109 protein-coding genes and 1 tRNA gene (2 of these 110 cut by a window edge) are annotated in these 115,343 nt (G+C 38.0%); 38 read left to right on the top strand and 72 right to left on the bottom strand.

Annotated elements, in window-relative coordinates:
- Positions 1–763, top strand: the final stretch of a protein-coding gene (locus tag JET18_RS16260) for a T9SS type A sorting domain-containing protein (RefSeq protein WP_202092754.1). It extends 1,184 nt beyond the left edge of the window; only the last 763 of its 1,947 coding nucleotides appear in the window; its start codon lies off the left edge, out of view; it ends in the stop codon at positions 761–763.
- Between the two features lie 369 nt (positions 764–1,132).
- Here JET18_RS16260 and JET18_RS16265 read toward each other — a convergent pair whose 3' ends face one another.
- From JET18_RS16265 to JET18_RS16290, 6 genes are all read right to left on the bottom strand, one after another.
- On the bottom strand, positions 1,133–3,826 hold the full coding sequence (locus JET18_RS16265) for a PD-(D/E)XK nuclease family protein (protein ID WP_202092755.1): 2,694 nt from the start codon (positions 3,824–3,826) through the stop codon (positions 1,133–1,135).
- Positions 3,823–4,359, bottom strand: coding sequence for a DUF922 domain-containing protein (locus JET18_RS16270; RefSeq protein WP_202092757.1), 537 nt, complete (start codon positions 4,357–4,359; stop codon positions 3,823–3,825). Before JET18_RS16270 ends, JET18_RS16265 begins: the two co-directional genes overlap by 4 nt.
- A gap of 3 nt (positions 4,360–4,362) precedes the next feature.
- Complete coding sequence (locus JET18_RS16275; RefSeq protein WP_202092759.1) at positions 4,363–4,767, bottom strand: hypothetical protein; 405 nt, start codon at positions 4,765–4,767, stop codon at positions 4,363–4,365.
- A 62-nt stretch (positions 4,768–4,829) separates the two neighbouring features.
- Entirely contained in the window at positions 4,830–5,465 is a 636-nt protein-coding gene (gene rsmG / locus JET18_RS16280) for a 16S rRNA (guanine(527)-N(7))-methyltransferase RsmG (protein WP_202092761.1), read from the bottom strand.
- 98 nt (positions 5,466–5,563) lie between these two features.
- On the bottom strand, positions 5,564–6,901 hold the full coding sequence (locus tag JET18_RS16285; RefSeq protein ID WP_202092763.1) for a M20/M25/M40 family metallo-hydrolase: 1,338 nt from the start codon (positions 6,899–6,901) through the stop codon (positions 5,564–5,566).
- A gap of 216 nt (positions 6,902–7,117) precedes the next feature.
- Positions 7,118–7,945: a GLPGLI family protein gene (locus JET18_RS16290; RefSeq protein ID WP_202092765.1), complete on the bottom strand. Its 828-nt coding sequence runs from the start codon at positions 7,943–7,945 to the stop codon at positions 7,118–7,120.
- A gap of 165 nt (positions 7,946–8,110) precedes the next feature.
- Between JET18_RS16290 and JET18_RS16295 the strand changes: the two genes are divergently transcribed.
- The 4 genes from JET18_RS16295 (at position 8,111) to JET18_RS16310 (ending at position 10,837) form a co-directional block, all read left to right on the top strand.
- On the top strand, positions 8,111–9,307 hold the full coding sequence (locus JET18_RS16295; RefSeq protein ID WP_202092767.1) for a pyridoxal phosphate-dependent aminotransferase: 1,197 nt from the start codon (positions 8,111–8,113) through the stop codon (positions 9,305–9,307).
- Between the two features lie 178 nt (positions 9,308–9,485).
- Positions 9,486–10,118: a peroxiredoxin gene (locus JET18_RS16300; protein ID WP_202092769.1), complete on the top strand. Its 633-nt coding sequence runs from the start codon at positions 9,486–9,488 to the stop codon at positions 10,116–10,118.
- A 162-nt stretch (positions 10,119–10,280) separates the two neighbouring features.
- Positions 10,281–10,589 (top strand): thioredoxin family protein, encoded by a 309-nt coding sequence (locus JET18_RS16305; RefSeq protein WP_099767022.1) that lies wholly within the window; start codon positions 10,281–10,283, stop codon positions 10,587–10,589.
- Positions 10,589–10,837 (top strand): DUF6952 family protein, encoded by a 249-nt coding sequence (locus JET18_RS16310; protein WP_062652252.1) that lies wholly within the window; start codon positions 10,589–10,591, stop codon positions 10,835–10,837. Before JET18_RS16305 ends, JET18_RS16310 begins: the two co-directional genes overlap by 1 nt.
- Positions 10,838–11,128: 291 nt before the next feature.
- Here JET18_RS16310 and JET18_RS16315 read toward each other — a convergent pair whose 3' ends face one another.
- The 4 genes from JET18_RS16315 to JET18_RS16330 form a co-directional block, all read right to left on the bottom strand.
- On the bottom strand, positions 11,129–11,512 hold the full coding sequence (locus JET18_RS16315; RefSeq protein ID WP_228728575.1) for a VOC family protein: 384 nt from the start codon (positions 11,510–11,512) through the stop codon (positions 11,129–11,131).
- Positions 11,513–11,648: 136 nt separating this feature from the next.
- A complete protein-coding gene (locus tag JET18_RS16320; RefSeq protein ID WP_202092772.1) occupies positions 11,649–12,338 on the bottom strand; it encodes a Bax inhibitor-1/YccA family protein in 690 nt (229 codons plus the stop codon).
- A gap of 31 nt (positions 12,339–12,369) precedes the next feature.
- Positions 12,370–12,813: a peptidylprolyl isomerase gene (locus JET18_RS16325; protein ID WP_202092774.1), complete on the bottom strand. Its 444-nt coding sequence runs from the start codon at positions 12,811–12,813 to the stop codon at positions 12,370–12,372.
- A 47-nt stretch (positions 12,814–12,860) separates the two neighbouring features.
- Positions 12,861–13,895 carry an acyl-CoA reductase gene (locus tag JET18_RS16330; protein ID WP_202092776.1) on the bottom strand — a complete coding sequence of 345 codons (1,035 nt, stop codon included), beginning with the start codon at positions 13,893–13,895 and terminating at the stop codon, positions 12,861–12,863.
- 59 nt (positions 13,896–13,954) lie between these two features.
- Here JET18_RS16330 and JET18_RS16335 point away from each other — a divergent pair, with 59 nt between their 5' ends.
- The 7 genes from JET18_RS16335 to JET18_RS16365 all read left to right on the top strand — a co-directional run bounded on the left by JET18_RS16335 (position 13,955) and on the right by JET18_RS16365 (position 22,011).
- The gene (locus JET18_RS16335) at positions 13,955–14,305 is read left to right on the top strand and encodes a 4Fe-4S binding protein (protein ID WP_034727562.1); all 351 of its coding nucleotides are present in this window, start codon (positions 13,955–13,957) and stop codon (positions 14,303–14,305) included.
- Positions 14,306–14,428: 123 nt separating this feature from the next.
- Complete coding sequence (gene serC / locus JET18_RS16340) at positions 14,429–15,493, top strand: 3-phosphoserine/phosphohydroxythreonine transaminase (RefSeq protein WP_202092778.1); 1,065 nt, start codon at positions 14,429–14,431, stop codon at positions 15,491–15,493.
- A 123-nt stretch (positions 15,494–15,616) separates the two neighbouring features.
- Complete coding sequence (locus JET18_RS16345) at positions 15,617–16,582, top strand: D-2-hydroxyacid dehydrogenase (RefSeq protein ID WP_202092780.1); 966 nt, start codon at positions 15,617–15,619, stop codon at positions 16,580–16,582.
- 3 nt (positions 16,583–16,585) lie between these two features.
- Entirely contained in the window at positions 16,586–17,830 is a 1,245-nt protein-coding gene (locus JET18_RS16350) for a DUF1015 domain-containing protein (RefSeq protein ID WP_202092782.1), read from the top strand.
- Between the two features lie 55 nt (positions 17,831–17,885).
- Positions 17,886–19,289, top strand: a complete 1,404-nt coding sequence (locus tag JET18_RS16355; protein WP_202092784.1) for a M20/M25/M40 family metallo-hydrolase — start codon at positions 17,886–17,888, stop codon at positions 19,287–19,289.
- Between the two features lies 1 nt (position 19,290).
- The gene (locus JET18_RS16360) at positions 19,291–20,649 is read left to right on the top strand and encodes a M20/M25/M40 family metallo-hydrolase (protein WP_202092785.1); all 1,359 of its coding nucleotides are present in this window, start codon (positions 19,291–19,293) and stop codon (positions 20,647–20,649) included.
- 3 nt (positions 20,650–20,652) lie between these two features.
- A complete protein-coding gene (locus JET18_RS16365) occupies positions 20,653–22,011 on the top strand; it encodes a M20/M25/M40 family metallo-hydrolase (protein ID WP_202092787.1) in 1,359 nt (452 codons plus the stop codon).
- 515 nt (positions 22,012–22,526) lie between these two features.
- Here the strand turns inward: JET18_RS16365 and JET18_RS16370 are convergent.
- Entirely contained in the window at positions 22,527–23,048 is a 522-nt protein-coding gene (locus tag JET18_RS16370) for a hypothetical protein (RefSeq protein ID WP_202092789.1), read from the bottom strand.
- 497 nt (positions 23,049–23,545) lie between these two features.
- Here JET18_RS16370 and JET18_RS16375 point away from each other — a divergent pair, with 497 nt between their 5' ends.
- A complete protein-coding gene (locus JET18_RS16375; protein ID WP_202092791.1) occupies positions 23,546–23,809 on the top strand; it encodes a hypothetical protein in 264 nt (87 codons plus the stop codon).
- 490 nt (positions 23,810–24,299) lie between these two features.
- Here the strand turns inward: JET18_RS16375 and JET18_RS16380 are convergent, their stop codons facing one another.
- The 7 genes from JET18_RS16380 to JET18_RS16410 all read right to left on the bottom strand — a co-directional run bounded on the left by JET18_RS16380 (position 24,300) and on the right by JET18_RS16410 (position 33,074).
- On the bottom strand, positions 24,300–25,466 hold the full coding sequence (locus JET18_RS16380; protein ID WP_202092793.1) for an aspartyl protease family protein: 1,167 nt from the start codon (positions 25,464–25,466) through the stop codon (positions 24,300–24,302).
- 63 nt (positions 25,467–25,529) lie between these two features.
- Complete coding sequence (locus JET18_RS16385) at positions 25,530–27,140, bottom strand: ORC-CDC6 family AAA ATPase (protein WP_202092795.1); 1,611 nt, start codon at positions 27,138–27,140, stop codon at positions 25,530–25,532.
- 2 nt (positions 27,141–27,142) lie between these two features.
- On the bottom strand, positions 27,143–27,847 hold the full coding sequence (locus tag JET18_RS16390; protein ID WP_202092797.1) for a hypothetical protein: 705 nt from the start codon (positions 27,845–27,847) through the stop codon (positions 27,143–27,145).
- A 141-nt stretch (positions 27,848–27,988) separates the two neighbouring features.
- A complete protein-coding gene (locus tag JET18_RS16395; RefSeq protein WP_228728605.1) occupies positions 27,989–29,029 on the bottom strand; it encodes a peptidylprolyl isomerase in 1,041 nt (346 codons plus the stop codon).
- Positions 29,030–29,110: 81 nt separating this feature from the next.
- Positions 29,111–29,623: an FKBP-type peptidyl-prolyl cis-trans isomerase gene (locus tag JET18_RS16400; protein ID WP_202092799.1), complete on the bottom strand. Its 513-nt coding sequence runs from the start codon at positions 29,621–29,623 to the stop codon at positions 29,111–29,113.
- Positions 29,624–30,615: 992 nt separating this feature from the next.
- Complete coding sequence (locus JET18_RS16405) at positions 30,616–31,887, bottom strand: spondin domain-containing protein (RefSeq protein ID WP_202092801.1); 1,272 nt, start codon at positions 31,885–31,887, stop codon at positions 30,616–30,618.
- Positions 31,888–32,000: 113 nt separating this feature from the next.
- The gene (locus JET18_RS16410) at positions 32,001–33,074 is read right to left on the bottom strand and encodes a branched-chain amino acid aminotransferase (protein ID WP_202092803.1); all 1,074 of its coding nucleotides are present in this window, start codon (positions 33,072–33,074) and stop codon (positions 32,001–32,003) included.
- 85 nt (positions 33,075–33,159) lie between these two features.
- On the opposite strand from JET18_RS16410, the gene mnmD reads away from it, so the two are divergent.
- Together mnmD and JET18_RS16420 are read left to right on the top strand one after the other, a co-directional pair.
- On the top strand, positions 33,160–33,858 hold the full coding sequence (gene mnmD, locus JET18_RS16415; RefSeq protein WP_202092805.1) for a tRNA (5-methylaminomethyl-2-thiouridine)(34)-methyltransferase MnmD: 699 nt from the start codon (positions 33,160–33,162) through the stop codon (positions 33,856–33,858).
- Between the two features lie 100 nt (positions 33,859–33,958).
- Positions 33,959–34,375, top strand: a complete 417-nt coding sequence (locus JET18_RS16420) for an NUDIX domain-containing protein (RefSeq protein ID WP_202092807.1) — start codon at positions 33,959–33,961, stop codon at positions 34,373–34,375.
- Between the two features lie 23 nt (positions 34,376–34,398).
- Here the strand turns inward: JET18_RS16420 and JET18_RS16425 are convergent, their stop codons facing one another.
- Entirely contained in the window at positions 34,399–35,103 is a 705-nt protein-coding gene (locus tag JET18_RS16425; protein ID WP_202092808.1) for a DUF4294 domain-containing protein, read from the bottom strand.
- 51 nt (positions 35,104–35,154) lie between these two features.
- Here JET18_RS16425 and chrP point away from each other — a divergent pair, with 51 nt between their 5' ends.
- Together chrP and rpe are read left to right on the top strand one after the other, a co-directional pair.
- Positions 35,155–36,228 (top strand): chryseobasin maturation metalloprotease ChrP, encoded by a 1,074-nt coding sequence (gene chrP, locus JET18_RS16430; RefSeq protein ID WP_202092809.1) that lies wholly within the window; start codon positions 35,155–35,157, stop codon positions 36,226–36,228.
- Between the two features lie 123 nt (positions 36,229–36,351).
- Positions 36,352–37,002, top strand: a complete 651-nt coding sequence (gene rpe, locus JET18_RS16435; protein WP_202092810.1) for a ribulose-phosphate 3-epimerase — start codon at positions 36,352–36,354, stop codon at positions 37,000–37,002.
- A gap of 72 nt (positions 37,003–37,074) precedes the next feature.
- Here rpe and JET18_RS16440 read toward each other — a convergent pair whose 3' ends face one another.
- From JET18_RS16440 to chrA, 4 genes are all read right to left on the bottom strand, one after another.
- Positions 37,075–37,704: a DUF4082 domain-containing protein gene (locus JET18_RS16440; protein ID WP_202092811.1), complete on the bottom strand. Its 630-nt coding sequence runs from the start codon at positions 37,702–37,704 to the stop codon at positions 37,075–37,077.
- Between the two features lie 303 nt (positions 37,705–38,007).
- Positions 38,008–38,505 carry a chryseobasin maturation helper ChrI gene (gene chrI / locus JET18_RS16445; protein WP_202092813.1) on the bottom strand — a complete coding sequence of 166 codons (498 nt, stop codon included), beginning with the start codon at positions 38,503–38,505 and terminating at the stop codon, positions 38,008–38,010.
- A 34-nt stretch (positions 38,506–38,539) separates the two neighbouring features.
- Positions 38,540–39,637 (bottom strand): MNIO family chryseobactin maturase, encoded by a 1,098-nt coding sequence (chrH, locus tag JET18_RS16450; protein WP_202092815.1) that lies wholly within the window; start codon positions 39,635–39,637, stop codon positions 38,540–38,542.
- A gap of 3 nt (positions 39,638–39,640) precedes the next feature.
- Complete coding sequence (gene chrA, locus JET18_RS16455) at positions 39,641–39,853, bottom strand: MNIO class RiPP chryseobasin precursor ChrA (RefSeq protein WP_202092816.1); 213 nt, start codon at positions 39,851–39,853, stop codon at positions 39,641–39,643.
- A 192-nt stretch (positions 39,854–40,045) separates the two neighbouring features.
- Between chrA and JET18_RS16460 the strand changes: the two genes are divergently transcribed.
- Positions 40,046–41,890 (top strand): alpha-L-fucosidase, encoded by a 1,845-nt coding sequence (locus tag JET18_RS16460; protein WP_202092817.1) that lies wholly within the window; start codon positions 40,046–40,048, stop codon positions 41,888–41,890.
- Positions 41,891–41,967: 77 nt separating this feature from the next.
- Here JET18_RS16460 and JET18_RS16465 read toward each other — a convergent pair whose 3' ends face one another.
- From JET18_RS16465 to JET18_RS16505, 9 genes are all read right to left on the bottom strand, one after another.
- Positions 41,968–42,384 carry a nucleoside-diphosphate kinase gene (locus JET18_RS16465; protein WP_034707297.1) on the bottom strand — a complete coding sequence of 139 codons (417 nt, stop codon included), beginning with the start codon at positions 42,382–42,384 and terminating at the stop codon, positions 41,968–41,970.
- A gap of 553 nt (positions 42,385–42,937) precedes the next feature.
- Positions 42,938–43,864, bottom strand: a complete 927-nt coding sequence (gene rsgA, locus JET18_RS16470) for a ribosome small subunit-dependent GTPase A (protein ID WP_202092818.1) — start codon at positions 43,862–43,864, stop codon at positions 42,938–42,940.
- A 182-nt stretch (positions 43,865–44,046) separates the two neighbouring features.
- Complete coding sequence (locus JET18_RS16475; protein ID WP_202092820.1) at positions 44,047–45,126, bottom strand: chorismate mutase; 1,080 nt, start codon at positions 45,124–45,126, stop codon at positions 44,047–44,049.
- Between the two features lie 428 nt (positions 45,127–45,554).
- On the bottom strand, positions 45,555–45,890 hold the full coding sequence (locus JET18_RS16480) for a hypothetical protein (RefSeq protein ID WP_202092822.1): 336 nt from the start codon (positions 45,888–45,890) through the stop codon (positions 45,555–45,557).
- A 272-nt stretch (positions 45,891–46,162) separates the two neighbouring features.
- Positions 46,163–47,248: a DNA polymerase III subunit gamma/tau gene (dnaX, locus tag JET18_RS16485; protein ID WP_202092824.1), complete on the bottom strand. Its 1,086-nt coding sequence runs from the start codon at positions 47,246–47,248 to the stop codon at positions 46,163–46,165.
- Positions 47,249–47,346: 98 nt separating this feature from the next.
- Positions 47,347–47,979, bottom strand: a complete 633-nt coding sequence (locus JET18_RS16490) for a TetR/AcrR family transcriptional regulator (protein ID WP_202092825.1) — start codon at positions 47,977–47,979, stop codon at positions 47,347–47,349.
- A 6-nt stretch (positions 47,980–47,985) separates the two neighbouring features.
- Positions 47,986–49,242 carry an aminotransferase class I/II-fold pyridoxal phosphate-dependent enzyme gene (locus JET18_RS16495; protein ID WP_202092826.1) on the bottom strand — a complete coding sequence of 419 codons (1,257 nt, stop codon included), beginning with the start codon at positions 49,240–49,242 and terminating at the stop codon, positions 47,986–47,988.
- A gap of 408 nt (positions 49,243–49,650) precedes the next feature.
- Positions 49,651–50,010 (bottom strand): helix-turn-helix domain-containing protein, encoded by a 360-nt coding sequence (locus JET18_RS16500; protein WP_202092827.1) that lies wholly within the window; start codon positions 50,008–50,010, stop codon positions 49,651–49,653.
- A gap of 296 nt (positions 50,011–50,306) precedes the next feature.
- On the bottom strand, positions 50,307–51,050 hold the full coding sequence (locus JET18_RS16505) for a response regulator transcription factor (protein ID WP_202092828.1): 744 nt from the start codon (positions 51,048–51,050) through the stop codon (positions 50,307–50,309).
- Between the two features lie 81 nt (positions 51,051–51,131).
- Between JET18_RS16505 and JET18_RS16510 the strand changes: the two genes are divergently transcribed.
- Entirely contained in the window at positions 51,132–51,779 is a 648-nt protein-coding gene (locus JET18_RS16510) for a DUF1349 domain-containing protein (protein ID WP_202092829.1), read from the top strand.
- A gap of 698 nt (positions 51,780–52,477) precedes the next feature.
- On the top strand, positions 52,478–53,089 hold the full coding sequence (locus tag JET18_RS16515; protein WP_202092831.1) for a response regulator transcription factor: 612 nt from the start codon (positions 52,478–52,480) through the stop codon (positions 53,087–53,089).
- 177 nt (positions 53,090–53,266) lie between these two features.
- On the opposite strand, the gene JET18_RS16520 is transcribed toward JET18_RS16515, so the two are convergent.
- Positions 53,267–54,118 (bottom strand): hypothetical protein, encoded by an 852-nt coding sequence (locus JET18_RS16520; protein WP_202092832.1) that lies wholly within the window; start codon positions 54,116–54,118, stop codon positions 53,267–53,269.
- Positions 54,119–54,385: 267 nt separating this feature from the next.
- Between JET18_RS16520 and JET18_RS16525 the strand changes: the two genes are divergently transcribed.
- From JET18_RS16525 to JET18_RS16535, 3 genes are all read left to right on the top strand, one after another.
- On the top strand, positions 54,386–55,345 hold the full coding sequence (locus JET18_RS16525) for a helix-turn-helix domain-containing protein (protein ID WP_202092833.1): 960 nt from the start codon (positions 54,386–54,388) through the stop codon (positions 55,343–55,345).
- Positions 55,346–55,460: 115 nt separating this feature from the next.
- Positions 55,461–56,663, top strand: a complete 1,203-nt coding sequence (locus tag JET18_RS16530; RefSeq protein WP_202092834.1) for an MFS transporter — start codon at positions 55,461–55,463, stop codon at positions 56,661–56,663.
- Positions 56,664–56,868: 205 nt separating this feature from the next.
- Complete coding sequence (locus tag JET18_RS16535; RefSeq protein WP_202092835.1) at positions 56,869–57,285, top strand: hypothetical protein; 417 nt, start codon at positions 56,869–56,871, stop codon at positions 57,283–57,285.
- A gap of 72 nt (positions 57,286–57,357) precedes the next feature.
- On the opposite strand, the gene JET18_RS16540 is transcribed toward JET18_RS16535, so the two are convergent.
- Positions 57,358–57,876 (bottom strand): thermonuclease family protein, encoded by a 519-nt coding sequence (locus JET18_RS16540; protein ID WP_202092836.1) that lies wholly within the window; start codon positions 57,874–57,876, stop codon positions 57,358–57,360.
- 285 nt (positions 57,877–58,161) lie between these two features.
- On the bottom strand, positions 58,162–59,004 hold the full coding sequence (locus tag JET18_RS16545) for an AraC family transcriptional regulator (RefSeq protein WP_202092838.1): 843 nt from the start codon (positions 59,002–59,004) through the stop codon (positions 58,162–58,164).
- A 112-nt stretch (positions 59,005–59,116) separates the two neighbouring features.
- Between JET18_RS16545 and budA the strand changes: the two genes are divergently transcribed.
- The 4 genes from budA to JET18_RS16565 all read left to right on the top strand — a co-directional run bounded on the left by budA (position 59,117) and on the right by JET18_RS16565 (position 62,138).
- Complete coding sequence (budA, locus tag JET18_RS16550) at positions 59,117–59,884, top strand: acetolactate decarboxylase (protein WP_202092840.1); 768 nt, start codon at positions 59,117–59,119, stop codon at positions 59,882–59,884.
- A gap of 24 nt (positions 59,885–59,908) precedes the next feature.
- Positions 59,909–61,312: an L-dopachrome tautomerase-related protein gene (locus JET18_RS16555; RefSeq protein ID WP_202092843.1), complete on the top strand. Its 1,404-nt coding sequence runs from the start codon at positions 59,909–59,911 to the stop codon at positions 61,310–61,312.
- A 127-nt stretch (positions 61,313–61,439) separates the two neighbouring features.
- Positions 61,440–61,751, top strand: coding sequence for a putative quinol monooxygenase (locus JET18_RS16560; protein ID WP_228728577.1), 312 nt, complete (start codon positions 61,440–61,442; stop codon positions 61,749–61,751).
- Positions 61,752–61,892: 141 nt separating this feature from the next.
- Positions 61,893–62,138, top strand: a complete 246-nt coding sequence (locus tag JET18_RS16565; RefSeq protein ID WP_202092845.1) for a hypothetical protein — start codon at positions 61,893–61,895, stop codon at positions 62,136–62,138.
- A gap of 387 nt (positions 62,139–62,525) precedes the next feature.
- Here the strand turns inward: JET18_RS16565 and JET18_RS16570 are convergent, their stop codons facing one another.
- The 3 genes from JET18_RS16570 to JET18_RS16580 all read right to left on the bottom strand — a co-directional run bounded on the left by JET18_RS16570 (position 62,526) and on the right by JET18_RS16580 (position 66,094).
- The gene (locus JET18_RS16570; RefSeq protein WP_202092846.1) at positions 62,526–63,179 is read right to left on the bottom strand and encodes a response regulator transcription factor; all 654 of its coding nucleotides are present in this window, start codon (positions 63,177–63,179) and stop codon (positions 62,526–62,528) included.
- Positions 63,163–64,902, bottom strand: a complete 1,740-nt coding sequence (locus JET18_RS16575; protein ID WP_202092847.1) for a sensor histidine kinase — start codon at positions 64,900–64,902, stop codon at positions 63,163–63,165. Before JET18_RS16575 ends, JET18_RS16570 begins: the two co-directional genes overlap by 17 nt.
- Positions 64,903–65,389: 487 nt before the next feature.
- Positions 65,390–66,094: a hypothetical protein gene (locus tag JET18_RS16580; protein ID WP_202092848.1), complete on the bottom strand. Its 705-nt coding sequence runs from the start codon at positions 66,092–66,094 to the stop codon at positions 65,390–65,392.
- Positions 66,095–66,236: 142 nt separating this feature from the next.
- Here JET18_RS16580 and JET18_RS16585 point away from each other — a divergent pair, with 142 nt between their 5' ends.
- On the top strand, positions 66,237–66,380 hold the full coding sequence (locus tag JET18_RS16585) for a bacteriocin-like protein (protein ID WP_202092849.1): 144 nt from the start codon (positions 66,237–66,239) through the stop codon (positions 66,378–66,380).
- Positions 66,381–66,409: 29 nt separating this feature from the next.
- On the top strand, positions 66,410–66,556 hold the full coding sequence (locus JET18_RS22005) for a bacteriocin-like protein (protein ID WP_449507496.1): 147 nt from the start codon (positions 66,410–66,412) through the stop codon (positions 66,554–66,556).
- A 147-nt stretch (positions 66,557–66,703) separates the two neighbouring features.
- Here JET18_RS22005 and JET18_RS16590 read toward each other — a convergent pair whose 3' ends face one another.
- The 12 genes from JET18_RS16590 to JET18_RS16645 form a co-directional block, all read right to left on the bottom strand.
- Positions 66,704–67,678, bottom strand: coding sequence for a hypothetical protein (locus JET18_RS16590; RefSeq protein WP_202092850.1), 975 nt, complete (start codon positions 67,676–67,678; stop codon positions 66,704–66,706).
- Positions 67,679–68,066: 388 nt separating this feature from the next.
- Entirely contained in the window at positions 68,067–68,678 is a 612-nt protein-coding gene (locus tag JET18_RS16595; RefSeq protein ID WP_202092851.1) for a DUF6134 family protein, read from the bottom strand.
- Between the two features lie 606 nt (positions 68,679–69,284).
- Positions 69,285–69,791, bottom strand: a complete 507-nt coding sequence (locus tag JET18_RS16600) for a hypothetical protein (RefSeq protein WP_202092853.1) — start codon at positions 69,789–69,791, stop codon at positions 69,285–69,287.
- Between the two features lie 514 nt (positions 69,792–70,305).
- Positions 70,306–74,004 carry a M1 family aminopeptidase gene (locus tag JET18_RS16605; RefSeq protein WP_202092855.1) on the bottom strand — a complete coding sequence of 1,233 codons (3,699 nt, stop codon included), beginning with the start codon at positions 74,002–74,004 and terminating at the stop codon, positions 70,306–70,308.
- Positions 73,997–74,881: an ABC transporter ATP-binding protein gene (locus tag JET18_RS16610; RefSeq protein ID WP_047454033.1), complete on the bottom strand. Its 885-nt coding sequence runs from the start codon at positions 74,879–74,881 to the stop codon at positions 73,997–73,999. Before JET18_RS16610 ends, JET18_RS16605 begins: the two co-directional genes overlap by 8 nt.
- Positions 74,882–75,273: 392 nt before the next feature.
- A tRNA-Ser gene (locus JET18_RS16615) sits at positions 75,274–75,358 on the bottom strand.
- A gap of 190 nt (positions 75,359–75,548) precedes the next feature.
- Positions 75,549–75,866 (bottom strand): hypothetical protein, encoded by a 318-nt coding sequence (locus JET18_RS16620; RefSeq protein ID WP_228728578.1) that lies wholly within the window; start codon positions 75,864–75,866, stop codon positions 75,549–75,551.
- 113 nt (positions 75,867–75,979) lie between these two features.
- On the bottom strand, positions 75,980–76,327 hold the full coding sequence (locus JET18_RS16625; protein WP_202092859.1) for a DoxX family protein: 348 nt from the start codon (positions 76,325–76,327) through the stop codon (positions 75,980–75,982).
- A gap of 143 nt (positions 76,328–76,470) precedes the next feature.
- A complete protein-coding gene (locus JET18_RS16630; protein WP_202092861.1) occupies positions 76,471–77,043 on the bottom strand; it encodes a DUF6624 domain-containing protein in 573 nt (190 codons plus the stop codon).
- Between the two features lie 20 nt (positions 77,044–77,063).
- Positions 77,064–77,645 (bottom strand): AAA family ATPase, encoded by a 582-nt coding sequence (locus JET18_RS16635; RefSeq protein WP_228728579.1) that lies wholly within the window; start codon positions 77,643–77,645, stop codon positions 77,064–77,066.
- Between the two features lie 18 nt (positions 77,646–77,663).
- Positions 77,664–78,299 (bottom strand): ATP-binding cassette domain-containing protein, encoded by a 636-nt coding sequence (locus tag JET18_RS16640; protein ID WP_202092863.1) that lies wholly within the window; start codon positions 78,297–78,299, stop codon positions 77,664–77,666.
- On the bottom strand, positions 78,286–79,197 hold the full coding sequence (locus tag JET18_RS16645) for a hypothetical protein (protein ID WP_202092865.1): 912 nt from the start codon (positions 79,195–79,197) through the stop codon (positions 78,286–78,288). The genes JET18_RS16640 and JET18_RS16645 overlap by 14 nt, the downstream gene beginning before the upstream one ends.
- 219 nt (positions 79,198–79,416) lie before the next feature.
- Here JET18_RS16645 and JET18_RS16650 point away from each other — a divergent pair, with 219 nt between their 5' ends.
- The 5 genes from JET18_RS16650 to JET18_RS16670 all read left to right on the top strand — a co-directional run bounded on the left by JET18_RS16650 (position 79,417) and on the right by JET18_RS16670 (position 85,517).
- Entirely contained in the window at positions 79,417–80,247 is an 831-nt protein-coding gene (locus JET18_RS16650) for a sigma-70 family RNA polymerase sigma factor (RefSeq protein ID WP_202092867.1), read from the top strand.
- 241 nt (positions 80,248–80,488) lie between these two features.
- Positions 80,489–81,073, top strand: coding sequence for an FMN-dependent NADH-azoreductase (locus JET18_RS16655; protein WP_202092877.1), 585 nt, complete (start codon positions 80,489–80,491; stop codon positions 81,071–81,073).
- A gap of 2 nt (positions 81,074–81,075) precedes the next feature.
- The gene (locus JET18_RS16660; RefSeq protein ID WP_202092879.1) at positions 81,076–81,432 is read left to right on the top strand and encodes a nuclear transport factor 2 family protein; all 357 of its coding nucleotides are present in this window, start codon (positions 81,076–81,078) and stop codon (positions 81,430–81,432) included.
- Between the two features lie 225 nt (positions 81,433–81,657).
- Positions 81,658–84,468 (top strand): TonB-dependent receptor, encoded by a 2,811-nt coding sequence (locus tag JET18_RS16665; protein WP_202092881.1) that lies wholly within the window; start codon positions 81,658–81,660, stop codon positions 84,466–84,468.
- Between the two features lie 8 nt (positions 84,469–84,476).
- Positions 84,477–85,517 carry a phytase gene (locus JET18_RS16670; RefSeq protein ID WP_202092883.1) on the top strand — a complete coding sequence of 347 codons (1,041 nt, stop codon included), beginning with the start codon at positions 84,477–84,479 and terminating at the stop codon, positions 85,515–85,517.
- Positions 85,518–85,705: 188 nt separating this feature from the next.
- Here JET18_RS16670 and JET18_RS16675 read toward each other — a convergent pair whose 3' ends face one another.
- From JET18_RS16675 to JET18_RS16760, 18 genes are all read right to left on the bottom strand, one after another.
- Entirely contained in the window at positions 85,706–85,897 is a 192-nt protein-coding gene (locus JET18_RS16675) for a hypothetical protein (RefSeq protein ID WP_202092885.1), read from the bottom strand.
- 137 nt (positions 85,898–86,034) lie between these two features.
- Positions 86,035–86,334, bottom strand: coding sequence for a hypothetical protein (locus JET18_RS16680; RefSeq protein ID WP_202092886.1), 300 nt, complete (start codon positions 86,332–86,334; stop codon positions 86,035–86,037).
- 51 nt (positions 86,335–86,385) lie between these two features.
- A complete protein-coding gene (locus JET18_RS16685) occupies positions 86,386–87,045 on the bottom strand; it encodes a hypothetical protein (RefSeq protein ID WP_202092887.1) in 660 nt (219 codons plus the stop codon).
- Positions 87,046–87,102: 57 nt separating this feature from the next.
- Complete coding sequence (locus JET18_RS16690) at positions 87,103–87,561, bottom strand: hypothetical protein (RefSeq protein ID WP_202092888.1); 459 nt, start codon at positions 87,559–87,561, stop codon at positions 87,103–87,105.
- A 386-nt stretch (positions 87,562–87,947) separates the two neighbouring features.
- The gene (locus tag JET18_RS16695) at positions 87,948–88,373 is read right to left on the bottom strand and encodes a hypothetical protein (RefSeq protein ID WP_202092889.1); all 426 of its coding nucleotides are present in this window, start codon (positions 88,371–88,373) and stop codon (positions 87,948–87,950) included.
- Between the two features lie 240 nt (positions 88,374–88,613).
- Positions 88,614–89,171 (bottom strand): hypothetical protein, encoded by a 558-nt coding sequence (locus JET18_RS16700; protein ID WP_202092891.1) that lies wholly within the window; start codon positions 89,169–89,171, stop codon positions 88,614–88,616.
- Between the two features lie 14 nt (positions 89,172–89,185).
- The gene (locus tag JET18_RS16705; RefSeq protein ID WP_202092893.1) at positions 89,186–89,563 is read right to left on the bottom strand and encodes a hypothetical protein; all 378 of its coding nucleotides are present in this window, start codon (positions 89,561–89,563) and stop codon (positions 89,186–89,188) included.
- Between the two features lie 6 nt (positions 89,564–89,569).
- Complete coding sequence (locus tag JET18_RS16710) at positions 89,570–93,175, bottom strand: DUF6443 domain-containing protein (protein ID WP_202092895.1); 3,606 nt, start codon at positions 93,173–93,175, stop codon at positions 89,570–89,572.
- A gap of 51 nt (positions 93,176–93,226) precedes the next feature.
- Positions 93,227–96,064 carry a hypothetical protein gene (locus JET18_RS16715; RefSeq protein ID WP_202092897.1) on the bottom strand — a complete coding sequence of 946 codons (2,838 nt, stop codon included), beginning with the start codon at positions 96,062–96,064 and terminating at the stop codon, positions 93,227–93,229.
- A 4-nt stretch (positions 96,065–96,068) separates the two neighbouring features.
- Positions 96,069–97,640: a T9SS type A sorting domain-containing protein gene (locus JET18_RS16720; protein ID WP_202092899.1), complete on the bottom strand. Its 1,572-nt coding sequence runs from the start codon at positions 97,638–97,640 to the stop codon at positions 96,069–96,071.
- Between the two features lie 277 nt (positions 97,641–97,917).
- Positions 97,918–98,640, bottom strand: coding sequence for a sterol desaturase family protein (locus tag JET18_RS16725; RefSeq protein WP_202092902.1), 723 nt, complete (start codon positions 98,638–98,640; stop codon positions 97,918–97,920).
- A gap of 385 nt (positions 98,641–99,025) precedes the next feature.
- Positions 99,026–99,298, bottom strand: coding sequence for a hypothetical protein (locus JET18_RS16730; protein WP_202092903.1), 273 nt, complete (start codon positions 99,296–99,298; stop codon positions 99,026–99,028).
- A gap of 38 nt (positions 99,299–99,336) precedes the next feature.
- The gene (locus tag JET18_RS16735) at positions 99,337–100,692 is read right to left on the bottom strand and encodes a S41 family peptidase (protein WP_202092904.1); all 1,356 of its coding nucleotides are present in this window, start codon (positions 100,690–100,692) and stop codon (positions 99,337–99,339) included.
- A gap of 14 nt (positions 100,693–100,706) precedes the next feature.
- Positions 100,707–101,447, bottom strand: coding sequence for a hypothetical protein (locus JET18_RS16740; protein WP_228728580.1), 741 nt, complete (start codon positions 101,445–101,447; stop codon positions 100,707–100,709).
- A 209-nt stretch (positions 101,448–101,656) separates the two neighbouring features.
- Positions 101,657–102,583, bottom strand: a complete 927-nt coding sequence (locus tag JET18_RS16745; protein ID WP_202092905.1) for a T9SS-dependent choice-of-anchor J family protein — start codon at positions 102,581–102,583, stop codon at positions 101,657–101,659.
- Between the two features lie 73 nt (positions 102,584–102,656).
- The gene (locus tag JET18_RS16750) at positions 102,657–103,970 is read right to left on the bottom strand and encodes a hypothetical protein (protein ID WP_202092906.1); all 1,314 of its coding nucleotides are present in this window, start codon (positions 103,968–103,970) and stop codon (positions 102,657–102,659) included.
- Between the two features lie 299 nt (positions 103,971–104,269).
- The gene (locus JET18_RS16755) at positions 104,270–107,578 is read right to left on the bottom strand and encodes a TonB-dependent receptor (RefSeq protein WP_202092907.1); all 3,309 of its coding nucleotides are present in this window, start codon (positions 107,576–107,578) and stop codon (positions 104,270–104,272) included.
- Between the two features lie 47 nt (positions 107,579–107,625).
- The gene (locus JET18_RS16760) at positions 107,626–108,573 is read right to left on the bottom strand and encodes a FecR family protein (RefSeq protein ID WP_228728581.1); all 948 of its coding nucleotides are present in this window, start codon (positions 108,571–108,573) and stop codon (positions 107,626–107,628) included.
- 241 nt (positions 108,574–108,814) lie between these two features.
- Between JET18_RS16760 and JET18_RS16765 the strand changes: the two genes are divergently transcribed.
- Entirely contained in the window at positions 108,815–109,441 is a 627-nt protein-coding gene (locus tag JET18_RS16765) for an RNA polymerase sigma factor (RefSeq protein ID WP_202092909.1), read from the top strand.
- A 9-nt stretch (positions 109,442–109,450) separates the two neighbouring features.
- On the opposite strand, the gene JET18_RS16770 is transcribed toward JET18_RS16765, so the two are convergent.
- The 3 genes from JET18_RS16770 to JET18_RS16780 form a co-directional block, all read right to left on the bottom strand.
- Positions 109,451–110,215: a hypothetical protein gene (locus tag JET18_RS16770; protein ID WP_202092910.1), complete on the bottom strand. Its 765-nt coding sequence runs from the start codon at positions 110,213–110,215 to the stop codon at positions 109,451–109,453.
- A gap of 1 nt (position 110,216) precedes the next feature.
- Complete coding sequence (locus JET18_RS16775; RefSeq protein WP_202092913.1) at positions 110,217–110,705, bottom strand: MarR family winged helix-turn-helix transcriptional regulator; 489 nt, start codon at positions 110,703–110,705, stop codon at positions 110,217–110,219.
- Between the two features lie 198 nt (positions 110,706–110,903).
- Positions 110,904–111,767, bottom strand: coding sequence for an AraC family transcriptional regulator (locus JET18_RS16780; protein WP_202092914.1), 864 nt, complete (start codon positions 111,765–111,767; stop codon positions 110,904–110,906).
- A 74-nt stretch (positions 111,768–111,841) separates the two neighbouring features.
- On the opposite strand from JET18_RS16780, the gene JET18_RS16785 reads away from it, so the two are divergent.
- A complete protein-coding gene (locus tag JET18_RS16785; protein WP_202092915.1) occupies positions 111,842–113,224 on the top strand; it encodes an MFS transporter in 1,383 nt (460 codons plus the stop codon).
- 51 nt (positions 113,225–113,275) lie between these two features.
- Positions 113,276–113,665: a hypothetical protein gene (locus JET18_RS16790; protein ID WP_202092916.1), complete on the top strand. Its 390-nt coding sequence runs from the start codon at positions 113,276–113,278 to the stop codon at positions 113,663–113,665.
- A 274-nt stretch (positions 113,666–113,939) separates the two neighbouring features.
- Here JET18_RS16790 and JET18_RS16795 read toward each other — a convergent pair whose 3' ends face one another.
- Positions 113,940–114,557, bottom strand: a complete 618-nt coding sequence (locus JET18_RS16795; protein WP_202092917.1) for a helix-turn-helix transcriptional regulator — start codon at positions 114,555–114,557, stop codon at positions 113,940–113,942.
- Positions 114,558–114,747: 190 nt separating this feature from the next.
- Here JET18_RS16795 and JET18_RS16800 point away from each other — a divergent pair, with 190 nt between their 5' ends.
- A protein-coding gene (locus JET18_RS16800) for a superoxide dismutase (RefSeq protein WP_202092919.1) crosses the window boundary here: on the top strand, positions 114,748–115,343 show its 5' portion. Its footprint extends 31 nt past the window's final position; only the first 596 of its 627 coding nucleotides appear in the window; its start codon is at positions 114,748–114,750; its stop codon lies off the right edge, out of view.

Here is a 115,343-nt window from a genome sequence, read left to right on the forward strand (position 1 = left end):
TGCCAAATTCAATACGCTGAGAAGCGGAGGCCTTTTGAATCAATGGGCGATCCTCACTTCCAAACAGCAGGGAAATACGCAGCCTGAATCCCGTTCAGTATATTCTTCACAGCTAAAGCCTGATCTTGGAAATATGCAGCTTGTTGGAATCACTGATTTCAACCAGGAAAAGGCAGTAAGCAAATCAGGAACAGAACAGAGCCTGTCATCATTGAAAGACGGGGTTTATCTTTTAAAGGTAGAAGAAAACAATGAGCAAAAATTAATTCCATACATTAAGAACACACCAACCGAAGTTCCTGAAAATGAGATTATACAGTCAGAAAACAGTGGAATTTTAAAACTGAAAATCCCTCAGGAAGAATTACTTGGTGTTAATATTTTTGATGAGAATAAAAACCTGCTGAAAACCGTTTCTCAGGAACAGTACAGTAAAGATGGCGGAATTGACCTAAAAGACATTGACAATCAAAACAATACCTTCGAAATCGTTACCCAATTCTACAATCTGCAGTTCAAAAAGACCTTAACCGGAAATTCTTTAGCCAGTAAAACTGAAATATTTACGCAAAACCGTCAGATCAATGCAAGAGCTGAAAAAGGTATCAAGAACATCAGCATTTACAGCATTTCGGGATCACTGATTCTTCAGCAGGATATCAACCAGCAGGAGTTCAAATCAAACAATTTAGAATCAGGAGTTTATGTGGTTCAAATGATAACATCCGATGGAAAAACAGTCAACAAAAAAGTAAAACTATAAAGCGACTTCATCAGTATATTCTTCATTTCAAATGGAAGGCTGTCTCAAATGGGACAGTCTTTTTTGTACATTTTTATCAAAATTCTATAATGAAGCTTTTCTAAACTCGAAAATTACTGAATTGTTCTCAACGCGAAGACGCAAAAGATGATCAAAAATTGCTGCAAAAAAGACGCAAGGATTTTCTCAGAGATAAAATTTTAAACCGCCGTCATTGCGAGGAGCGGAGCGACGACGCAATCTGAAAAATGGTTCTTTGTAATATAAATTGAGATTGCTTCACCTAAAGGTTCGCAATGACAGAGACACCTTAAAAAGCCTTACGTCTTTGCGCTTTACCAACAAACCAAAAGATCGCTATGAATGTTTTTAATTCGAATAAGACTTGATATTCTCAATAAAACTAAGATCCGGATTCAGAATTTCCAGAATAAGGTTTTTCACAGACTGCATCGCATCATCAATATTCCCCTTATCAAACTGCAGGGAAACCACACCCTTTTTGGCTTCTGCAAAACTCCAGATTCCCGTTTCAATAGGAAGTCCCCAGAATTCCGGAAGATTTTGAACAACATAATGATAAATGCAAAGCTGCAGGGCCTGTTTTCTTTCGCTGTTATGGAAATATTCTGCCACGTTATCTTGATCTATCTTTACTGTGAGATTCTTGATTTTTGCGGTTTTATAATCGATAATCCTTAAGGTACCGTTCAGGCGGTCTATCCTGTCGATGAATCCAAAGAAAGAAATTTTGTCATTGGTATCCAGATAAAAATCTACATTTTCAAACCGTTTTTCAATGTCCAAAATCTCTAAACTGTTACCGCTTTTCACCAGTTCAAGATCGTGATTCAGCACATTCTCAATCACCTTTTTGGCAATGGCCCTGTGAATATAATTCATTCCTTTTTCATAGAATTCCGGCTGATGCTTCAGCTTTTCAATAGCCACATTTATATATTGATCTATATCTTTAATTGAATTCTGTAAATCCTTTTCTTTTAAAATTTTACCCTTAAGTATTTCATATACTTCTTGAAGTGAATAATGCACCAGGTTTCCATAATTTTTTACGGATAACTCTTCTTCTATTTCATCCGTTTCTGAAGTCTTCAAGATTTTCGAGAGATAAAAATCAATCGGATTATAAAGGTAGCTGGTCAGATGTGAAGCCGATACTTTCTCTTTCCATTTCTGAAGCCGTTCCAATACAATCGGAGTCTTCAGAATTTCGATCGGTTGTGAAGCAATGGGCTCGGAAGAATTTTCAATAATGAGATGTTCAATCTTATGTGAACTCTCCATTTCGATCTGGGTAATAAAACGGCTTTTCTCTCCGGTATTCACCCCGGAACTGAGCGCGTTGTACAGCAGATGGACGTTCTGGGAATCCTGGATCAGCCTGTAAAAGTGATAAGCATAAATACTGTCGTTTTCCAGAAAGGTATGCATATCAAAATACCGTCTGATGTCAAACGGAATATAGGTATTCTGCGAATTTCCCAAAGGAAGCTTCCCTTCATTCACAGAAAGCATGATGACGTTTTCAAAATTCAGAAGACGGGTTTCCAGAAGCCCCATGATCTGAAGTCCGCGGAGCGGCTCTCCCTGAAAGTCTATACTTTCGGAATTCACGTGCTGGTTGATCAGAATTTCAAGGGTCTCCATCTTAATCACAAAATCATAAGGACTGAGCTGGTTTTTGATAATCCTGAATGCATTTTCAAAATGGGAAACGTTTTCATACTGGATATCATCTATTTCCAGCCACTTGATCTGTCTACAGAATTCAATGAGCATATCCAGATAAACTCCGGTATGATCAGCTTTTTTCAGGAGCCCGTAATAGGACAGCCCGCTCAGAAGTTCTTCTAAAAGCTTTTTGGATATATAAACAATATTCCTTTCCTCTACTTTGGTCCTGAAATTACTGATAATCAGTTCATCCTCAGCAGATTTCGGAAGCTCTTCAAGGATAGGGAAAATATCCCGGTAGTAGTATGAAGACTTATTTTTTTCCAGCTGCTTCTGAAGATAAAAAAGCTGTTTGACGGCATTGGAAAAAGACAGGTTCTTCAATGGAAAACCCATGGTAATATTCAGATTGTCAACACCGTACATTACATCCAGACTTGCTGGAAGCAGGTTTTCATCCAGCAATACCACTGCCGTATTAGAAAAGGTTTTATTAGTAATCCCGTTAAATATCTCGGGAAGCACCTTAGTCTGCGTTACATTCCCGGAAACTTCGTAGACTTTTATATTTTTAGGCTGGTTGAAATCATCTTCTATCCACTGGAAAGCTCTGTTTTCATCAAATTCTTTCCACATCTTATGATTCCTCAGGAATTTTCCGGCTTCCTGTCTTTCATCGTCAAAATAATAACGGTCCGCCTGAAAGAAACACTGTGCTTTATTCCATTTCAACAGGCTTCTGACAAGCTTTTCTTCTACGGGTGTAAATGCATTGAAACCGCAGAAAACAAAGTGCTGGGAAGTATTTTTAGCAAAATCAATGATCTTCGCTTTGGCCGTTTCGTGGATCATCCCGGAAGTTGCCCAGTTTTTCTCCTGCAGTTTTTTCTTTAAGGCCGGAAGGAAAATATTCATATTCTGCCAGAAATTAAGGAATTTCTTACGCGGAACATCATCATCTTCGCCCAGATCCTGCGCCCATTCTTTGATCCTTTCTTCGTCAAACATATACTGCAGAACCGCTTCATCACTTTCAGAGAACTTCAGGATATCATCCCAGTCTTTCTGAAGGGTCGGAAACCACTTTAAAAAGTCCGCAAAATCATCTTTCGGGATAAGACCCAGGCTCCGGTAGACATCAAAGGCAAAAAGCCACAGAGAAATCCCCTGCACGGGCTGTTTGTCTGCAATCCTGTCTATCAGTTCCTCTACAGTAAAAAAGTTGGGTAAGAATCCTGAGTAGTTATTTTCTTCCAGGATCTGTCTGATAAATACAATGGGACGCTTTCCCGGCAGAACAATATTGAATTCCGAAAGGTCCGTATTCTGAGCCAGCAGTTCGTGGATAATTTTATTGAGAAATTTCAAGAGGCTTTGTAGCTTTTTAAGTGGTCCAGTTCTTCAGTAATAAGGGCGTTGTATTCCGCCTGCTTTTCTTTATTCATCCCATGTTCCGTAATTTTATCATAGGATTGCTGAAAGTTTTTGTATTCGTTTGATATTTGGCTGTAAACGGCTTTAAATTTTTTATCATAATCACCGGAAGTTTTAATCTTCTCCTCCACTTCCTTCCTGAATTTCCTCACGAACAGCTCAGCAATATCAAAATGTTTCTGCTCGTGCAGCAGGATATAATCACTCATCTTTTTCACATCTTTCCAGGATTTGTCTTCATTAAAGATGGCAGTGATTTGAATTTTAACGGGTGATTTGGGATTGGTAGATTTCACTACAGAGTATTCCCAGCCGCAATGGGTATAAGCAGCCACATCAGGATTACTTTTCCGGTTGACGGGACTTTTAAAATCGTCCCAGACCAGCTTACGGTCTTCCTGCCAGATTATCTTCTGCCCGAAAAGAGCGTTGACAAAAAGAAAACAGCAAAGTGAAATCAGTTTCATGTATTATTCAACTACAATGGTTTTGGTGATCCAGCTGCTGCCTCCATTCCAGAATTTAAAAGTATATGTTCCGGTCTGTCGCGGGCTGAAATTGATCTGGCCGGCTCCTACATGAGCAGTCTGTGTACACGGTCCTTCGCTTGTATACTTGTAAGCGGTAACAGATCTTTCCAGGCTGTTGTCGTGAATATAATCATATCCGTAAAACCCTTCGCATTGGGACGGATAGGTAGAATACGTCTTAATACTCTGTATGGTATACACATCCATGGTATCCTTCATGATCTTTACACTATCAATCCTGATTTTTTCTATGGACTGTATGGTCTGGTAATCATCATCTTCACAGGAGACTGAAACCAGGCCTAAAAACAATACAGAAAACCCAATATTTAAAAGTTTTTTCATAACCTTAAATTTACCGATTATTAGTATAAATTTAATAGTATTTGTTACTTAATTTTAAAAAATTAAGAGTTAAAATTACCTTTTGATACATAAATCACTTTTTTAGTATCAAAAAATTCTTCATCAAAATAGTTTTTAAGGTTGAAGATTTCACATTTTATTCCGGCCAGCTCTTCTGCAAGATCGCCTCCTTTTAAATATAAAACTCCGTTATGTTTGGGATTAATTTGTTCTTTTTCAAATTTTCCTTTCAGCCATCTCAGGAATTCAGGCATCTGGGTTACGGCACGGCTTACTACAAAATGGAACTTTTCTTTCACTTTTTCCGCTCTTCCGTGAATAGCCGTTAAATTCGTCAGTCCTATTCCTTCTGCCACCGCTTTTACCACTGTAATTTTCTTTCCGATAGAATCAATCAGGGTAAATTCTGTATCCGGAAAAAGGATTGCGAGGGGAATTCCGGGAAAACCACCTCCGGTTCCAATGTCCAATACTTTTGTACCGGGTGCAAATTCCATTATTTTTGCAATTCCCAAAGAATGCAGAACGTGCTTTTCATACAGCGATTCCATGTCTTTTCTCGAGATCACATTGATTTTTTCATTCCATTCATTATACAGTTTTTCCAGTTGGTTAAACTGTTCGATCTGCTTCTCTGTAAGATCCGGAAAGTATTTTAATAGTAACGATGCTGCCATATGAATTATTATAATCTGCAAAAATAAGTTTTATTTCCGTTGTATTCAAATGAAGTTTCCCGGCCAGGCTTTAATGCAAGCTTTCCCGTTAGACTATGTCATCTGGCAATTCCCGGAATAACAGGAACACTTAAATTCCCACTTTGATTAACAGCCTGCACCGCAAAAATATAATTATCCTTGGAAAGAGGTATTTTAAGGAAAAGCTCTGTTGTAAATATCCTTTTTTGCCAAACCGGACTATCCGTTTCCCTAGCAAGTACATAATACCCTGCCGGAGTTCCGGATTTTGGTTTTTCCCATTGCAGTGTTGTGGAATTTGTCAGTTCTTTGACCTTCATTTCAACACGTTCCGGTTTTGAGGTGGATTTCGCAAGGCTTGCCAGAACAGCAATATTAGCCGCTGTATTCTTTTTCAGGTAGGTATAATCTATAAATTCGGGAAGATCACCATACTGTTTATTGTTTTCCATCCGGATGTCCTGATGCTGGTGATCATAATTTTCAAAATATTCGGTGAGCCTTACGGAAGGAAAACCTTCGGTGACAAAGCTGGAATGGTCTCCGCCGCGCAGAAACCTGTCATTCCTGTAGATTAGTTTGATTTCAAGGCCTTTCACATATTTCTCTGCGGTCTCTTTAATGTATCTGGCCAGTTGTCTGGATTCGCTGTCGTTTTCAAGCCCGAGGTTTCTTACATTCATGGCTTTTTTCTCCAGTTCCACATAAGGCAGCCCTTCGCTGAATACGCGCAGTGTCCGGTTATTGATCTCTCCGGTTTCTCCTGCTTTGGGATTTCCAATCATGTCATTATTCAGGACCGCTTCTATCTGCCAGTTTTCTTTTTTGGCATGGCTGGCCAGCAGCTTAGATCCGAGCAACGACTGTTCCTCACCGGAAAAGGTCACAAAAACCACAGACGCCGGAAAAGAGGACTTACTCAGAATTCTTGCAGCTTCCATGACCGCACCTACTCCGCTGCCGTCGTCATTGGCCCCGGGAGCTGGTGATGTTCTGTTCATCACATCAGTCACCCTTGAATCCAGATGGGCAGATATCAGGAAAATCCTTTTGTCGCCTGGATCTGTGCCTTTCAGAAAAGCAATCGGATTTCCAAGATTCACGGCTTTGTCTATGCGTTTTCCATCCGGCTGGATGTCTTCCTGCTGCAGATAAACCTCCATTCTTCCATGGGAATTTTTTGCATATTCTTTAAATTTTCCAAACACCCAGCTCCTTGCCGCTCCTATTCCTTGTTTCGGATCATCTGTGGCGCTCAGCGTGTGTCTGGTATTAAAACTGACCAGTTTACCGATATAAGATTGTAAAGAATCCGAACTCACTTCAGAAACATATTTCTTTATTTCATCATCTTTTGAAAATGTTTGGGAAAAACCGACAAAAGGCACCAGCAGGAAAACAAGAGAATATTTCATATCGTTGATTGTAAAATTATTTAAATATACAAAACATACCGTTATTCATTTGATTCTTAAACATAAAGTCAAACAAAGAATCGATTTTTATTGAAATTAAGATAAACAAAGACGTTTCACTTATTGACGAAATACAAGGAGCCAACCCCATAACAGGCATCAATAATTCCTGAGATAAAAAAAAGACCGCTTTTCCGCAGTCTCTGTTTCATTATTTTATTCTTTTTCAATAGGATTATTGGTCAATCTGAGGTGATGGGCAATGACATCATCCATTTTAGCGCCGCTTTTTTTCAGTTCATTGTAATCAAACTGGGCAACGTAGCCGTCCTTGAGCTGCATTTCCATTTTTCCTGCTTTGGAATCGATACTCATCCCTGCAATATCTTCAACAGGCGAAAAACGGTAATTATTCATGATTTTCCTGTATTCTGCATTGGTCATCTGCTTATTGTTTTTCGGGATAAAAGCAGCTGCTGTTTTTATTTTTTTAATCTGAATCAGATCAAAAACATGATCATTTTCTGAATCTTTTATCATCACGACAAGTCCGGGCAGTCCCGTAAATTTATAGGGTCCGTCATTCACCGGAACCTCTTTACTGAACCAGGCTTCCCATTTTCTGCCTTTATATTCTGATACTGCTTTCTGGCATTTCATGGCATTGATGGTCTTAAATTCATTCTCAATCGTCCATTTCGGGGCTTCATTATCTGCCGTCACCAGGCTTACATTCTTGAATTTATCATAAAAACTGATTGTTTTTTTAGCATAATCTTTCTCGATGACATAACTCAGATTGCGGTCATAATGCTTGCCTTTCAAAAGGGCCGGATAGCTTTTATCTACGCTGTAGGCAGAATCCCGCTCGTATTTTACGGCATTGTAGAAGTAGGATTTCGTCCCATCTGTATCCAGGTTCATATAGTCGGTCACCAGAGAGTCTTTCTTACCCGTATCCGGTTTCATTTTGTATTCGTACACAAAACGGTAACTCTGGGCAGAAATAAGGGAAGCCATGAATAAAAACAAAATTCTGTACATTTTTTAGTTTTAAATTTAAAAATACGGTTATCCGCCGTCAGCAGACAAGTATTTCCAAATCTAGTGATTAAATTAAAAACTGACAAAAATCTTTTTTTCCGGGCCCAATTTATTTCCCGGAAAAACGTTTTTATTATATATTTGTTCAAAATCAAAAAACATCATATGGATAAACTTTCAGACAGAGTAAAAAGGTTAGGGTACTCGCAGACTTTCGTAATGTCAAACAAAGCAAGGGAAATGAAGGCCGCCGGCATTGACGTGATCAGTCTTACTCTTGGCGAGCCGGATTTTGATGTCCCGGATAATATCAAACAGGCCGCTTTTGATGCGATTAACCAGAATTACAGCCACTACTCTCCTGTTCCAGGGTTTCTTGAACTTCGTGAAGCGGTAGCTTATAAATTAAAAAGAGACAACAACCTTGAATATAAACCTTCTCAGATCTGTGTTTCCAATGGTGCCAAGCAGGCTATTTTAAATGTTCTTGCATCCGTTGTTAATGATGGTGATGAAGTATTGCTTCCTGCTCCTTATTGGGTAAGCTATGATGAAATGGTAAAAATGATGGGCGGAACTTCAGTGATGCTTCCCACTTCTTATGTTACAGATTTTAAAATAACAGCGCAGCAGCTTGAAGAAGCGATTACCGATAAGACCAAAGCGATTCTTTTCAGTTCTCCGTGTAATCCTTCCGGCGGATATTATACGTATGATGAGCTTCATTCTATGGCTAAAGTCATTGCCAAATATCCTCATGTGACGGTTATTTCTGATGAGATCTATGAATTCATCAATTATGAAACGAAAACCACCTCTATCGCTCAGTTTCCTGAAGTTTATGAGCAGACTGCCGTGATCAACGGGATGTCCAAGGCATTTGCAATGACAGGATGGAGAATCGGGTATTCTGCCTGTCCGGAATGGCTGGCAAAAGCATGTGAAAAAGTTCAGGGACAGATGACCAGCGGAGCGAACACGATGGCGCAGAGAGCTTCTATCACCGCTTTAAAAACCGATCCTTCCGAATACAAATACATGATTGACGCTTTCCAGAAAAGAAGAGATCTTGTGTATGATCTGATGAAAGAAATTCCAGGATTTAAAGTTCTGCTTCCAAAAGCGGCATTCTATTTCTTCCCGGATATTTCCTATTATATCGGGAAAAACCTGAATGGTGTGGAAATTAAGGATTCTGATGATTTCGCAATGTTCCTTCTGGAGCACGCCCACGTAGGATCTGTAGGCGGCGTTTCTTTCGGAAGTCCTGAGTGTATCAGATTCTCATATGCAGCTTCTGAGGAAGACCTTAGAGAAGCAATGAAAAGAATCAAAGATACATTGGCTCCTTTCAATTCATAAATTCAATTTAGACTTGATAAAATCTATTATAAAGTAAACAAAAAGCTCTGATTTCAGGGCTTTTTTAATACAAAAGCACTAAAAACAATTATAGATTTTATTTATCAATATTCATTTGTTCGATAGATAGAATATTTATATCTTTGCACTAGAAATTTAAATATAAAAACAGAAAATTATGTCTTTAGTAGGAAAAAAATTCCCAAATGTAACAATCGATGCAATGTCTGAAATGGGTGACGATCTTAGAATCAACATCCTTGAAGAAGCTACTGCCAACCAACAAAAAGTGATCCTTTTCTGGTATCCGAAAGATTTCACGTTCGTATGTCCTACCGAGCTTCACGCTTTCCAGGATGCTTTAGGTGAATTCGCAAAAAGAAACACTAAAGTAATCGGTGCTTCTTGTGATACGAATGAAGTACACTTCGCGTGGCTGAACACAGCAAAAGACAACGGAGGTATTGAAGGAGTAACTTACCCGCTTTTAGCTGATACACACAGACAACTGGCTAACATCTTAGGAATCGTAGATCAGGATTTCGAATACAATGAAGATGGAGAGGAAACTTTCACTGGTTCCAACGTAACTTACAGAGCAACTTACCTTATTGACGAAACCGGAAAAATTTTCCACGAGTCTGTAAATGATATGCCTCTTGGAAGAAACGTAAAAGAATATTTAAGATTAATTGACGCTTACACTCACGTTCAGAAACACGGAGAAGTATGTCCTGCCAACTGGGAAGAAGGAAAAGATGCAATGAAAGCAGACAGAACTTCTACAGCAGAATACTTAGCTAAGAACTAATATAATGTGTTAATATGGCAATGAGATAATTTGCCGATGAACTATTGCTGATCATTCAAATTATCTCATTCCTTTTTTACAGACTTGGCAAAACCCAATTTGCCTATCGACCCATCACTAAATTAACACATCATCAAATTACCTCATTAACACATCAACAAAATGTACACAGAATTAACAGAAGATACGCTACAAAATATCGTGAACGACAATGAAAAAGTGGTTGTTCAGTATGGTGCAACATGGTGCGGAAACTGCAGAATCATGAAGCCGAAATTCAAAAAATTAGCCTCAGAAAACGAAGAAATCCCTTTTTTGTATGTAGATGCTGAAAAACTTCCGGAAAGCAGAAAACTGGCAACGGTTGACAACCTTCCTACTTTCGCAGTTTTTAAAAACGGTGAATTGGTAAACCAGGTTCAGAGCAACCAGGCAGAAAGTTTAATTAACCTTTTTAACGAATTATCATAATGAAGTTACCCGTAATCAGACAGTTTTATCAGAACCAGACTCCTGAGAATCTTGAAAAAACACTGGAGGTTCTGGAAAGCTTCAGCGAGTTCAGAGGAACCACAGAGGAAGATCTGAATGTAGCCGGAGAACTGATCACCAATATCTGCGGCGCTCTTGAAGTACACGCGAATGTTCAGAACGGAATGAGTGAAAAGGATGCTTTAAACTCTTTTGCACAGAAGGTTCTGGGATCTATCGATAAATAATTTTTTTATTGAATCATTTAAAGATTTAATAATTCAAAGATTATAAAAACACAATACTACTGAGGATTTCCTCAATACTTATTTTCACAATTCTTTAATTTTATTTAAACATACGTACCAAAGCCTCTGTGATACGCCATTGCTGAAGCGGCTGCTGTTGTTTATACATTGAAGAATATCCATAAAAATCCGGGTGACTATCATCGGGATTTTTTTGTATACTATCCTGAGATGATTAAGAGATTAAGGAATTTGTGAATACATTTGCGCTATTTGTGTTTAAATTAAGCATCAATCCCTGTTCTTCACAATAAAAACCGTTCCCGCAGGGTCTGTAATCCAGTGGGTATTTTCGGGAATCTCTTCAAACTCGTCACAGGTTTCTATCTGATGGTCTTTAAGATGGGATATGGCAGCCGGAACATCAGGAACATTCAGCTCCAGCCATGTTTCCGAGTGGGTATAATTATCCACACAGTCCAGCCAGACGATATTACCTCCGAATTTCACTTCATGGGTTCTTGATACGGTTGGATTGCTGATAGGCTTCTCTTCCACTTCCAGTTTTAAGATATCCCGGTAGAAAGAAACAGTCTGCTCGTACTTATTTTTAGGAATTTTTATGGCGATATTAATTCCTCCTTCAAATTTTGTTTCCATAATTAAGTTTCTCATGATTAAGATGTTACCCAAATTACAAAAAAATACCCAATAAAAAATCCCGATGAACGGATCATCAGGATTATTATTTATAAGAGATTAAAGCTGGATTTACAATTTTCACTCTCCACTCTCCACTCTTCATTTAAATCTAACTTCTTCTGCTCATCAAAATTCTCAAAATATACCAGAACAGCAGCATAATGGATGCAAAAAGCTGTAAAGAAGCACCTACATACTGTCCTGTAGTATAAACATCTTTAAGTTTGCTGGTTTCATAAAGAATGCTTGCGGATGCCAAAAGCACCATTCCCACCGAGAACCAAAGTCCCAGGTTGAATCCGAAAATAGCTCCGGCCACAATCAATCCAATCGAAAGGAAACCTCCGATAATGATGATATTTCTTAAGAATGAAAAATCTCTTTTAGAGGTAAAAGCTACAGCAGAAAGACCTGCAAACATAGCAATAGTAAGCATAGCCGCCTGAAAAATAATATTTCCGCCGCCCTGCATGCCTGCTGCAATGTAAATCATCGGCATAAAGATCACAGCTTCCAGAATGATGTAAAATCCTAATCCGAAATACTGAGTCGTTCTGCTCTGCGAAAGCGACCATTTAGAGGCAAGCATGGAAGCCAGCCAGAATACACCAATAATCAGCAACCAGGTATATTTCTGCCCGAACATCATCGCAATGATCTCTATGGGTACCGTTTTTAATAAAATAGTTTCAACCCCGATAAAGGTCAGGATTGATAAAGCAACATGCAGGTAAGTTTTCCTGTAGAAACTTGCTTTCTCCACATCTGAAGAATGTGCAACGAGTGCATCTGTCATCATAGTTAGTATTTTTTTTAATTGTATTTAATAATTATTGGGTCTTTTTTGCAGGCATCACCCCAAGGATCTTTCCATCCTCTTCAAATACGGCCATAATCACCTCTTTGGAAGAAGCATCTCCTGCATATTTGTAGTTGATACTCGGAAGACTGGTGCCATCCATCAGTTTATGATACCCTGTTTTTAAGATTTCAAGCTTTTTGTTGATATCAAAACCTTCTTTTACTTTTTTCAGCACATCATCGGTAACGATTTCCTTTACTTTATCAGACAAAAGCGCGTCAACAGCCGGACGGTCCGAAGATTTAAGCGCAGTCACGAACTTCAGAAAATTATCATTGTACAGATTAATCTTCTCTTTGCTCAGCTGTGCAGGCACTTCTTTCTGAGCTTTTTCTACCTTTACCCCGGTTACTTTCTGGGCGAAAATCAACGATGAAGCAAGTAGGGTAAGTCCTAAAAATATTTTTTTCATGATCTTATGGTTTACTTTGGTGAAATAAGTGAGTTAAGATACGAAAATCAGACCACTTCCAAAAACTTCATCGTATCTACGTTGTCCGCATAGGTATCCAGAGCCGGATGCTGCGCCTCTCCAAACGATACGGAATCCAGTCCCAGTTCGCTTTTAGCCACAATACACTGGATGTTCTCTTCATTTTCGGAAATAAAGTTTTTAACATCATCCAAAGACGAATATCTGCTGAAATTGATCACGGAAAGCGGACTGAACAATTTATCATCTTCTTTAAGCATCACAAAATTATTATCCCAGAATTTATCCATATTCAGGAGATAAACCGCTCTGTTGTACTCATAATTGTTCGCGTACTTATTATGGTTGATGATATCATGGAATCCGATGAAATTTTCAAAAAGCCTGTCAATAACAAAATCTTCAGGAATAAGAATCCTCGTTACATTTCTGCATCCAAGCCCGAAATACCTGAAAATATCTTCTGCCAGAAGCTGAAGCTCCTCATTCGTTTCATTACCTTTCAATACGGCAACGGAAGTTCTGTTTTTACGGATGATGCTTAAATGGTCTTTAAAATAATATTCAAGGTATCTGGCAGTGTTATTACTTCCTGTAGCAATCACGGCATCAAAGTTTTCCAGTCTTTCCACCAGTTCAAACTGAACTGAATTATCAGAAAATTCATTCCACTTTTTCAGTAAGAACGGCACCATAAGTTTATCTTTTGATGATAATTTGATTAATGGAATATGACCGCTTAAAACAACGGATATCACGTCATGAAACCCTACCAGCGGGATATTCCCGGCAAGGATCAGTCCTACTTTTTTGGGCGCTTCAGAAACTGAATACCCACTGAGCCAATTATTTAGGCTTTCTTCAGTAAGCAGCTCCGCCCATTGATTCAGGGCAAATTTCTGATTCTCAAGGGTAAACCACGGATTCTCTGTTTCAGATCTTTTCAGCAATAATTCAAACTCGGTATCATTCTCATTATAAGTCTCCTGATCCTTTGCTAAAAACTCTTTTATAGTTGTACTTAACTTAATAAGTCCTAAAACTTGATTTTCGGTATTCATAATTACTTTTAAATTGGGGAATATTTTGTAATTTTGTGCAAATTTAAAAAAAATTAGCGATGGCTATTAAAATAACTGATGAATGCATTAATTGCGGAGCCTGTGAGCCGGAATGCCCGAATAATGCAATATATGAAGGGGCCGTAGACTGGAAAGCTTCTGAAGGTACTGCTTTGGCCGGTACCGTTACTCTGCCGTCAGGACTTACTGTAGATGCAGATTCTCCGCAGGAACCTGTGAGTGATGATGTATATTTCATTGTTACAGACAAATGTACCGAATGTAAAGGATTCCATGAAGAACCTCAGTGTGCAGCTGTCTGCCCGGTAGACTGCTGTGTTCCGGATGAAGATCATGTAGAATCTGATGAAGCGCTGCTTAATAAAAAAGCGTTCTTACACGGTGAATAATAAAGGCTCCGTCTCAGTAGGTTGAGGCGGTTTTTTTAACTATAAATCTCAGAAAATCTAATAAAATTTCAATAAAAAACACGCAAGTCCGTAAAATTCTTGCACAACCAAAAAAGTAAAAATATGAGCAAAAAGCACAACTTCAGCGCAGGGCCATGCATCTTACCTCAGGAGGTATTCGAAAAATCAGCAGAAGCTATTTTAGATTTCAACGGAATTGGATTGTCTCTTCTTGAAATTTCGCACAGAAGCAAGGATTTCGTTGCTGTAATGGACGAAGCACGTGCCATTGTAAAAAGGCTGATGAACCTTGGAGATGATTATGAAGTACTTTATTTAGGAGGCGGTGCCAGCCTGCAGTTTGCCATGGTTCCTTACAACCTTCTGAAAGTAGGCGGTAAAGCTGCTTATACGGATACGGGAACATGGGCGTCAGGTGCTATTAAAGAAGCAAAAAAATTAGGAACAGTAGACGTAGTGGGTTCTTCCAAAGAAGACAACTACTCTTTCATCCCTAAAGATTATACGGTAGGTTCAGAATATGATTATTTCCACTGCACCTCAAACAATACCATCTACGGAACCCAGATGAAATCTTTTCCTGAAGTAGATACCCTGATGGTTTGTGATATGAGTTCTGATATTTTCTCAAGACAGCTTGATTTTTCCAAGTTTGACCTGATTTATGCGGGAGCTCAGAAAAATATGGGACCTGCAGGAGTGACTCTGGTGGTGATCAAAAAAGAAATTCTGGGTAAAACAGGAAGAGAAAATATGTTGTCTATCCTGGATTATTCCCAGCATATTTCAAAAGAATCCATGTACAATACGCCTCCGGTTTTTCCGGTGTATGCTTCCCTTCTTACTTTACAGTATCTTGAAAAGAACGGAGGAATTGCAGCTGCAGAAGCAAGAAATGAGGCTAAAGCAAAACTTTTATATGATGAGATCGACAGCAATCCGTTATTCGAAACGTTTTGTGTAAAAGAAGACCGTTCTTTGATGAATGTTTCTTTTAAACTGATTGACGAGAGCAAAAAAGAAGAATTCGACAGTGCGTGGAAAGCTGCGGGAATCAGCGGACTGAACGGACACAGAAGTCTTGGCGGTTACAGAGCCAGTTTGTACAATGCATTACCTATTGAAAGTGTGCAGGTTCTGGTAGATGTAATGAAATCGATCAAATAATTTAACCCTAAAAAATTTCAAAGATTGAAAGATTTAGAGCAGTTCATTTAAATTTATTAATTTGCGACCCGATTTAAAATTTTTAAATATCTGAATTTTTCAATCTTTAAATCTAAATAACACATGAAAGTTTTAGCAAACGACGGAATCTCAAAAACAGGAGAACTGGCCCTTACAGAAGCAGGATTTGAAGTCCTGCCAAACAGAGTGGCACAGGATCACGTGATCAATTTCATCAATGAAAATAACGTGGAGATCCTTTTGGTAAGAAGCGCAACGAAAGTAAAGCAGGACATGATCGATGCCTGCCCGGGCCTTAAAATTGTAGGACGCGGCGGAATCGGGATGGACAATATTGACGTGGATTATGCTAAAAGCAAAGGCATCAAAGTGATCAATACACCTACAGCCTCTTCAAAATCAGTAGCAGAACTTGTTTTCGGACATTTCTTTGCGCTGGCAAGATTCCTTCACGAATCGAACCGACTGATGCCGCTGGAAGGTGACACTCACTTCAACGCCATGAAGAAGTCATTCAGCAATGCCTATGAACTTTCAGGAAAAACACTGGGAGTAATCGGCTTTGGAAGTATCGGCCAGGAAGTGGTGAAAATAGGAATAGCATTAGGAATGAAAATCAAGGTTCTGACTAAAAACCCTAAGACAAAAGTTCTTACCCTGGACTTTTTCGACGGGCAAAGCCTGAATTTTGAGATCAGTTCCACCAATGATATGGATGCTTTCCTTAAAGACACGGATTTCATAAGCATCAATACGCCCAAAACGAATGAATATATCATAGACACGCCTCAGTTTGAAAAAATGAAAGACGGAGTCTACATAGTGAATACTGCAAGAGGAGGTGTCATCAATGAGGTAAGCCTTATTGATTTCATTGAATCCGAAAAAGTAGCGGGAGCCGCTCTGGATGTGTTTGAGAACGAACCAAGTCCTGAGCTTCCTTTACTGATGAACCCTGCTTTGTCCCTTTCCCCTCACGTAGGCGGAAATACGGTGGATGCACAGGAGAAAATCGGCGCAGAACTTGCAGAACAGATTATTAAGCTAAAAAAAGAAACCATAAGATAAAATATGCCTGTTTTTAAACCTTTTCGTGGAGTAAGACCTCATAAAGACTTTGAGAGCACTTTCCCTACCCATCCGCTGGACAATTTCACCCAAGAGGAAATTGCAGAGAAAGCTCAAGTTGAAAATACTTACATCAACATGATTAAACCCTATGTTGTAAGTAAATCCAAAGATATTGACCGGAACTTACGAAAGATCCGCTCAACGTTTGAAGAACTTCTGGACGAAAAAAAACTGGTCCAGGACAGTTCTGCGTATTATCTTTATGAGCAGATCTATCCCAATAAACAGGTTTTCAGAGGGCTGCTGGGACTGGCAAGCATTGAAGATTTCTGGAACGGAAAGATCAAAAGGCACGAAAGTACCATTCCCCAGAAAAAGGAAAAACTGGCTCATTATCTGGAAAAAGTAAGTCTTCAGGCTGAACCTGTGCTGCTTACCTACCCTTCCAATTCCAAGATAGAACTTCTGATGAATCATGAAGAGAAGAACGTTCCTATCTTCAATCATACGGATTCCCTTGGGATCAGACATAAGATCTGGAGAATAGACAACCGTCTGAAACTTCAGCAGTTCAAGGAAGTAATTGATCAGATCGACTCTTTCTACATTGCAGACGGCCACCACAGAATCGGTTCTACCGCCCTGAATGCCAAGCACCACAAAGAGAAAAATAAGAGACACAACGGAACCGAGGCCTATAATTTTGTTTACAGTTTTATCGTTTCCAACCAGTCTATCAAAATCCACGATTACAATAGGATTCTAACGGATCTTAACGGACTTTCAAGCGAGGAGTTTTTAAAGGAACTGGACCAGTATTTCCTGATCCACGAAAAAGGGGAAGCTTCTTATTTCCCATCACAAAAATTCCATATCTCTATGTATCTGGATGGTAAATTCTATTCACTTCACGTGAAGCACGATCTCCGTTCAAAAGAAATGTCACTGGATAATCTGGATCATCACCTTTTAGACAAATATATCTTTAAAAATATCCTGAAAATAGAAAATTCGGACAGTTCTGAGAAGATCACGTATGCAAAAGGAACTTCTAATCTTCAAGGTATCAACCAATTAAAGGAAAGAATAGACAACGGTGAAGGAAAGGTTGGTTTTGGAATTTATCCCGTAAGTTTCAATGATATGATCAAAATTTCAGATCTGAAGCTGAGCATGCCGCCAAAATGCACATTCATTGAGCCAAAATTGGTTACAGCACTCCTAATGTACGATATGAAACCTTAATAAATTCCTAATTTTTCCCTACTTTTATCATCGGAAAAAGAAAGGTAAATAAAAAATGAAAAAAATCTTCATTATACTTCCACTCTTTTTGAGTGGATTTTTATTTTCTCAGAAAAAGCCACAGAAAAAACCTGTAAAAAAGGCAACCACCGTAAAGCTCAACTACCACGATGAATTCAAAAATATCTCAGACGAGATTATGACCCATGGTACGGCTTACGATAATCTCGGCGAACTTACCAAAGGCATAGGACCGCGATTCAGTGGGACTTCCGGCTATATGAAGGCGGTGGAATGGGCAGAAAAAAAGCTCAAATCTATCGGTATTGAAATGATCTGGAGAATGGAAGCTAAAGCTCCGGTCTGGATAAGAGGAAAAGAATCCCTGGAGATAAAAACGGCTAATGGAGATTGGAAAAATATCAGAATGCTGTCTTTTGGAAATTCTGAAGGCACAGGCGGGAAAGATCTTACAGGGGAAATTGTTTTAATCAATTCTACTTCTGAACTTAATGCCATGTCCGTGGGACAGTTGAAAGGTAAAATCGTTTTCGTGAATGTTCCCATGGACCCGAAGATCATTAATACCAATGATTCTTATTTGGCAACCGCAAAATCTAAATTGATTTCTGCTTCCGTGATTGCAAAAACAGGAGCAAAAGCTTTAATTATAAGGTCTTTAACCACAGCAATGGATGATACACCCCATGCAAAAATGGTGTACTACGAACCTGATGACAAAGTAAGAATTCCTGCCCTGTCCATTGGGGTAAGATCCGCTGACGAATTAGAAAAACTACTGAAAAATCAAAAGGTTACCGCCAAAATAAACATGACTGCACAGTCAAAAGGCGACACGACCAATCCCAATATTATCGCTGAAATTCAGGGTAAAAAAGATGCTAAAGTGATTGTTTTAGGAGCTCAATTAGACTCGTGGGATTTCGGGGAAGGCGCTATTGACGACGGAACCGGTATTGCGCAGTGCATTGAGGTTTTAAGAACATTCAAAGCGCTTGGTATTGAAAATAATCATACAATAAGAGTAGTTTTTTATGCCAACAGCGAAAACGGAGGACAGGGACGCGAAATGTATGCAGCCTATGTGAAAAAAAGAGAAGAGAAACATGTTTTTGCTTTAGGAACAGATGCGGGAGGATATTCACCAAGAGGATTTTCCTTAGATATGCCGCCACAAAGACGAAAGCAGATCTTCGAATGGAAAAATTATTTCCTTCCTTACGGGATTTATGATTTCGATCAGACTGAAGCTATTCAGGATATCTCACCCCTGAAAAAACTAGATATTCCTTTAGCTGAACTGGTGGTGGATACTCAAAGGTACTTCGATTACCACCACTCTGAACAGGATACTTTCGATAAAGTGAACAAAAGAGAGCTTCTTTTGGGTGCTGTTGCCATGACACAGCTTATTTTCATGATCGATAAAAACTGGTAGTATGAAAAAGACCCTTACCCTATCGCTTTTGATGTTTCAAATGGCTGTTTCCGGACAGTTTATGGAAGATTCCATTCAGTTCAGCAAGATTTCCACAGAAATTTTAAACAATGGAAAAGGCTATTCTGACCTTAAAGATTTAACCCAAAACATCGGAAACCGTTTAAGCGGTACGGAATCTTATGAAAAATCCGTGAAATGGGCAGAACAGAAACTTCGCGAAGCTGGTGCTGATAAAGTATGGCTTCAGGAAGTGATGATTCCGGTTTGGGTAAGAGGAAAAGAATCATTGCAGATCAAAACCGCCAACGGTGCATGGAAAAAACTGAAAATGCTCTCCCTGGGAAACTCTGAAGGTACAGGCGGAAAAGATGTATCGAGCGAGATCATTATGGTAAAGTCCCTGGAAGAATATGATAAGCTTACGACAGATCAAGTAAAGGATAAGATTGTGTTCTTTAACTACCCTTTTAATCAGTCACATGTACAGACTTTTATTGCCTACCGGGAAGCCGGAGCTTACAGACGTTCTGCGGCTAATTTAACCGCTCAGAAAGGTGGAAAATTCGCGATCATCAGATCACTGTCTTCCGCATTCGATGATGTGCCTCATACGGGGAATATGCGTTATGATGACAACGTTCCCAAAGTTCCGGCAGTTACCATCGGAAATACAACTGCAGATGAGCTGGAAGCACTGCTGAAAACACAGAAAGTGACCGCAAAACTCAACTCCAACTGCGGCATGAAAGGCGAGAAACGCTCCCACTCCGTCATTGGTGAAATTACGGGCAAAAAAGATCAGAGCGTGATCGTTGTTGGCGGCCATCTCGATTCCTGGGATGTAGGCGAAGGGGCGCATGACGACGGAGCGGGAATCGTACAAAGCATTGAGGTTTTAAGGACCTTTAAAAAACTGGGAATTAAAAATAACCATACCATCAGAGCAGTCTGTTTTGCGAATGAAGAAAACGGCACAAAAGGCGGAAAACAATATGGGAAAACAGCAAAAGACAGCCATGAAAAGCATCTTTTTGCGATAGAATCCGATGCAGGAGGCTTTTCACCCCGGGGAATTTCACTGGAAATGGATGATCAAAACAGAAAGCAGATTCAAAGCTGGGTTAATCTCTTCCTGCCTTACGGAGTTTATAATTTTGAAGGAAAATATTCCGGTTCAGACATCGCTCCTCTGCATGAAATGGGTGTTCCCACGGCAGAGCTCGTTCCGGATCCGCAGCGTTATTTTGACATTCACCACACAGAAGAAGATACTTTTGAAAAAGTCAACCGCAGGGAACTCCTTCTGGGAGCTGCGGTGATGACACAACTTATTTATATGATCGACAAAAATTGGTAAACTATGAAAAAGATAATCGGAACTTCTTTATTACTTTTCGGAATGGCTGTTTGTGGCCAGTCTAAAGAAGATTCTATACAGTTCAGCAAGATTTCCATTGAGATTCTGAACAACGGAAAGGCTTATACAGACCTTAAGGATTTAACTAAAAATATCGGACATCGTCTCAGCGGCTCTCCGGCCTATGAAAAGTCTGTAAAATGGGCAGAACAGAAGCTACGCGAGGCAGGTGCCGATAAGGTATGGCTCCAGGAAGTGATGGTTCCGGTATGGACCAGAGGAAAGGAATCCCTGCAGATCAAAACGGCAGACGGAAAATGGAAAAATCTGAAAATGCTTTCTCTTGGAAATTCTGAAGGCACAGGCGGAAAAGATGTTGCGGGCGAGATCATTATCGTTAAATCAATGGCGGAATATGACAAACTTACGCCAGATCAAGTAAAGGATAAGATTATATTCTTTAACTACCCTTTCAGTCAGTCTTTTGTAGAAACATTCAGAGGATATGGTGATGCCGCAAAATACAGGGTAACTGCCGCTTCATTAACCGCGAAAAAAGGAGGAAAATTTGCCATTATCAGATCTTTGTCTTCAGCGTTTGATGATGTTCCGCATACAGGAGCCATGCGTTATGAGGAGAATATATCCAGGATCCCGGCAGTAGCCATTGGAAATACCACAGCAGATGAACTGGAAGCTCTTTTGAAGGCACAGAAAGTAACGGCGAAACTTAATTCCAACTGCGGAATGAAAGGTGAAAAGCTTTCCCACTCTGTGATCGGTGAAATTACCGGTAAAAAAGACCAGAGCGTGATCGTAGCGGGAGGACATCTGGATTCCTGGGATGTAGGTGAAGGAGCCCACGACGACGGAGCCGGAATTGTACAAAGCATCGAAATTTTAAGAACATTCAAAAAATTAGGGATCAAAAACAACCATACCATCAGGATCGTCTGCTTCGCCAATGAAGAAAACGGAGTAAAAGGAGGAATCCAGTATGGAAAAACAGCCAAAGAAAAGAATGAAAAGCATCTTTTTGCGATAGAATCCGATGCGGGAGGATTTACACCAAGAGGAGTTGCCCTTGAAATGGATGACGAAAAGAGAAACCAGATCAAAGGCTGGAGCAGTCTGTTCCTGCCCTATGGGATTTACAATTTTGAAGGCAGATATTCAGGAACAGATATCTACCCGCTTCGTGATATGGGCGTTCCTGCGGCAGAGCTGGCTCCGGATTCGCAGCGGTATTTTGATATCCACCATACGGAAGAGGATACTTTTGAAAAGGTAAACAGAAGAGAGCTTCTTTTGGGCGCTTCAACGATGACCCAGCTTATTTATATGATTGATAAGAACTGGTAGTTTTTAGCAACTTATGGATTTTATTTAATGTAAATTCTATATAAAACACCATCTATTGCAGATGGTAAAAATTCAGTCAGCAAGTTGATTCTGATGAAGATGAATGAATAAGTTTAGGCTTTATTCTTCATGATTTCATTTGATCGGCTTGTTGATTTTTATTTTGTAATCTCACGCAGATTAAACTGATTGAGCAGATTTCCAGGCAGCAAAAAAACTTTGATTTTTCTTAAACTTATGTGAACTTCTTTTGCGTCAAGCTTTAAATTTCAAAATAATTAAGTGTTTAAAAAAAACTTTTGCTCCTTTTGTGGTTAAAAATCTCCCACAGATTTCTCAGATGGCACAGATCTTTTATTCCGGAACCATTAAGGAATTTTAAGCCGTTAAGATTATTAAGATGAGCTTCGCTTTAAGGAGTACAGGCTTAAGAAATCATTGGATTTTCTTAACTTTTCTTATCTGCTTAACTGATCTTAATGGTTTAAAAATAAGTTTCCCACAGATTTCCCAGATTATATGGATTTTCTTTTTTTACCTAATTTACTTGTTAATCTATATCTGATCTCATAAACTAAGCTATTTCTCAGATGCCTCAATCCCCCAGATTCCCAGTTGATATCAAATTTGTGTCCTTCTAATCTATATTTTGGATGATTTATTTTAGCGTGTAACATAGTTGGATAATCTTTTATTACTTCAAAATAATCAGCTTCCATATTTGATTTTCTGTAATATTGAATTTCAATTATTGTTTCATTCTTCAGTGCCTTAAATATGTAAAGATTGACATCATAAAGATCATCATATTCATTCTTTAAAGTTTCGATAACTGCTTCCAATGACTGAGGTTTTTTGGATCTGTTTATTTTATTTCTCACCTTTCCTCTTTCATATATATTCTCACCAAACTCATTAAAATCTGAAATGATAAAAGTAAGATGATGTGAAATTTTATTCCAACATCGGTCTTCTGTCATTTTTATGAGCCTTACAGCAAAATCCTGTATATCATTATGTAAATTTTCACGAGTCATTCGACATTCAATTTATCTGAACTTAAAGTTACTTAGTTATAAAAATACATTAAAAAATTCACTTTGGCATGAAATTCGCAAGGTAATACATTGAAAAAAAATTATTTAAAACACAGACGATGAGGAAAGGTTACCGCGGGATTTTCAGTTTCCGCTGGGCCGGATGAAGGCTATTGATCATATTTTATATGATTCCTTTTTCTTTAGATACCGTATGCAACGGAAGAGATAATCCTCTTATCAATTCCATTTTACGATGATGATTGTGTACGGTGTCATAAAGCTCATGAATCCTCTTCCGGATTCAATACTGTTTTAAACGAAAACTTTCCGGGCAGCTTAAAGCATACCCTGATGCAGAACAATTAAACGGCCATAAGATCATAACCTTAGCCAAGTTTAACTATGATCTATGGACAACTAATTATATCGGAAAACGATTCCGGACCGTTCTATTAAAGAGCGGAAAACAGATGTATAACCCTTAAAAAGAGATTATGATGAGAGACTTTTTTGAAATGATTTTTAAGAGAAATGAAGATGCCGCAAAAATGAATATATGGAGCCTGATGCTTCTGTTGAGTTTTGCTGTTTTCTCCGTATTGGTGTATTTTGCATATACCTCAAACCCTGATTTTAACAGCTTAATTGTATACCTTACCGCATTTGCGGCTTATATTGGCTTTGGAATTGTGTTTATCAGTTCCCTTGCCGGAAATATGAATTCTTCCTACATGAGGAAGAAATCAAGAAACATATAACTTTAATTTCTCCTTATAAGAAAACCGTTCAATAAATTTGAACGGTTTTTTTTATTTAGCCTATATTCCTTTGACTTAATTAAATTTTACAGAAAAAAGATCTGTGTCATCTGTAAATCTTCGGGAACTTATCTTTTAAACCATTAAGATCAGTTAAGCAGATAAGAAAAGTTAAGAAAATCCAATGATTTCTTAAGTCAGTATTCCTTAAAGCAAAGCTCATCTTAATACTCTTAACAACTTAAAATTCCTTAATGGTTTCCGTAATAAAGAATCTGTGTCATCTGGGAAATCTGTGGGAAATTATTTTTAACCACAAAAGGAACAAAAGTTTTTTTTAAACACTTTAGTAATTTATAAGTTTAAAGCTTGACGCAAAAGAAGTTCACATAAGTCTTAGAAAAAATCAAAGATTTTTTTACTCTACATTTAAAAACTCTAAAACGCTCCTACACTCCTACACTCCTACACTCCTACTCTCAAACCCCAATCATACTCCCAAAAACTCCCGTTTCTCCAGTTTCACTTCCATCTCCTTTCCATCTCTTCTGATCTTTACATTAATGGCGTTCTGCATATTTTCAACTCTGTTAAGGAAGTAGTGGCAGGCACCGCCTTTGTCCAGATTATCCAGATTGACATTGTTGATGCTGATAATAGAATCCCCGACTTTCAGTGGAAAATTTTCTTCCTGGAAGACAAAAGCAACTGTCGGTTTTTCTTCTATAAAACGGTACCCGAAACCGAAAGACTCCAGTTTGGCAGGTTCGTTTCTGATTTGTTTCATGTAGATCTTGTTTCCGGACCAGTCGAGGAGGAAAATGAAGTTTTTAAAGAAATCATTTCCGATAAGGCTTGCATTTCCTGTCGCTACAATTTCATTCAAAAAGCTTTTATTTCCCAATGACAGGGTTTCGGTTCTGAAAATATGTCCCGGCGCGGGTTTTCCGGCCCCATAAGCCCCGACAGAGCTCGTTCCGTAGACTTCTATACTCTTGAGTGCTTTTTCGGCGTCATAAACGTTGTCTGTAATCTTCAGCCTTCCTGAAAATCCGGTATCAAAAGTGACATCTACTTTTTTCCCCTGCAGAATGGTTTCTACCACCGGGGTTTTCTGTGCTCTTGGGCTGAAAGGAATGACAATATCATAGTCATCAGGGTTAAATTGAGTCAGATCTGTAGAAGCTTCCAGTGAGTTTTCTGAATAGTTGACCTTCCAGAACAGTTTCGCCATTTGATTCGCTCCGAGGATTCCGTCTATTTTAAAGCAGCTCAGCTCAGAAACACTGAAATCCATAACCACCACCCCTACATCTTTGAAAACCGCTTTGTCAACAATCATTTCCGGCAGAACCGTAAAAATCTGATCATGCTTATTCTTCTGCGAATCCTTTACGGTACTTCTATGTTTTTTCTCCAGTCCCAGCTCGGTATACACAGCAGTAGAAATTACCGTTGGCGCTCCGGTATCAAATAAAAAGTTATAGGATTTCCCATTAATGCTGACCTGCACAAAAGGCAGATCATTGGCAAATCTCATATTAATTTTTTCAACTGGATTCTGCAGCTGTACTTCCCCACCTTTAAAGAATTTCTTCCCCTGAGCGGAAAGGCTTGTTGCGGAGAGAATAAGAAGGGTGTAGAGGATTTTTTTCATGTGGATAATTTACACGAAAATAAACTATTTTTCCAAATTCTCATAGAAGGTCTTTATAAAACCTTAGCCATTTAAATACTCATAAACTGATGCTATAGCAGCACTTTTAACTAATCTAGCCCTTTTATCTCCAACATAATAAGCTGATTTTAAATTTGCTTCCGAAGTATTTAATATATCTTTTATTGTAAAAATATTAATACTTTCCAAAGTTTGTTTAATCCATGGAGTTAAATCAAGAACATAAATTGATTTACTTAATTCTTTATCTAAAATTTCTGACAGATCATTTTCCTCAAAATCCGGTATTACATCGGTTAGATCTCTAAAATTAGAATTATTCATTCCAAATTCAGTCATTCTTTTAAGAGTAATATTTCGAGCCATCTGTAGCGATGAACTTGATGGGGTAGATTCAAGGGAAAAGATACACCCAAGATTTATTAGAAGCCTTGTACCGATCTCAGAACTACCAGCTTTAATTCCTTTACTATTTTCTTGGATAATACCTGTGTATTCTAAAAGCCTTAACGCTTCTTTAACAGTTTGAGGAGCATCTTTATGAATCCAAACAAAACAAGTAGTCTGTCTATCACTATCCATATAAGATATATTTTTCTTTTGAATTTCGGGTAAAACAATATTTTCAATAAATTTTCGTCCCCAATCTATTAGACCTTTATGTCCTGGGTATTTTTCACTTAGATTTGTATGTTCTGACAATAATTCAACCCTATAAAATTCTCTTATAATTTCATTAACTTGGGTTGAATTCAACTTTGGAGCTCTGGCAATTGTTTTTAATAAAAATCTTGGATTACCAGAAGCTGCATAGGCTAGAATTTCAAAGTTATTTTTATTTTTTGAAATTTCATTAAGTAATTTACTATCGGCATCAGATTGTTTTTCAACAATCTCACGCATATTAATAATATAAGTTGATGAAAATATATCCCTATTAACATTTATAAAAGTCGCATCTTGTGCTGCTTGAAATATTTCTCCATATGAAGTCACGCCAGGATAAACAGCCGCATTACAAGATAGATAAGGAGTTCTTAGATCCCTAAAAAGTGTAAAAAATTGCCTTTGCTGTTCTGGTCTAAAAATATGCGCAGCTTCATCAATTAATAAAACAATACGCTTTATATCCAAATCTTCACAAATTTCTTGAATTGCATCTTTAAAATCATCAATAGAAGGTATAAAATCATAATTTATTGTTATCTCAGAATTCTTCCAAGAACTCTCATATTCGTTTTTAATATTTTCAATTCTAAGATTATTTTCTGAGTATTCTCCCCCACTTAAAACATTAATTGATGTTGATAAGTTAACTAATAATCCTTTTTTTCTTAATTGGCGTATAATTTTAGAACAAATAAGAGCCAACATCCAATGAAAAAACTGATCTTCATCTGGAGAGTGAATCAAAGAACTTTTATTAAATGTTAAATAAACAGGCAAAATTTTATCTGCATTAAAATTTTTGTTTAGTTCTTCTTCAGCTACTTTCATAAGAAATGATTTTCCTACACCGCGACTGCCTACCAAAATTGTAGGAGTAATAGATTTTAGCTTATCAATGATTTCCCTATCCTGTTTGGTTTCAACAAACAATTTTAAAATATCTTCATTTGGTATATCTTCAGTTCTAAAAAGTAAATCTGACATAATTATTGATTTATATATTGAATTATTGGATAAATTGATTTAAACTCTTCTGAAATAGAAAACTCAATATGTTCATGTTCTTCTTTTTTTAAATCTCTCAAATATTTTAAACACATGGAAAATAAAACGATTCTTTTTATTACACTTGCTAAATTATTCCACTCTGTAAATAATTCTTCAGAATATTCTAGTACATTTGGAATCTTACTTATTACAGTTTGATTTCCATGTACATATTCTGAACACTCTCTATATACTTTTTGGGTTATCGCTTTAAAATGAGAAATTTCCGAATTCAACTCAGGAAAAAAAGCCTTGCAAAATTTATTAGAAAAAATTCCATTTTCCGTATCCATAAGCTCTGACCAATATGTATCTCTTTCACCAATTTTCCATAAATTTAATTCGATTTCTTTAGCCGAAAACATTATTGCAATTAATGTTCTTTCTAGAAAAAATCTTAATCCCATAAAAGCCTGTTGGTATAGTCCTAATGAACAACTTAATAATGAAATTTGATATTCTTTTATAGCATTTTTTAATATATTAATTTCAGGTTTGTCTTTTAATATATTTAGCCAATTATCAAAATCAGATAAAAAGCTATAATTGCTATTGAATGTCTCTAGGTCTTCATTTGCTAGGCTTTTTTCTAGTATTTTTGTAACTGTTATTCCTGCTTCTTTGTAATATTCTATTGTGGTCATTGTAAGTTCATAAATAGATTCTTAATAATTTTAAATTTATTAATTTACATCTACAAAAAATTACGGTTATCCGTATTTCCACGGAATTTCCCACAAAAAAAGCCATCCTCACGGACGGCTTTTAATATTTTAAATTCTCAATTACTGTACTTTTACAAGCTCAACATCGAAAACTAACCAGGCATTTGGTGGAATAACACCTCCTGCTCCTCTTTCTCCGTAAGCCATTGCCGGTGGGATCAATAAGGTAGCGGTTTCGCCTTCTTTAAGCAACAGGATACCTTCATCCCATCCTTTGATTACTCTTCCCATTCCGATTGGAATTTCGATAGGTTCGTTTCTTTTGAATGAAGAGTCGAATTCTGTACCGTCGATTAATTTACCTGCATAGTGTACAGATACATTATCACCGGATTTAGGAGCTTTTGCACCTGCAACCGCTTTTGTGATCTTGTAATATAATCCAGATTCAGTTTTCTGCATTCCAGCTTTAAGGTTTTCAACCATTTTCTCCTGGTTCGCTTTGAATTCTTCTTCTTTTTTCTTTTTTTCAGCTTCTTCTTTAGCGATATAAGCTTTGTTGTTTTCTGCGATTTTAGCTTTTCCTTCCGTGAAAGTTTTTGCTGCATCGTAGTTTTTGTAAGCATCACCTTTTCCGAAAACAGAAACTTTCTCTAAAACGATATCTGTTTTAGGCTTATCCTGAGCTCCTTTTTCAACGTTAGCGATAGCATCGATTACATCGTTACCTTTTACCACTTTTCCGAAGATCGTGTGTCTTCCGTCTAACCAAGGTGTAGCTACTTCAGTGATGAAAAACTGAGAACCGTTCGTGTTAGGTCCTGAATTCGCCATAGAAAGGATTCCTTTTCCTGTATGCTTAAGGTCGTTTTTCTCGTCCTCGAATTTATATCCAGGATCTCCCATTCCTGTTCCCTGAGGATCACCTCCCTGGATCATGAAATCTTTGATCACTCTGTGGAAAATAGTTCCGTCATAGTAAGGAACGCCTTTCGCTTTAGCTTTGTTATCTATTTTTCCTTCTGCAAGTCCAATAAAGTTGGCTACAGTTACCGGTGCTTTTTTGTCTTCGAACTGCACAATCAGGTTTCCTTTAGAAGTCTGAAGATTTGCGTAAAGTCCGTCATGAAGACCTTCGTAAGTTTCTTTGTCTACGTTCATTTTTTTATAGATTGGGGTACAACTCATCAGCGAAATACTTGCCGCTGCCAGAATTATATTCTTGTTAAACAATTTCATTATTTATAGAGCTTTTAATTTTATGATTAATGGTATATCGTTGTCTATATTCTTTTCGTCTCCAAAGGTTCCATAGGCCAGTGAAGAAGGCACCAAAAGCGTTACTTCCTCTCCATCATGCATAAAACGCAAAGCATTCTCTACCGCTTTCAGTTCATCAAAATGCCCGAATCTGGCATCTCTTCTTTCAAAAGGTTTGTCGTAGATCTTGGTTTCATCAAAATCGTACAGATCATAAGCATAAGAAATCGGAGTGTCGTCTGCCCTTCTTTCCCGCTTATCAAAACCTTCAACACTTACCCAGTAATTAAGCTGTGTAGGATAATACTTTACAGACTGACCACTGATCCAATCCTGAATCTGGCCGCGTTCTATGGTATTGAGATTCCTCATTCTTTCTCTGGAAACATCCAGATCCTTCTGGCTTAATACTCCGCCCACCGGAGGGTGCGCCGTGGGTGCATTCCGGTTACAGCTTAGCAGACTTACTGCTGAAATGAAGAGTAATTTTTTCATAAACTTTTGCGAAAATACGGATTTCGGGGAAATATTGTTCCATTGGTTTTAAAATATTTTGGAGAAAATGATGAAGTATTTCAGTGGGATGGGATTATTGGAAATTTAAAGATTAAAAAAATTCAAGGATTTAAAAACTCTAACCGTAATTTTTTTTCGAAACACTTAAGTTCATTTGAAAATTTATGCTTTTTATGGTAAAAAATAATCTCCCGCAGATTTCTCAGATGACACAGATCTTTTTATTTCTGAAAAACTTGAACCATTAAGGGATTTTAAAGGTTAAGAATATTAATCTCAGCTTCGCTTGAAGATAAGTTTACTACAAACGAAAATCAGAGATATTCAAAAAACTTATGTGGTCTTTGAATGATACATGAATTTTGGCTTTAATAAAACTTAAGTGTAAAAAAACTTTTGGCTCTTTTGTGGTTAAAAAATCTCACGCAGATTTCTCAGATGACACAGATCTTTTTATTTCTGAAAGGCTTGAACCATTAAGGGATTTTAAAGGTTAAGAATATTAATCTCAGCTTCGCTTGAAGATAAGTTTAAAACAAACGAAATCAGAGATATTCAAAAAACTTATGTGGTCTTTATACTGCATAAATTTTGGCTTTAAATAAAATTAAATGTTAAAAAACTTTTGACGCTTTTGTGGTTAAAAAATCTCCCGCAGATTTCTCAGATGACACAGATCTTTTTATTTCTGAAAAACTTGAACCATTAAGGGATTTTAAGGGGTTAAGAAGTATTAAGGTGAGCTTCGCTTGAAGGTAAGTTTAAAACTAACGAAAATCAGAGATATTCAAAAAACTTATGTGGTCTTTAATGATACATGAATTCTGGCTTTAATAAAGCTAAAGTGTTTAAAAACTTTTGTTCCTTTTGTGGTTGAAATTTTATTGACCACTGATTACACGGATTTTCACAGATTTTTATTAAACAAAAAATCACCCCGTAAAGAGGTGATCATATATTTAGTTGTAGTCTTATTGAATGGTTACTTTAATCATCTGTGGAAGGGATGGAAGTGTATTGAACGGGTTCGGGTTGGCAAGCTGCTGTACCGGCTGGCTTTCAGCCTCAGCCGGCTCCGATCCCAAATGTGCTCCGGGAAAAGAACTCTGTAAGGTTCCATTATCAAAAAGTCCCATAATGGAAGAGATGTCTCCCCTTGTTGCACCGTCTACCCCATTATTGGTTGTAGCAGCAAACCAGTCATTGGATTCTGCATACATCGTTACGAGTGCAATACGGTCTCCTTTGTTTGCCGATAGGGCTTGTGAAGCTTTACCACCATTATTGCCGTTTATACGGGGCTTTAATACATTTGTTGAAGGGTCTTTAAGAACATATACCTGCTTTACGCCCGGTTTTGTTTTAAGAAAAGCAGCCAGGATATCCGGATTTCCCTGTTGGGATAATTCTTTTAAACCTTGTCCACGGTCATTTTCGCCGGTCTTAAAAATAGGGTTCTCATTGCCGCTGTATACTACGACCAGCACGGGTGAAAATGCAGAATTCGGGCCGGTAATACCGGTAAGATACTGGGTTAAAGGCGTTGTTTTACCGGTTTCAGCAAGATCTGTCAACCCGTTAGCTGATGGTTTACCCGGTGAAAAGATGGGATCTTCCTTTAAAATTGTGCTTCCGGAACTGTGGGAAACGGTCCATACTCCTGGACTGATTGGGGTTTCATTGGCTGTACCGCCCGAAGTATTGGTTAATTTTAGGGTAAATTTGGTTCCGCCTTCATGGGTAATTTCTGCTTTCAATAGTTGTGAAGCAGGAACGGATACTACAATTTCTGCGATATTTAGTGCCGGGGATTCTGCTTCGCCAGGATGAGTAACAGTAGGTCCCGGATTTTCATTCTTACGTGTTCCGTTATCCCAAAGTCTGATTTGTGAAGATACATCGCCTGTTACGGGATCACCGTTATTCTGATACAGTTTTATTCCCGGATTGGCGGGAGCGAAAAACAAGTCGTTACTGTTTGCATACATGGCTGCAAAGCTTATCGCCTGGCCTTTTCCTGCGTAGAAGGAGAAAGAAGCTGATTCACCCGGCTCAAGGACAGGGGTAGACCCTGAGTTCTCAAAAGTTCCGAACTGCGTCAGCGGTTTGCTTTCAATGACATTTTCTACCGTAATTACAGCAGACTCACTGATCACAAGATCCGAATCCTCATCCTTACTGCATGAATTAACAGCCAGAACACTGATGAGGGAAAGCAGGCCAAGAGGTAATTTGAACTTCACGAATTGCATATATTTTAAATTTTCTGAAAAATTACCAATATTTAACGAGAAAATAAAAAAACCGGCAGAATAAATTTCTGCCGGCCTGTTTATTGAATCAAATAATGTTTAAATTAAACAGTCTCCAAAACATCTTTTTCAACCACAACTCTCCATCCGAACGGATCTTCGCTAAGGTTGGTCTGAAGATCTACCAGATCCTTTTTAAGGATAGCTGCATAGCTTTCTTCGTCTGATAATTTTGGAAGAGCCAGTTTCACGCCTTCATATCCTAAAGCCTGGAATATGGTCGTTACAACAGCTGTTCCTACGCCCCAAACTTCTTTCAGAGTTCCGTTTTTCTGAGCTTCAATCACAGTCTTCACTGCTACAGGCTCAATTTTAACCTCTATTCCTCTTTTCTTGGCAAGCTGGATGAAGCTGTCTCTGGTAACTCCGTCAAGGATTTTCTCAGAGGTAGGCGGCGTATAAATCGTATCGTTAATTCTTACAAATACGTTCATTGTTCCACTTTCTTCAAAATATTCGTGGGTAGCATCATCCGTCCAGATGATCTGTTCATATCCTTCTTCAATGGCAAGCTGTGTAGGATAGAAAGAAGCCGCATAGTTTCCTGCTGCCTTTGCAGAACCTACTCCTCCGCTTGCTGCTCTTGAATAATGATCTGAAATTTTTACAGAAACAGGTTCTGAATAGTAGCTTTTCGCTGGTGTCGCCACGATAGCGAACATATATTTATTAGCAACTCTTGCTTTCAGAGCTTCCTCTGTAGCAAAAATCAATGGTCTGATATACAATGACATTCCTTCTCCCTGCGGGATCCAGTTTCTGTCCATATCCACCAATGCCTTTAATCCGTCCAAAAATATTTCCTCAGTCACTTCAGGCATAGCCAGACGCGCTGCAGATTTATTGATACGTTCAAAATTCTTTTCCGGCCTGAAAAGGAAAACCTGTCCGTCTTTATCTTTATAAGCTTTCATACCTTCAAAACAAGCCTGTCCATAATTCACACCCATCATAGCTGGTGTAAAAGGTATAGGACCATAAGGAACCAATTTAACATCACCCCATTTTCCATTTTCATACTCACATATCACCATATGGTCTATAAAAGTACTTCCAAATGAAAAATTGTTCGGATCAAAGTCCGAAAGTCTGGAGTTTTCAGTTTTTTGAATTATCATTTTTTAAAATTTTTACGATGTTCTACAAATTTAACATAATTTTCTAAATATAAAAATTTTAGAGTAAATTTGACAAAAAAATAGCTTGAAAAGAGAAATTAAGACCACAAACGACGGTAGTAAAACATTATATATCAATGATTTAAATGAAAACTACCATTCTCATCACGGAGCGCTGCAGGAAGCAGAACACGTGTTTATCAAAAACGGACTAAATCAGATAAATGATTACGAAATTAATATTTTAGAACTCGGTTTTGGAACAGGTTTGAATGTTTTGGTGACAATTAATGAATATTTAAAAACTGACAAAAATCATGTCATCAATTACTTTTCCCTAGAAAAATACCCGATAAATGAATCCGAAATTAATGATCTCGCCTACTTTGAGCATTTTGATAACCCGGAATTCAAAAATATTTATCAAAAAATTCATCAGGCTGAATGGGGAAAATCCACTGAAATCATTACTGGTTTTAATTTAAAAAAGATCGAATGTGACTTCTTTGACCTGAAAACCATAGACTTACCTAAAATCAACCTTGTTTATTACGACTGCTTCGGGGCAAGGGTACAGCCGGACCTTTGGGAAAAACCACTATTTGAAATGGTTTCCGACAAAATGTCCGTTAACGGATTGTTAACAACCTACTCTTCCAAAGGCAGTGTCAGAAGAATCCTTCAGGAACTTCATTTTAAAGTGGAAAAAATGCAGGGCCCTCCGGGAAAAAGAGAGATGATTAACGCCATAAAAATGGAAGATCAGGAAAATCCTGAAAGCTAAGAAATGAAAGCCGGCCTATGGAGCCAATAGACAAATTTGTAGATTCCTGTATTGGCCCTTTCCCCATATTTCCTTATTTTAGCTATACAAAATAGTACATATGATTGATAAGATCAACATTAGAGTATATGCGTGTGCAGTAAAAGATAAAAAAGTACTGACGCTGTTTGAAGAATATGCAGGTGAACCTTTAATGAAATTTCCGGGAGGAGGTCTGGAGTTCGGTGAAGGACTTCTGGAATGCCTCCACCGCGAATTTGATGAGGAGCTGAATGTAAAAATTGAAGTGGTGGAGCATTTTTATACGCAGGAAGATTTCCTGGTTTCGCGTTTCAGAGAAAATGAACAGCTGCTTACCATATATTATATAGTAAATATTACCACCGAAGAAGATTTCCTTATCCTTGATCCGTGTATTGAGAAAACAGAATGGATTGAGATCGACAGGCCGGACAATCCTTTTCCGCTTCCGGTAGATAAAATTGTCTTTGATAAATTAAAAGAAAAATTCCTGTAAGTAGCTTACAGGAATTTTTATATTTATTTTCTGACCTTAAAATCACCAGCTCCGGGATAAGGCTGCAGGTATCCGGAATTCCAGTTGGACTGCAGCAACGATTCGATGAACTCGTCTGTTCTGTTCTTATGCGGGTTGTACTGGTCTTTCAGATCGATATCTGCCATTTTTCCTTTTACATTCCACCAGAAAGCGCTCCATCCGCCTCTCATTTCTTTAATGATCTCATACACATTCTTTCCGGTAGCCCTGTTCATAAGCTTGGCGAAAACCTGGCCTTCAGTTGTGGTAAGATCTCTAAGCTGTTTTTCGTATTGATCAGCCAGCATATTCTGTCTCTCTTTTACGAATTTTCTTTTGGCTTTGCTGTCCATATCGGTCATATCAGCCTGGATATCTCTGTACTGCTGGAGTGCCGTGACAAAGAGCGGATATACCCTGTTCAGCTTTTTATTAAGGAAATAATAGTAATTTTTGTCCAGCTGATTATTAAACCGCGGTTTATTGACCAGAACCAGCTCATCCAGTACTACTACGGGCTCACCGTTAATTTCATAAACCTTTACCTTCTGACGCTCGTCATAATAGTACTTATTTCCAAACTCATCAGTTTTTAAAGATTCAGCGGGATATTGATCGAGGGGTTTTGCAACAATAGAATCCTTCTGACCAAAAACACTGACTCCAAAAAAGAAGATAAAAAGGCAGACAATCTTACTAAAATTCATTATTTTTACACTTATAATAACAAAAATTACACGCAAAAATCATTCCCTTTTATGAAATTTGAAAAGAAATCTTTGAAATTTTTAGAAAAATACTTAAACACTTCTTCACCAACCGGTTACGAGCATAAAGGCCAGGAAATCTGGATGGATTACATCAGACCTTATGTAGACAAAATAGAAGTAGATCATTACGGAACTTGCTATGGGATAATCAATCCCGAGGCTGAATTTAAAGTAGTGATTGAAGCCCACGCCGATGAGATCTCCTGGTATGTAAATTATATTACAGACGACGGATTGATCTATGTAATCAGAAACGGAGGCTCCGATCAGACGATTGCGCCTTCAAAAGTTGTTCATATCCACGGTGAAAAAGGAATCGTGAAAGGCGTATTCGGATGGCCTGCCATTCATACAAGAGCCAACCAGAATGAACCTACCCCGAAAATTGAAAACATCTTCATCGACTGTGGGGCTGTTACCAAGAAAGAAGTAGAAGAAATGGGAATCTATGTAGGATGCATGATCACCTACCCGGATGAATTCTTCGAAATGAACGACAGGTATTTTGTCTGCAGAGCATTAGACAACAGAATCGGAGGCTTTATGATTGCAGAAGTGGCTAGGCTTTTAAAAGAAAATAAGAAAACAATTCCTTTCGGGCTTTATATTACCAATTCGGTACAGGAAGAAGTTGGATTGTATGGTGCAGATATGATTGCTGATACGATAAAACCTAATATCGCCATTGTAACAGATGTTACCCATGACACCACTACCCCGATGATCGAAAAGAAAAAAGAAGGTGACCAGAAATGTGGTGACGGACCTGTGGTTTTCTTTGCGCCAAGCATTCACCATACGATCAGAGAGCTTATTATTGATACGGCAAAAACCAAAAAGATTCCTTACCAGAGAGCTGCAGCCAGCAGATCTACAGGAACCGATACCGATGCTTTTGCCCACTCTAACGGCGGGGTGCCAAGTGCTTTAATTTCCTTACCTTTGCGCTATATGCATACCACAGTGGAAATGGTATCTAAAGAAGACGTAGGCAACGTAATCAAGCTGATCTACGAAACGCTTCTGAAGATTAAACCGGAGATGAAACTGAAGTATCACTAAGAGAGACAAAAAAGAACCAAGAGCCAAGAACCAAGATGTAAATAGGCAGCTATTTAATATCTCTCCTACTTTTAAATCTTGATTCTTGAATCTTGATTCTAAAATATCTATATAAAAGTAAAAATGAAAACGAAGCTTATTGCTCCTTCCCTTTTATCCGCAGACTTCGGGAATCTGCAAAGAGACATTGAAATGCTGAACAACTCCCAGGCAGACTGGTTCCACATTGATGTGATGGACGGGAGATTTGTACCCAACATTTCATTTGGTTTCCCTGTCATGAAAACCGTTCAGCAGCACGCCAAAAAGTTTGTTGATGTACATTTGATGATCGTAGAGCCTGACAAATATGTGGATGAATTCATCAATCATGGGGCAGATCTTATCTCAGTGCATTATGAAGCCTGTACCCACCTTCACAGAACGATTCATCACATTCAGAGCAGAGGGGCAAAGGCAGGTGTTGTTTTAAACCCGTCTACTCCCGTATTAATGCTTGAAGATATTATTGCGGATGTGGATCTTGTTCTTTTGATGAGTGTAAACCCTGGATTCGGGGGCCAGAAATTCATTGAGAATACCTACAAGAAGATTGCGGAAACCAAGGATCTTATCTTAAGCAATAACTCAACAGCGCTGATTGAAATTGACGGCGGTGTAAACCTTGATAACGCTTCAAAGCTTTTCGAGGCCGGAGCAGATGTTCTTGTCGCAGGAAATGCAGTGTTCTCTGCAGAAAATCCGGAAAGAACCATTGAGTTACTGAAAATCTAAAAAAGTTTCAAAACCTGTTTATACGAAAAGGCAGCCGGATAGGCTGCCTTTTCTCTTAAAAAAATTTGGTTATTAGTCTACCTGCTGAAAATTGAAACTCAGATCACCGCCATTATAGTCCTGTGAAATATTGGTTGGAAAAACCTGCGAAGAAGTTCCCATCCATCGATATTCCAAAAACTTGATATTTCCTGCTGTGATCGGATATGTTGCATTGGAGTTATCTGGTTTATTCTTTTTATACCAGTCATTCGAATTCATGGTAATCATGTATTTTTTGTCCTTTTCCAGAGCCAGTTCTTCAATTGCTTTCGTCAGTAAAGTATTGGATGTGGCTACATTCACTATTTCTGTTCTCAATACCGTTTTTGCTGTATAATCCCAGATTGTCACTTTTAAGCTGGAATTTACATCCGGCAGCTTCACCGTAATCGCATTGATTTTTCCTTTTACATTAGGGGAAAACACAAGGCCGAATTCATAGTTTCCGGAGTTTATAAAGTTGGTAACTGTTGTAAATCCTGCACTTTCATGGTATTTGTTTAAAGGATTCTCCTCAGCGTATACGATCGGTTCCCGAACAGCTTCATCATCATCTTTACTGCAGCTGGTTGTTAAGAATATTGAGTTCAGGGCAATTATTGCAAAAAGGCTTTTAAGAGATAAGAATCTTAAAGTCGAAAAAATTTCTAAATGTTTCATTGGTTTTAATTTTAATAATTTGATAGGACAAAGATTAAAATATCCAACACGTAAAGTATCAGGAAAAACACTCTTTCGAAACGAGGCATTGCACCTTTTTTTAAAAAAACACAAAGGCAGCCCTTGGGAGACTGCCTTTTCTTGCGGAATTTGAGCTTATATGGTTATTAGTTTTTTGTCGTAAGACTTTAATGCTTAAGATTCCCTTGTGCTATTACTGATGTAAAATTCCAAATAAATCAGATACAATACATCCGTAGAAATACTGAATTTATGATTAAGTATTTCTACGTAATCCCGGAATTATTCAGACTGAAAACTGCTCCAGATGCACGCACAGACCACTAAAGCAATGCTGATCACAGAAAATACAGTTCTGATGTTGTTTAAAAAATTCCACCGGTTCTCAAAACGCTCACGCATCTGCTTAACCGCTTCCTCAGTTGCTCCGCTGATATCAAACTGATCAAGCATATCATTTAGAGGAACATTTCCCACAATCGTCACCCCAAAAACACCAATCAGATAAGCCGCCGATGCCAGCAGCAGAAAGAGAAAAACAGGCTGCTCCCCTCTGAACAGAAAAGTGGTTACCGGAAGCAAAACCGCTGTTCCCATAAAGCTGATAAAGAATATGGGATTGAGAATTTCCCGGTTGATGCTCTGCATGGATTTTAAATATTCCGTGTTGGAAAGTTTGCCCAACCCAAGGACTACAGAGCATGAATAGGCATAAAAAAGCCCGGCGATCAAAGCCGTCAGCACGGCCGTAATGAGTAAAAGTACCGTTGTCATTTTCATATATTTTGATTTGTGATAGAGCGCAGGAAAAATCCTAGTAAGGATTCCATTTCTTAATGATCTGCTGAGCAGTAGTGATCATTTCTTCATCCCAGTTCTCGGGTTTGAAATAATGAAAGTCCTGATCTTTTACAGATTGACTGCTTCTTTCCTCAAAAAGCAGTTGGGTAAGTTTCGTCTGTTCATCAAACAGCAAGAGATCTTCAACAGGTTTTACATGGGCTCCCTCTTCTTTTTTGTTCCAGATGTTCTCTTGTCCGGAAGAATTTCCGGCAGCATCTGCAATTTCCTTCACCCGTTTGAAATCATCAAAAAAAATCTGTTGGTCAGTTTCTGTGTTTAAGGTATGTCCCAGTCTTTCAATAATAGCATATTCAAGGTTTTCACATTGGGATAAAACTTCCGGCAGGATCTCAAATACCGCCTCCGGAATACGGTCATCATGGGTATCTCTTCTCACCGGTTTCTTTCCATAGGCACTTTCCTGCCAGCTTCCTCCGGACAGATGAATTTCTTTTACCTTTTCCAGCGGATACATATTGATTATTTCCCGCATATCAATTTCAAAATTACAGGACTGGCAGTAGATATTATGAAGATCGAGAATAAGAAAACCGTCGATATCCTCTACAAGCTGACTGAGAAACGCTCCCTGCTCTTTCACATCATCTACAGAGAATGAAAATGCAAGATTTTCTACGCCAACGGGTATTTCTACTGCATCCTGAAGTCTCCGGAGCCTGTCTTTTCCTATCTGAAGAATTTTGGGATGAAGCGGAACAGGCAATGGAACGCCCTGATGAAAATTTTCGGTATTCATGAAACCGAAATGTTCGGTAATGTGATTGTATTTTCTGAGCTGAAGCTCTTTTTTAAGTTTTTCAAGCCAGATTTCCTGTCTTTCCGTCCATCTGGCGTCAAAGAGAGAATAATAAACGCCGTGACCAAGAAGCCTGCCGTTTTCTGCATAGAAATCAAGAAGTCCGGAAAGCCACTCAGGTTCTTCCGAATCAAAAAGTGTATCAAAAGACCACTCCAAAACATCTACAGAATTATTTTGCAGAACAGGAAGTATGGCCGAAACAAACTCAGGTTCGGGCATCATGGAGAGTCCCAGCAGCGGCTTTTTCATATTTTAACCCATTCCACAGGCCGGACAGCCCCCGCCAAGCTTAAGAATTGTATCTTTTTTAGGGACAAATTTGGTGTGAGCCGTATCTTTAGATCTTACAGGCTCTGCCTTTTTTATTTTTTTTACAGGCTTCTTTACTTTCTTTACAGGCTTTGTAGTCTGTGCAGATACACTTACAGCCAATAAACTAGCCATTACTAATGCTGGAATTTTCATAACATTTCTTTTCATGGAACTTACAAGAAGTATTCCATTTATAGTTCTGATAAAAATACAATATTTTGCTGTATAACATTTTATAATAAAAAGTTTTTCATTAATATTTTTAACATCAGCTATAAGATTTACTGGTCTTATCTGAAAATTCAGTCTTGTTTATTTATATTTAACCTTAAAATAAAATAAGCAATGAAAAACAGGTTGAGCAAAGCCATTTTCTTAGGATTAATGCTCGCAGCATCCGGCATTAACGCCCAGACAAAAGCGGAGGAACATAAAAAAATGGAATGGTTCAAGAATGCCAAACTGGGAATTTTTATCCACTGGGGAATTTACTCTGTTGACGGCATCTCTGAATCCTGGGCGTTCTTCAACAATTACATCAACCACGAAAATTATATGAAACAGCTGAACGGGTTTTCAGCCTCAAAATATCAACCAGATCAATGGACGCAGCTCATCAAAGACTCCGGCGCTCAATATGCCGTGATTACCACCAAACATCATGACGGCGTTTCACTTTGGAATTCAAAAGCCGAAAAGGCGGTTACGATTCCTGCCAATTCATCAGCTAAAAAAGATGTTCTGACGCCATTTGTGACAAGCCTGAAAAAAACGGGATTGAAAACGGGACTGTATTTTTCACTTCCGGACTGGAGCCATCCGTACTATGACATCAATACCCGCACAAAAAAAAGGTATGAAATAAAAAATGATCCGAAACGCTGGCTGCAATTCGTCAATTATTATCAGACCCAGTTGAACGAACTGTCTGCTCAATATCATCCCGATCTTTTATGGTTTGATGGCGACTGGGAGCACACTTCAGAAGAATGGCAGGCCCCGCAGACCTTAAGCCTTCTGAAAAAATATAATCCTGATATTATCATCAATTCAAGACTTACTAATCATGGGGATTATGAAACACCCGAACAGGGAATTCCTGTAGTAAGCCCGCAGAGCCCTTATTGGGAACTTTGCTATACCATGAATGATTCCTGGGGTTATCAACCGTATGACAGTCACTACAAAACCCCCAATATGATCATCAGAACGCTGGCAGATGTCATCAGCATGGGAGGAAATCTCCTTCTCGATATTGGACCCAAATCTGATGGAACCATTGATGAAAAGCAGGTTGAAATCTTAAAAAGCCTTGGAAGATGGACTTCTAAAAACAAAAAAGCGATCTACGGAACCAATCGTGGAATTCCTTTTGAAAATTTTAAAGGAAAATCTTCTTTTTCCGAAACAAAAAAATCAATTTTTCTTTATCTTGAAGAAGCTAAAGATTTCGTTAAGGTATACGGTCTCGGAACCCAGCCCGAAGCAGTGAAAATTGTCGGTGATGAAAAGGCTAAAGTGAATTTCAGCTTTAATAATGAAAACACAATGACCATCAACTTATCAAACGTGAAATTCGATCAGGATGTTACCGTAGCAGAACTTATTTTTAAAGATACTCCTGCTCTGCTTTCCAATTTTAAAAGTGATTCCCGTCCGCTTCCTGAAATTCTTGAAGACAAAAACTCAAAAATGGCCGTTTATGATCTGGCTGCTGCTCTTCACAAAGGAAATAATCTGCTTGACCGCTCAGGACTTACAAGTGACGGACAGGATATGAAGATTTCCAAAACCGCCAAAACAAATCCGGAAACCCTGACATGGATCGGCAAGCATGCAGAAGCGCTTTATGAAACCGGGAAAGGTCTTCCTGAAGGTCATTATTCAGGAATGAGTGCCCTATCCAAAGACAGGCAGACCGTTTATCTCTTTGTGGAAGGCACTCCGAGCGGCCCCATCGCGTTAAAAGGAATAAAAAATAATATTGCGAGAATAAGAATTACGGGTGACGGATCTATGATCAATCACAAAATTTACAATAAACTGTACTGGAGCGAGACGCCTGGAATTATATACATAGACCTCCCGAAAGAAAGACTTGATAACAATATGACAGTCGTTGCCGTTTTACTGGACAAACCTGTTGAATTGCACAGGGAAAAGGTAAATGCCATTCAAAATAATCTGTAAGTCTATAATTTTCAGACAATTTGGCACAAAAAAACCAGAGAAACATCTCTGGTTTTTATATTTTAAGGTAGTTTTTCTTAGAAAATCTCTCTTCCTGAAAAATGGAACTGAGCCTCGATAAGAGCGTTCTCGTCAGAATCTGAACCGTGAACTGCATTTTCACCGATGCTTCTTGCAAACATCTTTCTGATCGTACCTTCTGCAGCATCTGCAGGATTTGTAGAACCGATCAATGTTCTGAAGTCTTCTACCGCATTGTCTTTTTCTAAAACAGCAGCAACGATTGGACCTGAACTCATGAATTCTACCAACTCACCGTAAAATGGTCTTTCAGCATGTACTTCATAGAATTTTTTAGCATCAGCTACCGTAAGCTGAGTTAATTTCAAAGCTTTGATCTTAAAACCTCCTTCTGCGATCTTACCTAATATAGCACCGATATGTCCGTCTGCTACAGCATCAGGCTTAATCATAGTGAATGTAATGTTAGACATAAATGTATATTTTTTAATGCCGCAAAATTACAAAAAATATCTTTGATTTTTATTTTAATTTTTTTTTAACATAAAAATAACTTTTATTAAGAAATGGAGAAAAAACTTTGGCACAGTAATTGTTAATTCTATTACGATTCTCATGTTTAATTTGAGTTTTCATGGTTATTAGTTTTTACCCAGCTTCGGCTGGGTTTTTTATTGGCAATAATTCATGAGTTATTTTGCGGATATGATAATTTTTAAAACCCAATAAAAGTATATTAATACATTATTGCTTCTATTTCAATCAATGAGATAATATTAATTTTTTGATATTTTTTCAAGGTCTGACTTTACATATTATATTGAACAGAAAAATCAGCCAATTATGGCAGAATAATGAAGGTAAAAAGTAGAGTTATTCAAAAAAACGGAAGTGTTTTCTCCGTGAGAAATTTTATTTCAAAAAAAAATTAACTTTTTATCCCGAGTCAGTAAAGAAATGACAGAAATAATTTATCCTGTCAAGATTCTCAACCTTGACAAGGATAATATTAAAATGGGAATATTTCTATTTCTGTGTAGCTTCTTCAGCCTCTTCCATCAATTTGATGTAGTTGGCATAGCGGGAATGCTGGATTTCTCCGGTTTCAAGAGCGTCTAGAACAGCACATTTCGGTTCATTGATATGAAGGCAGTTGTGAAATTTACATTCTTCCCTTTTCTTGAAAATCTCCGGAAAATAATGCTGAACCTCTTCTTTTTCAATGTCGATCATCGCAAATTCACGTACACCGGGTGTATCGATTACGTTTCCGCCAAAATCCCAGAAGTGCATCTGGGCAAAGGTAGTGGTATGTTTTCCTTTCAGATGGGTATCTGAAATTTCAGAAGTTTTTAAATTTAAACCAGGTTGCAACGCGTTCACCAATGTAGATTTTCCACATCCTGAATGCCCGAAGAACACGGATGTCTTATTTTGAAGAATCTCCCGAAGCTGATCGAAATTCAGTTGGGAATAGGATGAAATCTCCAAAGTTTCATAGCCGATTTCCTGATACAGGAATTCTATATCCTTCACGAGCTCTATTTCCTCTTCATTCAGAACATCTATTTTATTGAACAGAATCAGCGGAGTAATATTATAAGCTTCGCAGCATGCCAGAAATCTATCCAGGAAACCCAGAGAAGTTTCCGGGTGCTTCAGGGTAAAAATGAAACAGGCCAGATCAATATTGGAAGCAATGATGTGCGCCTCTTTTGAAAGGTTGACGGATTTTCTGATCAGATAATTGGTACGCGGTTCTATTTTAGTGATCCAGGCAATATCATCGGATTCCAGCTGAAATTCTACAAAATCTCCTACAGCAAGCGGATTGGTCAGCCTTGTTTTGATCAGTTTGAATTTACCACGAATCCTGGCTTCGAAAATTTTATCGGTTTCGAATTCCATGACCTGATACCAGCTGCCTGTAGATTTAATGATTTTTCCTTTCATAGATAATGTGGTGCAAATATAATGAATTAGGGCTTAGGGTTCAGGATATAGTTGAAAACAAATCATATAATTTTCCCCTTATCCGGATACCCTAAGCCCTTTTATTTATAGTCAAGACAGAAATTTAAAGATTTAGAGGATTGCTTCCCAACCCTTAAATCTTAATCTCTTAATCTGAAAACTTATCTTTCGATCATGATACTATTCTGTACTTCAATAGATTCTTCGTGGATCGCTTTGAAAACCTTCTCAATAAATTCCTGAGACATTCCGGTTTCTTTTGCTTTCTGTGTTGCGTATTCGGTGATCACTTTCCATCTTTCAGGCTGGAAGATCGCAATATCATTCTCTTTTTTCAGTTTACCGATCTTTTCAGAGATTTTCATCCTTTGAGAAAGAAGCTCAATCAGCTGGAAGTCGAGATCAGAGATCAGGGTTCTGTGTCTTCCCATTTCGTTATCAAAACCTGCCAGTCCTGAATTTCTTACTTTCAGATTTCCAATCAGTTCAGCCAGTACTTCAGGCGTAATCTGCTGTGATGCATCACTCCACGCTTCATCCGGATTACAGTGCGTTTCAATGATCGCTCCCTGGTATCCTACGTTCAATGCTTCCTGGGTAACATCCGCAAGACCCGTTCTGTTTCCGCAGATGTGAGAAGGATCTATCAGCATTGGGATATTGGGAAACTGGCTTTTGAAATCAAGAGCAATCTGCCAGTTCGGGTTATTTCTGTATTTTGTTTTCTGGTACGTTGAGAATCCTCTGTGAATTACTCCAAGGTTTTTAATATCCTGACCTAAAAGCCTTTCCAAAGCACCGATCCATAAAGCCAGATCCGGGTTTACCGGGTTTTTAACGAATACAGGTTTATCAGTTCCTCTTAAAGCCATTGCAATTTCCTGCACGGTGAAAGGGTTAACCGTTGAACGTGCTCCGATCCAAAGTACATCTACATCCGCTTCCAAAGCTGCAAATACGTGGTGGGCATTCGCTACCTCGGTAGCCGTCTTGAATCCGTATTCTTCTTTTACTTTTTTCAGCCAGTTCAGACCAATTACTCCTACTCCTTCAAAACCGTTCGGCTTGGTACGCGGCTTCCAGATTCCTGCACGGAAAATAGGAACCTGTGCATTGGTTTCTCTTATTCTTTTAGCGGTTTCAAGCATTTGTGCTTCACTTTCCGCGCTGCATGGCCCTGCGATCATTAAGGGTTGTGAAAGCTCATTGATCCACTCGTTTTTTACATCTTTTAAATTCATATTTTTAAATTTATTGTTTTTTTATTTTTGAGATTAACAGCAATAGTCCTTTCATTATAAAATTTACTTTATAATTCTTTTCAAAAAATGCCGTTCAAAATGGTTTAAAGGAATCAGGAAAATAAAAGGACTTTACTTCTCCTGTATTTTTTGGAAAGAAATTCAGTTAGTAGTACCAATAAAATCGATAATACGTTCTGAAATTTCTATAATAGAAAGCAGAAAAACTAAAATAACCGCTAAAGAAATTAGCGGGTACAAACTGAGACAGAGATGGGATCAAAGATTTTTCCACTGGGTCCTGAAACTTTTTGTTGTTTAGTTTAATCTGATTTGTTTTTGTCAAAAATCTAATTTTTGCACAAATCTTTGACAAAGATATAAAAAAACTTAATCTGACAAAAAAAAATTACGATAAATACAATACGTTATGTCAAATCAAATTTCATAAGATCGTCAAGATCTTTTAAAAGAGGGTTTTTTTCGATAAATTTTTCGAATACTTTTCTTTTGGTCATCACTTCAATTTTAAGGTTATCGAAATCACGCTGATAATCTATCTCAATAGCATGGTTGTGAACTTTGGTCCTGAAATGATTGAAAAATTCTCCTGCAATTTTGTCAAATTCAACTTTTGCAGAATCGGAAGGATATAAAACCTTAATGGTATTTTCTCCTGACTTGATCAGTTTGAATGCTTTCACCGCATTAAAGATGAAACTGTTTCTGGTCTGAAGCTGTTTAAGCATCAGATTCCATTCCATCTGCAGATCTGTTTCGGTAAAATGATTTTGTGGAAGGTTTTCCGCTTTTACGGCTACAGTTTCTTCTTTTACTTCTTTCTCTTCTTTATTCAGAAAAGAATTGATGCTGAAACCAGAGGAAATTCCCTGTCTGGATAAAGGTTTTGTAGTTTTTACAGAGGCTTCCTGAACGATGTCCGGCTGAACCGGCTTTTCTTCTTTTATCTCCTTTTTCTCAGGGGCTTTTTCAGGAATCTTTACTTCCTGCTTTTCACTGAGGAATGGAGCTAATATCAGGAACTTTTTTTTTTAGTATCACCTGAATTAGCTGTCAGGGAAGACAGCTGCATCAATGCAATTTCTACTGTAAGTCTTGGATTCTTGGAGTTCTTATAATTAATATCTGCATGGTTGCAGATTTCAATCCCGTCGATCAGCTGCTGGGCATTCCATTTCTGGCTTTGCTCCACGAATTTCACTTTGGTCCTCTCCCCGACTTCTATAAGCTCTATCGTTCTGGCGTTTTGAGCCATCATGAGATCTCTGAAGTGATTGCCTAATCCTGCTATAAAAATATGGGGGTCGAAGCCTTTTTTTACAATTTCACTGAAAGCAAAAAGTACTTCGGGGATTTTATTTTCTTTGGCCAGATCAACAATATTAAGGTACTGATCATAGTCAAGGATGTTGAGAACTTCAGCCGCTTTGGCCAGTGTAATATTTTTCTGGGAAAAGGTGGAGAGCCTGTCGAAAATAGATAGAGCATCTCTTAAGGCACCATCTGCTTTCTGGGCAATCAGATATAAAGCATCGTCTTCATACTGGATATTCTCCTTCTGAGCGATGTTTCTGAGATGTCCCTGAATATCTTCGATGGTAATTCTCTTGAAGTCATAAATCTGACATCTTGATAAAATAGTAGGAATTATTTTGTGCTTCTCTGTAGTCGCCAAAATAAAAATAGCGTGTGCCGGCGGTTCCTCAAGTGTTTTAAGGAAGGCATTGAAGGCTGCAGAAGACAGCATGTGCACCTCATCGATAATATAAACTTTATATTTACCTACCTGAGGCGCAAAGCGGACTTGGTCTATCAGTTCCCTGATATCATCCACGGAATTGTTGGACGCCGCATCCAGTTCATAGATGTTGTAGGCGAAGCCGTCTTCTGAAACAGAACCGTCCTTTTCATTGATCTTCCGGGCCAGAATTCTGGCACATGTGGTTTTACCCACACCCCTTGGACCACAGAAAAGTAAAGCCTGAGCCAACTGGTTTTCTCCAATGGCATGTTCCAGCGTATCCGTAATATGGGATTGCCCTACTACAGTGTCAAACTGCTGCGGGCGATATTTTCTTGCAGATACGATAAAATTTTCCATTGGTCAAAAATAAGAAATATAGTTTTAATCTGAAAATTAAAAGTTTTCAAATTATCCACAAAAACTTACTTTCGGTAAAATTGGAAAACTTTTAATCATTAATCTTTTTTCTGGTAAGCAAATTCTATAAGATCTACGATCGCTTTTTCGATCTCTGATCTTCCTGCATCCGTCTTCATATCAAGACCGCAGAATTCGCTAGCATTATAAGCTGGATAAAGGTTCAGGTAATACGCTCCGGAAACAATCAGGGCAATAATGGCTCTGAATCTTTTGGCACCATCTCCGAAATAAGGATCGGTAACATTCCCGAACAGGTCTGCACCCACCGCTTCTCTCTGCTCTACCAGTTTTCTAAGGATAGGCTTGCTTTCAGAAAGTTCCCAAAGAATAATTTTCTGAAGTTCCTTATTCTTTTTTAAACTTTCAAATTGCAGAAGAATTCCCTGAGTAAGTGCCTCCTTCCCTTTTCCGATCTGTACTTCCTCTTCAATATTCGGGCTGAATTTACTCCAGTAATCCTGAGACTTTATATACTCGTCAATAAGCTTATCCGTACTTCCAAAGTACTCATAGATAAGCTTTTTATCAAATCCGGCTACTGCGGCGATCTTACTTACTTTAAGACCTGAGTATCCTTTTACTCTCAAGATTTTACCAACTGCTGCGAGCAGTTTCTGCTTTGTTTTTTCTTTGTCCCTAATGGGGCCTTGCACTACTTTTCTAGGCATAATTTATTATTTTTTTGCAATATGCATTTTTTTATTTATATCATCAAATACATTGAGTGTTTTATCGAGATGTTCTCTCTCGTGTCTTGCGGTAACACTCATTCTGATGCGCGCGTCTTTTCTTGCTACTGCGGGGTACATAATAGGGTTGGTATAGACTCCTTTTTCTATCAATATCCTTCCGATATCCCACATTTTACTCTGATCCCCAATCTTCACCGGAATAATGGCAGAGCAGGTAATACCGGTATCCAGACCCATATCATCAAGACCTTTTTTGAAATAATTGATATTATTCCAAAGTCTTTCTCTCCAGATCGGTTCTTCGTCAATTAAATCGATAGCTTTTACTATTCCTGCGGAAGAAGGCGGCGCGGTTGCTGAGAAAATTTGTTGTCGGGACTGGAACTTAAGGAATGATGCTATTTTTTTATTGGCAATAACAAACCCTCCCAGGTTCCCAAAAGTCTTGCTAAATGTGCCCGTGATGAAATCTACTTTATCCAGCAGACCAGCCTGCTCCAGGGTTCCCCTTCCTGTTTCTCCCAAAATTCCTACTCCATGCACATCATCTACCATGAGATAAGCATTATACTTTTTCACCAGGTCATATATCTCATTAATGCGTGAAGTGTCACCATCCTGAGAATATACTCCATCTACAACAACAAGTTTCGTACGGTACGTATTTTCTGATATCTTCAAAATGTGTTCCAAAGCTTCCAAATTGTTGTGCGGAAATGTTTTTTTATTGGTAAAAGCACATCCTTCATGTACGCTGGCGTGTACAGCCATGTCTAAAATAGCAATATCTTCTTTCTGCATCAGGATCTGCAAAGTAGCGCTGTTAGCGGTATATCCGGTAGTATAAAGCACGGCTTCGTCCTCATTTCTTCCAAAAAAGCTGGCTATCTTTTTTTCCAATGCATTATGGTAATCAAAATATCCTCCGATAAGCGGTGTGGCTCCTGTTCCTGTTCCATATTTTGCAATTCCTTCAATAGCAGCCTCTTTTACTTTCGGGTGCTGTGTAAATCCTAAATAATCGCTGGAAACAAAGCTTACATATTCCTTATTCTCGTTGGCAATATTGATATTTAAAGTGGCATTGCTTCCCGAGGTGTTTCGCAGTCTGTAATTCATGTGTCCTCTGGCTTTCATATGATCGAGGAACTCATAAAAATAGTCTGCTCTTTGAGCAATATCATAGTCCGGAATATTCTCAAAGTCCTTAAATGTTGCTGTTGTAAAATCGATACTCATCCTTAATGTTGTGTGTTAATGTTAGTTGTTAATGTTAGTGTTTAGTTGTTTGAATAAACAAATATATGATTATTTGGAGTTTGCAAAATCTTCCTGTTATATTAAAATATTATCCATCAAATAATACATTTGTCTTATGATCTGCTAATCAAATTGCTTTACTTATCAATACATCTAATTACCGGTTTTGATAATTAATTAGTTTTTAACTGAACCTAAATTTAACAAAAAAAAGACAGTAATAAATCACTATCCCTAAATAAATCACAAAAAAAATCAAATGTTTTTACAATTGCCTCATTACTAAAATATTATTTTTTATTCTTAAAGTTTTTCTAAAATTTTTAAACAGAAAAAGAGGAGTTAAATCAATTTATTTCACAAAAAAAAGATGATCTTCCCATGTTTTTATGCTTCAGATCTGCTGACCTTCCTGAATGCTCCGGGTGTAAGCCCTGTCATTTTTTTAAAGAACTTTGAAAAATTGGATGGATCATAAGTAAATATCCTGGCAATTTCAGCTATAGACAGCTCGGAATTTTGGATCATGTTTTTGGCTTCGGAGATAATTTTCTGATCATAAAAATAGCATGGATGCTGTCCTTTCTCTTTTTTTATGGTATCTGTAAGGTGGGTGTGGGAAACTGCAAGATGCCCCGCAATTTCATTAAGTTCCATAAATTCGGGAACTGCGCCGGAAAGTACTTCGCTGATATGTTTTTCAAGAAAATCAAAATACTGCTGGGTGATCTCTTCGCTTCTTTTCATTGCATTATCATCATTCGTTATAGTAAAATTTTAATCTATAAATTTAAAGATAAGAATAAAAATAACGTGGTGAACTTTTCGGATGCTTCAAAAGAAGGGAAGATGGAAGCGGGAAGCTGGAGGTTACTATTGGGGGCAAATATTACACAGTTCCCTTTCAATCTACTGAAGAATGAGGCTGTATAAAATAAAAATGAATTAAATCACAGTATATTCTATTCATGGATTTCAATAACTTCCTTCTTCAGACTTCCTGACCAAAAAAAACAGAAAAGTTCGTCTTCAACACAGGTTTTTTAATGAAAACTATCTTTAAATGCCTGTACAGAGTTCTTCACATTGAGCTTTTCAAGGATATTCTGACGGTGTCTGCTTACAGTATTGACGCTTATAGAGAGAAATCCGGCAATTTCTTTACTGGCATATCCTTCACCGATATATTTCAGCACTTCCAGCTCTCTTTTGGAAAGGATATTCTGATAATCCAGTCTGTCTTTTACCACAACTTCGCCTTTCGCGGTGTTAATGATCATAAAATCAGAAATCAGAGGCTGCGACTGATCCAGGGCAATATGATAAAGACACAGGGCAAATCTCAGCTTGCCGTTATCAGGAGAATACACATAGAACATCCGGTGTTTTACCAACCGGTACTGATTATTTTTATCTTTCATCCTGATTTTGGAATGAACACAGTATTCTGCCCGTGACCCGGTATCCATAGCCTCCATTAATTCATAAAATCTAAGCTCGTGGATGTACTTTTTTAAACGGTCGTCCGGATGTATTTTTTTAATGATCTCCTCTTCCCAGATAGAATCGATCTCTGCCGGGTTTTCGTCCATATTCAGCCCCAGTTCTATGGCAACTGCAGATTTGTACACATAGCTTTTATCAGCCTGCATATCACTTAAAACCGATATGGCGCCTTCCATTTGAGCATAGGTTAATGCCCGCTGTTTATACACTTCCGTATCAAGCTTGCATGGTAGTTTTGTGCTATCCAAAAGCCGGCTGTTGAGTTTCTCAATGATCTCCATAAATGGTTATTTATCAGTATTGACAGAATATGGGTTTCGTTTTACTTTTGCTAAATTAATAATTTACACCCAGCTAAGAGAATGAAGAGATTGATTTTAAGCCTGTGTACTGTTTTCATAGCCCAGAAAAGCATTGCCCAAACCCTGGAAAAAATGAGCTGGTTCAATGAACCCGAAAAATGGGAGATCAGCAATAACCGTTTGTCAATGGCTGTAACGCCGCAGAGTGATTACTGGAGAATTTCCCATTATGGCTTTACAGTAGATGATGCTCCTTTTTATTATACAACGTATGGCGGAGAATTTGAGGCCAAAGTAAAGATCAGCGGAAATTATAAAGCAAGATTTGATCAGATGGGTCTTATGCTGAGGACTGACAAGGAAAATTATATAAAAGCAGGTATTGAATTCGTAGATGGAAAATACAACCTCAGCACTGTGGTTACTCATGGGACCAGCGACTGGAGTGTGATTGCATTAGACAAAACGCCTTCTGAGGTCTGGATAAAAGCGGTAAGAAGGCTGGATGCTGTGGAGGTGTTCTATTCTTTTGATGATAAAAATTACACGATGATGCGTAATGCTTATCTTCAGGACAATACTCCGGTTATGGTGGGCTTAATGGCGGCTTGCCCCGACGGACAGGGCTTTACTGCAGTTTTTGAGAATTTTAAAGTAAAGCATCTACCCGATCAGCGCAGGCTGAAATGGCTTGAAAACAATAAATAACGATTGAATTTTTATTCAATATACAGTCAATTTTTATTCACCTCCCTTTTTTGGGAGGTTTTTTGTTTTGAAAAAGGGTTATTAAATTTTCTTCAATTGATATTTCACCGGATAAAGAATCCAATCTCAGAATTTCTATGTACCACAGCAAGCTCAGGCAACAAAATCTCTTTTTAAAATATTATATGCTATGCTATTTTGTGTGCATAAAATCACTAATTTTACAGCTTATTACCAATTTGTTTAAGGACAAAGGACAACACAGAATATGTAATGAAAAAAAAATGCGCTCAGCTATTCCCAACCCTTAAAAAAACTTCGGCTTGTACAATGACTATTATTAATACATTTTCGCACTAATCACGCGGAAAACATAGATCATTTTAAGCATTTATGAAGGCCTGGACCTCGTTTTCTGAACTTTTGTTTCCGGACATGGGCAGACAACGTCAAACTTTCACGTGGTATACTATTAACAACGGACTTCCACAGCGCTGTACAAAGTCTCTTGTTAAGAATTGTTATGACCCTGTCCCGATCTCTGATAAAAGAGAAACGGCAATATGCTGTGCAGCCACCTCTGAAGTTATAAAAACTCAAAAAAAACTAATTATCATAACCACCGATAGGAGAACAGGAAAATCTGCTGAAATTCCTGATCAATTATCGACGAAAACTCTCAATTAAAAACAAATTTTATGAATGAAAGAATCTTAATCGCTGATGATCATTATGTAGTACGGGCGGGAACTGCCCTGGTGTTAGAATCTGCTTTTCCGGAGCTAACTATAGATTTTGCTGAAAATTATGAGCAGGTGCAGAAACATCTGGCCGCCCAACCCTATGACCTGATCCTTTTGGATATTGATATGCCGGGAACCCAATATAAGAAAATGATTCCGGAGCTTAAAAGAATCCGGGAAGATCTTAAGATTCTGGTATTTTCCGGTCATGACAAAGATGTAGCTATACAGTATATACGTGAAGGTGCTGAAGGCTATCTGAGCAAACAAAGCAGTGAAAAAGAAATCCGGGGTGCGGTAAAATCGGTTCTTGAAAAAGGCTATTATTACCCAAGCGAACTGATAGGCCTGATAATCCAGAATAAACAAAGCAACCCTGAAGAAAAGCTGTCTTCGAGAGAGCATGAGATCTTTAATCTGCTTGCGAGCGGCATTGGAAATCTTGAAATTGCCAATAAGCTGGACATCCAGATGTCTACCGTAAGCACCTACAAAAAAAGAATCTTTAAAAAACTGAATATCAGCAATATCGCTGAACTGATCAAAGTACATGAAACGATGCACTGACAGATCTGAGAATTAACAGTTTTTATTTAAAAATCGGGGCTGGAATGCCTTTAAGACATCCAGCCCCTGTACAAAAACAAGTTACCGGTTTAGCTTTTCAGCCAGTTCCGGAATATTTTTACAAGTATTTCTTTATCCTATTGATTGTGTTTTCAGAACCGTATGCAAAGACTATCATTAATACAATCTTTGTACGGATAGAAACAGCTCTCTGGTATTGTCCGCAGTACTTGAATCCGAAGTGGTTGAATTGCTGGATCCTGCCGTAGATTTATTGTCAACACGGAATGCGTAATACACCCTGTACCATCTCGGTTCCGGTTCCTGCATGGTAATATCAAAGGTCACCGTCTCGTTGTGCGTCTGGGTAAGATAAACACCGTCATCAAACTGTCGGAAGGTCCCCGGAGAAAGCTTTATATTTCCGTTGTCCGAGTCTCCGGTATGCGTAGACATTTCTGAAACCCAGATCTTGATATCCGAGGTACTTACATTATAAAGACGCGGGTTAAATGTCGTGGCAGATCCTGTTCCTGCAGAGCTGCCGTCGAACTGTGCATCCAGCCTTAACACACCGCCTAAAACCGGAAGATCCGAAAGATACGTGCTGGCCAGGGTATTGGTTCCGGAAGTTCCTGCCGGAATACTGCCGTGGTAGTACACCAGCTCACCTACTACAATATCATCATCATTACTTCCTCCAAAGGCAAATTTCCAGGTTTCTCCATTGAACATATAATAACCCGGCTTATCTACTTTTGCGGTTTTTACAGAAGCAGTCGTTACAGCCTCAGTGATATATACTAAAGCTCCAGTCTGGTCTGCCAGATACACATTGTCTTTGGCTTTAAGCTGGTTTCCTGTCATTCTTGGAGCAATAACGCCGTCCGCAACACTGGCAATGTCAGGTTTTCCGGCAACATGAAGAGTGGCTTTGGGAGATTCTGTATTGATACCAATCTGAGCAGAGAAAGTCGTTGAAATAAGAGTTAAGGCCAGACTGCAAAGAGATAATTTAATTTTCTTCATTTTTAATTATATTTGTTTTTTATAAGGCAGAGCAGTATCAGACCAATATTATATCAGAAGCCAACCTGTTTGCAACCCGATATTTTTAATTGATCTGACGGCAAAGTTATCCGTTGCGGTAAATCAATTTTATTGATAAGCAGTGAAAAACCGGAAACGGCTTAAAAAACACAACAAACTAAAAAACAACAGCTTAAACCAGTCATTTCCGGATATTGACTGCCCATGTAGCTATTGAAACAAAAGCTAATTTTTCAGGAAACACAAATGATGATCGCTAAACACACAAAAACAGAAAAAATTGAGCACTACAAAAGAGAGCTGATTCATTATTATATGATCCTGATGTCTTCTGTTCTTTTGGTCTATGCCCTTATTTTCACATTTATCGTACCGGACAAAACCATGTCCTGGTATCTTTACGGCGGATTGTTTTTCATGGTATATTCTTATATTATCATTCGTAAAAGTTATTCGGTAGATGCATTGGTTCATACCTATATGATCTCAGCTTCGTTTTATAATTTTTACATTATGCTGGCTTTCTGGGATAATTCTGTGGCGAGTTTTGTCTGGCTGATTCCTATTCTTCTGGCCGCCTATGTTTTTTTTACCCGAAAATATGTTTTGATGTATTTCGTATTTATTCTTCTCAATATTGTTCTGGGCTATCTGATTTCTAAAAATTTTGATTTCAATTTTCCCAAACACAGCCCTGAAGATGTAAGAATGACCGATACCTTTCTGATGATCTCAAACGTAGCGGTCATAGCCCTTCTCCTCTATTTTAAAGACAAGATCAAGCGCGTTGAGATCTACAGTGAAATTGAGGAAAAGATTCAGGCTGATCATAAAACAACCCCTCTTGCCGAAAAAGACCCTTTTTCAGAAGATCTGTTCGCAAAAATCGAAAGTACGATGAAAGAAAAGCATCTGTACAAGGATGTAAACTTTAATATTTCCAAACTCTCTGCAGAAATGGGGATCAACAGCAGTTATATTTCAAGATCGATACGCTATAAAGGCTACCCGCATTTCAACAATTATCTTAACCTGTACAGAATCAACTGTGTGAAAAAGCTCCTTGATGAAAATGATCTGGAAAAAGTGACCTTAATGTACATCTACACCGAAGCAGGATTTTCCAATCAGTCTACCTTCAACCGGGTTTTTAAACAGATCGAAGGCACCACACCTTCCGAATACATCAGCAAAATAAGGCAATAATCGGTTATGCCAATAAACCTTATCGACCAAAGCGTTTTCAGGATTGAAAAAATATCATGAACTTTACAGGACTTAATTTCCATAAAAACCACAGCGTTTTTAATCGTAAAAAAGCATGAATCTATCTGAAAAAGCAGAAAAAGGAAGCCCGCGTTTCCGGTATATAAAACTTTGTATTTTCTTTTCGGGACTTTCTGTATTTGCACAGCTTTATCTTTTTCAGCCGATGCTGCCCACCGTAGCGGAATATTTCAAAACAACGGCCGGCGACAGCTCGCTTCTGGTTTCTTCCTCTACCATCGGGATGGCCATAGGTCTGTTGTTCTTTGCTTTTAAGGCGGACAGCTATTCAAGGAAAAACCTGATGACCTTTTCACTGGTTTCTTCTGCACTGCTTACCATTATTTCAGCGTGGATGCCCAGCCTGAGCCTTCTGATTGCAACAGGAGTTTTAAAAGGGTTTGTCGTGTCTGGAGTTTCTGCTGTTGCTTTGGCCTACCTCACCGAAGAAGTGAATATTTCCGTAGTAGCGCTGGCCATCAGCATGTACCTCAGCGGAAACACCATTGGCGGAATGAGCGGGAGAATACTGGCGACTATTCTGGCCGGTGAGTTCGGATGGCGGAATGCCGTTCTGATCATAGGAATAGAAAGTCTTCTGCTAGGTCTGGTTTTCTGGAAACTGTTCCCGGAATCTAAGTTTTTTAATCCTCAGAAAACGGATTATTCCCTTAAAGTAAAACAGATGAGGAAGTTTCTCACAGATTCTTATATGCTGCGTCTATACTTTATTGCGGCCCTTCTGATGGGTACTTTTGTAAGTGTTTATAATTATCTGACCTTCAGACTTGAAGACCAGCCGTTTTCTTTAAGCCATTTCGTGATTGCCTTTATTTTTTTAATGTATATTTTCGGCGTATTCGGAACGATGATTACCAGCAGGCTTTCCAAAAGATTCAGCCGTAATTTTATCCTCAAAGGTTCGGTGCTGTTTATGCTTCTCGGTACCCTGTTTCTGCTGTCAGAAAATATTTATGTTCTTATTTTCGGTCTGGGACTGTTTACCCTTGCATTTTTTGCCGCTCATACCATGGCCAGCCAGATGACCGCGCTTCATGCGAAACACGGAAAATCTTCTGCTACTTCCATTTACTGGCTGTTTTATTATTTCGGGTCCAGTATTCTTGGCAGTGGTACCGGATATATCCTACATTCATTTTCATGGAATGTCTTTATAGCGGTTCTGGTATGTTCCGTCGGAATTTCATTTGCCCTTGCTGCAAAGAATATAGATTTAAAAGACCCTAAAGTTTTTTAGAAAACAAAAGATACCACATACATACCACGCTCTATTTTTCCATTTTATGTGAATTTTAAAGAAAGCATCGATATTTTAACATGTAATTAATTATTGATGTGAAAAATTTAACAAAACATTCAAAGATAACTCCTGTTTACTATAATGCGGGGCATAGTATTTGCAATTAACTATCTACTATACACCTTTCTAAACTCACCAAATTATGAATGCAGCAGATCTTAAAATTAAAAACTTAGTTGAGTACAAAAATCAAACGTACACCATCACGGAAATCTTCCAGGGCAGAGATCATAATTATTTTGTAAAAATCGAAAATGCCATCCACAGTATTGCCGTTCCGGCAGAAGCCATCAAGCCTATCCAGATAACGGAAGAATGGCTTGAAAAATTCGGTTTTCTACGAACGTATGCCTCGGAAGAACGGATCCGGTATGAAAGACCGGAAACATTTATAAAATATGATTTTGATTTAAGTTCAAAGAAGATACTGGAAGGACTGAAGATTTACGGCAATTCTATCAGATGCAGGTATATCCACGAGTTCCAGAATATCTTTTCGTGTCTTTTTGGAAAGGAACCGACAGCAGCCAATTACAGTTTGCTGAAAACCCATTCTTAACTTAGCATTGACCATAAAAAAACCGCTGTATTTTGCAGCGGTTTTTGTTTTCTGTTTTGACAATAAATGATTTCAGCTCTTCCGGGAATACAGTTCCACCTGCTTTTGTAGGCGTTTTCTTTTGGCATTCTCCCTTTGTTCTTTGCGGAAATCCCAGGGTGAAACTGCCTTTTTATCGGTCCATAAACCTATTTTCTTAGTTTTTGCCGTGTTTTGCATTGCTCCAAGATCAGCATTTTTGGAATACGCATAATACCACCAGCCATAGCCTGCTTTGATGATTTCTGCGGAAAGATACTTCCCATTATCATAATATACTTTTGCTACCGAGCGTCCGTAGCGGTCTTTATTGGTTTCTACAAACGTGATCTGCCTGGAAAAAACCTGATCTGATGTAAACTGCTTAGCATTTTTTCCGAATGGCTGCCGTTTTTCCGGACAGTCTACTTCTGCCAGCCTGAGTTTCTTCTGTACATTTCCATCCAATAAAACGGTAATGGTGTCTCCATCTGAAATTCCTACTACTTTTGCCTTTGTCTGTGAAAAAAGGGAAAGGGGAAAGCATAGTAATGCATAAAAAATCATCTTCATGCTGCGAAATTATAGATTTATTCCGGAAACCCTTTACTACAAGGCATTTTTATTTGTTTTTTGATCAAAAAAAGCTGTACAGAGTCCTTTGTATAATTAAGGAAAGGAAGTTTGAAGCCCGAAAAGGGGGTTATTGAGATCCAAAGACACAAATACGCTGTGATTTTTACAATTTTCTAATCCGCTTCAGCAAATTCAAAGGCAGCTGTTTAATATCATTGTCTAATAGTAACTTCCAGCTTCACTCCTCCCAGCTTCCAGCCTTTTCTTTTATCTCAAATCTGTTTACTGCTGTACAAATTCTAATCGGAAAGCTTTCGGACTTTTCCCGCGCTGGCTTTTGAAGAATTTATTGAGGTGGCTTTCATCTGTAAAACCAAGCTCGTCGGCAATTTCAGTAATCCGTCTGTCGCTGTGTTTCAGGCGGTGCTCTATTAAAGTGGTTTTATAGTTATTGACATAAGACTGCAGGGTTTCTCCACTGTGTTTTTTGAAATATTTCCCCAGATAGTTTTCTGAAAATCCAAATGCTTTGCTGATGCATTCCGTACGGATCATTTCCGGTTCATAAATATGGCTTTGAATATAGTTCAGGATATTGATGATGCGGGATTCTGATGCTTCATCTATTTTCTGGGGCAGATATTTGGCTATATTCCGGGCGACCACAACAATAAGCGTATTGATCAGCTGTGCCGTGATATCACTGTGATATACATCTTTATTCACTGCTTCTCTTATTAAAGCTTCCACAATAGGACGAACCAGGGTTTTATCGCTCTGATTTTTTAAAATACATCCGGGTTTATGATTCGCATTCTCCATGATATACTCCAAACGCTGGATGTTTTCCTTTGAAATATTGCTGTCCTTCAGATAAATATTCGTGAACTGCAAAAAGAAAAACCGGGTCGTACTGTCTATCCAGAACTGGCTGCAGTCCTGCGGAGTCAGAAGGAACATATGATTATTGGAATATTCGAAGCTGTGTTTGTTGATGCAGTGGCGCCCTGTCCCTGATAAAATAAAGACCAGCTCGAAAAAGTTCTTCCGGGTTTCTTTTTCCGGAAAAGTATCCAGGGTTTCGAAATGAATGCTGTACGGCTGGTATAATACATCTCTGTTCATACAAATCATGTTTTATTTTCTGTAGCAAAAATATACAAAAACATAGAAACAATATACCAATAATTTGCTCAAAATCAGTATAATTTTGCTTCATCGGAAACAAATTATCCCTATGATCAAAACCATATTATCTTTCAGCCTTCTCACTTCGGCTTCGGTTTCATTCAATGCACAGCAGACTGATAAAGTCTTCCACTACTCTACGATGGACGGCCTGAGAAACGGTGTTTACATCGGTGACCTGACCGTGAAAGAATTAAAGAAGAAAAGCGATTTCGGACTGGGCACTTATAATTTCCTGGACGGCGAACTTGTCGCGCTGGACGGTAAAATCTACCGCATTGCCACTGACGGATCTGTAGCAGAAGCTGATGAAAACAGAAAAGTGCCTTTCGGATCATTTACCTTTTTCAAAAAAGATCAATCAATGGTCCTTGACCATATAAAAAATGTAGAGGAACTTCAACAGAAAATATTGGAGATCCTTCCTTCCCGCAACCGTTTTTATGCGATAAAAATTAAAGCCGATTTCAGTACTCTGACGTTGGGCGGAGCTGTTAAAACTGATGAAAAAGACACGACAGGAATTGCTGTTTTTATGAAAACAAGACCGCTCTACAAAAAACAAAACATTAAAGGAACTTTTGTAGGGTTTTACAGCCCTGCATATGTGGGCGGACTGGATCTTTCACCGTTCCATTTTCATTTTTTATCAGAGGACAAAACGGTAGGCGGACATATGATAGAAGGAAATTTTTCAAATACAAAAATCATCGTAGAGCTTGATGAAAAAAATGTATTTGAAGTTCAGCTGCCGGACAGCCATAATGAAGGTTATCAACGCAACTGGACATCTTCCGAAGCTAAAGCTCAGTATTAAATTCATTCAAAAAATTATCAATATATGAAGACTAAAAAATCAATTCTTTTACCACTTGCTTTATTCTCTTTCGGGCTTATGAGCGCTCAGCAAAAGGTATTGCAGACGGATTTCAATAAAGGAACCTGGGAGCAGGTGGGTAAAGGCTTGCAGCGTAAATGGGTTTCGGGAGCGGAAAGTACTTTCGCATTCTGGAAAATGGATAAAGGAGCTCATGTTCCGCCGCATCAGCATCCCAATGAACAGGTAACTTATATTACGAAAGGCAGTGTAAGGGTTTTAATGAATAATAAGGAACATATTGTAAAATCCGGCGGTGTCCTGATTATTCCCGCCAATGTTACCCACGAGTTTTTCTGCCTGGAAGACGGGACGGAAGACCTTGATTTTTTCACTCCGGTCCGCAAAGACTGGACAGATGGAACTGCCGGCTACCTGAAACAGCAGGAAAATCCACTTGAAATTGTAGCCCGTTTCGATGATGCAAGACCGGGAAATGTAGCCGTGAGCCGTGACGGGCGGGTATTTGCAACGGTACATCCTTTAGCATCGCCCAAACTGCAGCTGGTGGAGATCGTTAATGGAAAACCTGTTCCTTTTCCATCGGCAGAACTGCAGAAAAACGGAGGAAAAGCAAATGATAAACAGTTTGATACGCCTCTCGGAGTTGTTATAGATAAGGAAAACCGTCTGTGGATGATCGATATGGGACAGGAATTGGGAACAACGCGTTTGTGGTCTATCGATTTAAAGAAAAATAAGATCTCAGAAAAGATTGAGCTCCCTGCGGATATTGCTCCCAAAGGAAGTTTTGTACAGGATGTAGCCATTGATGAAAAAAACGGCTGGGCTTATCTTGCAGATATTGCCAATCCGGGTATTATCGCTTTAAATCTGAAAACAAAAAAGGCAAGAAGATTCAGCGGGCACAGTACTCTACAGTCTGAAGATGTAGATATGATCATCGATGGAAAAGTAATTGATTTTGGCGGAAAACCTTCCCGTGTAGGCGTCAATCCTATTACGCTTTCGGATGACAGGGAAACCCTGTTCTTTGGAAGTATGAACGGTACAGCCTGGTATAAAGTTCCGGCCAGACTTTTCCGGGAAAATGCTGATGACACTACTATAGGTCATGCTATTCAGAAATTTGGGGACAAACCTGTAAGTGACGGTGTGGCTACGGATAAGAACGGCAATCATTATATCACGAATCTTGGCGGGCACAGCATCAGTAAACTGGATTCCAATGGAACACTGAGTGAACTGGTGAAAGATGCGGGATTAAAATGGCCTGATAATGTGGCTGTTTCAGAAGACGGCTATCTTTATATTTCAGTCAACCAGCTGAATACTACGACCGCTTTTTCCGGTGAGAAAGATTCTGGTACGCCGCCGTATTTTATTTATCGTGTTAAACTTAAATAGTTTTATCACCAACCCTCAAAAAAATTATTTGAATTTTTGCCACCCCTATCGCAGAGGGGAATAATCATCCATACAATTTGTCTTCATCGAAACGGAGAGCTTAGCATATAATTAAATAAAAAAAATAATGATTAAGAACCAATTTATCTCAGAGGCTGTTTTAAAAGCCAGAGAAGGGAAAAGGGCAGCCTTGAAAGAAGCCCTGTTAAAACTGATCAATCCAACGCGGAGTGAACCGGGATGTCTTTATTATATTCTTTTTGAGGATAAAAATAATGAAGGGACATTTTATATGCGTGAAGCATTCAGAGATAAAGCTGCTTTTGAATTTCATACAGAAACGTTTCATTTTAAAAATTTTGCAGCACAAATGGACAGTCTCTTGGAAGAACCTATTCAGCTGATTGAGCTGGCGCAGGTTTCAGATCCTGAAATGTAAAATATTATGGTTGAATCAACTTCACAGAGCCACCTTAAACCAAAACAAGCTTAATGCACTCAAATTCAATATATTGAATAATAATTTTTCACTCACCATTGAAATTAATGTTTATATTTGAGTACCAAAAAACATTTTACAATGAAAAATCTCAAATTAAAATTAACTGCCAATGGCGCAGAAGCTTTAAACAGATCAAAGCTAAAGAGTATTAACGGAGGTGTGGCTGCAGGTGCCTGTGATAACTGGGGAGGTGCTGAATTTTCAACATGTTTCAACTGCTGTCTCGGATACTATCAGGCTCAGACTGATCTTCCCATGGGTCCGGCACCGTATGAACTGTGCGACAGTTTTTGCGGCGGAACGCCTGTAGTGATTCATCCTTAACTGATAAAAACAAAAAAAGGAGGCTTCTGCCTCCCTTTTTTCTGTATTAAATAACCTAAAGGCCAATTAACTTCTTTATATAGTTGTGTTTTTTTATGAAAGGTCTTCAAGAAGTCGGTTTCTAAGGCTATGCATACACTATATTAGTTTCATCACTCGTTTTGTGTTTTTAGAATCGTAACGATTAACCAGATGTACCCAATTGAAAAGTTAAAGGAAATTTTCGACCGATACTGACGTTTTCGCTTGGTTAATTTTACTGGTACAAAGTAACGACATTAGAATATTAAGTGCCTCATAAAAGGCATCGATATATATCGAGAAGGCTGTAGATGTTTTTCGAATCTGCTTCTATGAGGGCAAAAACAAAGAAAGGCTTTAGAAATCCTAAAGTTTGTGATGGGTATTGATGATCTCGATGAGCTCTACAATATTGTCTACTTTCAGTTTATTAAAAATATTCTTCTTGATGGTGCTCACCGTGTTCTGTTTTATATCCAGAGCATTGGCAATTTCCAGGTTCCCGTTTCCGTCTGCATACATTTCCGCTATCTGTAATTCTCTTGCCGTAAGGCTTCTGAGAGGATTGATAAGATTGGGATTGTAAACAAACTCTATTAATAATTTTCTTACCGTTTCAGAAAAATACTCGCCTTTATTTACCATATCCGAAACTGCCTGCTTTACGTCTTCTTCTTCACTTAATTTACTCAGATAGCCATTGGCTCCGGCTTTAATAAATTTAAGCGCATGAAGCTCTTCCTCAAGGCCGCTGAAAATAAGGATTTTTAAATCCGGGTTGGCATTTTTCAACAGGGATAAAATGTGCAGACTGTTTCCGTCCGGGAAATGGGCATCAATAATGGCGATATCTATTCCTTTTTCCATGACCGTTTCCTCAATCTTCTGTAAGGAAGAGGTCTGATAAACTGTGGCATCGGGAAGAATCTCATCAATGAGAAGCGCCATGCCCTGGCGTACGATACTGTGATCATCCGCTAAAAGAAATACAATCTCTTTATGTTCAGTTGGCTGCTCCATTTTTATTGATATTTAAATTAATTCTGAATGTTACTTTTGTTCCTTTGTACCGCTCACTGCTCACCCCTATTTCACCGTCAAAAAGTTCTATAATCTCTTTACAAAGATTCAGTCCCAGACCTGCACCGAAATTATCCATCTTGTCGGAGGCCATTCCCTGATAATAGGGTTCAAAAATATTCACCAGATCGGATTCCGAGATTCCTATTCCGGTATCGCTTACGGTTGTGATCAGAGACACGGTGTTTTCTCCGGTACGTTCTGTGGACATGCTAAGATCAATCTGCCCGTTTTCTGTAAATTTATTGGCATTTCCCAGGATATTCATGAATACCTGATTGATCTTTATTTTATCTGCATCCACCACCAAATCGGCAGGAATTCCATCGCTAACGACAAACTTATTATTTCTGGTTTCAATGTAAGGTCCAATGGCCGTTACCACAGAATTAAGTTCATCTTTAAGATTGAAAACGAAATTGGTCAGTTTCTTCGGTGCTTCCTGGTTTTTGGTGTAATCAAGAATCTGGTTGGACTGGATCAGCAAAGTGCTGTTCGTAAATTTGATTGATTTCAGATAATCTTTTATCGCCTCATCTTTTGTCGTTCTGTTGATCTTATCAATAAAAATATTGACAATCTTCAATGGCGACATCAGCTCATGACTCAGCATTCCAAGGATTCTGTTTTTAAAATTAAGACTCTTATTGATCTCTTTATTGGCCGCATTCAGCCTGCGTTCGTATATAAATGCCAATCTGGTTAAATACATGATCAGAATGGAAACAATGAACATCAGGATCATTAATCCAAGAACCAGATAAGTTCTGATCTTATTATTATTTGAACTTTGCTCGTTATATTCTTTCTCCAGCTGTGATTTAAAATCTTTAATGGCACTTTCATACACATTGATCAGCCCGTTGCTGTACACCAGCAGTTTACTGAAATTACTATAAAAGTGGGCATTATCCCGCTGATTCCTTGCCACATTCTTTTCAGCATTCCTCTGAACCTTTTTCACTTCTTCAGCATAATGCTTATCCATAGATTTGATGGCATTATCCATTTCAGATTTTACATTGGAAAGATCTATGGTTTTATTGTTGGTTAATGTGATGACCGTGCTTTCTTTCTGCACATTCACCTTACCGGATATGGCATCTTTCAGACGTCCCATGAAACCTTTCTTTTTAATGGTATCCGTATAGGTACGCGTCTGTATATCCATGTTTTCGAAGTTGTTCTTAAACTTCTTCGGCTCATAAGGCTGCTCCTGGACTTTAGGAGCCTGATTGGCAGAAAGCTGGTAGGCTGAATCTATTAATGTTTTCAGCTGATTAGTCTGCAGGGTGTCTTTTTTCCGCTGGATAATGTTGTTTCTCAGTTTTGGGCTGAGCTTTTCGTAGCCGTCTATTTTATCAAAATTACCGTTAAGCTTTTTGAGGGATTCAAAGTATAATTTCAGGTCCTTATCATCCTGGCTGACCATATATTTTTGAAAATATTTCTGGGCATCCATGAAATCCTTCCTGGAAGTATCGGTGAGGTCGCCCAGCACCTTGCTTTCTTCTAATTGCTGTTTAATAAAATTCAGTTTCTTTTCATTGACAAATTCGTTATAAAAAAATACAGCAATAATGACCTGTATCAATAAAATACACACGATCAAAGAATAATGAACGATTTTTCGCCATTTAAAATTCAAGAAATTATATTTCATAGGGATCTGTCAGCTAAATTAATTTTCTGTTTATTCAAGTCTCCGGTTTTAGTTTTTTTATGACAGATGGATTACCAGGAAACCCGGCAAGTGCAGTCTGTCATTCAGTTTGCAAAGTTAAAGTAATTTTTGTCTTATTATGACAGTAAATAGCTGATAAAAAGCAAACTAATTAAATTCACCTTTTCGTCAAAATACTTACAAAAACTTCAAATTTGAATTCATACACCTATAAAGTTAGGCATAAAATGGAACAGATGTTTAGAATACTGCAAAATTACATTAATTTTTATCGAATTTAACATTAAACTCATAACGTTTTACATAAAAACCCTATTAAAATAATTCAATTTTTATTTACGATTGTGAAATCATTTATATATTCGCTTTATTTGTTAAAACGATAAAACTAAACAGGAAAATCTTCCCTGTTTTCTTCTGATTTTTTTTCATATTCCTTTGTTGGGAAGAGCGATCTAAAAACATTTTATTTACCTTTTTTAAGATGGTTTATATTTTCAGCAAAGTCATTACAATCAGAATTTCCAATATAGCAGACAAAATAAGGTCTCGCAATATGTATCTTTTTTAAAACTGCTTCATTCTTTTTCCAGTCCATCAAATTTTTTAATTCAATAATTTCATCATTTTGCAGTATTAATGTTGAATTAAATATTTCGACAATGTCTTCGAGCTTTTTCTGAGCCGGTACTTCATAAAAGTATCCTTCTCCCTGCCGGAAATTTTCATAAGTTCCATCTTTAAATTTTACAAGGAAATAATGCGTGGGTGTACTGCTCATTCCCTGAATAATTTTTTCAGGCATTGCATATTCACATGTTTCAACTTTTACGACATCAGCGTCAAACTTCAGGATGTTTTCAGAAACAAGACCATGTTCGATGATGCCTCTTTGAACAAACTCCGTATCATAAGGCTTTTTGTCTATAATACCATAGCGTTTTTCATGGAGTGCATGATAAATATTCTCAATTGCTTTTCTTTTATGCCGGAATACCACACAGGGAAGAAACGTTCCGTCATCCAGCGTAACAGAAGCACAATATCCATCACCATAAAACCTGTCAGAAATGGGTTCAACGTATTTATTTAAGAGGTAAATCAAATCTTCTTCATGCAGGGTTGAGCCATAATGTTTAAAATTCTCTTCGTTTCGTTCAATTATAGTCATTGATATTCAAATATACCTGTAAATATACTTATAAAGGCGAAAGAGTAAATTTACCCTCCTTCCCCGCAACGTTAAAATTTCAGAATATTTCATTTCAATTAAGGAAAATTGATTAATTTCGGATACAACTAAATCTATTCTTATGAAAAATCTAAAAAAAATCAACAGACAGGAAATGAAAACCATTAAAGGCGGAATCAACTGTCCGGGCGGTCAGATCTGCATGATCGGCGGAAAATGGACATGCACGGCATACGACGGATGTGGCGGCGGAAATCAGCCTTAATTTTTAAAATTTAACCCAATTACTTTATTATGAAAAATTCTAAGAAAATTTCAAGAGATCAGCTGAAAGCGATCAATGGAGGAGCCTTGAGCTGCTCCCAAGCATGCTGCCCGCCACCGGGAATAAAAAGATGCCCGTGGGTTATTTGCGTGGCACCGTGTGATATATTGAGTTAATAAGATATTTATATATCATTTGGAAATAAAAACAGCTTAGAATCTCCGATTCTAAGCTGTTTCTTTTAACTGAGTGAAAATTAAACTGCTTTTGCTCTTACAATTTTTTTTGAACTGACTTTGCAGCAATTCAAATCTTACTCCCCCTTATTTCCTAATAATTTCGAAAGTACTTGAGCCTTTAGGTTTATGCAATAATATACCCCAGCTTGTTGTCCTTCCTTTAGGTGTTTTACTTATTAATGCAGTCCAGTTTCTGAACTTGCCATCGGGAATCACCAGTGTCACCAGCTTTCCATTTCCATAGATTTTCATTTCATAATGATCAATTGGCTGCATATTTCCAGGGCATAACTTCAACATTTTTTCTTTATTGTTTTGATAATCAATTTTTGAATCTTCTGGTGTGGTATAGGTGACCACATCCAATTCCTCATCTTCCTTTGTACGCAATTTAAGATATTCATCAATTTTCCCGCTATTAAGCAAATCTTTGATATTAGAAAAATACGCTACTACCTCTTTCTGCAAAACATCTTTATCTGTTTTCTTCAGATCCTGGCTTTCACTCCAGCCTGTTACGTGGTAGGGCAAATCTTTAACATCTACCTCCCAGGTCTGCTCCCAAAAAGCAACTTTTTCCGGAGGAGCCTGAATCTTCAACTCGCTTTTAGCATAATCTATTTCATTTGAATACCCTAAAGGATCACCTTTGTCCGGAACAATTTTGGAAAAATAAATGTGCCATCTCGCGGTTTCATTAAAAATAATGTCTTTTGGCTGTACCATTGTATCAGGGGAATCTTTTTTAGGAAGAAACCTGATTTTTAAGGTATGTTTTCCATTCCCTAATAAGTATGGATTCAATTCAGTTGTATTGCTCATGTTGTCTCCGTAATAGAAATCAATAAGTATGTCATCTAAGTACAACTCATAAGGAGACATTGCATTGACATGAGCAATATAGGTTGTTTTATTTGCTGCTGAATGAGCACTACCCTGTCTATTTATTTTCCCGGAACTTTGTTTAGCCTTATTTTGTGAATTTTGCTGTCCATTACAAAGAATCATAAGTATTGAGAATACAGCTAAACCTATTTTTTTATAATTTGTATTTTCCATGGATTTCAGAATTTATTATTGAGAATCTATGATCAGAGCTCTTCCAACTCCCGTGTGTCTTTTTGAGTTTTATTGTTTCGCTTTGAATTTCAACAAAACAGAAAAGAAGATGTCTCATGGTAGATATTTCATTTTCAGTCACTTGTCATCAACATGGAAATATACATAAAAATACATAACGGCTGATCATTTCTTTTACCCCGAAACAGACCATTTTAAAAAATGAAAAAAGGTAGCCAGCTTTTCAGTAACTATAAAAAAAAGAAAAGCCTGCAAATTGTAAAAATAGGCAGGTCTTATAGCTTTTTTAATACTTTTATATATTTCTAAAGCACTTTCAGGTCGAGAGATCGTTTGAACTGTTCCCGTAAATACCCTTTAACCTCTTTTATCTGGCTTTCATATCAAGAACAAACTTCAGGTTCGCAAAATCCGTATTGGCTTCAACTAAAGTGCAGATTCCATTGTTGTATGTGTAGGTAGTTGTATTTCCGTTCGGCAGATCGATCCTGTATTTTTTGGAATTAATCTTCTGAATGGGAATCATTTTTTGGAATTTCTCCGAAAAAACAGATTTTATATTGCCGGGCTCATTAAAATACAGACTTGCAGTAGAGCTGAAAATGGACTGTTTCAAAGAACCATTGGCGCCATCTTTGTCGGAAAGATTATAAAAACTTCCGTTCCAGGTAGCCGTATTGTTCACTTTTAGTTTCCCGTTCATCGTCCGGTAAAGTTTGGCCTGCTGTAAAATATTCTGTTTAAAAGTGACCCCCATTTTGTCGTAAACTTCAATACTGTAAAGGATTTTTACTTTAGCCCTCGATTCAAAAAGATATTCGGTGACATCGTCCTTCAAAGAACGCTCCACACGGATATTACCAATGGTTTTATCATCTTTTACAATAGAATAATTCAGATATTCTTTGGTAATGGGTGTCGCCATATTGGGTTGAAAATAACTGTTCAAAATCATCGAAAAAATCAGGAGTGTTTTCATTTTTTTATTTTTTAAATAATAATTAGCTTCTTTATTGGAGTTTTTATTGGTATACTGAAGGTCCGAAACAGATTTTTGACGGGTGAAAATGATAATGCAAAGCATTTTCATATTTCCTGAACTGATATCGGCTTTCGGTTAATTCATTCGCCAGCCCTGAAATATTCTGATGAGGGCAAAGCTTTTTTCTGCATTCATAAAAATATTTATGATGCAAAATTAGGCATGGGAAAGGCTTAGAATGTTCCGCAGGATAAATGTGAACTTATTATATTGACATAATTTAACTAATTGAAAACAAATCATTTAAATATAAAAACGTGTTCCAATTTATAATTCTGAACCTGTTTTTAAAAAATTCAGGAGGTGTAAGAAGAGAATTTTTTAATGCAGCAAGTATTTTTGAAATATCAGCTATAACAACAAAAAAACCTGCAATTAATTAAAATTGCAGGTTTGATACCTTTTTAAGCATTTTCTGAGTTTTACTCTTGCTTTTGCGGACTGAAAGGAACCACTGTAGAACACTTGATACGTCTTTTAACTTTTTTGAACTGTATCTAATAGTAGTAGGAAACTTTAATCGAAAATAAACTATTAACGGGCTTATCTGAATCTAAAACCCTCTAATAATTCCTTCATTAAATCCCCGGCTCTCTGTTTCTCCCCATTTACAAACGCATTGTACTCGATTTCAATGGTAACAACATCCTTGCTTTTTGTATTCTTCACTTCAATCTTATGATAGGACTTTTTTCCGATCTGGTAATCCAAAATTAAAAAGCTCGTGTCTTTGACGTGTCTGGTGTTCAATTTATTATACTTTGGCCTTTTATCCTCATTATAGTCAGTAGGCCATTCACTTTTTCCAACAAAAAATCTAACAATGATATTGCCTTTTTTATATGCGAAATCAGTGACAAGCAATCTATAAGGTTCTGGTGGGATTCCACTCCTAACCATCTTATTTATGGATTCTGTATTTTCCTTATCATCAAAGATATTTAACCCTTTTGAAAGCGTTACTTCAATTTCGGGTGTAAGATTAATTTGTTTTTGTGCCATAGCTGTTGTGAACAACATTACGAACATCATCGTTAACTTAATTCTCATAATCTAATTATCTGGCCATAAATCTATTAAAAAACAGTAAGAAATCCAGGCAGGTAATTTTACATTTTAACAACATTTACTATTCTCCATTTGCTTCAAATATTTAGCAGCTCATTTTAGACTAGTGATTATGCCGGTAAGGTTTCTAGATTCCAAAACCGAAGAAGTTTAAATCCTGGAAGCAAAATACAAACCCGCTAATTTTCTAGTTGAGGAGTGTAATACCATACATTAATAAGTAATAGGAGATTTCTATTTGAATAGTACTTTGTAGTTCCGTTTTTATGATATTCTCCAAGTAACAATTTTTACAAATCCTGTATTGCTAATCTTGATACACGAAGAATGGTCCTCAATCAAAGATGTTTTTTTATCGCTAAAATAAACAAGAGCAGGATAACCTGCTCTTGAATTTTAAACTTTAACATTTTTTATCTTAATTGATATTCAAATTATTAGCTGTGAAAATTATCAAATCACTGAGTTTGAAACATTACCCCTAAATTGTTACCAATTAATCACCGGCACTCACCGTAACGCCTACTCCTCCGCCTCCAGATTTTGCATCTTCATCCAGATTTACTTTGTTTGGCTTCGATTTGAAATCGTGAACATTATTTTTCACATTCCGGTCGATCAGTTTTGCGTAAGGATCTATTCCGGCTTGCAAAGGTTCTTCATCCACTAAGAAAGTAAAGCTTTTCTCAGGTTTATCTATTTTAACTTTTTGTAAAATCAATTCCCTACCTTCAGGAAACTTTATAGATTTTTTTCCAAAGACTCCTATATCAACATAATCGTTAACAGGAGTTTTCTTCGATTTTCCTTTTCCATCAACACGGTACTTTGCACTTCCAACCGTAAGTTTTACTTCATATTGCTTTCCAACTTTTTTGTAGGAAAGATCCTTAATATAATTTTCATTCAGCGTGATGGTTTCAAACAAATCTTTGATAAGATACTGCAAACTGTCAGGCGTCTCTTTTTTCAGAAGATCTACAAATTCAACCGAATTGGTGTAAGGTGGCTCTTGAAATTTGGTTTGATCCAGATATTTTTTTAAAATAGAATTCAGTTTTGCTTCTCCTAAGTAATCTTTAAGTGCATACATTACGACGCTTCCTTTATTATAATGAATGTAATTCTGATTTTCCACCAGCATCAGAGGCATTTCTTTTTTCGTTTCTTTGGTTCGGCCCTGCAAATATTTATCAAGCTCATAACTCAGAAATTTTTTCATAGCCGGAGCACCATACTCGTGCTCCATCACCATCAAGGCTGAATATTGTGAAAATGTTTCGGACATCATAGCACTTCCTTGCACATTCCCCCCAACAACTTGATGTCCCCACCACTGGTGTGCCACTTCGTGAGCCGTCACATAGAAGGGAACATCTATTTTTTCTGGTTTATCGCTTTCGACTTTAGTCAGAAAACCAATTTCTTCGGAGTATGGAATAGTATTTGGGAAAGATTGTGCAAAAGCAGCATATCTCGGAAACTCGATGATGCGAACCTGCCTGTGCTGATAGGGTCCAAAATTTTTGGTGTAATAGGTCAAACTATTTTTGATGGAAGATATCATTCTGTCCAAATTATATTCGTGTCCTTTTTGATAATAAATCTCGATATTCACATTGTTCCATTTTGCTTTTTTCACCTGATAATCAGCAGAAAGAAAGGCATAGAAATTAAGAATCGGTGAATCCATTTTATACGTGAAATATCTTCTTTTGTTCGCTTTCCACTCTTTTTGCAGATAGCCCGGCGCAATTGCTATCTGATTATCATCGGTCGAAATCTGAGTCTGGAAGCGGATCCAGTCAGAATCAGTTGAAATAAAATTATTCATTCTAGCTGTCTGGTCGTTCACTTTTGCCAATCTCGGTTTTGGCTTCAGACCATATTTTTTTCGCGCAGAATTTTCTGAAAGTTCAACATCCGAATTATATCCCAAACCAGGCAAATTACCGGAATTGAAGAACGTGCCATTTTTCACGATATCTGTTATTGCGCTGTTGGCAAATCCTTTCGGTTTGAATTCGTATTTGAAATGAATCGAAACTGAATCTCCAGGCTGAATGGGATTGTTGAGTTTAACAAGTTTTAATCCCGATTTTTCATCATTGAAAATCTCTTTTCCTGCACCCGACACTTGTATTTTATCGAAAGAATAATGACCATCCAGATTGTTTGGATATCTAATGATAATACTATCAATTGCTTTTTGATGTTTGTTTTTTATGTAGTAATATCCATCCACTTTCCAGGATTGATCTTCTGGCGAAAGATCAATTTTTAAGTCCGAAGAAACGATTCTCGGCTGATCTATTTTTTCTAAATACTTGTATTTTTTCTCATACTCAAGTCTCATTTTTTCAGATTCGACGTCTGAATATTGTGAGTTTAAAATGTGGGTATTGTAATAGATAAACGCACCAAGTCCAACCGTTGAGAACAAGAACAAAAACAGTAAAACTTTATGTTTTAATCTGAATGATGTTTTTGATAAAAGATATTTTTTGGACAATCCTTTTTCCTTGCCTCTCGGAAAAACTAAAAGTGCAATGAATAATAAGAACATCATCATCAGGATCCAATACGATTTCACAATGAAATAGCTGTAAAGCACCTGTCCAAAACCGTTCAAAGCTGAATAAGGAAGTGTTGGGCCTTTGGAATTGAACCTGTACAAAATGTCATTCATTTCCAAATAATTATACAAAATCGGAAGGAAAACAATTGGGAAAATTGCTAAAAAGAATCCAAAATATTTGTTATTGACAATCAATTGGACAAACAAACTAAAGCCTATCAAAACCAGATAATAAGGCAGATTATAAAGGTTGAATTTCAAATAAGTCAATGGTTCAATATCATAAAATCCTTTGTAAAATTGAATCCCTATGCAAATCAAATTAGAGAAAATCTGCATAATCAACACCATCCAAACCATTCCCAGAAACTTAGAAAACATAAGGTTAAAATTGGAAACCGTGGTTACGCCAATCAGTTCATCAATCTTATTTTCACGCTCTCTCCCAACGATATTTCCTGAGAAAAAAACAATTAGCAAAAGCAGAAAATAAGATAAGCCCTCCTGCCCCATCTCCGCCATTAAAAAAGTGACAGGGATGGACTCCGCATCATACATTGACTTCATATATCTGGAAATCACAATCAGCAGAACACCAAAGATGAAAGCAATAATCCTGAAAAATGGTGTATAAACAATTCTTTTCACCTCGAAAAAGGAGAGATAAAAAAGTTCTTTCAGTTTCGCAATCGATCCAAAATCTTTTTGAACATTGAGAATTTCCTGCAATGACCTGTCCGAATTGGTATATGTTTCTTCTAAGACTGTTTTCTTTTTCCCAAACAAAGAAAATGGCTGTAAAAACTGGTTAAAATCAAATTTAAAATACGTTACCCCAACACATAAAAGTGCAATTCCTATCCAGAGTAAACGGTTCCAAAGCAAAACACCCGAAAGTGCAACTGTATTTTCATTTTGTTCGTAAGGTGTCCAATATTCGGTAACTTGTCTCAATGCAAAATTCCCGAAAGGATCCATAAGCGAAGCCAGATCCTTGTTTTCAATATCAGAAAGAATACTGTCACTCAATATGGATAGCAAAAGCAAAATAACACAGAAAAGATATGCTGCTAAAGTACTTCTGGTAATGGTTGTCAATGAAAAAAATATGGATCCAATGATCAATGTATTGGCTACTGTGAAAACCAGAAACGGCCAAATATAATTTATAATATTAATAGGGCCTAACTGCGGAGTTCCAATTCCATAAAGAGATCCAAAAAAATAACCAATCAATATTCCTGAAAAGACATAATTTGCTATCAGAAAATTAGCTAAAAATCTTCCGAAAAAATATCCGGATTTCGTAATGGGTGTTGTGTACAATAAGCCGTGGAAATTATATTCATAATCCTTCTGGATAGCTGTTGCCATAATACTGATCATCATAATTCCATTGATAAGCACCATAATATTACCACTCATCCCAACAATTAATCTTGCGATTGCCAAAGAAGAATTTTTAGTAAGAATAGAATCTGAAGTAGAAGTGTCGAATGCACCAGTACTTGCCAGCCCTAAGAGCACCCCAAGCGTTAGAAATACAAAAAAATAAATCTGTGTACTCCATTTTTTGAAACCACTTCTGAGTTCGAAAGAAAATAACTCCTTAAACATGGGTTGTCATTTTTTTTGTGATACTGGAGAAATACACATCTTCCAAATTAGATTCCACAGGAATGAAATCTGCATTTGGCTGAGATTCAGCAAAAACACGAATCTCAACTTTCCCTTCAGAAATGTGTGTAGAAATAACCTGGTACTGCTCTTTCGCGATCTCAACTTCAGATTTCTCAATTAGTTTTTTCCAGATTTTCCCCTGGAAATCATCTATAACGCCTTTCGGAGTTCCGTCTAAAATAATTTGTCCAGAAGTCAGGACAACCACACGATTGCATAAATTTTTCACATCATCTACAATATGAGTGGAAAGAATAACGATTGTGTTTTCCCCTATTTCACTCAGGAGATTATGAAAACGGTTTCTCTCCATGGGATCCAGACCTGCCGTTGGCTCATCCACAATGATCAGTTTTGGATTTCCTAAAAGTGCCTGAGCAATTCCGAAACGCTGCCTCATCCCACCTGAATATTCGCTGACGTTTCTTTTTCTAGCTTCGAAGAGATTGGTTTGATGAAGCAAGCCTTCTACGATTTCCTTTCGTTCAGATTTCCTTGAAATTCCTTTAAGAATTGCAATATGATTGAGAAGGTCCACAGCATTCACTTTCGGATAAAAACCAAAATCCTGCGGAAGATATCCCAAAACTTTTCGAAGTTCTTCTTTTTGGGTCAAAGCGTTGATATCTCCCAGGAAAATCTCTCCACTGTCCGGCGCTTGCAAGCCTGCAATCGTTCTCATCAGGGAAGACTTTCCCGCACCATTGGGACCTAATAATCCGAACATTCCTTTGCCAATCGTAAGATTAACGTTATCCAAAGCCTTCAAACCATTTCCGTAGGTTTTACTAATATTATTTACTGTCAATTCCATAATTGTGTTTTTTGAATTGTTATATCCTTATAAGGCGATAGATAATGTTGTTTGTTACAAAAAATGAAATTTATGAAGCATAATTGTAAAAATATTAATAAGAATTCTACAAAATCGTTGATAATAATTAATTATTTCAAGCATTCCACTGATTTCAAAGTTTAATCATAAACACATCATTATTTAATACATGACCATATTCTCAGTCAGATACGCTTTAAAAAAGGAAATTTGTAAATCTGGTGTTCGACAGCAATTTATATTATGAAAACCGTATCTATCGAACACCCACAATGATGGGCATACTGTCTCATAACCACCTGAAAATAAAAGAAAAAGGACTGCTTATTTTAGATAAAAAAAGAGGGGCTTCTTGAAGAAACCCCTCTTAGCGGAGAGAGAGGGATTCGAACCCCCGGACCTGTTACAGTCAATAGTTTTCAAGACTATCGCAATCGACCACTCTGCCATCTCTCCTGAATAACGGCTGTACCGTCGTTTTCAGTGGTGCAAATATATAAAGTTTTTTGAAACTGACAAAATATTTTTTTACTCATTATCAAAAAACATTTACATCCTGCATGAACAGATCTTCATGAGCTTAGAAATCTCCCATCCGGAAAGCTTTTGCAATAATCTGGAACCGAATAAGATCCAAAGATTTTGTTTATTTTGCCTGGCCGATATCCAACCGGTCAAATTTCCCTTCATTATTTTTATGAAACCGGAAAAATACAGGAAATGTTCCCCACTTCCCTGCCTGGAAGTTTCCGTAAATATTTTTTCCATCATTTTCCACCTTGTCTATGGTGAGGAATTTTTCTTTTCCCAAAGCATTGGAGAAGAAAGATTTAAAATCCACGGTATTGCCGTCATCCGTCATTACAGAGTTTTCTGTAAAATAAGTATACCAGCTCTGATCACCATCCTGTAATGCCTGCACAGCCTGTCTTACCGTTTCGTCGGTTATTTTTGATAGATCCATATTCTTTTGGTTTTGTGTTGTATTTGATTTTTGAGTGTTCCTTTCACGTGTTTTCTGGCCGCATGCTGTACATGACAGGCAAAATAGAGCTGTAATGATAAAATATTGCATGTTTATTGTTTTAAAGGATGCTGAAGACAGACGATCACCAGGTTGAGAAGAAGAAATGGGATTTCAATCATTACCCCTTTAAAATCCCGGTCCTGAAGGTGAAAACAGATGATCAGCAGTATTCCGGCAGCCATCAGAAAATTTCCCCAGACAAATGTTTTGGGAAATAAAATCAGTACAGCCGCAATAACCGTTACTGCCCCGTTGATCATCAGCCCGGTCTTATCAAAGCCCCATTTTCCGAACATAGCAGTCATTTCAGGTTTTCCCGTAAACATGGCTGTTCCCTGCTTTATGCCCATAAAAACGGCAGCAAGGATAAGTATAGAATTGATAATTTTTAAGATCATTTGTTTGCTATTTAATACAAATATGCATCAAATGGATGAGATATAAATGGTGAATTTTTCGGAAATTATGGGTTCAACCTTTTTTTATTTGTTCCTTTAAACAGAAACAAGGTTAATTTGAAATTAACCATTCAAATTAATCATTACTCAAAATCAGAGATCCAGCCTACTTTTTTTCGCCATACTGTATAATCTGCGTCTTTTCCGTCTATTTCAGGAATATTTTCAACATCCGGAATTGCATTGATCACTTCCTGCGGGAAGGGCGGGAGATTCATTTTCAAACGTTCCTGATTAACAATATCTTTATCTTCTACAGGATAAGGAATTCCTTCCGCCGTAAGCTGAGTTCCGTACCGTTGTGGCTTGCTTTGAAATACCTGAATCCGGTCATACAGATATGCAATGTTTGAGGGATTGATATCGCCTTTATTTTCAATCATCATTTGGTAACACGCCTTCATAAATTCAGGCTCACCGATAGAATGCTGAATAATGAGCCACGCAGCATCACTGGCCTCCGCTCCTACTTTTGAAACGCTAGGAAAACCTATTTCCTCAATGATCTTCCTGAGCTGTTCTGCATTTTCTTTGTGAACAAGCTCCATTTCAGGATTGTATCCGCCTGAAAGTTTACCTTCTGAAGCTAATTTTTCCCTTACTGCCAAATCTTTTTCAGCAAGGGCCATGATCTGTTTTGAAACTTTTTCATTCATAGCTTACGAATTATGATCATTTATTGAAGGTCCCTTTGTATTCTGTCCAGTATAAATGTACACCTTTTCTGTACAGTATCTTTGGGAACTTCAATCACCATATAACCGTATTTCAGATAGGTTTCCTTCATCTTTTTAAAAGTAAATACCGCTTCATTCCAGTCCTGCTTCCGTTCTGTATCATTTTCGTAAATATCCTTCCATGGCGGGAGAATAAACACATTTTTGCTATACATAATCTCACGGATAATTCTTTCTTTTTCCTGTACAACGGGAATATTTTCCATATCCATATAGCAGATCGTATCCAGCAGGCCGCGGTCAAAGAAAACAATCCCAGAAGCTGTTTCAGCCTTGATTTTCTGATAGGTTTTTACCGAAGCTTCAAACATAAGCTGAGCGTAAAGTTCTTTATTCCGCCAGGGAAGTCCGTCCCCGTCTATGCTGACCTGCTCTTTAATAATTCTCCTCGCCTCTTCTTCAACCGTCAGAAAACCATTCCTGGAAAACTCATCCAGCAAAGTCGTCTTCCCAACGCCCGGGCCGCCGGTGATGATATAAAACTGATCGGATATGCTGCTTTTTTCTTTCAATTTATTCAATGATCTGTTCAAAAAAATTTAGAATTTCAATGTATTTAATTCACTGAAATCGTTCTTCCCATATATTTTATCAATTTTTCCGTCCTTCAGTACTGCAATTGTATCACAAGTATGAAAAAGGGTTTCAATAATGTGGGAGCTTATGATGACAATCTTATTTTCGGATCTTAACTGCCTGATAATATCATAGAGAATATGTACGCCTTCAAAATCCACTCCGTTAAAAGGTTCATCAAGAATATTAACCGGTTTATCCAGCATCAGCATCCCCATCAGGGCCAGTTTCTTTTTCATTCCGCTGGAGTAATACTTTACATATTTTTTCAGCGGAAGATTGAATTTATCCGTTAATTCACTGAAATTCAAATCTTTTTTATCCGAAAAATAGGATAAATATTCCTCACCCGTGATATAGGGATAAAAATAGTTCTCCGTTTCCAGATAGGAAACAAAGCTTCGTTTTAAAGGCTGATTCTTCCAGTTGATGTTTCCCGAAAATGGAATACTTTGGTACAAAGAATCAAACAGCGTTGTTTTCCCCGCTCCGTTCTTTCCCAGGATTCCTATTATATATCCTTCTTCCAATGAAAGATCTACTCCCTTCAAAACTTTCTGGCTTTTGAACTCAACCTGTAAATTTTTAATCTCCAACATAGGTTCTGATATTTTGTTCTGCGTTTTTTATATTGTTTTTCAGGACAAGCAAAGCCGGAATTATGGTCATGCTGCAAAAAATAAATTCAATATAAACGCCGATATTGTAATAGCCTCTTTTCTCTTTGTAATGGTAAAGCTTGTATTTTCTGGTGATAATGAGAAGAAAATATAAATTCATAAATACAAAATAATACAGCACATACAGACTCTCAAACGGATTAATGATCAAAGCAAGAACATAAACCGGCAGCAGTAAGGCATTAAAAAGTAAAGAATTTTTTCTGATCTTCTCTTTTAAACTTGATTTTTTAAAATACATTTCAAACATTTCCTTGCTTTCATAAGGTTCAAAGACGTCCGAAATATAATCCATCACAAAAACACCGGCGATAATAAGCGATCCCGGATGGTACGATGACAACAGGAGAATAACATATCCGGCCACAGAAAACCAAGTGTTTTTCCTGAGGAAACTCTTCCATTCAAACAGATGATCAGGGATAAAATTCCATTTCAGGGCGGGATCAATGTTCGTTTTGGGAAAGAAAAAAGCAAATGCCGTGATCGGGATATAAAAGGCCCAGCCTGTTACTTCCAGCTTATAGTGAATATTCCCAAACAATAAAACACTGTAAATGAGTGCAGATTCAAGCACAACAACGCCCCGCCAGTTTTGTTCAAACACTTTTTTCAAAAAAGGAACGTCTTTTCTGCCACAGTGGAAAACCAACGCCGCCATAAAAAACATGGGCGGATAGTAATAATCTGAAGGCAGCTCTACCACGATCATCACAATGAATAGCAGCAAAAACGGTACGCTGAGCTTCATATCAAGATTAAAGATCCTGAAAATCTGGTACAATCTGAATTTTAAATGGTTAACTAGTTTTTTCAATGAATTTAAATTGGTCTGTGCGAGAATAGCAACCAATGGGAGCTGATCGGGTATTTATCTACCATACATCTCTATTTCCGGGTTGCTAATTTTGTGCTGCAAATTGCCAAAAATTTTTCAAATATCCCGAATGTAAGAGGCAGTTTTCATAAAAATACAAAAACTATTGAAAAGAAGTGTCACGTTTTATTCACTAAGTTTGTCTTCAAAAGAAATGTCATGCAGGAAAATTACAGCAGACTGCTTACCTATGCTTACAATATCACAGGATCTTACGAAGATTCCCGGGATCTGGTGCAGGATGTAATAGAAAAATACATTTCTCTGGACAAATCCGGGATCAGGAATGAGAGCAATTACCTGATCAAAAGTACCGTTAACCATGCCATTAATTTTAAAAACAGGCACAGCAAAAAAATGGTTTACGGCGAATGGCTGCCCGAGCCTCTCTCCTTTGACCATCCAGAAAACAAACTGATCAGGGAGCAGACTGCCCGCTATACCCTTCTTGTTCTTCTGGAAAAGCTGAACGCTAAAGAACGTGCTGTTTATATTTTAAAAGAAGCTTTCGATTATTCCCACCAGGAAATTGCTGAAGCCCTTGATATCTCTATTGAGAATTCCCGTAAGCTGCTGAGCCGCGCCGGAAAACAGCTTCACAATATAAAGTATGCTCCCGATACTGCCCATTCTGCGAATACCGCTATCCTCCAAAAATATCAGGAAGCATTAAGCGAAGGTGATATTCCGGGAATTGAAGCCCTACTCATGGATGATATCAGGCTTTCCGCAGATGGTGGAAAAAAAGTCCGGGTCATCAAAGCTGTGGAGACCGGAAAACCAGCAACAGCCTCCCTTCTGGCCTATGTACAACAGCAGTTCCTTGCTGGAAAACATTTTACCTTTCATGTTTTCAACCACCAGCCGGCTTTGTGCTTCTGGCAGGGAGAACGTATTTACAACTGCCATATTCTGGATATTGATGAAAATGGACTGATCAGGGAAATTTATTCGATTGTGGATCCTGAGAAGTTGAAAAGGATTGGATAGTTTGGTTTCGTGATTCGGGGTGCGAGTTTTTTGGTTGCTGGTTGATAGATGCTGGTTGCTGGTTGCTGGTTGCGGAGTGTTGATTGCTTATTGCTTATTGCTTATTGCTTATTGCTTATTGAAAGATATAAACTATTGAAAAACCTGTCCCCCGAAACTCGCAACCAGAAACTTGCAACCAGCAACCAAAAACCCTTTTGTCACGTTTTGAAAAGCATCTGTGTCTTTAAAGAAAAACAGTATGCACACACTTCTCAGAATCGACAGCAGTATCAGGATTCAGGATTCTTATTCACGCCGGATGGGCGATTATTTTGTCAGTCAGTGGACATTGAAACATTCAAACGGAACCATTCTGGAAAGGGATATGGCAAGAGCCATGCTGCCTCATCTCAGCCAGAACACCGTAAATGGATTTTTTGACGATAGTATATTTTCGGAAGAACTTTCTCTTTCGGACGAGTTGATTGAAGAGCTTTACCAAAGCAGTGAAATACTGATCACCTGCCCGATGTACAACTATGGCATTCCTTCTTCTCTAAAGGCGTATTTTGATCTGATAGTCAGAACCAAAAAAACATTTACCGCAGACTCCGGGATTAAAGGATTGCTTCACCACAAAAAAGCACACATTATTTCTGTTATGGGCGGCGTCCACTCGGTCCCGGGAGGAATGAACCCTCTTGAAATTCATGTAACAAGTATTTTAAATCATCTGGGAATAACGGATATCAGCTATTTCCCACTGGAAGGAACGGCCTTTCCGCAAGATCTTTCAGAGAAAACAAAATCAGTTGAGACCTTAATTTGTAAACATCTAAATTAATTATGGAAAAGATCAGACAAACCATTGAAAAATTTATCAAAGCAGGCGACACCAGCGATACCGGGCTTCTGGAAGAAGTTCTCCATCCCGGTTATCAGAATATTCAGGACGGATTTTTTGATGAAACCGGAATTTTTATTATTCCTAAGGATCAATACATCCAGCTGGTACGTGATCATGTGTTCGGCGGCAAACCCAGAACGATTATTTATCATTCTTTGGAGCAGAAAAATAGTATCGCGTATGCACAGGTTTCCCTTGAAAGCCCTGTCCTCCGCTTTTCATCGCTGATCACCTGTGTCCGGGAAAACGGGGAATGGAAAGTAATCACCAATATCCCTTCTATAGAGCCGAAATAAGGGCAAAAAGCTGCATCAGAAGATCAGGAGTACTTTTGGTGCAGCTTTCCAATTCAAAATCTGTTATCAAACTGCAAAAAACACAGAAAAAAAAATTATGAAACCGCTCTTCCGGCTTTACTGACACAGCATTCTGTTCACAAATCCTTAAAACAATCGTAATCTAGATTTCAAGCGATTGCCCAAACAGACGTTTAATTTTGTTCATCCTTAATATACTGTAAAGTGAAGAAAATTTTTACCTCTGTTTTATTTTGTGCATCATTATTTTTCTATGCACAGACCGGTACTGTCTCCGGAAACATTAATGATGATTCTAAACTGTCTCTGCCAGGTGCAAAAATCTCCCTGGCACCGGGAAATATCTATACGACTTCGGATGATCACGGAAATTTTGTTTTCCTGAACGTTCCTCCGGGCAGTTACACCATGACCGTGGATTATCTGGGTTATGGGACGAATGAATATCAGGTAACTGTAGAATCTGAGAAGAATACGAGACAAAACATCATTTTTACACGGAAAGAAACGGCCATCGCAGAAGTGATCGTGAGCGGATCTACCCTGAAAAACCAGGCCAGAGCCTTAAACAAGCAAAAGAGTAACGCGAATATCACAAACGTGATTTCATCCGACCAGATCGGGCGTTTTCCGGATGCAAATATTGGGGATGCGTTGAAACGTGTTCCGGGGATTACCATACAAAACGACCAGGGAGAAGCAAGAAACCTGATTATCAGAGGTCTTGCCCCAAACCTGAATTCTGTAACGCTGAATGGCGACAGGATTCCATCGGCTGAAGGTGACAACCGTAATGTGCAGATGGACCTGATTCCTTCTGATATGATCTCTACCATCGAGGTGAATAAAACTCTTACTCCGGATATGGATGCGGATGCCATCGGTGGTTCTGTAAACCTGATTACAAGAGCCTCTCCTAATGGGCAGAGAATTTCAGCAACGCTGGCGGGAGGGTACAATCCTATCCGTGAAAAAGGAAATTATACCGCCGGATTTGTGTATGGAAACCGTTTTTTAAACAAGAAATTAGGCGCTGTTTTCAGTTTTTCCTACAACAATAATAATTTTGGCTCGGATAATATTGAACCTACCTGGAGCATTGCAGATGATGCCGCACAAACGGCCTACATCAGTAAAATGGGTGTCCGGTATTACAATGAGCACCGTATCCGCCACAGTTTCGACCTGAATATGGATTATGAATTTAATTCAAAAAACAAAATCTATGCTTCAGCGATGTACAATTTCAGAACGGATAAGGAAAACAGATTTGCACTGGGCTACAAAATAAAACCGGTCTACAACGATGATGAGACTGAGATCACAGGTTGGAAAGGCAGCATTACAAGACAGAATAAAGGCGGAGATTCTGATAATGACAATACGCGTCTTGAAAGACAGAAAGTACAGAATTATGCTTTAAGGGGTGAACATCTTCTGGGTTCTAAAATTGATCTGGACTGGTCGATGAACTATGCAACCGCGAGTGAAAAGAAACCTCACGAACGTTATATAGAGTTTGAGAATGGTAAAATGAATTTCTCCTCAGATCTGAGTGATCCGCGAAGACCTATGATCACTCCTCTTTCTGCGGATAATTTGGGAGTTTATGAATTGAGTGATCTTTCGGATGCAAACAGTTTTACGCAGGAAAAAGAGTTTGGGGCCAAGGTTAACGTGCGTTTTCCGTTTTCTGTGATCGACAGCCAGAAAGGAAGGCTCCGTGCGGGTCTTCGTCTTCGTTTGAAGGAAAAGGAGCGTAATAATGATTATTATGCTTTTGAACCTTTACAGGATATGGGCAGTCTGATGTCGGTTCCAACGGTTCATTTTGACGGTCATAATTTCCAGCCGGGGAATTATGTTCCGGGAACTTTTACGGATCCGTCTTATCTTGGAGGTCTGGATCTTTTTAATCCTAATTTATTTAAAGGAGAATTAAAACCGGAAGAGTTTCTTTCAAGCAACTATACGGCAAAGGAAAATATTTATGCCGGATATCTGAGATGGGATCAGGATTTCAGTGACAAATTCTCTATGATCGTGGGAGCGCGTTTTGAAACCACCAAAATTGATTACACGGGAAATTATGTGCTGGATGAGGAGGATCTTGCTGGAAAACTGAACCGTACGAATACGTATACGAATATATTACCGAATTTATCCTTCAAATATGTTCCCGTTCAGGACCTTATTCTGCGTGCAGCGTTTACAACTGCTTTAGCGCGTCCTAATTATTATTCACTGGTTCCGTACCTGAGTGTGGTTTCTGCAGATGAGACTATTGCAGCAGGAAATCCGGATTTAAAAGTAACTTACGCCTACAATTTCGATTTTATGGCGGAGAAATACTTTAAGTCTGTGGGAATTCTTTCGGGAGGTATATTTTATAAGAATCTGAAGGATTTTATTTATACGTATTCGAGAAGAAATTATACTTCGGGAGATTTTGCGAATGATTTTGCGGGACAGTCGAATCCTATTCCTGCAGGGGAAAGCAACTGGAGTTTTACGCAGCAAAGGAATGGTGACAATGTAGATATTTATGGTTTTGAAGTGGCTCTTCAGCGTCAGCTCGACTTTATTCCGGGAGCGTTCTGGAAAGGTCTTGGCGTGTACGTCAATTATACCTATACAAAATCAAAAGCGAAAGGAATCACCAATGAAGACGGTGTGGAAAGAACGGATGTAGGTCTTCCGGGAGCGGCTCCGCATATGTTCAACGGCTCTCTTTCGTGGGAAAACAAGCGTTTTTCAGCAAGAGTTTCTATGAATTATGCGTCTCATTATATTGATGAACTGGGTGGAAAATCATTTGAAGACCGTTACTACGACAAACAGGTTTTCCTTGATGCGAATGCTTCTTATAAAGTGACCAGCCATCTGAGAGTTTTTGCGGAAGCCAATAATTTGACGAACCAGCCGTTACGGTATTACCAAGGAATCCAGAGCAGAACGGCGCAGGTGGAATACTACAGACCGAGATTTACTTTAGGATTGAAATTTGACTTTTAATTAAACGAATGAAAAAATTACCATTAGCTATAGCCGCTGCCGTTTTACCTTTTGTGGTAAGCTGTACGGCACAACATTTAGGAAAAACAATACAACCCACCGTTGTTACTGAAACGGTAGTTCATGATACGGATGATCCTGCGATCTGGATCAACCCGGAAAATGCGTCAAAGAGTATCATTATCGGGACGGATAAGGACACGGACGGCGGACTGTATGCCTTCGACCTGAACGGAAAGATCATTAATAAAGTATCCGGATTAAAACGCCCGAATAATGTAGACCTGGAATACGGTTTTATGCTGAACGGAAAGAAAACAGATATTGCCGCCGTCACGGAAAGGGAAACAAATACGGTGAAAATTTACAGCCTTCCTGATCTGAAAGAAGTAGGTTCTTTTTCTGTATTTGACGGTGAAACAGAACGTGACCCAATGGGAATTTCCATGTACAGAAATCCTGAAACCGGAGCAATTCATACGATTGTAGGACGAAAATCGGGTCCGGCAGACGGTTATCTGTGGCAGTACAAGCTTTCTGAAAAAGACGGAAAAATCACGGGTGAAGTTATCCGTAAATTTGGAAAATACAGCGGCCTGAAAGAGATTGAAAGCATTGCTGTAGATGATGAAGCGGGTTATATTTATTATTCTGACGAGCAGTTCGGGGTCCATCAATATTATGCAGATCCGGCGAAAGGAAATGAGGAGCTTCTGGTTTTCGGAAAGGGTGATTTTAAATCTGATGTGGAAGGAATTTCCATCTACCCTACTACAGCACAAACCGGATATATCCTGGTTTCGAACCAGCAGAAAGACACGTTTAACGTATATCTGAGAGAAAATCCGGCGAAAGGAAGAATTGCCGAAATCCCGGTTTCTACCCGTGAAAGCGACGGTTCAGAAGTCACCAACGTGAATCTGGGGCCTCAGTTTCCAAAGGGTGTATTTGCTGCGATGAGCAATGGAAGGGTTTTTCATTTTTATGACTGGAGATTGATTGAGGAGCGAATAAAGGCTCAGATGAGTGCCGCAAAAACGGGAAATTAATAGATATTTTTGAACCATTAAGAAGGGATAAGTTTTTAAGAATATTAAGGAGATCTGGTTTTTCTTATGATTTGTACTGAGTGATTTAAATGATTAGTCCTGAAAGTTCAATATAGATTAAACCACTGTTTTTGGCAGTGGTTTATTTTTTATTTAATGAGACGAACGAGAAATTTAGCGGTACAGTCTTACTTAATCCCATAAGTTAAAAGACCCCAGATTATTATCAATACAATAACTATGGAACCTGCTATAATATCTTTCTTCTCTTCTGTTTCAAAGCTTTTTTCAGATGCTGTGTTTTGTTTTTTTAAACTGAATTGAAAAACAAAGATGAGTCGTACGATACTGCCTATTAAACCAATTAAATTTACATCCATGATTCACGTTTAAGTTAGGATAGATTTTCTTACTATTTTGCTTCAATTTTTGGACCAGAATGGCCAACAGTTTATACCCATTGAATATCTAGTTTTTGAATAAATGACAGATAAAAATCTGGCTTATGACATTGTTTTTAAATAATTGAAGCATGTCCTATTGAATTTAAAATAGTAGATACTTTATAAAAATCATACCATAGAACTTCTCTTTCTTTTCTTAAAATTTTCTGAAGTAATTCCCAGTCTTCCACTAAACTCCCAATGGTTAAATCTGGTGGCTCCTGATACATATTATACAGTTTATCATCAGGAATGTTCCAGTATAAATCCTTTTCTAATGAAAACTTATCCGTTGGAGAGTCATCCAGTTTATCAATTAACATGAAAAGAATCTTTTTTAAATCTTCTTTTTGAATTTCTATATTGTTTTTCATAATAATTCAAATTATAACTTTTAGCTCATGAATATTATGACAAGCTAGTTCTTAATTTTCTGTTGTGTAATCATATAACATTTTTATCAAATACTTCCCATCTACCCTGGCAATTGCATAACATACCTTAAAAGGCTGATCTCGTTTCTTATCCGAAATAGAATTATTCTTATTGTAGTAAAAGTACTCCTCTATTAATTGCATCTTTTCATCCAGATTAAAACCGGGCAATGAAGAATCTTTTATTAATTCATATTGTTTTTTAGTATCATCATATTGATAATGATTTCTAATGATCTGAATTTTCTTATCATTTTTTTTACGTGATAATGTAAGGGTTGATTTAGTATAAAGAACAGGATTATGTACAGGACCTATCATATTTACAATAATAAAATCTGAATCTTCATTTTTATACAAAGCAGATAATAAGTTTTTTGTATCCAACTCATATAAACCATAATGGCTAACACTGCCGTTGCAACTTCCCATGACAGCATCAAGTACCTGCTTATTTTTGTTTTGTTTTGCGGCTTTATATAATTCGTAATCATTGTCAATGCATGCCTGGATTCCTTTTGTCTTTAGTTTTTCAAAATAAATACTGACTTCTTTTGAAATATTTTCTACTTCTTGCGCTTTACAACTATTTGTAAACAGAATGATAAAGCAAAAACAAACGTAAAAAATCGGGTTGCTTTCTATTTTCATAATAATTATTGATAAATAGTTACTAAATTTTCTGTTAAATATTTCATGTATCTCTTTTTAATAGGGGGACGGTTTTTTATTCTCTTTATTGTAGTAAGTATAAGGTGTCATAAATTCACATTCCTTTACATTATCTGAATATAATTCAAAATAAATATATGAGCTTCCTTCATCTTTATTTTCATAATTTTTACTGTTGCATTTATGCTTAAATAGCTTTTCCAACAGTCTATCTTTTACATTTTGCCGTTTTCTGACTAAACTATAAGTTTTAATTTGATTAGTAAAATCCATATTTTCTTTATACCAATAAAATGTGAAGGAGGATTCTAGTTGAGTAATTACCAAATACTCTTTTCCAATATTATAAATTAGAAAAGTAGTCTGTTCGTTTTTAGTCTCCATGTTTTTAAGAAATGTGGAGATTTTTATCTGCTGGGTAGAATTATTATTCTCCTGAGCTTTAGTACAAGTTATCCAAATTAATAAAACTATTGTAATAAGTTTGTTGATCATAATTTATTATTCATACTTAGGCAAAGCGTTTGTATTTAAAATTATTGTTTTAGGATCTGTTATTTTAATATCTTTTAAAAGATAATTACAAGATCGTATTTGCAATAGTTTCAGATTATTTTATTTAATGGCACGAGCGAAACGCTCGCGCCAGCAAGAGTGATTTTATTCAAAAGAGCTCTATTATTTTTACACTACATACTAAAAATATAAAATTTTGAACATAATAAACCACTGCGAAAAAAAACAGTGGTTTAATTATTTTCATACTTGTTCCTTAAACGTATTAATTATCCAGATCAATCAATGAACAATGTGCTCTAGTCAAAAAAGTTTATATCCTCTAGACTGTAAACTCTTTAACTTACCGTGATATTAATAAAAAATTAATTCATAGAGCCTTTATAAATACTTATTACGTCCCACCATTTTTCATTTTCATTTTTACGTTTTAAAGTGTATATAATATATTCTTTACGATTGGAAGTGGCAAAAGAAATGACTGCTAGATTTTTATTTATTATATAGTCTGACAATAATAAATAATTTTTTGTATTGGGGATACTATTCAAGATATGAATTTTTTGTATCCCGGAATCTGTTTTATATTCATAATTAGATTCTATTCCACCCATTTTTTTATTTTCATCATAAATAAAAATTTCATTACTTTTCGTAAAATTCTCTAAAGAATGAAATGTTAGAAAATTATTAAAATAGAAATTATTAAATTCTTTATCTTGTCCTTTTACTAAAATGCATGATAAAGAAATACTTAAAAAAATTAATGTGAATAAAACGAAATTTTTCATTATTTTTTATTAAAAATGTTATATAGTAAATTAAAATTCTGTTTGACATATACATCTACCCCAACAGAAAAAGACCCTGGAAGACCGACGCCCCGTTTATAATATGTATCATTTAAAAGCCTATTTTCAAAATAGTCTCCAGCATCATGCTGTAGAGGCAGCTTTAAAATAGCTGCTAAATAGATTTTTTTAACACAAAACCCTCGTAATTTGCGAGGGTTTTTTCTTATCAGCTCAAAATCAAGAGGCTTTGCGTAAGGGAGGATTATTTTTTGGTGGTAAATAATTGTCTATCTCACTTTGTTTTAGAATATCTTTCTTAATATGCTCAAAATTAATTTTAAATTCTGATATTCTTGCAGATTCATCTTGTTTATATATTTTTTCCTTAAGTAAATCTATAATCTCATTGAACCTAAGGGCCATAAAAGGAGGAATAAAACACAGTTTTTCATTATTATCTTTTACCTTAAAATTAATATAATTTCTATTTCCTGCATAATAAGTGTCTTTTTCTAGTTCTTTATGTATGACAAAATCTTGTAATTTTCCAGAAAATAGCTGATTTACTTTCTCAATTTCTTCGTTTGTGAGTTGATAGGAATAAAAGACAGTATCCTGGTATCTTTTTAAATATACATTCAGTTTTCCGTTTTTATCTAATGTCGAATAAGATAAAATTGAAATGTCTTTAGCTTCAATATCATAAGCAACAAGCTTAAAATCACTTAGTTTAATTTTTTGTGCATTAAATATTAAGCTTAATAATAATGTCAAAAATAATAATAAATTTTTCATATTTAAATAAATAATTATTTTAATGGAATCTTCACAATATTACTTTGTTCCAAATTGTTATAAAAAAAGATAGCATTGTCTTCTATTTTTATTAAATCTATTATCTGATACATATCAGATATTATTACAAATTCTAAAGTAAAAATATCTATTTTAGTTAAATAAAATCCAGAATTAAACCATTTTCTTTTAAAGCAAGGAACATAAATAAATCCATTTTCATATAATAAAGGGCCTCCAAACACTTCTTTTTTTATTGTATTCCCGTCAATAGACAGCTTCCCAACTTCTGGGCAACCTTGGCAAATTTCGAATGTATTAGAATACAAAATTTCCCTTCCATTGGGACTATTCATTTTTATTCTAAAACTTATTGGCGTTTCGTGTTTCATAAATTTTTAACGTGGAATAATTTTAGTTGCTTGATTTACTACACTTTTAGATTCTATCAAAAACTGAATAGAGCCTCCAGTATAAAATCCACCACCTTGAGGTCCAATTATTCCAACTTTAATTGGAGTTCCTTTAGGAATTATACCTGAAGTATATTGAGTTAATGAATTCCATTCTTGTTTAATAGCTACCACAGTTCTATTTGTAAATTCACTAGTTCCAACTCTTAAACCCCAAAAGTCACTCTTTCCAAGAGACATTTGTCCAAATCTTTGAGCAGGAATATTAAAAGGTGCTTTTATATTAATACTTCCAAATAAAAATCCATCTGCGGTAGTTGTAACTTTGGCTATTACTCCTATGGTTTTAGAAAATCCAATTTCCGTTGTCGCTCCCTGTAGCCCGTACAAGCCTGCAACGGCCAATTGTCCTGAAGGATTCCCCATAGCAACTTCAGGAGAATTAGAGGCTGGAATTTCCCTTACAGTTGGAGCATTTGGATCTCCAAAAACTAGATAACTCATCGCTGGTCCATTATTTCCCGCCTCGATTAAAGCGTTTAAATTATTCATAACCCCCAATGACTCTAGTAAAGTGTTGTCCTTCCATGTGCCATCTCCAAGTAGTGCGGTAGTACTGCCGTCATAAGCAGTATATGTTCCTGACTTTCCTAAATAAGTTTCATTACCTCCAGCTGTAGCTTGACTACTAGCATCTGGGTTCCAATAAATACTATTTGTTTGCCTATTATGTACCCAATCTGTTGCTTGTCTCCCATCTGGATCAATAAAACTAATAGGATTATTAAAGGCATAATTGTATGGAGAATATCCTCTCATCTGTTCTGCTAATGGATCTATAGCTCCCCATCTTCCCAAATCCGGCATATAGAACCTCGCACCATAATCATACATCCCGGTCTCCTGAAGCTCTTTTCCGTTGTATTTGTAGCTATAATAGCTTCCCAGATTAGAACCCTCAAACATGCCCTGGATGTGGTTTAATCCAAATGGATAGTAGTTATTGGTATCAGTAACTTCCAGAACGCCTTCGCTGTTTTTGCCAAAACTTACCCTTGCATTTCCAAGATGATCTCTGTACTGGTAAATATAACGGTTTTCCGTGAAACTGTAAAAGCCTTCTGCTGTGGGAACAAAATCCAGGTTCCATTGCGGAATTCCGGTAAGATTTCCTAATGTTTTGCCCACATTGGCATAGGCCTGTTCTTCAAAAGCATTCTCTGTTCTGCAGGTCATACACAATTCTCCTCCACCATCAAAATAGCTATACTGAAAACCATCAAGATAATCTGTGATGCGTGTTGTGGCTGGCACTCCTCTACGTCCTTGTCTGTAATATCTTTTACGAAGCTTTGAACCGTCTGCACGGTAAATATACCCTAAGGTTGTATTTGAAATCTGTCCCGGCATAAGTGGGTCCGGCTGGCTAATGGATAAAGTATTCGGAAGGTTCAGGTAATTGTACACCATAGTCTGTATTCCTTTATCTTTCATATTGATCATATTTCCATTCAGATCATAATCAATGATATTATTTCCTCCTTCATAGCCTGTGTCATTCAATGCATTTTCAATCACTTTATCCAATCTGTTTCCTGTATATTGGTACACCAGGTTATCTACTGTTGTGGATGTGGTGCCGGAAACAGGAATAGCATTTCTTTTTAAAGAAGCAATATTTCCGTTTAAATCGTATGTTAAGCGCTCATCATATTTCTTATTATGAGGATTGGTGGCCTCCGGTTCTGCGTACTCAGCGTCAGTTAATCTGTTAAGCTTATCATAAGTATAATTATATCTTTTCAGACTATTGACGGTTGACATATTCCAGTCTATTTCAGCAATATTTCCATTGTACCTGCCAGGTGCAACAGCCGCATAAACAGGATCGGTATACCTTACTGTATAGCCGAAGAGCTTTCCGTTCAGGTTTGCAGGATCATTGATCTGACTTAACCAGCCTCTGATATTGTATTTGTAATCAATGGTCTGTAAGGGTGATGCTAAAGATATGCCGCCCACTTTCTTCGATTCCAGCTGGGAAAATTCATTGTATTTATTTTGAGCAAGGATTTCCTCGGTATTATTGTCTACTTTATGTTTTTGGATCAGCATACGGTTCTGATGGTCGTAGGTAAAATTTTCTGTAATTACCTTTTCCGCATCTGTGGCTAATCTTTTATGTTTTGTAACAACAGTTTGTGGGACATCCGCGAAATCCAGTTTAGATTCTGTTTGGGTATAACCGCCCAGATGGTTGATAGAATACGTTCCTACTGCACGGCCTTTGGTATCATAAAAGATGTAGTTTTTTGTCCAGTTATCATCTTCAATATTTTTCACAAGGCTTAGCGTAGGGAGCGCCTTAGTGCTTAAGGAAGCGTTCTGTCCGTCCGTAATGATAGTTTGACCCAGTATTGAGCCTGGAAAAGCAGGGTTAAAGCTGTATGCCGGATAGGTGTCATAGTAATTAATGTTTAACACCTGTACCAGACTTGCTGGAAGAGCCCTGTTTGTATAGTAGATAGGCATTCCGGATATGGTAAAAGAGCCCGCGCTCCTTAATTCAAAAGTGTAGGCAGCAGCTGTAATACTCGTTTGAAGACTCTGCCTTGTAGCCGTGTTGTTCGTAAGACCTGTTAAAACTATTCTTCCAAATTGATCATACTTGGTAAGCATCCATTTATTTTGAGTCCTAAGATTAGCATCCTGGCTCATTACCAGTTGGTCTGCCTTATTGTAGATCAGATATTCCCAGCCTTTGCCCGGAAGCTTCTTTTCTACAAGTCTTCCGAGACCATCATAGCGGTACTGGTAACAGAGGTTGTCAAGCGTTGTCTGATCCAATGAGGAAGACCCGGAGGCCAATGGCGGAACCACATAAGCCAGTCTTCCATACTGATCATATATATAATAAGTATCTGCATTCTCAGAACCTGTATTTTTCCTGACCAGCAGTGTCTGGCCTTTTCCATTCTTAAATTCAGTAACCGTATTTCCGTCTTCATCGGTTACAGAAGTTTTCATCAGGGTATTGATTGCAAACACGCCAGGAACTCCGGGCACAGAATTGCTTCTGCCTTCGGTCCATGTAGTGGTAAGGGGGTACTTTTTCACCCCATCGCCTGCAGTGTTGGTTGTGTATTTATAATCAACAGGTCTACTGCTCCATGCATTTCCGGTTCCAATGCTTTGCTTTATCCGTTCTAAAGGAGAGTTTTCGATAATCTGCTGCGCATAGATCTTTTCGCTACCATAAATCCCGGGAGCTGTTGCATTTCCGAGCGGGTTTTCATAAATCCCTCCGTTTCTTGTTTCCGCCTGAGGAACCGGGAGATAAGATTTTGATGCCCTCCCGTACTGATCATATTCAATATGGGAAACCACATCTTTTCCGTTGGGAGAAGCTTTTATGGCAATAGACTGTTTAGGTCTTCCAAGACCATCAAAATACTGTACTGTTTCTGTTTTTCTGATACAGTCTGCATCAAGGCAGTTTTTGCTGTAGATATAGTTTTCCGTATTGGTTTGCTGGGCCGATAAGAAACTACCGGCAGAGACTATACAGAATATATTTAAAATTTTTTTCATTGTTTTGATTGCTAAAGTTCAATTTAAATCTTTCTTGAATTCAGAGCCTGTTTAAGGTTTATAATTATACTTGAATTCCTTCAGCGTTTTCCCGTTGCTATCCATTACTTTCTGGAGTCTTCCGGCAGCATCATACACATTCACCTCCTTGAAACCGGAAGGAGATATGGCAGAAGTCACACCAATAAGCGGATCATAAGTCATGGTCTTTATTTGGAAATTTTTTAAAGCCACATCATTCCTCAGATTATTAAGAGCGAGCATCAGTGCCGGCTCATTGGTCGGGTTATCATTGTCGGCATCAGAAGCAGCAATAGCAGCTTGTACTGTCTGCAGGTTGATGATATCTGCGTACAAAGCTCCAATAATAACAGCAATAGGCTGGGTTTTGTGGTATCCCCAAATGGTAACAACCGGAATCCCGTCTTTCGATTTAGCTTCCCAGGCATTCCCCATTTCGTCATATACCGTAATATCTCCCTGTGTCTGAGCAGCTTGGGTGTCCATATTATACACTACCTGCGAGGTAGGAAATACATGGGCAGGATTATCAAATTTTGTTTCTGTTCTGGCGACCAGCACTCCTTCCTGCTTAATTTCTGTTTTTAAAGGGATACTTATAAGATTCGCAGTGAGGAGCTTCTGATTATTAAGATCATTCGGATAGAAAACACTATGCTCTGTAACAGATCCCGAAAAATCAGTAGATACTTCTTTGGTCATTAAATTGTTGGCAGATTCAAAGAATTTCTGGCTCTGGGATTCCAGCATCCCCACATTATCTACTTTTAATTTACTATTGGTATTCACAGATTTTATCCATAAATATTTCAGTGGACCATATACAACGTTTGTCATTCCATTCAATGGAACATATTCAAAATTATTAGCCACATTCGTTTCTTCTACCAGGTTACCAGCGGAATCAAACTTTTCAATTTTTTTCACGATGCCTGCTTTTTTTAGTGAATGGTTAAGATCCATTTGCAATGGTCCCTTAAAATTGTTTCCATACAGAGCATCCATTTCTTCAGGCATTAAATAAGTGTATTTAACAGAGGTGTTTTTAATGGAATCTGTAACTTTTACATTCTGATACATGATCACTTCCTGCAGATAATTAAAATCAGAGCCTTCAATAATATACGGATGCCCGGAAACATAATCGTATTCGGGAGCATCCATATAAGAAACCCCGCTGGTCTTAGAAGCATCTGAAAACTGGCTGTAATCGAACTTAATCACGCTGACAGGTGCTACTGCATCTCTCTCAAAGGTTTTTACAGATTTGATTCTTCCTCCTTTGGCATATACGAAATTGCGGATGGCCTTTTTTATTCCATATATTTTAGCACTTTTATTGGGCTGATTTCCCATAAACCGCAGGAATAAATTACTGGTGGTTCCAGGATTAAATTCTCTTACCAGATTTTTGCTGCAGAAATTGATCCCGTCATATTGATACATTTTCCTGTCCAAAGTATCCCCTACAGCAGCAGATTTATAAATTTTATAATCAAACCAAAGATTGGGATCCGGAACTGTCTTGAATTCAGGATCTATCAGATCTCCATAGCTCGTCCTTACAAAAAACCTTGAATAGTTTTGTGGGTTATTGATAGTAAAAGGATTGTTAAGGATCTGCGGATTCTCATTAATATCGGCTATTTTTTCAATCTCAGCATGAATTGAATTGGGAGCATAAACCGTATTCACCTCATAATCATATTCTGTTTTTCCTCCTGTGGGATAAGTCACCGTTTTTAAAAAATTGGTCTTATACATACGGGGATGGATCGTTTCTTTGGTAAAAAAGTAATCATAATCAAAACTGCAGGAACCATAGGCATTAGGATAACCGAAAAGATCGAAGCCCAATTTATCGTAGCTGTATCCGTCTTCAGGGTTGTGATAACTGAACGTATATTTTCCCAGTTCATTACTGCTGTTGTCTTTCTGAATAATTTTATATAGATTTTGTCTTTCGCTATCAATAGAAGAATATTCAAAAGAGTACTGTTTGATAAGCTGTCCTGCTTTATTTTTCAAAAGTACAGTATTGAGCTGAACCCTGTCTTCCAATGTATAAACTCCATCGGTAACATTATAGTTAAAAGAAACTGTACCCACGCCATGAATATTGATCTTTTTTACCCTGTTCTGAACAATCATTTTTCCGGTTTCTATGGATTTACTACGAACCAGATATTCATAGTCAACCATCAGCCTGTCCTTCTCATCCAGAATCTTAGTCAGCAGAAAAGCACTCGTGTATAATTCTTTCTCTGCATCAGGATTAGAGCCCGAATGTCCCGGATTCGCTGTGATATAAGGATATTCATACCGGTATGAAACGCTCTTTTTATCAAAAATATATTTAAATCCATTTTCATCAATGATCTTGAATGACGTAAAAATACTGTCAGACTGCTTTTGAATCAGAATTTTATTGGTACTTGGATATGATTCTACGGCCTCTACGCTGCCGCTATTTTTATCGTATTTAATATAAAAACGTCCATTTCGTCCTAAAAAGCTATACTGATATACATTCATGTTATCATTTAATCCAAAATACAGGTATCTGCTTACCGAACCTGCACCATCATCAATATTCCAGCCCAGTCCTGCATCTCCGTTTCCGTACAGACGGGAGACATTCTCCGTATTGTAGCTTAGTCCTATATCTATTTTTAATGCCGATCTTGACGTGGGCATTCCCCCTAAAGGAATACTGACATCAGTTTTCCCTTTAGAATAACCCCCTTCATAATTTCGAAGAATGGATTCCTTCTGAAATTCAAATACATTGGTTTGGGCATTTCCCCCAATATGTACCAGAATTAATATAAAAAATAAGATTTTAATCCTTAAAAATTGGTTGTTCATCAGTTTATTTTTTTATCAGTTTAGCACTCGCCGTTTTATTCGTATCAGTTTTTATGGTCACCAGATAAGCCCCCTGAATTAAATTCTGGGTATTAATCTTAGTCACCTTATTTTTAGTTTTCAAACTCTGAAGCTGTCTTCCACCCATATCATAAAGATTAATATCAGCCTCTTTGAAATCAAAGCCTATTTCAACATAAGCATAATCTGAAACCGGGTTTGGATAGATTTTAATATCCTGCTTTTCAATCAGCTTATTGATCTGACTATCTCCAAGCTTTACAATCTTCCAATTCTCTTTTCCGAGTTCTTCTGCGCTGGTTCCTGCAAGAATGATTGAACCGTCTCTGTTCAGCTTAATATCTGAAAGTCTTTCTTCTCTTTTTCTGGATTCCCCTTTCACATGCTTTCTCCACTGTTCATTTCCATCTTGATCCAGGTAAAGCATCCAGAAAGTTTCATCATCAGCTTCTATTCTTCCTTCAGCCTGAGTATAACCTCCGAGTAAAATTCCTTTGGTGACATCTTGGTTCTTGGCTCTTGAATCCTGGCTCTGAATAACACTTGCTCCCATCAGAATATCTCTATTTCCAAAATTGTAAGATTTCTGCCAGATCTCTTCACCTCTTTCGTTCAAAGAAATTAACCATAGATCAGTTCCTTCTTCAATGTTTACAGTTTTATTTCCCGATTTTTCTGATCTGGATTCTCCACCGATAATATAGCCAGCGGAAGTCAGTGCCAATGTTCTTAAATGATCATCTGCTTTTCCGCCAAAGTTCTTTTCCCACTCCACTTTTCCATTTTTATCCAGTTTAATTACCCAATAATCACCCTCTCCAAAGTTTTCAGTTTTCTTTGAACCGCTTAGATTGCTTCTGGAATAGATTCCTAACAAAGCACCTCCATCTTTGGTAGGAATTATTTTCTCTACCTCATCAAGACCTTTTCCTCCAAATACGGATTCAGATAAAGTTTTGCCGTCTTTATCAAGTTTTACAACCAAAACATCTTTTGAACCATAACCTTTAGATGAATTCTGAACATTCCCGGCCACAAAAAATCCAAGATCAGTAGTCTGAATGACGGATCTTGCTTCTTCATTAGCCGCTGATCCAAGTGTTTTCTGCCATAATTCATCTCCAAACTCGTTAAGTCTGATCAACCAAATGTCAGATCCACCTTTGGAATCATCTTTTTTATCCAGCCCTTTTGACGAGTATGAAGTACCTGAAATCAAAAATCCACCATCTTGCGTAGATACGGAAGCTGATAGGTAGTCATGATTCTGACCTGAGAAGTATTTTTCCCAAACCTCCTCGCCTTGTTGGTTAAGTTTTATCAAATGAAAATCATAGCCGTTGTTTTGTTTTTGGCTATTAGCTGCTGGCATCTGGCCGGATCCTGAAGAATGAATAGAGCTACCAGTTATCAGATACTGCTGATCGATCGTCGTGGTAACCTGGCTTAGAAAATCCTGTGTAGAAGACTTAATGTCTTTCTGCCACAATACTTCCTGGGCAGACAGCCCCAGAAGTGTGCATAAAGTACATGCACAAGAATAGAATTTCTTCATCTGTTTGTGTATTTTAGTTTAAGATTAGTTTTTATAATTTTGCGGCAAATTTAACATTTTTTAACGTACCACAAATCTCATTCCTGAGATTTAACACAGATAATATCACTTAGTTGTGTTTTTATCAGATATTTAATTTCTGTAATGCGAAGATATTCGGGAAAAGCGACAGAAGTTGACGTATTATAAAACTGAAACGTAAAATGATTTATAATTTTAAACAGAAGAATAGTAAGACTATTGCTTTAATATTTCCCAGGTTTTCACCTGTATTTCATCAACGATACGTGCCAAAAACCCTATCCCAGATGGAAGTATAAAAACCAAAATTTTTATTCTCAACCAGATGATGCTGGTTATGAAATCTTGTTGTTCCCACAAAAAAACGGTCAAACGACGCCGGAAAGAACTCCCGGTTCAGGTGGCCTATGGTTCCCCAGATGAGATTGATGATTAAATAAAGACTGATGGATTGAATAGAAAAATCATAGCCCATCAGCAGAGCTAAGATCATGAATCCAAAACCGATGGTTTCAAAAGGATGCAGTACAAAAAGGCTCAGAAAATTGGTGCTTATATGCTCATGATGCCTTGCATGTAATTTTTTATAGATAAAAGGCTGATGGGCTGCATAATGAAAAAAGTACATCAAAAGATCCATCAGAAGAATCAGGGCAATAGTTTCAAGAAAAACTGAAACCGCAGAAGGACTCTGATCGAGACTGATCCAGTTGATTTTCCATAAAAAAGCCCCTAAAAGCATAACAAAGCTATTGCAGATAATCGTGAGCAGGCAGAGGTAAAAATCCGATCTGGTGACAGGATGACTTTTTTCCTGAAGCTGCTGTTTAGGGCATGTCTTTTCAATGAACTGAAAAAGCCCTATCGAGAACAAACACAGAAATACATTAGACAAAATACTGAATACGATCCACTGCAGCCATGAAAACTGCCAGAATATCTTTAAATAACCGGAAAAATCAAGCCAATTAAAAACCATACACCGTCACCTGTAAACTAAGTTCATAAATGTATGAATTTCCTCCTGAACTATCAAACCTTCACAAATCCAGGAATACAAGGCTTTATAACAGTCTGCTTCATCTGCAAAATCTGCGCGGTTTATTTTATGACCATTCTGATCTCTCGCAGATTTCACAGATTCGGCAGATGTTTGCGTTTTATTAATCTGTGTTATCTGTGAAAATATAAAAATAATCTCCTGTTAAAATAACCTCTCAAAGAATACACAGATTCGGCTGATGTTTGCGCTTTTATTAATCTGTGTAATCTGTTAAATCTGTGGGAATATAAAAATAATCTCTCGCAGATTTTGCAGATGAAGCAGATATTTTGTTTTGTAAAATGAATATTAATCTACAAGATTATTTCTGTCTCTGCTTTCTTTTCAGTTCCCGCACCCGTAAGGTAAGCTGTTTTCGCAGATCATTATGATACTGTCTGTAGTTTTTTATGCTTCTTTCCAATTGCTTTTTCTGGGCCAGATAATCTTCATAAAGTTCGCTCAGTTCTGAGATCCTGGAAATCATATCTGCGGGCTGAATTTGAGGATCGCCGGCTGTTTTTTTCAGAAGACCGCGGTAATATTCCATCCGGTCTGTAAGGCTGCTGTGAAATTTTGGTTCTATTCCCTGCATGGCTGTTTGGTTTATATATTAAAATTTTAAAATGATGTTCACTTTCCGATGGCTGCAGAAGGCGTATCACTCTGAAATAAAATCTTAACACTTTTGTCCAAAGCATTTTTGCCTGCTGATTTTAAATAAATATGGTTCAGGGCGGAGGAAATGAGGGTTTCTTCCTGGTCCCCCAGCGGAAGCAGTGGCAGCGAAGCATATTCACTGGCTGCAATCTGTGGATTTATCCCGTTGCCGTATGCCCCTTCCCCATTGGCATTGAAAACTTTATAAATCACCGGATGAAGCTGCCACGAGATCTTTTTGGGCTTTCTTTTATCTTCCACAATGAATCCGGCCATATCCTTGCCCAATGTAACGTCTCCCACCTGAATGACCTGCATATAAGGTTTAAGGTTATTGATCACGATTTCCGAAGCGGATGCTGTACTGTTTGAAGCCAGAATATAGACTTTATTCAAACCTAAAGCATTGGCCCGAAGTGTATTGAAATCAAGAGAATTCGGATCGTACTGAATCTGTTCGGCAAAGGTTCTTTTGACTTCGCCTCCGTTTTTGTTTCCTTTATAAATAATGAATGGTGATGCGGATGAAATTCCGGAAGGGATCAATGAACATAATGCCGCTGCTGAAGCTACCGAGCCCCCATAATTGTACCGGATATCAATGATCAGCTGCTGTATTCCGGCTGCTTTGAAGGCTGCAAATTTCTGATTCAGTGCCTGGGTCATTCCGTCCGGGAAATCATAGATATAAAGGTAGCCTGTCTTTTTACCGTTCTTTTCAAATATTTTAGATTCCAGAGGCTGTTCAAAAGAATATCCGTAATACACCTTGATCTCCTTTTCATCTGTAACCGTGTTATTTACCCATTTTCCAACCGTTAATTCTATGACCGTCTGATCTTTAATTGATGACGTTAATTGTTCCGCATTGGCAGCTGTGATCACTTTACCGTTGATTTTTGTAATCATCATTCCTCTTTCCAACCCGGAATTAAAGGCAGGAGAGTTTTTCATAACAAGTTTTACGGTGGTTACTACCCTTCCGTCAGGCAGCTGGATAACGGCATAATCAAAACCATACATATTCCGGACAGAGCGTGGATAAGAGGAAGGATCCTTGGTATCTACGGCAAATGAGAACCTGTCCTGAGAAGATAAAAGGCTTTTAAAGAAATCTTTCACCGGAAGATGGTAATCCGGTTTAGCGGGCATTTGTTCTGCCCAATAGTAATACCGCTTCATGCTGTCCTGCACCCACAGATTTACAGATTCCCGGCTTCCGTCGGGGAAACTGGGAACACCTTCATCATCGTTACGGCTGCATGATACACATGATAACATAAAGACGGAAACCAGCAGAAGCAGCTGAAAATTAATATATTTTTTCATAGAATGGCCTGTCATTACAGATAATCTGCTACATCAATCTCTCCTTTCACTGTGAGAACTCCATTCTCCATTATTTCCTGAAGAACGATAAGATTGGCGCCCATATCCTGTTTTATTTTCACTTTAATCAGTTCAGATCCGATATAAGGAACCGTGCTGTCCGGTTTATAGAGTTCCAGATAGACAGGCGCTATATTGCTGAAATAAGTATAGATTTTCACCGGCGTAAAGCTCTCCTTTCCGATTTTGTCGAATTCTGCCAGAATCACTCCGTTTTCTCTTCTTAAAATACCTTTCACACCGGTAAGGCTGCTTCCTGAAAATTCGCCCAGGTTCGGGAAGATAAATTCAAATCCTACCCTTCCGAGATTCACCTGTGGTTTTACAGCTGATGCCCGGAGAAAGATCCCTGGAAGATTGAAGAAATTAAGGGTTTTGTAATCGGCAACATTATCGTAGGTGATATTGTAGTGGGCAATTTCGGTGCCTGTTTCGTTATTAAAAATGCCAAGTCTTTCTGTTTCGCCTTCATCCAGGACAAATTCAAGTTTGGTTTCCACTTTATCGGTATAAGAAGTATTTCCATTGATGGATACCGGAGTTCCGTTCAGCCTCAGCTGGATAACATCCGGCTTTGAGTAGCCTTTAATGGTAATATCTCCCGGCTTCTGTGACTTGTCAAACGGCTGCATGACCGTGTTATCCGAACAGGAAACAAGGAATGTAAGAAACAGTAGTGCAATGAACTTATTCATTTATATAATTTTAAATTAAAAAAATCTGACCCGGAAATATTGCCCCGTCCGCTGGGGAACGGGACAATAGGATAATTATACAATACTGGGTCGGATATGTTTATGATCAAATGTTGCTGCGGGGAAGCTTCAACGCTGCTTTGATCGATTAAGTTTTCATGGTCAATTCCTGCAGAACAAATCTGAAGGTTGTGGATCCTGCTGCGTGATTATTTTTTGATAAACTTCAGCGTTTCCGTTGTGTTTCCGTCAGAAACTTCGGCCATATACAGTCCGGCCTGTAGAGATGCTACATTAACCGCTCTGTTGTACTGAGCTGAAAGTATTTTCTGTCCGGCCGCATTATAAATAGTAACCGCAGTTTTATTTTCTTTAAAGTTTGGATTCAATTTTAACTGAAGGAATTCCTTTACCGGATTTTCTTCTATTTTGGTTAAGTTTTCTTTCTTTTTTACATCCTTTGTGCCCAGGAATGTTGAAGCATAAATAGCCATTTCATCAATATTGATATTCTGAAGGTTATTACCGCCAGATTTTCTGTTAGACCACATTCCTATGTAGATCTTTTTACCCGCAAAGGCTGAAATATCAATAATATCTTCCTGAAACTGAGTCAGGTCATTAGGAAAAGGATTGTCAACAGTTCCGGCGATCACACTGTACTGGCTTGGGATATCGTTTCCGTTGGCGTCAACCGTCATGGCCTGGAAATCTGCCAGTGCAGGAACCGGTTTCTCGGGAGTGCTTACATAAATAAACAGATCACGTCCGATGTTGAAATGAGTGGTTCTCTGTCTTCCGATATAGGCCGCCAGATTAATCGTTCCGGAAGCTCCTTCAAGACTGATCTGTGGAGAAATAATCCAGTCATTTTCACTAGCAAAGCCTGTAGCATTACCCGTTGGAACAAGGCTTATAGAATAACGGAGAACTCCTGCAGTTCCATAAGTAAGGGCATTTGTTCCGTTAAAGTAAATGTTTTGTCCCTGAACCCATCCGTTTCCATTATTGTTTACGTCATGAAGGGTCCATCCCTGAAGATCAGCCGGGGTATCAAAAGAGTTGCTCCATACCTGCTGTTGTGCAATAGCAGCCTGTGAAAGCAATACAATAGAGAATAAAAATAATTTTTTCATAATACAGATTATTAGAGATTTAAAAAAAATAAAAGCAGGGAAAGACATGGGAAAGCTTTCCCTGCATTTAAAATTATTCTACAATAGAGAAGTTATATTTCGTCCAAGTTCCCTGGAAGTTTCCACAGTTTCTAGGCGCCACGTTCCATGGTCCTACGTTGAAGAACGGCTGAGTCATTCCCCAAGCCGAAGCTGTAGATCCTGTCAATAGGTTAGCAGCAGGGATTCCTGCAGTTCCTGTACCTGTAACAGAAGTTGTAAATCCGTGTACTTTGATCGTGTTTAAAGTAGATGCTGAAGAAAGTTCAGAACCTGTACCCTCTACTTTGATACCTACCGGGTATCCTGTTACTACAGCGTTGTTTAACGTTAATTTACCAGCTCTTCTGATGTGGATTCCATTTTCGTATAATGGACCTGAAGGGTTAGTTGTAGTATATAACACATTCGTACGAGATCCTACGATCGTAAGGTTGTTGATCACTGGATTAGTGATAAGCGGTGTAGCCGTACCTGTAGAGTTGTTATCAAGCTCAATCCCGTTGGTATCAGAAACACCACCACTAAGACTGTGCGTAGAGTTGTTGTCTGCCAAAGCAAGTGCACAAGTGATAGTTCCTGTGTATCCGTTGTCAAAATCGAAATTATCATCATCCGGAGCAAAAGAAACAAGGTTAGAAGCATTTACTGTACCTCCGAAGAATTCGAAAGAATCATCTTTACCATAAGATACCTGGATGTGGTCTAAAGTAGTACCGCTTCCTACTGCACCTAAAGTAAGACCGTTGATCTCGTTTCCAGAGTTTGGAGCCAAAAGATCGAATCCTGCGAATTCAATACGAACATACTTCAATATTCCTGCGTTGTGAGCAGAATTGGTACCTCCGTAGTAGAAATCAGAACCAGTTAATCCTTCAATAGTTTTAGTATCAGGCGTATTGGCAGGAGCATCTCCTAAAACAATCACACCACCAAAATCACCAGGAGCAGCCGTTGTATTTTCGTCTCCGTCTAACAGTTTATAACTTGTAAAAATAATCGGCTGAGTTTCTGTACCTGTAGCATCGATTGTACCTGTTTTAGAGATCACAAGAACTCCTGTAGGTGTATTCGTTGTATTTGGTTTTGATTTAATGAAAGTTCCTGGCTGGATTGTTAATTTAGCCCCATTCTTTACTGTAACGATCCCGTTGATTTCTACCACACCACTCCATGTAGTGTTTGCAGTGATATCACCACTTACAGCAGTTACCGGAAGAGCAGAAGCAGTAATATATTCAGCAGAAGCAGACTGCATTTCGAACTGTGAAGAAGAATCCGCTAAGTTATCATTTTGACAAGCAGTAAGAGATAAAGCTGCAACAGCAATTAAAGTTAGTTTTTTCATTGTTATAATTTTTAGTAGATCCGGTAATGTTATTTTTATAACCGGAAATTTTAATATTTAGGAACATCCGCCTCTATATTCCTGCGATTTGGTTGAATTTTCACCCTGCATTTCAGGAGGAGCTGTCCTGCCGGGGTTCCCTGCTTATCCGCTGCTGTCCGGGAAAAACAGCGGCGTCCGGTTTTTTTTCTGATCCGGTACTGCTGTGCGCTTCATCAGTATTGATCCGGCTCTTCTTCAGGCATCCGAAACCTGTACATTGCGTCAATGAGCTCTTGTATTCTGTCTTTATAATGTCCTTAAAATGTATAGTTCACACTTAATCCGAATATCCTTCCGCTATAGGCACGGAATGTAATCTTATCAATGTCTTTGTCATATTTGTCAGTCGCTCCGGGCAGAAGCTTCCACGCCTCCCTGTCGGTAGATATATTACTTCCTCCCGATCCGTTGGGCACGGAATAGGAATTGAAATTGTTATAAAACTCTTTCACCCTGTTGAAAAGGTTTCTGACATTAAATTTCACTTCCAGATTTCTGTCTTTCAGGAATTTGTAGGAAAGCTGGGCATCTGCTACAGCATAAGGACGCTGTATTTCTTCCCCGTTATAATCATATCCTACGGTGATATACTGATCACCCTTGGCATTGTATAAAAAACTGGCACCGAAGCGGCCTCCATCATAGGTCATCCCTAAATTATAGGCATACGGAGTCTGGCCGTACAGCGGTCTTTCCACTTCATAAGTTTCTCCATTATCACCCGTTTTATACTGATCTTTGAAAGCAATGACTTTGGTTGTGTTATAGGTGAAGTTTCCGCTTACAAAAAGTTTTTCGAGGAAAGATTCCTGAGCAATAAATCCAAGGTTTTTGCGGACTTCCACTTCTACTCCTTTCAGCTTTGCATTTTTAGAATTTCCGTTGTAAAGGAAAAGGTTTCCTTCGTTTGAAAGGCGGCCTTCACGCTCAATGGGCCTGTCGATGTCCTTATAATAAATTCCGGCAGAGAATATTTCTCCAAGACCGGGAAACCATTCAAATTTGAAATCATAATTGTTCACGACTGATGAGGTCATTTCCGTATTGTAAATTAACCCGTTAGCTACCGGATCAAAGTACGGCAGTCCTGTTCTTTCATTAAACTGAGGACGGATTACCGTTTTGTTGTAAGCTAACCTTACATTGATTTTATTGGTCGGGCTGTACGTGAAATTCACGGAAGGCATCCACTGCCACGGCTTATCATGAATCGGTTCTTTTCTGACCGTTTGATTATCCGAAAGATCCAGCTGCTGGGAAATCAGGTCATACTTAAAATATTCCGCACGGACTCCCCAAACCAACCTTAATATATTCTTCCAGCGGTTGTCGAACATCACATAAAAAGCATTCTGGGTTACCTTTCCTTCATATTTATCATTCTTAAACAGAGGTCTGGTCTGCCAGCCTATTCCTCCCGGAACATATTTGGAACCATCAAACCACTGATTCAGAGAACCGTACATTGTGATATAGCCTTTTTCAGTATTCGGGACATCCCTGTTTTCATCCACTCTTAAAAAAAACTTCTCCTGCTGATTGGTATTGTTTTTTATCACTCCGGCGTACCCTGCTTTAATATCGTTTTTAAAACTTCCCTTATCAAAATTCCATTTAAGGGAAGCTCCGTAATTGTAGTCTGTTTCTTTATTGGCGATATATCCCCTGTAAAAATTAGAAGCCGAATTGTAAACAATATGATAGGTAAGAATTTCACTTCCTACAAAGTCATACTGACTCAGATACTGTGTGTAGTCTTTCGTATCAGATTTCACGCCTGTCCTTGCTGCAAACCAGTTGATTTCCATATTTCCAACCTTATGATTCCCCTCCAGCTTGTTCTGCAGAAGCGTCTGGTAAATAGGATAATTGGTGTTATCCGTATAAGGCCTGTCCAGATCCTTGATGAGTGCAGGATTATTATTCGGAATCACTCCGTTGTAAAAATAATTATAGGAAGTTTCCGCATTGGCTGCCATTCCGCTTCCTCCTGTATATTCATTCCAGCCCGTCACTCTGGTCAGGGTATTATCATAAATATGGGTATAGGAATTACGGAATGAAATTCTGCTTTTCCCCAGCTGCAACCCGAAATTCAACATTCCTGCTACGGTAGAATTATAATTGTATGAAGCTCCTTTGTTTTTGAAGTTGTAAAATACAATCGGGCTTGTACCGTTCGCTTCCCAGTTGGGATCGTATGGTGCTGTGGTATCCAGCCAGTTTCCTCTTCCCGTATGGTCAATATCCAGCATATTCTGCTCATTTCTTACCGTAAATGCTCCGGCAAATCCCCATTTGTTATTATTTTTAAGGGCAAACGTTCTTCCCAGCGCCACCTGAATATTGGATCCCATATCACCGGTCGTCTTGTACGTACTGAAATTATCATTGGTGAATCTTTTAGACTGTTCAAAAAACAGAGGGTTGTTCCAGTCTGTAGGTTCAAGTCCTTTGGGAAAATCTCTTGTTCCGTCATCATATCCGAAATAATCATACTTTCCTCTTTTACGGGTCAGAAATTCTTTAAATGCCGACTGATCATTATAGGAAGTTCCCACACTCACCGTTGTAAAGTCTTCGTTAGGAATATCTTTCGTTCTTACTTCTACGTAGCCTCCTGCAAAGCTGGCATTCATATCCGGAGTTGCCGTTTTGCTTACCACGATGCTTTCCACCATAGCGGTAGGAATAATATCAAATGAGAAGTTCTGGTTATAAGCTTCCGTACTCGGCAGGTTGATTCCGTCCATCGCAGCCGTATTCCAGCGTTCTCCCATGGAGCGAACCACTACATATTTATTGTCGATCGTCGTAATTCCTGTTACTCTTTTCAGGGTTCCTCCCACATCATTATCAGGCGTTTTTGCAATCTGTTCAGCAGAGATCCCGTCACTCATCTGGGCTGCTTTTTTCTGCTGGGCCAGCAGTCCGGCCTGCGTATCTGCTTTTCGGGTTCCGGTAATCACCACTTCCCTGATATCTGTTATTTTATCCGGCGCTTGCCTCATGGCAAATGATACCGTACTGGTTTCATTATTGCTCACTGAAAGCTTTTCTACCCTCAGCGGGCTGTATTTTGAAGCTTTTACGGTAAGCGTATAAATTCCGGAGGGAAGATCTACGGCAAAATCACCGTTGTTATCTGTTATAATGGTTTTCTTAGCAATCGTTACCTCTGCTCCGGCAACAGGATTTCCCACCTCATCCACAATCTTTCCTGAAATTCTTCCCTCTCCAGCTACAGAGATTCCTGTTCCTTCATATTTTATTGAAATCAGATCCCCACGGAGACGGAATGCTACGGGAAGTCCGCTGGTAATATCTTTAAGACAGTTATTAACCGTTGTATTTTCACAGTTTACCCCCTTTACCTTCAGCTCTCTGATATCCGTTTTAGAATAGGCAAGCCTCATTCCCGTTTTTCCGGCAAAATCTTCCAGTACCTCAATGAGAGGCCTGCTTGCCGGGACAGAAAATGATACTTTCTGGACCAATTCCTGTGCTTCGGCTGCTACCGTAAAAAATACTGCCGCAACGGTAAGACCGCATTTCAATCTTTTCATATGTTCAATTTCTCTTTTGATTAAAAGTTTTATTTTTTAGGTTGATTTTATTTTTTCAGGGTATAGGTATGATCTTCTTTATGTACTTCAAGTCCCAGGATAAAGGCGAGGGCTTCCATATTCTCATCAGCGGTTCCTCCGGTAAAATCTGCAGTGATCTTCTTGTCTGCGCTTTCTTTCGGATACATGATTTTAATTTTATAGTTGGTCTGCATCACTTCAGCCACTTCTTTGAATACCACATCATTGAAACTTAATGACAGCAGTTTGGCGTTCTGTTTTCCAGTATTATTTTCCTGAGTAAGCGATATCACAGCCGCCGTATGGGCGATCCCGAAATTCGTCCACTTCTGGTTGGGCTTCAGATAAGAAACCGTGGTTCCGCCATAAGAAACAGCTACTTTTCCTTCGTACAGCTGCACAGATTTACTGTTTCCCGACTGCGAAATCTTAAAAACGGTTCCCAGTACTTTGGTGCTGAACCCATCGGCATGTACAATGAAAGGATGTGTTTTGGATTTGGCTACGGAAAATATGGCATCTCCTTTAAGGTTGACAATTCTGGTAGAGGCCGGAAATGATTTGTCAATAGTAAGTTCTGCACCTTTAAGCAGGGTTACTACAGATCCGTCTGCCAGATATACTTTCCGGTTTCCTGAATTGGCGGTGTAAGAGTCCGCTTTAAAGAATTGCTGATAGGTAAGAATTCCCCCCACCGACAATAGAAGTATAATGGCAGCTGCTGCTGTGTAAAAATATTTCCTCAACGGATAAACCGGGGTATTTTTTACCGGTTTGATAAAGTACAGTTCCAATGCAGATAAAATCCTTTCTTTGGATTCCTTCATATGCATTGTGTCCAGATCCTTTTCTGTACGGATGGTCCATTGGTTTAAAATTTCATGTTCCTTTTCTGAAATCTTTTCTTCGGAAACTTCTCTTTGCCAGAGCTTAAAAACGAAAGCTGCAGTATTTTTATTTTTTTGGCTTTTCATAAAATATTTCATGTATTCACAGATACTTCTATCTATAAGACTGTGAAAATGAAAAACTTCCCCAGGCGGTTCTTAATATTGTATTCACATTAAAACCAGCTTGTTAATAATTTTAACCAATTTTGAAACTTTCTCAACATTTGATTCACATTCCGGGGATATTTTTCAGAAATAATTAATCTTAGAATCCCCAAAGTTCATAAAAAGTTAATTTTCCTTTAGGTAATTTTGTCACAACGATATGAAGCTTACAGACTATACAATATTGAAGAAAATAAAATCAGGTGACCGTCCTGCATTCATGCTGCTTTATGAGCGGTATTGGGACAGTCTGTACCGTTTTGTTTTCATGAGGACCAGGGACAAGGAAATGTCTGAAGAACTGCTGCAGAACCTATGGATCAAGATTCTGGAAGATACTGATGCCATACAGACCGATGAATCCGAAAGTGCAAAAGGCTACCTGCTCCGGTATCTTCATTACAGGATTATTGATCATTATAACAGTTCAAAAAAGACACCGTCCACTATAAGTATTGATGAATTTGATACGGGGAATGAAATAGAAATATCGGATACGGAATATTTTGAAATTCTCGAAGAAAACGAGATCTCTACCCTGCTGACTTTGATTGATGAGGTGGTTTCACAGCTTCCTTCAACGGAACAGAGCGTGTATGATATGAGAATCAGAAGGAATATGTCTGTTCATGAAACCGCAGAAGCCCTGGGGATCAGCCATAAAACGGTAAGTAATAAATTAAGCAAGGCTTTAGGGGAAATACGGGACCAGCTGAATCCGGAATACCAGTCTTCTAAAAAACTGGTATCTATCCTGATGCTGATGGAAATTTTAACGAATTATTAGGCAGAACCTTTATTCATAGACAACATAATTCACTTTGTCCACGCCTGTATTGCCGGATTTTTCATGATAGGCATACAAGGTCAGCTCATAATTTCCCGGGGTATTCAGCAGATCGTTTCCTTCAAAAAGATTGGTGGAAACCAGCGACATATGGACATCTTTGAGGTATTTCCCGTCTTTTTTAAGGATTCCTTTCACTTCCATTTCGTCTGAATTCCAGATCCCGCCTTTATCAATGACACAGCCGCACATCATGACGATATTGGCCTGAAAAGGAAACGGTTTTCCTTTAATACTGCTCAATGAAATATACTGATGGGTACGTGGTTTCAGAATATCAATGATGAATCCGGGAATTTCCAGAATAATGCCGTCGCCCAGAATATCTTTTCCCGGAAGCAGCCAGAGCTCGGTGCTTACAACAGCCTGGGCCTGTTTGTTGTTCAATGGTGAAATCACTTCTATACTTACAAAAACAGGTTCTTCAATATCTATTGTCGCCAGAAAACCAGCCGTCTGCGGATCAGCAATGGAAGTCCCGCGTGTTTTGGAGGTTTTCATGATCAGATCTGTATTTCCGGTGCTTCCGGTGGTATTTCCTTCGGCTAATATCTGACGGTTCACTTTGTTCCGTACAATGATATGGGCGCCTCCCAATGAGCTTCCTATAAATTTTGCATCTCTTGCTTTGGCCCTGATCATCATTTTAGTCTCGACAGCGGAAGCCGTAAAGCCGCAGAAAAGAAATGCAGCCATAAAAATGAGTGTTTTCATATTATATCTTTTTTAAATATTGTTTTTTAAACCTGTCGTGAAAAGATTCGTTTTTCAGTTGGGAATCTATCCCGTCCAGATAAGCCAGAATTCCCAGCTCGTCAGAAAGCACCTGCAGGATAGCGTTTTCACAGCTGTCCCAGATCTGTTCCAGCTGTGGAAGCATGTTCTGCGCTTTTTCTGTCAGAGAAACCATCTGCTTTCGTTTATCGGTACTGTCTTTTCTGATGTGGAGGTAATTTTTCTCTGCCATTTTTTTTACAATAGCCACCACGGAAGGATGGGAATATCCCAAAGGTTCGGCAATATCTATAATAGACATTTCCTTGTTTTTCTGAAGCAGCATAAACACCAGATACCAGTTCGGTTCTACATCTATATTCTGTTCTTTGTAGAATTTTCTTACATCATGCGACATCCGGTCGCTTATTCTTTTCAGCCTGCTGTCCAGTGCTTTATAGCCCAGTTCTTTAATGAAATCCTGATCCATTTAATAATCATTAGAATACAAATATATAAATATAAAGCGAACTATATAGTTGACTTTATATTTTTTTTGAAAGATTGAAGGATTGGGAGATGGAAGAGGGAGGCTGGAAGTTATTTCAGTCAGAGTATTGCTTCTGGTTATCGTAAAATTTGATTGTAAACAGTTTGTAATTAGTCTTTAATTTTTTCAAGGCTTCCTTTATCTTTCTCCGCTGCTCAAAGTAGTTTTCCGGAATTCTTTAGGCGTCATGCCCCGGTGTTTTTTGAAAAATTTAGCCAGATGGCTTTCATCCGTAAACTGAAGTTCGTAAGCGATTTCACTCAGGCGGACGCTGCTGTATTTCAGATAGGTTTCCACGAGTTTCAGGCGGTAATCCAGTACATACTCCTGATACGCAATGCCTGTCTGCTGCTTGAAATATTCTCCGAAATAATTCCTTGAAATTCCAAAATGATCGGCTATCATTTGAATTCTGAGCTTTTCCTTATCCTTCACATGCTCCTGGATGTAAGTGATGATCTTCATAATGGAGAAAGCTTTCCTGTTCTGCTGCAGTTCTGAGGTTTCGCTTCCAATGATGTTCCGGGCTATAAGATTCAGCAGAATAGACATACCGTTCCGTATGATCAGATAGTCGTTCGTCTTATTTTTATATTCTCTTGCAATCTGTGTAATAAGTGCTTCTGCAAAGCTTTCATCTTCTTTATCTCTGAATACACAGCCCGCTCTTGCATGGTAATTATTACTGATGTACTGCAATTTATAGAGATTTTCGCAGCTCTCTATGCGGTCGGCTTCCAGTCTTATTTTATCAATGAATTCTACAGGACATTGAATAACAGTCAACAGCGCATCCTCACTTTTAAAATGATAAAACTGATTCTGGGGAATAACAAAAAGTTTAGATTCTGTGAAACTTATGGTCCTTTCGTCGTAAGTAAGCCTTCCACTTCCCTTCTGAACATAAACCAGGGAAAGAAAAGCCTTCGTTTTGATCAAAATTTCTTCATGACAGAATCTGACTTCTTTCACATCAATATGCTCAACGGGTAAAACTTTCATATTCCAGTACTTATTTATCCTCCAAAAGTACAATTTTACAAGTATAAAAGGAGGTTAAATTTGCATAAAAAAATATGAATATCTACCCCAGACGATGGCAGGCACTCGGTTATCTTACTGCAGGAGCATTTCTTTCCCCACTGGATTACTTCATTGTCAATATGGCCCTTCCATATATTCAGAAAGCTTTCAATGCCAGTGATCATCAGCTGCAGATGGTTGTGGCTATCTATGGTCTCACCTACGCTGCACTCGTGGTATTTGGGGGACGGCTTGGTGATCTTTACGGCAGGAAGAAAATATTTGTACTGGGTCTGTATCTATTTCTGTTTTCCTCCTTAGGCTGTGCTTTTTCTCCTGATATCAGATTTCTTATTGTTTCCCGGCTTTTTCAGGGAATTGGCGCTTCTTTTCTGGCTCCTCAGGTTCTGGCTTCAATCAGGGTTTTATTCAGCAGCGGTGAGCAGCCAAAAGCTGTCAGTATTTTCAGTTCTGTATTCGGTCTGGCTTCTGTGGCGGGACAATTGCTGGGTGGTTTTCTGCTTCAGCTTCACTGGATGAATTTTTCATGGGAAACGGTTTTTCTGGTGAATGTTCCTGTCACCCTGATCTGCATTACCGGCATTCATTTCACCATGGATAATAACCGGGAAGAAAAAGGGCAGAAAATAGATTTTCCCGGTGTGCTGCTTTTAATCCTTTCATTACTGATGATTATATGTCCTATTATTTTCGGGCGGAAATACCACTGGGCATGGTGGATCTTTGCGGTCCTATCAGCCGGAATTTTATTAATGCTGATTTTTTACAGATATGAAATTAAAGAGGCAAAAAACAACAGACCAGTACTGGTAGATCCTTCCCTTTTACAGGATCGGCCGTTTGTTCTGTGTCTTTTTATCATCTTCTTTTATAATTTCACGTCAGGACTGTTTATCTGCTATCCTTACTATCTGCAAGAATTTCTGCATTGGAATCCGGTAGAAACAGGATTGGCTGTTATACCCTACGGGATTGCTTTTTTCATCGGACCGTTACTGGTTACCAGAATAAAACGTTCTACCCACACTTTGATCTATATTGGGCTGGGATTACTGATTTCAGGGTTCTCATTTGCCTCACTATTCATTTATTTTCAGGGAAAACCTTCTGTAGGAATGGATGTCAGTCTTTTTACAGCAGGACTTGGTCACGGTATTATAATGCCTGTAATGATGCGGAAAGCTATCGGTTTGATCAATAAAGAAAAGGCAGGCCAGGCTTCCGGTTTGATCAGCATCAGCATACAGATCGGAAGTGTAACCGGCGGGACCATTATAGGAACATTATTTTTCAGCACTATTGAACTGATAGGCTTTACCAAAGCATTTGCCCTGGCTGTTTCAGCAATCGCGGCAGTTCAGATTACCGGAATTTTAATTAATACAAAGCTGTTACAATACAGTAAAAGGCAGTAACCGAAATTCCCTTATCTCTTTTAATAATAAAAACATGATATATTTATACTTATGAACAACACAGAAAAAATCATTACAGAAATCAAAGAATTTCACACAGCTATTGAAGCCTGGTTCCGTGGAAATACCGACCGGGAGATGCTTTATCAGAAACTTCTGTCAGGATTTGCCCCGGATTTTAAAATGGTCAGCGGCAATGGAAACTCCATTACATTGGCTGCATTTTCCGAATGGCTTCCGGGAGCTTATGGAAAATTTCCGGATCGAACGATTATCCTTGAAAATATCGAGGCTGAAAGTACGGAATGCCATGGATTGGCATCCTATATTGAGATTCAAATCACGGGAAGTACTACCACACGTCGCCAGTCATCGGCGGTTTTTGTGATGGCTGAGGAAAAGGCTTTATGGCTGCATCTTGTTGAGAAATGGATTGTGTAAAAAGCAAGCCGTGATTGTAGTTTTCCGTGGATTATGATAAAAAATTGTAATCAGTAATTACCTCCGCAAATTTTAGGTTTTGGCTAAAGCCGAATGAACGGGATATTTCTTTTAGGTGGGCTAAAGCCCACCCCTATTGAATTTTTGACTATTAAATCTAATTTTTAAATCTATAATATACATAAGCGGGCTAAAGCCCGCTCCCATTGAATATTCATTAAAAATCCTTTAAATCTTTAAATTTTTAAATCTCTTCAATTTTTCAATTTTTCAATCAAGAAATCCTATACACACACCGCTGTCCTCCCGAAAGTATATGATTCACCCTTTCCACCTGATAGTTTTTTCCGATCAGGTTTTGAAAATTAGAAAGCTCGGCCCTGCAGAATCCCTGGCATTCAGTGGCAGCAGCACAGATCGGGCAGTGATTTTCTATCAGGAAATAGTCTCCTCCTTCTTTCGTCCATTCTGCCATATAGCCTTCTTCACTCCGGACTTTGACCAGAACATCCAGACGCTGCTCCAGAGATTCTGCTTTAGCTAAAGCCTTTTCATAGCGTTCATAGGTATTTTTCTCCCGGTCATTAATCAACAGGTTCAGGGCATTTTCCCCCAAAAGATTTTTAACGGAACGAAGAATCTGAACCGTAATATCTGCATGTGAATCAGGAAATTGAGACAGTCCTTTTTCAGTCAGGATATAATAAGTGGACGGCCTGCCTACGCCTTCACTTTTTGCCACAGATTTAATGAGCCCTTCCTCCGCAAGGTTCAGTAAATGTTTCCGTGCTCCTTCCTTTGTAATGGCGAGTTCCCGGGAGATTAAAAGTGATGTAGCTTCGCCCCGCATTTTTAAAAACATCAGGATGCGGTCCGCTGCAGGCTTCTTCATTTGACAATATTTTGGTTGTTTTATTTTCTACAACAAATATAGTAATTTTCTATAATTTGTGATTTTAATACGTAAATAAATGATAACAAACAAGTTAAACAGAAATCAATTGTCTTCAATAAAACAACCAATAAGTTGTTTTATTGAAATATATTATTACCTTTGAAACACATTAATAAAAAATAAAATAATGAACGCATTTACATTACCTCAGCTTCCTTATGCCTATGATGCACTGGAACCCTTTATAGATAAAGAAACAATGACGATTCATCACCAGCGTCATCATCAGGCGTATGTGGACAATCTGAATGCTGCCTTAAAAGCATCCGAAGAAACCTCCACTGATCTGGACTCCATTCTGCAAAGGATCAGTGAATACAGTCCGGCAGTCCGAAACAATGGTGGCGGGCACTACAACCACTCATTATTCTGGGAAATCCTGTCTCCCCAACCTAAACTCAATCCTGAGGGCAAGCTGGCTGAAGCGATCAACTCAGGTTTTGAAAATCTTGACAATTTTAAGGCGGAAATGAAAAAAGCAGGACTGGGACAATTCGGTTCCGGATGGGTATGGTTATTTGTAAAATTCAACGGATCACTGGCTATCACTTCCACACCTAATCAGGACAATCCGATGATGGATACCCAGTCTGCCAACAGAGGTTTTCCTATCCTTGGAATAGATGTTTGGGAACATGCCTATTATTTGGCCTATCAGAATAAAAGGGCGGATTATCTGGATTCATTCTGGTCGGTTCTTAACTGGTCAGCTGTTGAAAGAAA

It is taken from the genome of Chryseobacterium endalhagicum, assembly GCF_016745235.1.
GTDB classification, from domain to species: domain Bacteria; phylum Bacteroidota; class Bacteroidia; order Flavobacteriales; family Weeksellaceae; genus Chryseobacterium; species Chryseobacterium endalhagicum.

What these genes read in the sequence shown, in the direction of transcription:
- JET18_RS16270 (WP_202092757.1), bottom strand. Translation starts at nt 4,359, where the DNA reads ATGAAACTGATTTCACTTTGCTGTTTTCTTTTTGTCAACGCTCTTTTC.
- JET18_RS16275 (WP_202092759.1), bottom strand. Translation starts at nt 4,767, where the DNA reads ATGAAAAAACTTTTAAATATTGGGTTTTCTGTATTGTTTTTAGGCCTG.
- rsmG (WP_202092761.1), bottom strand. Translation starts at nt 5,465, where the DNA reads ATGGCAGCATCGTTACTATTAAAATACTTTCCGGATCTTACAGAGAAG.
- JET18_RS16285 (WP_202092763.1), bottom strand. Translation starts at nt 6,901, where the DNA reads ATGAAATATTCTCTTGTTTTCCTGCTGGTGCCTTTTGTCGGTTTTTCC.
- JET18_RS16290 (WP_202092765.1), bottom strand. Translation starts at nt 7,945, where the DNA reads ATGTACAGAATTTTGTTTTTATTCATGGCTTCCCTTATTTCTGCCCAG.
- JET18_RS16295 (WP_202092767.1), top strand. Translation starts at nt 8,111, where the DNA reads ATGGATAAACTTTCAGACAGAGTAAAAAGGTTAGGGTACTCGCAGACT.
- JET18_RS16300 (WP_202092769.1), top strand. Translation starts at nt 9,486, where the DNA reads ATGTCTTTAGTAGGAAAAAAATTCCCAAATGTAACAATCGATGCAATG.
- JET18_RS16305 (WP_099767022.1), top strand. Translation starts at nt 10,281, where the DNA reads ATGTACACAGAATTAACAGAAGATACGCTACAAAATATCGTGAACGAC.
- JET18_RS16310 (WP_062652252.1), top strand. Translation starts at nt 10,589, where the DNA reads ATGAAGTTACCCGTAATCAGACAGTTTTATCAGAACCAGACTCCTGAG.
- JET18_RS16315 (WP_228728575.1), bottom strand. Translation starts at nt 11,512, where the DNA reads ATGAGAAACTTAATTATGGAAACAAAATTTGAAGGAGGAATTAATATC.
- JET18_RS16320 (WP_202092772.1), bottom strand. Translation starts at nt 12,338, where the DNA reads ATGATGACAGATGCACTCGTTGCACATTCTTCAGATGTGGAGAAAGCA.
- JET18_RS16325 (WP_202092774.1), bottom strand. Translation starts at nt 12,813, where the DNA reads ATGAAAAAAATATTTTTAGGACTTACCCTACTTGCTTCATCGTTGATT.
- JET18_RS16330 (WP_202092776.1), bottom strand. Translation starts at nt 13,895, where the DNA reads ATGAATACCGAAAATCAAGTTTTAGGACTTATTAAGTTAAGTACAACT.
- JET18_RS16335 (WP_034727562.1), top strand. Translation starts at nt 13,955, where the DNA reads ATGGCTATTAAAATAACTGATGAATGCATTAATTGCGGAGCCTGTGAG.
- serC (WP_202092778.1), top strand. Translation starts at nt 14,429, where the DNA reads ATGAGCAAAAAGCACAACTTCAGCGCAGGGCCATGCATCTTACCTCAG.
- JET18_RS16345 (WP_202092780.1), top strand. Translation starts at nt 15,617, where the DNA reads ATGAAAGTTTTAGCAAACGACGGAATCTCAAAAACAGGAGAACTGGCC.
- JET18_RS16350 (WP_202092782.1), top strand. Translation starts at nt 16,586, where the DNA reads ATGCCTGTTTTTAAACCTTTTCGTGGAGTAAGACCTCATAAAGACTTT.
- JET18_RS16355 (WP_202092784.1), top strand. Translation starts at nt 17,886, where the DNA reads ATGAAAAAAATCTTCATTATACTTCCACTCTTTTTGAGTGGATTTTTA.
- JET18_RS16360 (WP_202092785.1), top strand. Translation starts at nt 19,291, where the DNA reads ATGAAAAAGACCCTTACCCTATCGCTTTTGATGTTTCAAATGGCTGTT.
- JET18_RS16365 (WP_202092787.1), top strand. Translation starts at nt 20,653, where the DNA reads ATGAAAAAGATAATCGGAACTTCTTTATTACTTTTCGGAATGGCTGTT.
- JET18_RS16370 (WP_202092789.1), bottom strand. Translation starts at nt 23,048, where the DNA reads ATGACTCGTGAAAATTTACATAATGATATACAGGATTTTGCTGTAAGG.
- JET18_RS16375 (WP_202092791.1), top strand. Translation starts at nt 23,546, where the DNA reads ATGATGAGAGACTTTTTTGAAATGATTTTTAAGAGAAATGAAGATGCC.
- JET18_RS16380 (WP_202092793.1), bottom strand. Translation starts at nt 25,466, where the DNA reads ATGAAAAAAATCCTCTACACCCTTCTTATTCTCTCCGCAACAAGCCTT.
- JET18_RS16385 (WP_202092795.1), bottom strand. Translation starts at nt 27,140, where the DNA reads ATGTCAGATTTACTTTTTAGAACTGAAGATATACCAAATGAAGATATT.
- JET18_RS16390 (WP_202092797.1), bottom strand. Translation starts at nt 27,847, where the DNA reads ATGACCACAATAGAATATTACAAAGAAGCAGGAATAACAGTTACAAAA.
- JET18_RS16395 (WP_228728605.1), bottom strand. Translation starts at nt 29,029, where the DNA reads ATGAACGTAGACAAAGAAACTTACGAAGGTCTTCATGACGGACTTTAC.
- JET18_RS16400 (WP_202092799.1), bottom strand. Translation starts at nt 29,623, where the DNA reads ATGAAAAAATTACTCTTCATTTCAGCAGTAAGTCTGCTAAGCTGTAAC.
- JET18_RS16410 (WP_202092803.1), bottom strand. Translation starts at nt 33,074, where the DNA reads ATGATAATTCAAAAAACTGAAAACTCCAGACTTTCGGACTTTGATCCG.
- JET18_RS16420 (WP_202092807.1), top strand. Translation starts at nt 33,959, where the DNA reads ATGATTGATAAGATCAACATTAGAGTATATGCGTGTGCAGTAAAAGAT.
- JET18_RS16425 (WP_202092808.1), bottom strand. Translation starts at nt 35,103, where the DNA reads ATGAATTTTAGTAAGATTGTCTGCCTTTTTATCTTCTTTTTTGGAGTC.
- chrP (WP_202092809.1), top strand. Translation starts at nt 35,155, where the DNA reads ATGAAATTTGAAAAGAAATCTTTGAAATTTTTAGAAAAATACTTAAAC.
- rpe (WP_202092810.1), top strand. Translation starts at nt 36,352, where the DNA reads ATGAAAACGAAGCTTATTGCTCCTTCCCTTTTATCCGCAGACTTCGGG.
- JET18_RS16440 (WP_202092811.1), bottom strand. Translation starts at nt 37,704, where the DNA reads ATGAAACATTTAGAAATTTTTTCGACTTTAAGATTCTTATCTCTTAAA.
- chrI (WP_202092813.1), bottom strand. Translation starts at nt 38,505, where the DNA reads ATGAAAATGACAACGGTACTTTTACTCATTACGGCCGTGCTGACGGCT.
- chrH (WP_202092815.1), bottom strand. Translation starts at nt 39,637, where the DNA reads ATGAAAAAGCCGCTGCTGGGACTCTCCATGATGCCCGAACCTGAGTTT.
- chrA (WP_202092816.1), bottom strand. Translation starts at nt 39,853, where the DNA reads ATGAAAATTCCAGCATTAGTAATGGCTAGTTTATTGGCTGTAAGTGTA.
- JET18_RS16460 (WP_202092817.1), top strand. Translation starts at nt 40,046, where the DNA reads ATGAAAAACAGGTTGAGCAAAGCCATTTTCTTAGGATTAATGCTCGCA.
- JET18_RS16465 (WP_034707297.1), bottom strand. Translation starts at nt 42,384, where the DNA reads ATGTCTAACATTACATTCACTATGATTAAGCCTGATGCTGTAGCAGAC.
- rsgA (WP_202092818.1), bottom strand. Translation starts at nt 43,864, where the DNA reads ATGAAAGGAAAAATCATTAAATCTACAGGCAGCTGGTATCAGGTCATG.
- JET18_RS16475 (WP_202092820.1), bottom strand. Translation starts at nt 45,126, where the DNA reads ATGAATTTAAAAGATGTAAAAAACGAGTGGATCAATGAGCTTTCACAA.
- JET18_RS16480 (WP_202092822.1), bottom strand. Translation starts at nt 45,890, where the DNA reads ATGGAATGGAATCTGATGCTTAAACAGCTTCAGACCAGAAACAGTTTC.
- dnaX (WP_202092824.1), bottom strand. Translation starts at nt 47,248, where the DNA reads ATGGAAAATTTTATCGTATCTGCAAGAAAATATCGCCCGCAGCAGTTT.
- JET18_RS16490 (WP_202092825.1), bottom strand. Translation starts at nt 47,979, where the DNA reads ATGCCTAGAAAAGTAGTGCAAGGCCCCATTAGGGACAAAGAAAAAACA.
- JET18_RS16495 (WP_202092826.1), bottom strand. Translation starts at nt 49,242, where the DNA reads ATGAGTATCGATTTTACAACAGCAACATTTAAGGACTTTGAGAATATT.
- JET18_RS16500 (WP_202092827.1), bottom strand. Translation starts at nt 50,010, where the DNA reads ATGAAAAGAAGCGAAGAGATCACCCAGCAGTATTTTGATTTTCTTGAA.
- JET18_RS16505 (WP_202092828.1), bottom strand. Translation starts at nt 51,050, where the DNA reads ATGGAGATCATTGAGAAACTCAACAGCCGGCTTTTGGATAGCACAAAA.
- JET18_RS16510 (WP_202092829.1), top strand. Translation starts at nt 51,132, where the DNA reads ATGAAGAGATTGATTTTAAGCCTGTGTACTGTTTTCATAGCCCAGAAA.
- JET18_RS16515 (WP_202092831.1), top strand. Translation starts at nt 52,478, where the DNA reads ATGAATGAAAGAATCTTAATCGCTGATGATCATTATGTAGTACGGGCG.
- JET18_RS16520 (WP_202092832.1), bottom strand. Translation starts at nt 54,118, where the DNA reads ATGAAGAAAATTAAATTATCTCTTTGCAGTCTGGCCTTAACTCTTATT.
- JET18_RS16525 (WP_202092833.1), top strand. Translation starts at nt 54,386, where the DNA reads ATGATGATCGCTAAACACACAAAAACAGAAAAAATTGAGCACTACAAA.
- JET18_RS16530 (WP_202092834.1), top strand. Translation starts at nt 55,461, where the DNA reads ATGAATCTATCTGAAAAAGCAGAAAAAGGAAGCCCGCGTTTCCGGTAT.
- JET18_RS16535 (WP_202092835.1), top strand. Translation starts at nt 56,869, where the DNA reads ATGAATGCAGCAGATCTTAAAATTAAAAACTTAGTTGAGTACAAAAAT.
- JET18_RS16540 (WP_202092836.1), bottom strand. Translation starts at nt 57,876, where the DNA reads ATGAAGATGATTTTTTATGCATTACTATGCTTTCCCCTTTCCCTTTTT.
- JET18_RS16545 (WP_202092838.1), bottom strand. Translation starts at nt 59,004, where the DNA reads ATGAACAGAGATGTATTATACCAGCCGTACAGCATTCATTTCGAAACC.
- budA (WP_202092840.1), top strand. Translation starts at nt 59,117, where the DNA reads ATGATCAAAACCATATTATCTTTCAGCCTTCTCACTTCGGCTTCGGTT.
- JET18_RS16555 (WP_202092843.1), top strand. Translation starts at nt 59,909, where the DNA reads ATGAAGACTAAAAAATCAATTCTTTTACCACTTGCTTTATTCTCTTTC.
- JET18_RS16560 (WP_228728577.1), top strand. Translation starts at nt 61,440, where the DNA reads ATGATTAAGAACCAATTTATCTCAGAGGCTGTTTTAAAAGCCAGAGAA.
- JET18_RS16565 (WP_202092845.1), top strand. Translation starts at nt 61,893, where the DNA reads ATGAAAAATCTCAAATTAAAATTAACTGCCAATGGCGCAGAAGCTTTA.
- JET18_RS16570 (WP_202092846.1), bottom strand. Translation starts at nt 63,179, where the DNA reads ATGGAGCAGCCAACTGAACATAAAGAGATTGTATTTCTTTTAGCGGAT.
- JET18_RS16575 (WP_202092847.1), bottom strand. Translation starts at nt 64,902, where the DNA reads ATGAAATATAATTTCTTGAATTTTAAATGGCGAAAAATCGTTCATTAT.
- JET18_RS16580 (WP_202092848.1), bottom strand. Translation starts at nt 66,094, where the DNA reads ATGACTATAATTGAACGAAACGAAGAGAATTTTAAACATTATGGCTCA.
- JET18_RS16585 (WP_202092849.1), top strand. Translation starts at nt 66,237, where the DNA reads ATGAAAAATCTAAAAAAAATCAACAGACAGGAAATGAAAACCATTAAA.
- JET18_RS22005 (WP_449507496.1), top strand. Translation starts at nt 66,410, where the DNA reads ATGAAAAATTCTAAGAAAATTTCAAGAGATCAGCTGAAAGCGATCAAT.
- JET18_RS16590 (WP_202092850.1), bottom strand. Translation starts at nt 67,678, where the DNA reads ATGGAAAATACAAATTATAAAAAAATAGGTTTAGCTGTATTCTCAATA.
- JET18_RS16595 (WP_202092851.1), bottom strand. Translation starts at nt 68,678, where the DNA reads ATGAAAACACTCCTGATTTTTTCGATGATTTTGAACAGTTATTTTCAA.
- JET18_RS16600 (WP_202092853.1), bottom strand. Translation starts at nt 69,791, where the DNA reads ATGAGAATTAAGTTAACGATGATGTTCGTAATGTTGTTCACAACAGCT.
- JET18_RS16605 (WP_202092855.1), bottom strand. Translation starts at nt 74,004, where the DNA reads ATGTTTAAGGAGTTATTTTCTTTCGAACTCAGAAGTGGTTTCAAAAAA.
- JET18_RS16610 (WP_047454033.1), bottom strand. Translation starts at nt 74,881, where the DNA reads ATGGAATTGACAGTAAATAATATTAGTAAAACCTACGGAAATGGTTTG.
- JET18_RS16620 (WP_228728578.1), bottom strand. Translation starts at nt 75,866, where the DNA reads ATGGATCTATCAAAAATAACCGACGAAACGGTAAGACAGGCTGTGCAG.
- JET18_RS16625 (WP_202092859.1), bottom strand. Translation starts at nt 76,327, where the DNA reads ATGATCTTAAAAATTATCAATTCTATACTTATCCTTGCTGCCGTTTTT.
- JET18_RS16630 (WP_202092861.1), bottom strand. Translation starts at nt 77,043, where the DNA reads ATGAATGAAAAAGTTTCAAAACAGATCATGGCCCTTGCTGAAAAAGAT.
- JET18_RS16640 (WP_202092863.1), bottom strand. Translation starts at nt 78,299, where the DNA reads ATGTTGGAGATTAAAAATTTACAGGTTGAGTTCAAAAGCCAGAAAGTT.
- JET18_RS16650 (WP_202092867.1), top strand. Translation starts at nt 79,417, where the DNA reads ATGCAGGAAAATTACAGCAGACTGCTTACCTATGCTTACAATATCACA.
- JET18_RS16655 (WP_202092877.1), top strand. Translation starts at nt 80,489, where the DNA reads ATGCACACACTTCTCAGAATCGACAGCAGTATCAGGATTCAGGATTCT.
- JET18_RS16660 (WP_202092879.1), top strand. Translation starts at nt 81,076, where the DNA reads ATGGAAAAGATCAGACAAACCATTGAAAAATTTATCAAAGCAGGCGAC.
- JET18_RS16670 (WP_202092883.1), top strand. Translation starts at nt 84,477, where the DNA reads ATGAAAAAATTACCATTAGCTATAGCCGCTGCCGTTTTACCTTTTGTG.
- JET18_RS16675 (WP_202092885.1), bottom strand. Translation starts at nt 85,897, where the DNA reads ATGGATGTAAATTTAATTGGTTTAATAGGCAGTATCGTACGACTCATC.
- JET18_RS16680 (WP_202092886.1), bottom strand. Translation starts at nt 86,334, where the DNA reads ATGAAAAACAATATAGAAATTCAAAAAGAAGATTTAAAAAAGATTCTT.
- JET18_RS16685 (WP_202092887.1), bottom strand. Translation starts at nt 87,045, where the DNA reads ATGAAAATAGAAAGCAACCCGATTTTTTACGTTTGTTTTTGCTTTATC.
- JET18_RS16690 (WP_202092888.1), bottom strand. Translation starts at nt 87,561, where the DNA reads ATGATCAACAAACTTATTACAATAGTTTTATTAATTTGGATAACTTGT.
- JET18_RS16695 (WP_202092889.1), bottom strand. Translation starts at nt 88,373, where the DNA reads ATGAAAAATTTCGTTTTATTCACATTAATTTTTTTAAGTATTTCTTTA.
- JET18_RS16700 (WP_202092891.1), bottom strand. Translation starts at nt 89,171, where the DNA reads ATGAAAAATTTATTATTATTTTTGACATTATTATTAAGCTTAATATTT.
- JET18_RS16705 (WP_202092893.1), bottom strand. Translation starts at nt 89,563, where the DNA reads ATGAAACACGAAACGCCAATAAGTTTTAGAATAAAAATGAATAGTCCC.
- JET18_RS16710 (WP_202092895.1), bottom strand. Translation starts at nt 93,175, where the DNA reads ATGAAAAAAATTTTAAATATATTCTGTATAGTCTCTGCCGGTAGTTTC.
- JET18_RS16715 (WP_202092897.1), bottom strand. Translation starts at nt 96,064, where the DNA reads ATGAACAACCAATTTTTAAGGATTAAAATCTTATTTTTTATATTAATT.
- JET18_RS16720 (WP_202092899.1), bottom strand. Translation starts at nt 97,640, where the DNA reads ATGAAGAAATTCTATTCTTGTGCATGTACTTTATGCACACTTCTGGGG.
- JET18_RS16725 (WP_202092902.1), bottom strand. Translation starts at nt 98,640, where the DNA reads ATGGTTTTTAATTGGCTTGATTTTTCCGGTTATTTAAAGATATTCTGG.
- JET18_RS16730 (WP_202092903.1), bottom strand. Translation starts at nt 99,298, where the DNA reads ATGCAGGGAATAGAACCAAAATTTCACAGCAGCCTTACAGACCGGATG.
- JET18_RS16735 (WP_202092904.1), bottom strand. Translation starts at nt 100,692, where the DNA reads ATGAAAAAATATATTAATTTTCAGCTGCTTCTGCTGGTTTCCGTCTTT.
- JET18_RS16740 (WP_228728580.1), bottom strand. Translation starts at nt 101,447, where the DNA reads ATGAATAAGTTCATTGCACTACTGTTTCTTACATTCCTTGTTTCCTGT.
- JET18_RS16745 (WP_202092905.1), bottom strand. Translation starts at nt 102,583, where the DNA reads ATGAAAAAATTATTTTTATTCTCTATTGTATTGCTTTCACAGGCTGCT.
- JET18_RS16750 (WP_202092906.1), bottom strand. Translation starts at nt 103,970, where the DNA reads ATGAAAAAACTAACTTTAATTGCTGTTGCAGCTTTATCTCTTACTGCT.
- JET18_RS16755 (WP_202092907.1), bottom strand. Translation starts at nt 107,578, where the DNA reads ATGAAAAGATTGAAATGCGGTCTTACCGTTGCGGCAGTATTTTTTACG.
- JET18_RS16760 (WP_228728581.1), bottom strand. Translation starts at nt 108,573, where the DNA reads ATGAAAAGCCAAAAAAATAAAAATACTGCAGCTTTCGTTTTTAAGCTC.
- JET18_RS16765 (WP_202092909.1), top strand. Translation starts at nt 108,815, where the DNA reads ATGAAGCTTACAGACTATACAATATTGAAGAAAATAAAATCAGGTGAC.
- JET18_RS16770 (WP_202092910.1), bottom strand. Translation starts at nt 110,215, where the DNA reads ATGAAAACACTCATTTTTATGGCTGCATTTCTTTTCTGCGGCTTTACG.
- JET18_RS16775 (WP_202092913.1), bottom strand. Translation starts at nt 110,705, where the DNA reads ATGGATCAGGATTTCATTAAAGAACTGGGCTATAAAGCACTGGACAGC.
- JET18_RS16780 (WP_202092914.1), bottom strand. Translation starts at nt 111,767, where the DNA reads ATGAAAGTTTTACCCGTTGAGCATATTGATGTGAAAGAAGTCAGATTC.
- JET18_RS16785 (WP_202092915.1), top strand. Translation starts at nt 111,842, where the DNA reads ATGAATATCTACCCCAGACGATGGCAGGCACTCGGTTATCTTACTGCA.
- JET18_RS16790 (WP_202092916.1), top strand. Translation starts at nt 113,276, where the DNA reads ATGAACAACACAGAAAAAATCATTACAGAAATCAAAGAATTTCACACA.
- JET18_RS16795 (WP_202092917.1), bottom strand. Translation starts at nt 114,557, where the DNA reads ATGAAGAAGCCTGCAGCGGACCGCATCCTGATGTTTTTAAAAATGCGG.